The sequence below is a fragment of the Spirosoma aerophilum genome (assembly GCF_054782495.1).
This window is the reverse complement of record NZ_BAAGSJ010000005.1, coordinates 115,344-230,686: the sequence shown is the minus strand read 5'-3', so window position 1 is coordinate 230,686 and position 115,343 is coordinate 115,344. Positions and strand designations below refer to the sequence as shown.

Genomic DNA, 115,343 nt, shown 5'->3' with positions numbered 1-115,343 from the left:
TAAATTGGAAAACGAAGAACAATAGCAGGATGTATGATGTAGGGTATAGGATGTAGGATATAATTGTCAATGACACTACATCATATACCCTACATCATACACAATACATCCCTCTATGTTTACCTCTATAAATCCGTATACGCAAAAACGTCTTCAGACGTACCGTGCCGATAGCGCCAGCGTCATTGAGCGGAAACTTAAAAAAGCCGACCGGGCCTTTGCCGACTGGTCGGCTTTGTCAATTCGGGAGCGTACCGATTACCTGCGTAAGGTTGGTCAGTACTTACTGGATAACAAGCAACGCTTTGGTGAGTTGATGACCGCCGAAATGGGAAAAACGCTGAAGGAAGCCATAGCTGAAGTAACAAAATGCGCGGCTACGTGCATCTTCTATGCCGACAATGCCGAAGCTTTTCTGGCTGACCAGTCGATCGAATCCAAAGCAGGTGATGGTCCGGGCCCCGCGAGTGTCATCACCTTTCAGCCATTGGGGCCGGTGCTGGCCATCATGCCCTGGAATTTTCCCTTCTGGCAGGTAATGCGCTTTGCCATTCCCGGCCTGATCGCGGGCAATGTAGGCTTGCTCAAGCATGCGCCAAATGTGTTTGGTTGCTCGTTAGCCATTGAGGAAGCGTTTCGGGAATGTGGTGTGCCTATGGGCGTTTTTCAATCGCTGCTCGTGGATGTGCCCGTTGTCGAAGACCTGTTGAAAGACAAGCGTGTGAAAGCTGTGACGCTCACCGGCAGTGGGCGGGCAGGAGCGTCGGTAGCCAGTATTGCCGGGCGCGAAATCAAAAAATCGGTGCTGGAATTGGGCGGCTCCGATGCCCTGATCGTACTGGCCGACGCAGATCTGGATAAAGCCGCCGAGGTAGCTGTTAAATCACGCATGCAGAACGCGGGTCAAAGCTGCATTGCGGCCAAACGATTCATTATAGAAAAGTCGGTTAAAAAGCAGTTTACGGAGCGGGTCATGCACCACATCAGCCAGATACAGCAAGGCGACCCAATGGACGACGCGACGACTATGGGACCAATGGCCCGGCTCGATCTGGCCGATTCCATTGAGCGGCAGTATCAGGCAACGCTGGCCAAAGGAGCCAAACGATTGACGGGCGGCCAGCGGGAGGGGTGTAATGTACTGCCTATGCTGCTGGACAACGTGAAACCCGGCATGGCGGCTTTTGACGAAGAAACCTTTGGTCCACTGGCGGTTCTGATCGATGCCAAAGATGAAACGGATGCCATTCGGTTAGCCAACCAGTCTGACTTTGGTCTTGGGTCAGCCCTCTGGACGCAGGACTTGGACAGGGCCAATCGGCTGGCGCGGCAGATTCAGGCGGGTTCGGTGTTTGTAAATGGACTCATGCGCTCCGATGCGCGGGTACCCTTTGGCGGTATCAAAACCTCCGGCTTCGGGCGCGAACTGTCAGAAGCCGGCATTAAGGAGTTTGTCAATATGAAGACAATCTGGGTCGAGAAAAGCTAAGTCAGGGGTTATTTTTTTTCGCTCTGTTTTCTTTCCGGGCATTCAGGTAGCCTTTCACGACCGTGAACGTTGTAATCCCCAGGAAGAAAAGGATGATGTATTGAACATAGTCGACAATACCGGGAAACCGCTCGCCGAAGAAAAACCCTCCGCCTACCAGCGTTAATACCCAGATGGCTCCGCCAACGATATTGTATACCATAAAGGATCGGGCGGGCATGTGAATAAGACCCGCCAGGAGGGGTGCAAACGTGCGGACCACGGGCAGAAAACGGGAAATAATAAGCGCGCTGTTGCCGTATTTGATAAAGGCCTCGCGCGTGTTTTCGATGTATTTCTGTTTGAAGAACAGCGAATCAGGGCGGTTCTTGATCTTTCCGCCAAAATAGTAGCCCGTCAGATAGCCTGTCAGGGAGCCCAGCACGGCTGCCCCGAAGAGACAACTAAGCAGTAGCCAGAGCGGTACATTCAGCAACTTGATCCCCGCAAATACACCCGACAGGAACAGCAGATAGTCGCCCGGCAGGAAGAATCCGAAAAAGATACCATTTTCGACAAAGACAATCAGTGTGATCAGGACCAATCCACCGGTGCGGATGATTTCTTCTGAATTGAGTAACGTCTGAAAAAAACTAATGATCTGATCCATAGACACAATGTGTGAATGATAGAGTGAGTGAATGTAAGAATAACGCTCTGGAAACTATTCTCACATTCACTCACTCTATCATTCATAATTAAATATACTCCGCCAGCTCCAGCCAGCGGTCTGATTTTTTGGCAATGGTTTCGTCAATCAACTCAATCTCGCGGGCCCAGGCAATGAGTTGCTCATGATGCCCACCCGAATTGAGCAGGGCTACTAAGCTGCTTTTGTGTTCTTCCAGCGACTCAAGCTCTTTTTCAATGGTTTCGTATTCACGAATTTCCTTGAACGATAGTTTCCGCCTGGCAGTGGGTGCGCTGACGGCTGCGGGCACCGGTGCCGGGCTCTTGCTTTCGACCGGCGCGGGTTTGCTGCCACGGGCATTGGCCTTCGGCTGCGAATCGCGCCATTCCCGATAGTCGGTATAGTTGCCCGGATAGTCGCGCACTTTGCCTTCGCCTTCCATCACGAAAACGTGCTCCACCAGCCGATCCATAAAGTAACGGTCGTGGGTAACGATCAGCACACAACCCGAAAAGTTGAGCAGGAAATCTTCCAGCACGTTCAGCGTCATGATGTCGAGGTCGTTGGTCGGCTCGTCCAGAATCAGGAAGTTTGGATTTTGCACCAGCACGAGCAGTAGTTGCAGACGCCGTTTTTCGCCCCCGCTCAGCTTGGCCACGAAATCATACTGCTTGGAGCGGTCGAACAGAAACCGGCTCAGCAACTGGGTTGCTGTAATGGTATCGCCATTGGCCAGCTTCATGACTTCGGCCACATCCTGCACCACGTCGATTACCCGCTGATTTTCGGGCAGGTCGAGCTCGGTTTGGGTATAGTATCCGAATTTAACGGTGCCGCCGGTCGAAATTTTTCCTGAATCGGGGCGTAGCTGGCCAGTCAGCATGTTCATGAGCGTGGTTTTACCCATGCCATTCTTGCCGATCAGGCCCACCCGGTCGGGGCGTTTGAAGGTATAATTAAAATGGTCGAGGAGGACTTTATCGCCAAAGCGTTTGCTCAGGTTTTCGACTTCCAGAATTTTACCCCCCAGCCGGGCCATGCGCAGGTTCAGGTCCAGCTCGCCGTCACTCTTCTTGCCGCTGGTTTTTTCTTTCAGCTCTTCATAGGCATCAATCCGGTATTGGGCCTTTGTTCCTCGCGCCTTGGGTTGCCGACGCATCCATTCCAGCTCGCGCCGAAAGGTGTTGCGATCTTTGGCCAGTTCGGAGGCTGCGGCTGCTTCGCGCTCATCTTTTTTCTCAAGAAAATACGCGTAGTTGCCTTTGTAAGTGTAAAGCTGTCCGTTGTCCAACTCAGCAATCTGGTTGCAGACCCGATCCAAAAAGTACCGGTCGTGCGATACCATCAGCAGTGTACCGTTGTTGGTATTCAGGTAATTTTCGAGATACTCAATGGCTTCCAGGTCGAGGTGGTTGGTGGGCTCATCCAGAATGATCAGATCCGGATTTTGAATGAGCACCCGTGCCAGTGCCACACGTTTGCGCTGACCACCGGAAAGTGAACCAACGATTTGCTCGAAATTCTGAATCCCCAATTCACCCAGAATTTGGCGGATCTGGGCTTCATAATCCCAGGCTTCGAGTTTCTCCATGTCGGCCATGGCTTGTTCGAGGCCCTTGTTGTCTTCGTGAGCCAGCGCCTGCTCATAGGCCCGAACGGCATCGAGCTGAGCGCTTTCGCCCGCCAGCACCACTTCCATCACGGTCAGGGCATCGTTGAATTCTGGCTGCTGATCGAGGTACCCAATGCTGATGTCTTTCCGGTGGCTTACCAGACCGGCATCGGGCGGCATGGCTCCTGCCAGAATAGAGAGCAGGGTCGTTTTCCCGGAACCATTGGCGCCAACAATGGCCACCTTATCGCCCCGATTGATACCAAACGTAAGGTTTTTAAACAGAGTACGGTCGCCGTAGGACTTCGTTAAATTTTCGGCTGAGAGATAATTCATTCGTTAATCTTGTAACGGACGGAGGAGAAAAGACAGCTTTGTTCATGTCTGTCTGACCCGCTTAACTGATGTACCAGCCCGACCGCGTTTTCATTTATTTTTACAAAGGTACAACAAAGGAAATCGTTCGTACTTTTACCTGTCGTTCAATACAGATTCCTTTTCCTATATAACCAACAATGCGTCTGAAATATCTCTTAACAACCATTGCTTTTCTCAACGGAGCACTGATTTGTACAAAGGCACAAACCACCACCGACTTTAAATCCTACACCCAAGTCGTGCCGGGCAGTAACCAGTCGTATGACTTAGTCGCTATTCCGGGCGGCACCTATATGATGGGGAGCCCTGCCACCGAAAAAGGCCGTAAAGCCGATGAAGGCCCTCAGCACAAAGTGCAGATCGAACCGTTCTACATGGGCCGGTACGAAGTGACCTGGGATCTTTACGACCTGTTTGCCTTTACAAACATGGAGAAGGAGATGGCGGCTAAATACACAGAAGCTGATGCCAACTTAGCTAAAACGGATGCCACTACCCGGCCCAGTCCACCCTATGTGGATATGTCGTTCGGTATGGGTCGTGCGGGCTATCCGGCCATCAACATGACGCAATACGCGGCTATCAAGTTCTGCGCCTGGCTCTACGCGAAGACGGGCGTATTTTTCCGGCTGCCCACCGAAGCCGAATGGGAATATGCCTGTCGGGCCAACACCGCAACTCCCTATTCATTTGGGGCCGATGTGAAAAAACTGGGTGAATACGCTGTGTTTACGGGCAACAGTGAAGGGGGCTACAAGAAAGTAGGCACCAAAAAGCCCAATCCGTTTGGCCTGTACGACATGCACGGCAACGTGATGGAGTGGACAAAAGATCAATACGTTGCTGACTATTATAAGCAGGTAGCCAGCGGCAAAGTGAAAGAACCGTACGCACCAACGACAACCCTGTACCCCAACTCGGTGCGGGGTGGTTCCTGGGATGACGAGGCCACTATCCTTCGATCGGCCGCCCGGACACCATCCGCCCCGGCCTGGAAAGTGCTGGATCCGCAAAGCCCTAAATCCGATTGGTGGCTAACGTCGGCTTCGTTCGTCGGCTTCCGGCTCGTTCGCCCCGCCAAAACGCCCAGTGAGGAAGAGATTCAGGCGTACTACGGCATTAAGCCGATAAAGGATTATTGATTAATGAATTGTGAATGAGTGAATTAATGAATGAGCGAATAAGATCGTCTCGAACCTGTTCACTCATTCACTCATTCACTCATTCACTCATTGAAAACTATTCTCCTCCTCGGTGCGAACCTCGGCGACCGCGTTCAAACCCTCCGGCAAGCCGTTGACCTGATCTCGGAACGCGTCGGGCCGGTGGTTCGACAATCGGGCCTGTACGAAACGGCCCCCTGGGGTGTTACCGACCAACCCGCTTATCTGAATCAGGTCCTGACGGTTGAAACGGCCCTGATACCCGAAGATGTCCTTGTACAAACGCAGGCCATAGAACAGGAGCTGGGTCGTGTTCGATTGGAGAAATGGGGTGCCCGCGTGATCGACATTGATATACTGTATTACGCCCAGCTCATTCTGCAAACAGAAAGGTTGACGATTCCGCATCCGTTTCTCCACCAGCGACGGTTTACACTCGTGCCACTTGCCGAGATAGCTCCCGACTTCATGCACCCTGTTTTACAGAAAACGACGGTTGAGTTACTGGATCAATGCGAGGACAAGGGGGAGGTCTTACCTTTTTTATAAAATATATTACGCAGAGCTACTTAGAGCAAAAGAGATTCGCAGAGAATAGAAATAGGCTCTGTGCATCTCCGTGTCTTCTCCGTGCATCTCTGTGGTTAAACCCTTTTTTAATTTCACAAAATCCTCAGCCTTACGCTGAAAACCCACTACCTTTGCGGTCAGTTTGTTATCATTTTCCTAAAACATCACCCATTATGTCTGCCACGCTTGACACCGTGAGTTTGTTAGCCGACCGCATCAACGCGCTGGAGGAGTCGTCCACGCTGGCGATGACCAAAAAAGCCCGCGAATTGGCTGCGCTGGGCCACAAAGTAATTAGCCTGAGCGTCGGGGAGCCGGATTTTAAAACACCCGCCCACATCTGCGAAGCCGCCAAAAAAGCCATCGACGATGGTTTCCATGGTTACTCGCCCGTGGCTGGCTATCCCGATCTCCGTAAAGCCATCGCCGATAAGTTCAAGCGCGACAATAACATTGACTGGAAACCCGAAAATATCGTTGTGTCGACCGGTGCCAAGCACTCGCTGGCGAACGTCATTCAGGTGTTGGTAAACCCCGGCGATGAAGTTATTATTTTCTCGCCTTACTGGGTTAGCTACTCCGAAATGGTGAAGCTGGCCGAAGGCAAAGCTGTGGTCGTGGATGGTAGCTTTGAAAACAACTTCAAAGTGACGCCTGAGCAGTTTGAAGCCGCTATTACCGACCGGACCAAGATCGTCATGTACGCATCGCCGAACAACCCAACGGGGTCGATTTATTCAGAAGCCGAACTGCGTGCCATTGCCGATGTGGTGGCCCGTCACGAGAATGTACATGTGCTGGCTGATGAAATCTACGAATACATCAACTTCACGCCCGAAGGCCATTTTAGCATGGGGTCAATTCCTGAAATTGCTGAACGGGTCATAACGGTGAATGGCGTTGCCAAAGGGTATGCCATGACTGGCTGGCGGATTGGCTATATCGGCGCTGCCAAGTGGATCGCCGATGGCGTGGAGAAGCTACAGGGACAGGTAACCTCAGGTACGAACTCAATTGCTCAGAAAGCAACCGTTGCGGCTCTGAACGGCCCCATGGAACCGTCGATGGAAATGGCGAAAGCTTACCACCGTCGTCGTGACCTGGTTGTGAAACTGTTGAAAGAGGTGCCTCACTTCCGGACCAACGTTCCGGAAGGCGCTTTCTATGCGTTCCCCGATGTTAGCTATTATTACGGTAAGTCAGACGGTACAACAACCATCCAGAACTCGGATGATTTTGCGGGCTGGCTGTTGAATACGGCTTACGTAGCCACGGTTGCCGGTTCGGGCTTCGGGGCACCTGATTGCCTGCGCATCTCGACGGCAGCATCCGACGAGTCACTTGTTGAAGCGGTACAGCGCATTAAAGATGCGGTTGCCACGTTGAAATAGAATAAGGGATAAAAAGGAGAAAGGGGACGAAAGGGTATAGGTGGTTTTAGCCATCCTCCCTTTCGTCCCCTTTCTCCTTTTTATCCCTTACTATTATTTGCCGCCGAATGGGATAATAACTTTAAGGCTGATATTGCGGCCCATATTATAGACACCCCGCCGTCCGGTTGCCTCGTTGATGCCAAAGTATTTCAGTCGGTTTTGATGGCTTTGGTAGGCAACATCGAAGATGTTCTGCACGGTTAAATAAAGCGATCCTAACAAACGGCCGTTGCTATTGAGCAGGTCGGTACCGCCACCCAGGTTAATCAGTGTGTAAGCCGGGGTTTCCGTTTCGGTACCATAAGCAAGCAGCGCTTCGTTCTGTCGCCAGTTGTGTTCCACTTCCAGAAGCGCATATAAATTGCGCCAATGCGTACCTGCTTCTGCCTTTGTAAACTTCAACTGCCCGATAACGCGGGGTGGTGGTAAGAAAGGCAGATAGCGGGCCGAATCGCCGGTGGCCGAGAGGTTGCGGGAGCGTACAAGCGAGTAGGACGTGGTGAGGTGAAACCAGCGTGCCGATCGCGGATTAAAGCTGACCTGGGCCTCACCCCCAAACAGCACGGCATTTCCCTGCTTGTAGCGATAGGTGAGGATAGGGCGGCTTGGATCGACGATGGAGTCACGTCCAAAGCGGTCGAATACCTTCTCGGAATACGTATAGTTATTGATCCGGTTCTGGAATAAACTTGCCGTGAACGACACGTCCGGCGATTCGTAGTTAATGCCGAGATCACTTTGCCAGGACGTTTCCGAGAGGAGGTTGGGGCTTCCAATCTCATAGCGGAATGTGCCGGCATGCTCACCATTGGCCGATAACTCGGGGGTAGAGGGTGCCCGGAACCCACGGCCCAGGTTTACTTTCACAATCCACCGGCTCGACAGCGAGTAAGTCGCTCCAAAACTAGCGGTTGGGTTGGCGTATGTTTTGTGAAGGCCATCAAAACGGACCTGGCCATTCGTGATTGGCGTTTCGCTAAAGGTGCCGCTATCGTCGGCATACAGGCGGTTGATGTGCATCTTTCGAATGTCCATACGGAGGCCGCCATTCACCGTTAGCCGATCTGTTTTCTTCTGGGCGAACAGAAAAAGCCCATTATCCCAGGAGCGATAACCCGGATAAAGTACCTGCAGACCTTTGTTCTGATTGTATTGCCAGAGGCCGTTGCCACCAATGGTAAAATCCCACCCGTTGTGCCCCCCGAAATAATACTTTAGATCATAGAATACATTTTGCAGATAAAAATACAGCGCGGGCTGGCCGGGGGTAAGCGTACTGGCGAACTCCTGCCGCCGATTCTGGCTGTAACTGACAATGGCCGAAATATTACCGCTTCCTATTTTGGCAAAGGTATTCCAGGAGGTTTTGAAGTTGTTAAGATTTTGGTAGTTGGCCGGGTCAATGGTTCGGCTATGCAGCGTCGCGTCCGAAACAGGCTGCAGCGCTTCGGAGTCGCTGGACACGCGGACCAACTCCTGAAAACGGCCACTACGGTCACGTTCGCCCGTTACGATGTTGATGTCCTGATGCCAGTTGGACATATACAGTTGCGAGTACCCCCATTTTCGATTGATGCCAATGGTACCGTTCACATCAAATTCGCGGTATGCGGACCCATATACGCGGCCATCATACTGATTGCGGTAGTTACCGGCGCTTTTAGTACTCACGCGCACCCGTCCAAAAAGACCTTTTTGCGTTGTGCCTTCCACCACGCCCGACAGGCCAATCATCCCGTTATTGCTTTGGTAGTTGGTCAGTATCTGACCTTTCCACGTCCCCGCTTCGGGCGGTCTTGCCGAAATCAGGCTCATGACGCCCCCCAGCCCATCGGAACCATACAGTAAGCTGCCCGAGCCTTTAATGATTTCGTAGCGATCAATGCTGTACTCATCGACTTGCAAAGCATGTTCTTCGCCCCACTGGTTGTCCTCCTGGCGAACGCCATCGTGAACGGTAATGACGCGATTGAACCCCAGGCCACGAATTACCGGCTTGGAAAGCCCTACACCCGTTGTTATTTGAGACATGCCCGGCAGTTTGCCCACGGCATCGACCAGATTCGTTGAGCTGCCCTGTAGCCACTGGATCTTGTTATAGGTCATGATCGGTACGGGGCTGTCTTTCACGGTTGAGCCCGTTGTGAGACCGGTCACAACCACTTCCTGAAGCTGGGCTGCATCGGGTTCGAGGGTAAAATCAACCTTTGTTTCGCCGGACAGTAGCCGAACTGATCGTGTTTGGGTTTTATAACTTAAGAAGCGCGCTTCTACTTTATGGGTGCCAGCCGGGAGGGAAGCGACCTTATAACGGCCGAGGGTATCTGTAACTCCGCCTTTTTTTAGAACAGGGAAATAAACAGATACGCCAATCAAAGGCTGGTTGGTTGATTTGTCGGTAATAACACCGGAAACAGTCGATTGTGCCGATGCCAGAACAGGCAACAGCAGAAGAATAAGAAGAAGTCGAAGCATAAACGTGGGATAACACTGGATGAATGGACCAATCAGATTTGAACACGTAACCTCACGGAACTGAAGCCTTTAAAAAAGGTCAGCCGATGGGTTGTGCATCATGAAAAGGAGAAACTACACCAATGGTATCGGGGGCCCGCGATGACGGAACGCCACGTGCGACGAACTGAACAAAAAGCTGGCTACGGGTGAGATCGCTACCGATAGCAGCACAAGAAGAACCAGAGCCGCTACCCAGATAACCCCATCAGGATTAGCGTATAAGGCATTTGCAAAGGCATCAAGCCAGATTAACTCATCGCGCGTGTGTGCATGGGTTGGAAACTGTGTACCGGGCGATGACTTGTAAGGGTGTGCATGGCAAATGATCGTACCATCTGACAAGCGGTGTGCATGGCGAAAAACGACTCCATTGATCAATACCGCTACGTATAGACCAAACAGAAACCGGGCTATCCCAAGTCGATAGGGGGCTATGCCAAACACGCTGATTATGAGAAATTAAAAAGGCTTGTTTTGCAAAAGTACCAAATGAAAATCATATATTGATGCTAGAATTATCAAGTTAGCTTTTTAGCATTTTTCAAATTAAAACTGTTAATAAAAATACTGGCACAGTAATTGAGAGAGTAATAGTCGATATGCGGGTGACAATATATTTACTTGTTCAGGGCCAATGAATGGATATTGAGTTCAAAGTTTTTCAACGCTTGTCTTGTTTTTGTACTAAGTCAAGGTTAATTTTGAATATGAATAGAAATTTATTGTTTCTAAGGCGCTAAATATATACCCATTTACATATCCGTAAACTTAACTTTAAAAATTATCCCTTAAGCTGATGAGAAATTTTCGTTTGTACATGGTTTTTCAGTGGGTGTTTTTTCTGCCTATTATTCTTCCTTTATGTATAATCTTCGGAGCGCTTCGGGGAATTATTCAAATGATTGAGCGCGTTATGGAGCAAATAATTTCAGACATTGTTCCTTCCGAGCAGCAGAGCGCGGCTCAGACATTAACCGAACACTGATTAGATACTTACTTCCAGATATAAAGGGCCGCATTTTCTGAGGATCAGAGAGTGCGGCCCTTACTTTTGAGCGAGTGACTTACTATTGGCTCACTCGAAGGTGAAATCTAGATTCTTGTCATTATATATCTCTGTATCCAACTCCAGAAACTCTTCCCAGAAAGGATCATTTGGTAATCCTGCTTTGCAGATAATAGGTCGATCCGGTGCTCCAACCTGCTTGATCGGGTGAATAAAATACAACCGACGAGCATGCAGGTAAATTTTCTTATCGGCAACCGCCCGGTCGTAGCCGTATTTAATGTCGCCCCGAATCGGGCAGCCCATATGTGCTAGCTGCGACCGGATCTGGTGGGGGCGACCCGTAATGGGATTTACTTCCAACAGGTAATGCTCATTGATCTTACCAAGAACGCGGTAGGAGAGTTCCGCTTTTTGCGACTTGGGGACTTCGTAATCATGAACGGTTACCTGATTTTTCTGCTCATCTTTCGTGATCCACCCAACAAGTTTATCCGCGTCTTTGGGTGGCTTACGCCGAACAACGGCCCAGTAGGTTTTTTGAACCTGCCGCTTCCGGAAAATCTCGTTCATCCGTTCCAGCGCCTTCGATGTTCGGGCAAATACAACTAAGCCACTCACGGGCCGGTCGAGCCGGTGCACCAAACCCAGAAAAACCTCCCCTGGTTTGTTGTACTTCTCTTTAATATAATCCTTTAGTACATCCAGCAGCGTAATATCGCCGGTACGGTCGCCCTGTACCAGAATACCCGGTTCTTTATTGACAATGAGCAGGTGGTTATCTTCATAAACCACCTGGAATGGCTTCTTATTCATAAGATATAATGGATAATGGACAATGTAGTGTGAAAACTGGAAATCTGTTTTTCAGTTTCCATACTGCATTGTCCATTTATCTTTAACTCAATACGCTTCTTTCTCGTTCGGAAAGTCGTTGCTTTTCACGTCGTCCACATAATGAGCAATGGCCTCTGTCATAACCTTATGCAAGTCGGCATACCGGCGCAGAAAACGTGGTTTGAACTCGTTGGTGATGCCTAACAGATCGTGAATAACCAGGATTTGCCCATCCGCATCCGGCCCCGCACCAATACCAATGGTAGGAATAGTCAAGCTTTGAGAAACCGTTTTGGTTAAAGCCGCCGGAATTTTTTCAAGAACTAACCCAAAGCAACCGATGTCCTGAAGCATGTGGGCGTCGTCGATCAGCTTTTGGGCTTCGGCCTCTTCTTTGGCCCGAACAGCGTAGGTGCCAAACTTGTAGATAGACTGGGGTGTCAACCCCAGATGGCCCATTACGGGAACGCCCGCGCTCAAAATACGGACTATAGATTCCTTTATTTCAAGGCCGCCTTCCATTTTCACTGCATGAGCCCCTGACTCTTTCATGATTCGGATGGCCGACCGGAGTGCTTCTGTCGAATTGCCCTGATAAGAGCCAAAGGGTAGATCGACAACGACCAGCGCCCGCTTAACGCCACGTACCACCGAACTGGCGTGGTAGATCATCTGATCCAGGGTAATGGGCAGCGTTGTTTCGTGACCCGCCATGACGTTCGACGCCGAGTCGCCGACCAGAATTAATTCGACCCCGGCCGAATCAACGACCTGGGCCATGGCGTGATCATAGGCCGTTAAGGCTGAGATTTTTTCGCCTTTATTTTTAAGTTCCTGAATAGTATGCGTAGTAACTCGCTTGATGTCAGGATTATGTACAGACATTGGGAGCAATTATAAAGTGATGCGGCCGACCGCTAGTAAGGCTGCAAAGTTAGGTAGTTGTGGGGTAGTAGTTGCTACGCCTGATAGATAACTACCGGCAAAGAGAAAACTTTATACTGGGTAAGGTCATCGGGGCATGAGCCAGGATTCGGGGTTGAGTTTGGTAAACTCTTTCCAAATCTGGAATTGGATTTCCGACACGCCATTTTTGTCGGTGGCGACGGTGCCAATGGACTCGCGGGCTTTGACACGCTGGCCCACCCGGACGGATACATTCCGTAATTTGGCATAAACCGTGAAATAATCGCCGTGCTGAATGGCCACAACGGTATTCATGCCGGGCATGCTTGTTACGTCCTGCACAATACCGTCATACACCGACCGAACGCCCTCACCTGCGTTTGTCTGAATATCGACTCCCTGGTTCTCAACCATAATTCCTCTGAGAACGGGGTGGGGTTTGCGGCCAAAGTGATCGGAGATAAAGCCTTTCGTTACCGGCCAGGGTAGCCGTGCCCGCGCTCCGGTGAACGATGAAGCCAGAGCCGTTTCCTCATCGTTCAGGTTATTATTCCGCCGTTCATCGGGCTTTTTAGCGACTGGTTCGGGTTCCTCGGGGCGTTCTATTTTGGCAACATCGGCCGGGGCAGGTTTTTCACCGGCCTTTTCGGCGGCAGCAATAGCTTCTTCAGCCCGTTTGCGCTCGGCAGCTTTTCGGGCGGCTTCGATGCGGGCTATCCGTTCCCGATCGGCGCGTTCGCGAGCCTCCCGTTCCGCGCGTTCTTTTGCCTCCCGCAAAATCAGTCGTTTGATCAACGACTCTAACTGAGCAACAGCCCGTCGGCTCTCATCCAGTTCGGTCTTCAGCTCCGTTTCCTTTTGGCTTAATTCTTTGACGACCTGATTCTTGACAACTTTAAGCGTTTCGAGGCTTTTCGTTTCGCTTACTTTGGCTCCAATGGTGTTTTTCTGCTCCTGGCGTTTTCGCAGGGTGGCTCGCTGCTTGCCCTGCAACATGGTTTTAACGTTGTTCATCTGCCGCACCTGACTTAGTCGGGCATCGGAATACTGGCGCAGGTAGCGGTAGCGGGCAACCAGTTGGTTGAAGTTGTCGGCAGCAAATAAAAAACCGAGTGGATTGACCTGCTGACGGCGTTTGTCGGCGGCATAGATCATGGAGCCATATTCGGCTCGTAATTTATTGAGGTCTTTTGTGAGGGTGGTGCTGGCTTCGCGCAGTTCCGCGATTTCAGACTCAGTCAGTTTTAGGTCTTTGTTTAAGAGGCCAATTTGCTGCGATTGCGTCTGGATTTGTTGGTCGAGGGCTTTTAGCTGGCCCAGGCCAGCCTGCTTTTCTGAGGCCGTTTGTTGTAAAATGGCCCGAATCTGGTTCATCTTTTCCAGGTTCTGCTTTTTCTCTTTCTCTAGAACCTGCCGGTTACGTACCGTCTGTTGAGCCTGTACCGCTACTGTCGACCATAAGCAGCCGAACATGGTCAGGCCAATCATCAACCAGCGGACAGCGCAGGGAACGTGGAGAAATTTTGTACGCATAGGAACGTTAACCAACGGATAAACTTAGGGTCGACGGGTATAATTTGACGGGATCGTAAAAGGGAAGCCCGGATTTTTATCGACCAATTCAACTTTATTATGCTTGATACGCAGTAAGGTCTGGTAAAACTGGCCATCAGTTTTCGATTTATAGTCTACCGTGACCAAACTGGTGTAAGGAAACAGAAAGTTATTCAGCGACGTGAAATCCTCATAGTCGAGCCGCAGGGTATTTTTGGTTGGCTGCTCGGTAACCATCAGTTTTTTCAGCTTTCTATCCTGTTCGCCAATGTAATTTTCAACCAGCACTTTGCCTTCACTTTGCCGCAGGAGCAGGTAGTCGCGTTCGTTTTTTATTTTTTGCGCGGGCCGTTTGGGCAACGGTAAATTGCCAATGATTAATGCCTGCAGCAGTTGAAAGTTCATGCTGAAATTAAACTGCTTACTCAAGGTCGGGAAATCATAAACCGAATACTCCTTGTGAATTTTGTCGACAATCGTAATCGAATCATGGGTAATAAGTCCCCGTACGGCTTCGATGCCCAGTTTGGAAACCGAGACCCAGATCAGACTGTCTTTACGAACCCGGATGTTCACGTTGGCATTGTCAATATCCTGCTGCTGGCTCTTAAATGAAATTTTTGATTTGGCTATCAGATACCGAAAATCAATTTCGGCCACATTCGTGCGGGCTTCTTCAATACCCGGTCTGACGGGTGCCGGACGGGTACTCAGGGCCGAATCAGACGGTATGTTTTGACTTGGCTGGGTAGTAGACGTGGTGTCGTTGGGAGCGGGTGAAACAGGAGCCGGGCCAGTGCTATGCGACATGTGGTGCCGCCGACAACCTTCGGAACTTAGTAATACGCCTAACAGAAAGGTAAATAACAGGTGTTTATTCATACAGGGTAGTGTTAGTGATTTTTGGTGGCTACCGGTATTTTGCCGCCACTTATGACCACTAATCACTCTTTTATAACTTGCCAGTAGCTATTTTCTTGTCCAGCTCGGGGCTGGCACCGCCTTTTGTTTTTGCCTGTTTCCATTGTTCCATTGCTTTGTCGCGCTCGCCAAGCTGGTAGAGAGTGTCGCCATAATGTTCAATGATGGTTCCGCTTACATTAGCCGGATCGGCCATGGCCTTTTCGAGGTACTGCTTCGCTTTGGCGTAGTCTTTTGAGACATAAAGCACCCAGGCATAGGTATCCAGGTAGGTTGCATTGGTTGGATGACGCTCAACAAGTTTCTGCGCCAGCTGCTGGGCACGAGGCAGGTTTTCCTTTCGTAAAGACAGGAAATAGCTGTAATTGTTCAGGACGTGATCGTTCAGCGGATCTATTTTTAACACAGCCTCGTAAGCCTCATCCGATTTCGCATGGTCGCCCAGGCCGTTATAAGCATCGCCCAACTGGGCAGAAATGCCTTTCTTAACGTCATTGCTCCCGGTGGCTGCCAGTAGTTTCTGGCTTTCCTCCAGCGCATCAACGGCTTGCTGATACTTACGTTTGTACAGATTCGCCGATCCGTTAGAATACCAGAACAATCCTTGTGTTGGGAATACCTCCAGTGCTTTCTCGGAGTGCACCAGCAGGCTATCGACCTGATTGAGTTCGCCGTCCAGCTGGATCAGGGCACCCCAGACTTCGTACACGGAACCATCCAGACGGGCTGCTTTGGCATACGCATCGCGGGCTTCGGCTTTTTTGCCTTGCTGCATGAGCAAATCGGCTAGCATCACCTGCGTTTTTGGGTCGTTGGGCGACGTTTTCGCTAAATTCATTGCCATGCCGAGCGCGTCCTGTTGGGCTGCGGTGTTTGTACCCGTCATGCCCATGTAGCTGGACAGAATCCGGGCTTTCAGACCTGCTTCCAGATTGGGGTTGGCCAGCACCTGATTCAGCTCCTTGCTGACGCGATCCATATCCCCTTTCTTACGGTAAATGTCGGCCAGCAACACATGCGCCTGGGGTAGGTCTGCATTTAGTTTCAGGGCTCGGTCTATCCAGTTGATAGCCTGGTCGGTGCGGTCGTTGGCAATGAGCAGTTCGGCTCCTTCGAGCAGGTAGTCGGGGTCTGAGGGTTCCGAGGCTACGAGTTTCTCGGCTTCTTCAACGGCCTTGTCTATTTTATTCTGCTTTAGGTAAATGCGCTGTTTCTGCCGGTTGATTTCTTCGTTCAACCCCAGTTCCCGTTCTACTTTATTGTAGGTTTCAAGGGCTTTGTCTGGCTTGTCGTTGAACAGGTAGATAGCAGCCAGTTCAACGCCATATTCGGCATTCTCGGGACCTTTTTTCAGCAGGGCCTCATAGAGCTCTTCGGCCTCGCTGTAGCGTTTCTGCTTCACGTATAATTCGGCCAGCAGGAGCGAGTAAAATTTATTGTCGGCAGCCAGTGAATGGGCCTTGGTGGCATAGGGGATAGCTTCAGCCACTTTGCCGCTTTTGAGGTAAGCACTGGCTGTAGAGTACTGTGCCGCAGCATTGTTCGGGTCTTTCTGCAGCACTTTCGTAAACTGGGCAATGGCTTTGGAGGGTTCATCGGTCATCAAATACCGAACGCCTTCTGTAAACATCGTTTCTTCTTCCATGCGTACGCTGGTAGTCGAAACGGAGCCCGGTTTAGCCAGGGCAGTATCTGCCTTATCGCGCTTACGCTGAGCCGTCACAGGCCCGGCGGACAGCCCAAGAAGCAGCGCCAAACTACCCGCCAGTCCAATAAGAACCCGATGGCCTGGATATGATCGATATATTGAAGTCATGTTGGTCTGCGTGTCGTGATGCATACGTACGAAAAACGCGGCTCAACCCGGTCTATTGCGGCTTTGTTTCAAATAAACCGCTAACACAAAGGTAGTTTAAAATGGTGGAATGTTGTAAATGTCCAAACCGACCTCAATAATTAACCTGTTGGGTGAGTAAACGTCTGTTAAATAACAGCAAATAGTTGGCCTGTAGGTCATCCTTAGCTGTCTATTTTTTCAACCCCGCCATTTTTTGAGCCAACGCCCCCGGCTATTCTGATTCAGCGGCTGGTGAATCACACTGGCTTGTGAACAACTCCGGCTTTTTCAAGGTATAAACGAACGTGCGGGCAAGTTCGCACCGAATGTGTATCACTAAAAACTCAACGTATGGAAACCCTGTATACCGCCACCGTCAGCAATGTCGGCGGGCGCGAAGGCGATGTCAAGTCGCTCGATGGTATTTTAGAACTGGAACTGACACGACCCGTCGAAATGCATGGGAAAGGCGGAGCCGCCAATCCCGAAATGCTGTTTGCCGCAGCCTACAGCGCCTGTTATAACGGTGCATTGATGGCCGTTGCCGAACATCGGAAAGTCATTCTGCCGGAGCATGCCGTAGAAGTCAGCATTTCGCTCAATAAAGAAGGAACCAATATGTTCCTGTCGGGTAAAATCACCGTCAAAGCTCCTCATATGGATCACGACCAGCTTCAGCAGCTTGCCGAAAGTGCCCACGCTGTTTGCCCCTACTCCAAAGCCGTCAAGGGAAATATGGAGATGAAAGTTGAGGTGTTGGTTTAGAGGAGTTAGGAGTTAGAAGCGAGGAGTGAGGAGGGCTGACCGGCAAAAGCAAATACGCGTCAGCCCTCCTCACTCCTCGCTTCTACTACTTCCTAACTAACCGCATCATAAATCTGAACCCGCTCCCACAGGTGGGCGCATGTATCGACGAAGGCCAGGTGGCCGGGGTGAACCTGATAGGCATCGTGAGCCGCTTTATCCGCGAAAACCAGCGTTAATGCGAAATCGTAGCTGTGATCGATAACGGGCCGACGGGTCTCGGCAGGTGTACCTACGTAGGCTGTGGTGATGTCGGTGATCGACTTAAGAGTTTCTAAACCAGCGCGTAGAGCCTGGTGATCGTCCTGGCTCTCGGGATGACGAAGCCAGAAAAAAACGGTATGAACGAACATAAGAGTAAGGGGCAGACTATGATGTTGGCTGCCGTGTAAAAGTAAGCATAGTTTTTGGTAAGAATGAGGGCTCTGTCATCAGTATTGACCAATGCGAATACCGTTGGCTGGAAATATGATTCGCAATCAGGAATACTTTTCATTTTTTAACATCTTATAATCTTTATGGCAAACATTTCGCTACATTCAAAACGTTATGGCATATAGGAAGACACCACTGACGAGACGAACGAATGGAGGGAGATATCAACGCTACGAATAAACCGGGAGGAAACGAAACGGACGGACCCAACAACCGGATCAAAAACGACAAAACCACGGTGCGGATACCGATGCTGCTGGGCATTACGCTGGCGGGTGGGATGCTTATCGGTGCCACGTTTTTTGGCGGTGCCAAAAGCCTGAATAATATTGGGCGCGGCTACACCAAATACCGCGAAATTTTACAGCTGATCGAAAACAACTACGTGGATTCGGTCAATACCGATGAGCTGGTTGACTACTCGATCACCAAAATGCTCGAAAAGCTCGACCCGCACACGGCTTATATGAACCCTCAGGATGCCGTTGCGGCCCGGTCACAGCTCGAAGGTGGCTTCGACGGTATTGGTGTCGAGTTTAATATTTACAAGGATACTGTTTATGTGGTTACTCCGCTGGCGGGTGGTCCATCAGAAACGGCCGGTATTCAGAGTGGCGATAAGATCGTTAAGGTTGACGGGAAGCCGCTGGCGACGGGCGGTAAAATCGAAAATAGCTCTGTTTTCAAAGCCCTTCGCGGTAAGCGTGGTACGGATGTTAAGCTAACCATTTTGCGGAAAGGCGATAAGGAAGCCAGAGATTTTACGATTACCCGCGACCGGATTCCGACCTATTCTGTCGATGCTGCCTATATGATCGATGCGAAAACGGGCTATATAAAAATCAACCGTTTCTCCGAAACGACGTACGACGAGTTCAAAACGGCACTGGCCTCCCTCAAAGCGAAAGGTATGACGCAGATGATGCTGGACCTGCGCAATAACCCCGGCGGTTATATGGATCGGGCCACCAACATTGCCGACGAATTTATTTCGGGCAATAAACTGCTGGTGTATACCGATGGAAAAGACAATCGGTACGACCGCAAAACATTGGCTCGCATCGACGGTCAGTTTGAAGAGGGAGCCCTTATTGTTCTGGTCGATGAAGGGAGTGCGTCGGCGTCTGAAATTGTTTCGGGAGCGTTGCAGGATCACGACCGCGCCCTGATTGTTGGACGGCGGTCGTTCGGGAAAGGGCTTGTGCAAATGCCGGTGCAGCTTTCCGACGGGTCCGAACTTCGACTGACGATCTCGCGCTACTACACACCCAGTGGCCGCAGTATTCAGAAGCCTTATGTGCCGGGCCACGAAGGCGACTACGAAAAAGATCTGGAGCTACGCTCGAAACGGGGTGAGTATTACATTGCTGACTCCATCAAAAACGATCCCAAACTTAAGTTCAAGACAGATCATGGCCGTATTGTGTACGGTGGTGGCGGTATTACGCCCGACTACTTCATTCCACGGGATACAAGCTGGCAGACGCCTTATGTGATTCAACTCTACGGGAAGAACATCATCCGGGAGTTTGCTATGGAATACGCCAACGATAACCGCAAGAAGCTGGAGAAAATGCCGTTCGACGAATTTGAGCGTACCGTCATCTTCACGGACGACCAAATGAACCGTCTGGTAAAAGAAGCCACATCGCAGGGGATCAAGTTCAACGAGAAAGAGTACAGCCGCTCGAAGAACTACATCCGGAATCAATTAAAAGCGCTGGTGGCCCGGTCTGTATATCAGAAAAATAACAAAGGCGGTCAGAACAACGAGTTTTTCCGGGTGATTGGTCAATCGGATGACACCTACCAAAAAGCCCTTAAGCTCTTCGACCGTGCCGACAAGCTCGAACACGGCGCCATGACGTATAATCAGAAATAGGAGTTAGAAGCGAGGAGGTAGGAGTGAGGAGTGAGGAGGGCTGACCGCACCGGCGGACCGGCGAAAGCAAAAAGCATGCGTCAGCCCTCCTCACTCCTACCTCCTCGTTTCTACCTCCTACTTTCATGGTTTCTTCGCAAATTGATAGACCAGGCCCAGGAACGACTGAAGGTTACCGGTCTTGAAGTCTTTGCGGGAGTAGGGGGCTATCTCGAACGCTACCCGTAGATTAGGCAGCATGAGCAGGGGTTTGATACGAACCCCCACATGAAGTGAATAGCCTTCCAGAATGTCGCGGTTGTCGATACCATTCAGCGCATTGAACCGAACGCCCAGTCCCGTATAGTAATTGACCTGCGCTTTTCTGGCTACATTCACCATGGGGCAAATGGTGGTACTCAGTGAGCCAAAAACAGTATTGGTCTGTACACGAGCGTCGGCCCAGAATGCCCGGTCGGCGTTGGTACTAACCGAAATTAGGTTATTAAACGGGTAGTAGGCTACGGATGCCTGGCCAAAAGCCGATACCGTTAATCCTAAAAGCAAAGCGGTTAATGCGTGTTTCATGGTCACAAAGCAACAACTTTATTGGTATAAAAAAACCCGGCGTAGCGTAAACCGACTGTCTGGTTAATGAGCAGAGTTCGTAGCTGCTCAGAGCCGGCTCATCTGGGAATGCTGAAATATGACCGTTGATCTGCTTTTCTTTGTACCTTTGTTGTTCCTTTCCTGATAATTACTTACTCAAAATGTCTTGGTTCGTCCGAAAAGATAAGGGTATTCAAACCCCAACCGAAATGAAACGGGAAGCCCCCGATGGGTTGTGGTATCAATGTCCGAACTGTAAAAAAGTAATGAATACGCGGGAGCACAAACTCAATGCGTACACGTGTGTTCATTGTAACTACCACGAAAAAATCGGGTCAGACGCGTATTTTTCTATCCTGTTCGACGACAACGAATTCACCGAACTGGATACCAACATGCGCTCCGCCGATCCGCTCAAATTTGTTGATACAAAAGCCTATCCAGACCGCGTAAAGGCGACGATCGCCAAAACGGGTCTTCAGGATGCGGTTCGGACGGCCTATGGACAAATGAACGGCCTGACCGTAACGGCCGCCGTCATGGACTTTAATTTTATTGGTGGATCAATGGGATCGGTCGTTGGAGAGAAAATCGCCCGAGCTATCGATCACGCTATTGCCAATAAGACGCCCTTTCTGATGGTGTCGAAATCGGGGGGAGCCCGCATGATGGAAGCTGGTTTTTCGCTCATGCAAATGGCGAAAACATCGGCCAAGCTAGCCCTGCTCGATAAAGCCAAACTGCCCTATGTGTCGCTGCTGACCGACCCGACCACGGGTGGCGTAACGGCTTCCTATGCTATGCTGGGCGATTTCAATATTGCCGAACCCGAAGCCCTCATTGGCTTTGCCGGCCCGCGCGTTATTCGTGAAACCATTGGCAAAGATCTGCCGAAAGGCTTTCAAAGTGCTGAATTTGTTCTCGATCACGGCTTCCTGGACTTCATTGTCGACCGGAAAGATTTGAAAGATAAACTGGTGAGCCTGTTTAGAATGCTGTTGTCATAATAGTATTGAGGAGTTGGGAGCGAGGAGATAGGAGCCGGTCCGTCAACAGGCTCGCTTCTATCTCCTCGCTCCCAACTCCTTTTTTATGCGCCTTGTCTCCCATCCTGTCCTCTGCAACTACTACGTTACCTATCGCTGCAATGCGAGCTGTAGTTTTTGCGATATATGGGAGCGCCCTTCCCCATACGTTACCCTCGACAATGCCCGGCAGAACCTGCGCGACCTTAAAAAGTTAGGCGTTCGTGTGGTCGATTTCACCGGTGGCGAGCCGCTTCTGCACCGCCAACTGCCCGAACTGCTTCAGGAAGCTAAACGCCTTGGCCTGATCACGACCGTCACGACCAACGCGCTGCTGTATCCCAAACAGGCCGAACGACTGCGGGGTCTGATCGACATGCTCCACTTCTCGCTCGATTCGCCAATTGCCGACGAACACGATACATCCAGGGGCGTAAAGTGTTTTGATAAGGTAATGGAGTCCATTGCCATTGCCCGCAGCCTGGGCGAACGCCCTGACATTCTGTTCACGGTTTTTGAGCATAATGTGAATCAAATTCGGCAGATGCACGAGGACATTTGCCTGCCCAATGGCCTTGTTTTAATTCTGAACCCTGTATTTGAGTACAACGCGGTGGAAACCGGCGACCGTTTTTCGGAAGAGGCCCTGCAACAAATGTCGTGGTGGGGTAAGCAGAAGAATGTGTATCTGAACGATGCCTTCATCCAGCTTCGGCGCGATGGCGGTAACCACATCGAAGACCCGATCTGCCGGGCGGCTAGCACAACGATCGTCATCTCGCCCGAAAACAAACTCGTGCTGCCCTGTTATCATTTGGGCCTGAAAGACTTTGCCATCGACAATAGTTTGTTCGACCTGTACCGCTCCGTTGAGGTGCAGAAACTCGTCGCGCTGGAAGGTCGCCTGCCTGCCTGCGAGGGCTGCGCCATCAACTGCTACATGCAGCCTTCATTTGCGGTTGAGGTAAATAAATATTTCTGGAGTGCCTTACCCAGCACCCTCAAATACAACTGGGTGAAAGGCACATGGAAGCAGTTGTTCTAACTTAACGCTTCACAATCTTGCGCGTCAGCGTTCGGCCTTCGGTGGTGGCCTGTACCAGATACACACCCGGCATCAGAGTACTTAAACTTATGATCTGCTCATGCTGGCGGGCCAGCTTTGAAAACGTTAGCTCGTGAATTTTCCGCCCGTTTGTGTCAGTCAGTTGCAGGGATGCTGTTGATGGGCTGCTGGTCTGGATAACGACCTGTAGCCGATCTTCGACGGGATTGGGAAACGTAGCAAGACGAAAATTGGCGTCTTCATAGGCTGGCGTGGCCGTTACAATCCCTGTAAAAGCGCCCTCTATAGCTGGCTCGTAAGCCGGAACGGTGCCGGGGGTGCCGGGCCGATCTTCAACAAGCAGCATAACTTCCTCAACGGTCTGGCTGATCAAAATTCCGTTTCGGTACTTATCTATGGTGATGGCTACGCTATAATAGCCCAATTCAGTAGGTGTATCCCAAACCAGTTCGCCCGTTCGGCTATTAATCCTGAAGGTGCCCCGGCGCGTCAGATCGTTCGGGAATTGATAGGTCGCTACCGGTTTGGCATCGCACGAAGACTGAGTTGTGCTGGTCAAAGCTCTGGCCAAGCCATAAATCAAACTGTCGCCGTCGGCATCCGTTGCTTTTAGGGAAAAGGTTGCTTTCTGGTTCGCTCCGGTACGAAAGTCTAAGAAAAAGTCAGGGGTTGGTGTTTGATTCGCAGTCGTGGAAAATGTCGTTCTAAGGGTAAGCAGCTGACTGTCGGCGTTCGTGATATTCTTGACAATCGTTCGATTGGATACTGAAGCAATGACCTGGTAGGTGCTGGGTCCGGTATAGGTATGAATGACACTATAGCTACTGACACTCGTACTTTTATCATTCGTTATGATTCGGTTTGCCCGGTAAGCAATAGCCGTACTGCCATCGCCAAAACAGATCTCGATAGACTCCGCCTGGTCAGCGGCAGCCTTTCCGGTTATTTCATTCATGTAAAGAACCGCCGTAACCTGGTACGTAAGGGCAGTACTCGAAACACGACTTGCCCGAATATAGCCGCCAAGCAAATGCGAAGCCTGAGCAACCTGACTGCACACCAGCATCAGGAGGAGAAAGGTAAACGATTTCATAATGGATCGGGGCTTTGGGCGTAAGGGAAACTTACCGATATAACTTTAAATAGATACATATTCATATACTTGTGTTTAAACATTTCGTAAGCGGTATTTTTGTACTTTTCGCCCATGCTTTACACCCCCGACCAAACTACTCAACTGCCCGCCGATGGCTTCCGTTACCTGCTCACAACGGTCGATGAGCATGTGCTGACCATTACGCTGAACCGGCCAGAAAAAAAGAACGCCCTCCATCCGCCCATGCTGGCTGAGCTGGCCTTTGCACTGGCCTATGCGCACTACACGACCGATGTTTGGCTGGTTGTTCTGGCCGCTTCCGGCGATACATTTTGCGCGGGTATGGACTTGAAAAGCTTGTCGGCGGGTGATACCGAAATAGCGTCGGTTCCAGAACCATCCAGCCCGGTTCGTCTGGGCGAGTTGATGGCCGGTTTGCACAAACCCTGTATTGCCGCTGTGCAGGGCAACGTTTATGCGGGGGGATTTCTGCTGGTGGGGGGCAGCACCCATGTAGTTGCCGCTGAGATGGCCATGTTCAGTTTGCCGGAAGTGAAACGTGGCCTGTTTCCGTTTCAGGTACTGGCCGTTCTGCTCGACAGTATGCCCGCCCGAAAGGCACTCGACCTCTGCCTGCGGGCGAAGACATTATCGGCTACAGAAGCCCTGACGCTTGGCCTGGTAACGGAGGTTGTGCCGGCTGAGGGATTAGACAAGGCGGTCAAAAACCTGACCGACGAATTAAAACAGGTTTCGCCAACAGCCATGCAGTTTGGCTTGCGGGCTTTCCAAACGTTAAAAGACCTGCCATCGAACGAACAGCAGGCCTTTTTGTATGATCAATTCACTGAGCTTCAACAAACGTCCGATGCCCGGGAAGGTATGGCTGCTTTTCTGGAGAAGCGAAAACCGAATTGGGGTTAAGTACCCAACAACTTCCAGCTATTTGCGAGGTGTAGGTTTTGAGAAATCGACCCAAGTCAGGTTTAAGAACCTGACACCACGGCACGAACAGCCTCTGGCTGTTTAGTAATTAGGGCTTCGGTAAGTCCGGGCAGTTGTCTTTCCGGCGGGTGTCGATGATCCCCTGAATTTTCCAGTTTCCGCTTACTTTCACCAGCGTGAAAGCATTTACGCCACAGTGGCTTTTCTGATCTTTAAGATAAAAAACGTAGGGTGTCCAGGCCGTTGCCAACTCGGCGTCGATCTTGATCTCCATGCCCGACAGCCGCTCATCGAGGGTAAAGGCCGGGTATTTCACGACGGAAGCGGCAAATTTGCCAATGTCGTCGGTGCGCACCGCAACCTCACCTTCCTTGTTTTTGGCAATTGTTTGGAGGGAGGCTCCTGGCATAAATGTATTCTTGATCTGGGTCGAATCGCCTTTACGCATGCCGTCGAACATCATTTTGATGGTCGTTCGCACGGCGGCTTCGTCGGTGCTGGTCTGGGCAAACGCCGAAACGGTCAGGAATAAACTGGTCAATAGTAATACATACTTCATGCAATACGCTGTTTACGGCCAATGAAAATATAAAGAAGTGCGCCGATCAGGTTCAGGAAAAGGATAATGATGACCCAGATCACTTTATCGTTTGGCCCACGAAAATTGCTTCGAATCACATCCACCAGCGCGACAATCGGGAAAATGAACACAAACCCTAAAGCGCCCAGGATGAACAAAAGTTCTATCCCTCCAATACCGATAAACGCCTGCATAGTGGTATGTGTTTAATGACTTTGTAGCCGACGAAGCGGTTTTTGACAGACCTTATAGGTTTTTAAAACCTATAAGGTCTGTGTTGACTGGGTCAGTTAAATGTACTGATTAACGATCATTTCATATAATTCCTGCTTGCCGCTCAGTTGCTTGGGTTCTCCATTGGTCATGGCATACTGGCGGAGGTCTTCGAGGGTTAGCTCGCCTTTTTCAAAGCGGGATCCTTCGCCTGAGTCATAACTGGCGTAGCGCTCGGTCCGCAGCTTTTTGTATTGCGATTTGGCCAGGATGGCTTCGGCGGCAATGGCGGCCCGTGCGAAGGTGTCCATACCACCAATGTGGGCAATGAAAATATCTTCGAGATCGGTGGAGTTCCGGCGCGTTTTAGCGTCGAAGTTAACACCTCCCGATTTCAGACCACCCGCTTCCAAAATGACCAGCATGGCTTCGGTCAACTCATACACATCCACCGGAAACTGATCGGTATCCCAGCCGTTCTGGTAATCGCCCCGGTTGGCGTCGATGCTGCCGAGCATGTTGTTGTCGGCGGCTACCTGCAACTCGTGCGCAAACGTATGGTTAGCGAGGGTAGCGTGGTTGGTTTCGATGTTCAACTCAAAGTCATCCTGAAGACCAAACCGGTTCAGGAAACCAACAACCGTTGCCGCGTCGAAATCATACTGGTGTTTGGTTGGCTCCATTGGTTTCGGTTCGATATAGAACGCACCCGTAAAGCCCTGCTTGCGGGCATAGTCGCGGCTGATTTGCAGGAATTTGCCCAGATGCTCCTGTTCGCGCTTCATGTTGGTGTTCAGCAGCGACATGTATCCTTCGCGGCCTCCCCAGAACGTGTAGCCCGCCCCGCCCAGTTCGATGGTGGCGTCGATGGCGTTCTTTACCTGCCAGCCGCCATGTGCCAGTACATGGAAATCGGGATTGGTCGATGCGCCGTTCATGTACCGCTCGTGCGAGAACAGGTTGGCCGTTCCCCACAGCAGTTTCACACCACTGGCGGCCTGTTTCTGTTTGGCATAGTCGACAATGGCCCGGAAGTTCTTCTCAAACTCGGCATTTGACTTGCCTTCGGGGGCTACATCTACATCGTGGAAACAGTAGAACTCCATCCCAATTTTCGTAATGAACTCAAAGGCTGCGTCCATTTTGTCGTGGGCTGCTGCCAGCGGGTCGGCGTTGGCATCCCAGGGAAAATGCTTCACGCCGGGACCAAATGGATCGGCACCGGTACCGCAGAAGGTGTGCCAGTAGGCGGTGGCAAACCGGAAAATATCCTTCATCGGTTTGCCCAGAATAAGCCGGTTGGCGTCGTAAAACTTGAAGGCCATCGGGTTATCGGACTCGCGGCCTTCGTAGGCAACGGGCTTTTCTATAAAGGGGAAATACGTTTTTTCGCCGAGGGTTAACTGAATGTCGGACATGAGAATATAGTTGAGATAAGAAACGTGATCAGGTAAGGTAAAGAAAGCCAACGCAGGTTTCTCCTTATTTGTCAAGCATCTCCCCGGATAATCATCTTCCTGGAACGGGCGTAACAGGCAGCTTTATTTGGGGGTAGTCAACCGGGTCTGACGGGTCATGGATTTAATATACTCGATCCGTCGAAAGCGCAAGGCACTCCAGTTTTCGTCAATAGCGACCATACGTACGGGCTCGAAACCTAACGAGCCCAAAGTACTCCAGCCGCTATCCCGGTTAAAGTCGCAGGTATATTTTTTCGAAGAACCTTTAGGATAGGCAAACCACACGAGGCTGTCGCCCTTGATCTTCTCGGCTAAGAGTGTGCTCACCGCATTAACTTCCTGCTGGGTTTTCACGAACGCAATAGCAAATTCCCCCTGCTCAATTTGTTGAACATCCGTGACGATGGTTGCCAGGGAGCGCATGTCATCCATCACGGGCAGAAACTCATCCGGGGCGTTGATCACAGCGATTTCGGACTGGGCTTTGAAATTGAGTTTGGCGAAGATCGGGTTCATTGTAAAAACAATTTTTGCGTGTGGAGTTTAATTCATTTACTGTTTAGGAATTATAATGTAGAAGCCATCCGGTTGTTTAAATGGGACAACTTCTACGTAATTATATTCGTAACCTTTACTTGTTCGCTGGGTCAATAGGTGATCGCGGGGCAATACTTTTACATCCGACGCCCAAAACTTTGTATCAATCGAGAACTCTGTTTTAAAATCCTTATCCGTTGAAAGTGTGAGGTAGTTTCGAAATGTCAGGGGCGATTGCCCCGAAGCGTACTTGAACACATTAATGTCAATTGGTTTTTTCCTGTCCTCCCCCTTCGCTCTTTCCTGTATAGTTGTAGGCGTACCCCCTAACGTTAACTGTCCGCTGGGCACCACTATAAATTGCTGTTTCTCAAGCTTGGTCTGGGGTGGAACAAAACTAATCTGCTCCGGTTTTGCGAACGTTCCATTCAGTGAAGTGGTCGTCGAATAACGCGAATAATTAGTAGACCTTCCCACCAGATGGACATCGACCACATCATACCAATAGTCAACTTTATTTTGGCCGATAATAAAGGAGGAGCGTTTCCAGTCGATATACAAGGGTTTATCGAGCTTATTGACCAGCGAAAGGTGCATCAGTCCCCGCTCACTGGCAAAATTATAGCGGAGGGTCAGGGTGTCAGTATCCAGTACTAATCCTTCATTATCAGGCTGCACGTTCGAACCTCGTAACGTAACGACCTGAACATTAGGCGCGCAGCCAACCAGCGCTGCCAATAAGAAAATATGGAAAACCAGCGATTTCATAGTCCGTATTATGCTGCGTAAGCTTCAGGATATGCGTACTGTTTTTACTTTACTTCCACCGATTGCCCGGCGCTGGCAACGGCTTTGCCTTTATCAAACGTCAGATCAATCCGGCCGAGGTTGATGCCCGCAAAGCCAACCTGATTGATCCAGACGGGTTGGCCGTTCAGGTTGTTGACGGCTACGGGGGCATCCAGAAATGTGTGGGTATGGCCCCCAATGATGAGGTCGATATTCTGCGTTTTGGCCGCCAGCACATTGTCCGACACGGTGGCATCATTGTATTTGAAGCCGAGATGGGAAAGACAAATGACGTAGTCGCACTTTTTGTCGGTGCGTAGTTTGGCCGCGGTATCGTTGCCCAGTTCAATCGGGTCGAGGTATTTGGTTTCTTTGTAGGCATCTCTCGGGATCAACCCTTCCGGTTTGATGCCCAGGCCAAACACACCAAGCCGAACGCCATCTTTCTCGAACACTTTATACGGCATGGTCCGGCCGTCCATCACGGTATTTTTGAAATCGTAATTGGCGATCAACAGCGGGAAGCTGGCCTTGCCAAACTGCGTAACCATGTTGTCGATACCGCCGTCGAAATCGTGGTTGCCAATGGTACCGGCATCGTAGCCCAGCTTGTTCATGGCCAGAATTTCGGGTTCGCCCTTGTACACATTGAAATAGGGCGTACCCTGAAAAATATCGCCCGCGTCGAACAGCAGCACATTGCGGGAGTGTCCGTCTACCTGTTCCTGCCGAATCTTTTGAATCAGGGTAGCGCGACGGGCAACGCCCCCTTTGCCCGCATTCCGGCTGCCATCCATTGGAAACGGGTCCAAACGGCTATGCACATCGTTGGTGTGCAGAATGGTCAGTGATGTTGATTTACTGCGTCCGTTGGGGCTGGCCAGCACATCGGGCGCTACCGAACCGACCACCGCAGCGGTACCGAGTAATTTTAGAAACTGGCGTCTATTCGATGCTAATACGTCCATCAGAAGTAGGGTTAATGGGTTGACCGGTTTTGCCCTGCGCCCGGAAATAGTCGATCAGGGCATCGCGCATGAGGTAGTTGATGTTCTCGCTCTTGATGGGGTTCTTTAGAAAACCGGCATCATCGCCCCCGTTGGCGACGTAATCGCTCATGACAATGGTATACGTTTCATTGGGTTGCAGCGTTCGGCCGTTCGTGAACGTTACCGACTGCACCTGCTCGTTATGGATTTTCGCCCGCAGCCCGCCAATTACCAGCTTGTTCCCTTTGGCAAAATGATTCAGCATGGTCAGGAGCATATCGCCCTTAACGGTCAATACAATTAACTGATTATCGAACGGCATCACTTCGAAAATGGACCCCGTTGTGATTGCTCCGGCGGGCAGGTTGCTGCGGATACCGCCGTAATTCAGGTGCGAACAGTCGATGGGTTTGCCATATCGTTCGATGGCCTGTTTCAGGAGAGCATCGGTCAGTAAATCATTGAGTGGTGCTTCGGGTTGTCCTTTGTCGATGGACCCCGTTGACCGGGTCAGCACCTCATTCATGGTTTTTTCGAGCCCCTGTCGATAGGGGGTCAGGAAGCTGGCCACACTGGCATCGGCGGAGGCTGACAGCGAATCGACGCCAATCCGATTCGCTGTTCGGTTGGCCAGGTGATAGCCAGGGTTACAGGCCGATAGCGCAGCTAAGGCCAGTAGCAATAAATGCTTTTTCATAGGTAGTGGCAAGTTCGGAAACTCTGAGTAATCATGCGTTAACAAATCGTTAGAAAACACCGTTGATGCCAAATCTACAAGGCCTCAAAGGCCTTACAGGTTTACGCGAGTGGTCATGAACGTCAATTGAGGTTATTTGCCGGTAAGGGAATCAGGGTATGGTCAGGCTTGTAAATCACTTTTCGAATCCGGCTGAATCCGCCCAGGCTAACCTGTAGATTAATGAGGCTACCCGAAAAAGACGCTGTTCCCAACATCGGGCTGTAGGAGAGTTTTGTTCGTATGAACCAGAAACTATCTTCCGATCGATCGGGCTTGTGGGTATTGTTGCCCAGCTTCATATCGAACATAAGTCCGGCGGTTGGCGCGTGGTTATACAGTGCCAGTCCCTTATATCGTTCATCGGTACGATCCCGTGGCGACAATTCGAGCAGGCGATAGCCCAGATAGGGAATGAGCCGACTGCGGGGAGAATCGGTAATAACACGGCCCATAGCTATTTCGAACAGCGTTGAGCTAACGGTCATATCTTTTTCCCACTGTTGGTTCTGATGCCAGAATCCAGACCGTAACGTACCGTTGTAAAGGGTTGGATGAAGCAAAATGATCGTTCGCTTCAGGGCAATGTCGAGGCCAAAGACAACCCCGGCCGCCGGGTTAAGGGTCTGCACAAGCGGTCCCGTTGGCACAATGCCGCCCACGCCCAGAAACATACCGTAGCCAATCTTTGAGGAATGGAAGGCAGTTACCAGATCGGGCGTTTCATAGAGCCGCTGTGCGACCTGAAGCTGCCATTTTTTTAATGCCGGCAGATCGTCGCCACCACCCGTTTCGGCCCGGAACTTGTTTACTTCGGCACCTAGCTCGGCATTGGTGAGGTATTCGATCTGAGTGGCCTGCTGTTTAAAACGCCGGTCGGTTGGCAGGGCGATGAGTTTCGACTTCATGAGCCGGGTATGAATCTCTACCAGATCGAACAAAACCTGGTTATAGGCTAATGTTCGTTCGTTGCGGGCTGTTTCGGACACCCAGGATAAGTTACGAAACATCAGGCAAAACGCGTCGATGGCGGGCGGGCTCCAGACCGATGTCGGGTGAACCTCGTAGCCAATCTGATAATGAAATTCCGAACCACCCAGCCCCGTTTGAATCGGCGCGTGAAAATCAGTGAGTTGCAAACGTCGGGTTGCGCTCCAGTGCAGCGTGTCGATAGTCGCCTGCGCGGAGCCGAGCAGGGGACACAACAAAAGCACGAGGAGCAGACGGTTCATGTCGAGGAATTACTTCTTGGGTCAATACTAACAAATTTAACGCAAAAAAGCGCGACCCCGTTTCCGAAGTCGCGCTTGATGTCTGAACCGCACGGGCGGCCCCGCGGGATTTTTTAGGATTTAGTTGATTAGCTTGATTTTATCTAAACGAAATGAAAAAATCGTGTTCATCAGATGAATCCTAGAAATCCTGCGGGGCCGCCCGTGTGGTTCAGATTAATACCGGTACAATTCTGATTTGAACGGACCCTGAACCGGAACACCGATGTAATCGGCCTGATCCTGCGCCAGTGGCTCCAACTTGGCACCTACGTGAGCCAGGTGCATAGCGGCTACTTTCTCGTCCAGAATCTTAGGCAGTACATATACTTTGTTTTCGTACTTGTCTGAGTTGGCCCACAGTTCGAGTTGCGCCAGCGTCTGGTTGGCAAACGAACACGACATAACGAAGGATGGGTGACCCATGGCACAGCCGAGGTTTACCAGACGACCTTCGGCCAGAATGATAACCTCTTTGCCGTTTACTTCGTACATGTCCACTTGTGGCTTGATCTGGCTTTTCGTCTGACCGTAGTTTTCGTTCAGCCACGCCATGTCGATCTCATTGTCGAAGTGACCGATGTTGCAGACAATCGCTTTGTCGCGCATGGCTTCGAAGTGGCGTCCTTTAATGATGCCCACGTTACCCGTTGCGGTTACGAAAATCTGAGCGCGGTGAACGGCTTCATCCATCGGCAGCACTTCAAAACCATCCATTGCCGCCTGAAGGGCGCAGATCGGATCGATTTCGGTTACCAGCACGCGGCAGCCAGCGCCCCGAAGCGACTCTGCCGACCCTTTACCTACGTCGCCGTAACCGGCTACAACCGCTACTTTACCGGCCAGCATCAGGTCGGTAGCCCGACGGATCGCATCGACCAGCGACTCCCGGCAACCATATTTGTTATCGAACTTCGACTTCGTTACCGAGTCGTTTACGTTGATAGCAGGCAGGTGCAGCGTACCGTTTTTCATGCGCTCATACAAGCGGTGAACACCCGTGGTCGTTTCTTCCGACAGGCCTTTGATGCCCTGAATCAATTCAGGATAAACATCGAAAACCATGTTGGTCAGGTCACCACCATCATCCAGGATCATGTTCAATGGCTGACGATCTTCGCCGAAGAACAGCGTTTGCTCGATGCACCAGTTGAATTCTTCTTCGTTCATCCCTTTCCACGCATACACGGGAATGCCGGCGGCAGCAATGGCGGCAGCGGCATGGTCCTGTGTCGAGAAAATGTTACACGACGACCAGGTCACGTCGGCGCCCAGTTCAACGAGGGTTTCGATCAGTACCGCCGTTTGAATGGTCATGTGCAGACAGCCGGCAATACGCGCTCCCTTCAGGGGCTGCGATGGGCCGTATTCAGCACGCAGGGCCATCAGGCCCGGCATTTCGGCTTCGGCAAGTTTAATTTCCTTGCGGCCCCATTCGGCCAGCGCGATGTCCTTAACCTTGTAGGGGACGTAGGTTGATGTTTGCATAGTTGATTTAAGAGATACCAGAGAGCGTTCAAATTGTGGTAATAACGTCTCTCTTAGCCAGTTGATTTCTTTCTAAAATGCAAAAATAAGGATAGCGCACCAGATTCCCTACTGTACTACAGCCACTTTAGCGAGTGGAAAAGAGTTACTGAAAATAAATGGGCTGGTTAGAAGCGAACACTTGACTTTTTGTCTTCGCCCTATTAACTATGTAAGTTCTTACGTAATTGCTTACATACTATGGATTTTATGGCCGATATGGCTGAGTTGGCCCTTGCCAGCCGACTCAGGCGTCTGAGTGATATTTATTGGCAGGCCGTTACGGCCACCTACCGGCAGTCGGGGGTGGATTTTGACGTGCGCTGGGCGACCATTTTTGTGCTGATAGCTCGTCAGGGACCCGTTGCCGTGATGGAAATTGCCGAACGGCTGGGCATTACGCACCCGGCCGTTATTCAGGTCATCAATGAGTTGGAAAAGAACGACCTCATTGTGTCGGCTAAGTCGGAGACCGATGGTCGAAAACGGCTGCTGACCCTGAGCGAACGCGGACAGGCTATGTTGCCCCAACTTCAACCTATCTGGGACGCCTTTATCGCGGTCAACAGCCGTATGCTGGCGCAGCAGACGCATAACCTTCTGCAATCGCTTCAGGAGATGGAAGCGCAGCTCAGCGAAAAAAACTTTTACGACCGTGTTCAGGACGAATTAAAAAAGACAACCACCCAATCATAAGCCGATGAACGACGTTTCCATCATTCCCTATTCTTCCCTGTACCAGGCTGATTTCAAGCGGCTGAACCTCGAATGGATTTCCCGTTATTTTGCCGTTGAACCGCATGACCTGGAGCAGCTGGATTACCCTGAAGTTCATGTGTTACCCCGCAACGGTCAAATTTTTTTAGCTAAAATCGGCGATGAAATACTAGGCTGTGTTGCGATGGTTAACACCGGGACGCCGGACCACGGAACCCCTGAGCAGGATTTAACGGAGTTTGAGTTGGCTAAAATGGCCGTTTCGCCAACGGCCCAGGGCAAAGGTATCGGCAAAAAACTGTGTCTGGCTGCTATAGACTACGCCCGTCAACTGGGTGTTAAAAAGATCTGGCTGGAGTCGAACCGGATCCTGACGCCCGCGCTCACCATGTATGAAAGCGTTGGCTTCCGGGAAGTACCCAGCATTCCCACACCTTATGCCCGCGCTGATATTCGGATGGAGATGGTGTTGTGAGTAGCAGTTGATAGTAAGAACAGGCCGTTGACCGCTTAGTAGGCTACACAGCTTCTTTACGTGTCAACAGTCCTGTTATGTGTTACTGACGATTATTCCTCCTCTTAATTATCAGCCACGTTAGCGTTGCTCAAACAGGTAGCGCCGATCTGAGTAATGATCCTGTTTTTACAACTGTTTTATCTCGTCGGTTAAAGTTCCCTCGCGAAGCGGAGTGGGCAAGTGTGTATGGGCGGGTTTTTGCCAGTTTTTCCGTCTCAGATAAAGGGCGTGTTGAGGATATCGCTATTCTCAATCACAGTGACAAAGGGATGTATTATGGCTTTGAACCAACCATTCTTGCCGCTCTGAAAAAGTTGCCTTCCTTAAAACTTCACTACAACGGCCGTTATATTCTACCCGTTGCGTTCGTATTTGTCGACTATCGCGACAAGAATAATCCACGCGTACCTTCGGATGTCCTGTACATCGACGATCTAGCGGGGCGGGTGGTATTGAAGGAGATTAAACTTTTCGGCAGCAGCGTCAACAGCAGAGAGCGCATTCTGTCGGGGGAACGCAACGAATTTTATTGATTGATCGACAGCACTTGTTGAGGCTTTGTGATGTCGTATTTCTTTGCTGGCTTGTGTGTTGAGGATGCAAAGTAATAGCCCTGCTATATGACACCGTACAAAATCCCATTAGTATGCGGAGCATCGATGATACTACCTGGTAAGCATAAGTGAGCCAGTACGTACGGAACCATCAGCTGATTTAATCTGATACGTGTATAGGCCTTCCGGCGAGCGCGTACCATTTCGGTTGCCATCCCAGGCTACTGTGTAGCCATTTGAATAAAAAACCAGTTCGCCCCATCGATTGTAAATAAATACGTCAAGATGTTTGGACGCGATGTTAAATAGCTCCCATGTATCATTTATACCATCTCCATTAGGGGTAAACATTGTTGGTATGTAAAAGACATCGGTCTGATTAGAGCCGGGGCACTGTTTAATGTCTATAATGGCTTCGTCCCGGACAGGTGAACTGGCAGTAGAGCATCCTTTTTGATAGTTGACAAGTACGCCGACTTTTATGCTATACACCGTACTTTGTGGAACAAATGTTTGCGCAAAACTGGAGTCAGTCGTTTGGGTGCCCACATTAGTATCGTTTATCTGCCATTGATAAGTAGGAAAGAGGGATTTTTCGGCACCCTTTGCCAGAAAAACCACACTGTTGTCGATGCAGTAAAAATCGGACGCTTGAATTTTTGCTGGCTGGTTGCATTTCAGGTTAGTCCCAGTACAATTTCTGATACTAACCATAGTTTCATCTGTGCTCTGGAAGGTTTCATTACAGCCGAGTTGATAAGCTACTGTAACGGTGACTTTAGCGGTATAATCAGAAGATTTTGATGGGAAACTGTAGTTGAGCGTGGAATCCTTACCAGCTACTGCTATGTCATCCACTTTCCATTGGTAACGAGGAGCGTAAGTTTTTGACACACCGTTAGCCGTGAATGTGATGTTCTGATTGCTGCAGGTAGAAGCAGGAAAAGTCAGTTTGACAAATTGACACTGCTGGCTGTATAACGCATTAACTTCATCTGCATTTAATGGCCGGTTATAAATTCTCAGGTCGTCAATAACTCCCTTAAAATAATGTTGTCCTTCATTGGCATTTCGGGTTCCGATTTTAGCTTTTAAGACGCCTGATCCATAATAGGCATTATCATTGGAGGGAGAAGTATTAACCAATTTGCCATCTATGTATAGCTTCTTTTCTTTATTGTCCCGCGTAAATACAACGTGGTACCATTGATTTAGGACCGGGGCGTACCCCTGCGTGTTCAGGCAAAAAGAACTGGTGTTACTGTTGGTATTATATCCCCAGCCAGCCCAACCAATGCAAGGTCCATTTGTCGCCGAATTATTGCTGTTTGACATGTTTTGATCTCCCCCAGGCGAGCCAATTGAAAATAAAACCAGGACTTCGCCACTCTGCGGATTCCGGGTGCTTTTTGCCCAAAGTGCATAAGAATACTGTGGTGTTGCCAAAGAGGCTGGATTTCGTAATTCAATTTCAGAATTGATGTCAAAAAGGTAGGCTGAATTATCCTTTCCGCACCGATCAGGGACAAGCTTTACATTTTTTAAAACGCCATCGTGTCTGTTTCCAGTTACGTCTATTGCTGCGCCTTCAAACGAAAAACAGGCTAATAAACCTTTTTGAATGTCAACCTGGGCGAATGAATCTATTTGTAAGCAGGATAAAATAAAAATGATAACGTATTTGGCAATACTTGACATGCTACTACATATTTTATTTAAAGTATCGTAAGAAAATTATTGATAATAATTTAAAGGTATTCCGGGCGAAGAATAAACTGAATGATGGAGCTGACTTTACTAAATGAAGTGGTTATTCTATTGTATCAGTATTCGTATAACTAATCTGTGACTATATACTTTAGTGGCAAGAATTAAACACAGCAGCACAGAAAATATAAAGTGGTTTTATTGTCTTTGTCTTCTCTGTGCTGCTGTGTTTAAAACAGTTACTTCTTCGCCGTTTCTTTCGGCCATACGTATTGGAACGTGTTGTTGATCGGGGCACCGAAATAATTGACGTTCAGGTAATCCAGACGCTTTTTGTGTACTTCCAGCCGCTTGCTGAAATCATCGAAATTCCGGGCTTCCTGCGGTGTCCAGCCGGTTTCGGCCACGGCAATGAGACGTGGGTAGGCCATGTACTCCACCGAGTGCGTCGTAGGCATGTATTCCGACCAGACGTTCCCCTGTACGCCCAGTACATGTTTGGCCTGCTCGGCCGTGAGGCTGTCGGTTACTGAAGGGTTGAAGCTGTATACTTTCTCGATGGGCAACAGACCGCCAATGGTAACGGGTTGCGTTTTGGGGTCGGCCTGGTAATAGTCGAGGTAGCAGTAAGTGGTGGGGCTCATGATCACATCGTGGTTTTGGCGGGCAGCGGCAATACCGCCAGCAATACCGCGCCAGCTCATAACGGTCGCATTGGGCGATAGGCCACCCTCCAGAATTTCGTCCCAGCCAATGATCCGGCGGCCTTTTGACGTAACGAACTTGTCGATGCGCTGAATAAAATAGCTTTGCAGTTCGTGCTCATCTTTCAGTCCTTTCTCTTTCATCAGCGCCTGACAAAACCGGCTTTGCTTCCACTGCGTTTTCGGACATTCGTCGCCCCCGATGTGAATGTACTGGCTTGGGAAGAGGGCCATCACTTCGGTCAGCACGTTCTCCAGAAACGTAAAGGTTTCTTCGCGGGGAAACAGCACATCGTCGTGTACACCCCAGGTTGGGGAGACCGTCAGAATTTTATCGCCGTTGCTGCCCAGTTCCGGGTAAGCGGCCAGTACGGCTACCGAATGGCCCGGCATTTCGATTTCAGGGATGACCGTTATGAAGCGTTCCTGTGCGTATTTGACCACGTCACGTACTTCGTCCTGGGTATAAAAGCCGCCATAGGGTTTGTTGTCGTAGACCTTATCGCGGTAGTGGCCCACCATCGTTTTTGGTCGGATGGAGCTAACCTCGGTAAGCTTTGGGTACTTTTTGATCTCGATCCGCCAGCCCTGGTCTTCGGTCAGGTGCCAGTGAAAGGTGTTCATTTTGTGACGGGCCAGCAGGTCTATGTATTTTTTGATAAAGGGCACCGGATAGAAATACCGCCCGGCATCGAGCATCGACCCCCGATACCCATAACGGGGCGTATCCTCAATAGTACAGGCGGGTACTGTCCAGGCAACACCATCTACTTTTGTGGGGCTGAATATGGCGGCTGGCATCAACTGCATCAGCGACTGTACCCCATAGAAAAAGCCCTGCGGCTGCGCAGCCGAAAGGGTGATTCCTTTGGGCGAAACCACCAATGAATAGCCTTCTGACCCTAATGTCTTGCCTTTTGCATCGACAAACGAAATGCCTTTTGCCGCTTTGCCCGTGCTAACAGTCGGTGTTGAGCCCGTGGCTTTGGCTAGCTGGTCGGCCAGCAGTTGAGCAATCCGGCGCACTTCGGGATTGGTTGACTGAACCGCGATTGCTGGCGTGGCCGGTAAGGTGTATGTGCCTTTTTGTGCTTCCAGATGCGAAGGCTTGGGCAGAATGGCATACGTGTTCGTCTGCGCGTAGCCGGACTCAAACGCCAGGCATAAAACGATCAGTAGGAGAATCGATTTTTTCATGAAGGAGAAGGGTTTATGTATAGGGTTTGCGGTTAGGTGGCAGACTGGCGCGAGCATAGGCTCGTGCCTTTTGTTTGGCAAGCCGGTCCGGCGTTCCGGTTCGCTTGCGTCAGTGAATACCGACTTTATAAAAAAGCACGAGCGTATGCTCGCGCCAGCATGTCAAATGGTCACTTCAAATAAGGGCCTAATACACTGGCCCAGCGTTCGTAACCTGCCGGTAGCATATGCAGGCTGTCGGGCTTGAAGAGGGTAGGTATCGGTTGTTTGTTGGCACCCAGCATAACCGGCCGAATATCGACGAATTGGGTATTTCTATGTTCAGATAAATACGCTTTAATGAGCTGGTTGGCAATGGCATTCTCCCGGAAATACTGCCTGCGTGAAGGACTCGGCTTGATCGAAATAAAGGTGAAGGTTACATTCGGCAGTTTCTGACGAACGTGTTCGAACAGGGCCACAAACCGCTCGAAGGTTTGCTGCCCCGTTTGCTTCCCGGTGGCAATGTCATTTTCACCCGCATACAACACCACCTGTTTGGGATGATAGGGCGTAATGATCCGGTCGGCGTAGAGGAGCACCTGGCTCAACTCAGAACCACCGAAACCCCGCTGGATGAGCGGTTTGTTCGGGAAGTAGCCAGACAGGTTTTCCCATAGCCGAATGGACGAACTACCCGTGAAAACAATACCGTTTTGGGGTGGGGGCGAGACTTTGTCGGCTTGCTCGAAGGCACGAATTTCGGCTTCGAACGGACGGTCCGCTGTCGTTGTCTGCGCTTTTCCGCACGACCATATACCAATACTGATTAAGCTGATAAGCCAACAAATTTTCATAGTATAGAACACTAAATAACGAGGGTCCTATAGGAAAGGCACGACCGACTCTAAACTCATGCCCCGCGACCCTTTTATTAATATGTGCGTGTCGGTCATGGGGTTGTCCATGATCCAGTTGTGTAGCGAAAACTTGTCGGGGAAGTAATAGGCTTTGGGGAGGTGGCCAAGGGCATAATGCATGTCTTTTCCAGCCAGGATAACCAGATCGAAGTTACTGTCGGCAATCAGTTTGCCCAGGGCGGCATGTTCCGCTTCACTTTCGTCGCCGAGTTCGTACATGTCGCCCAGAATGACGGCTTTGCGTTTGGCGGGTGTAGCCGCAAATTGCTGAATAGCGGCCGCCATTGAGCTTGGATTGGCATTATACGCATCCAGCAGCACCGTGTTGGTGCCTTTGGTGATGTGCTGCGAGCGGTTGTTGGTCGGGTTATAATCGGCAACGGCGCGGTTGGCGTCCTCGGGCGATACGCCGAAATAATCGCCGATGGCCAGAGCCGCCAGCATATTGTCGAAGTTGTAGCGGCCGGGCAAATGCGTCGTGATTTCGTGGCCCGACGCATCGTTGAAAACCACCACCGGCGATTCGCTGACCAGCGAAATGGGCGACTCATCCGGCTCAGCCGCCGGGTAGAAAATGGCTTCGGCGAAGGTCGTTTCGGAGCGTATGTCTTTCAGCCGTTCGCGGTACATGGCCGTCAGGGTCTTGTCGCGCGAGTTAATAAAGACCGTTCTGGCGTTCTGAGCCAGGTAATCGTACAACTCACCTTTGCCTTTCCGAACCCCTTCAATACCGCCGAATCCTTCGAGGTGGGCTTTGCCGATGTTGGTGATCAGACCGTGTGAGGGTTGGGCAATGGAGCTGAGAAACGCTATTTCTTTCTGATGGTTGGCTCCCATCTCAATGATGGCTATCTCATGCTGTTCGTTCAGCGACAGCAGGGTTAGGGGTACACCAATGTGATTGTTCAGGTTGCCCACCGTGGCGTAAACGCGGTAATTTTTCGACAGAACAGCCGCAATCAGCTCTTTCGTCGTCGTTTTGCCGTTCGAGCCGGTGAGTCCAATAACCGGAAAGGTGAACGTTTGCCGGTGGTGACGGGCCAGATCCTGAAGGGCCGTCAGGCCATCCGGTACCAGCAGGCAGCGGGAGGGGTCCTTCTCCGCTACAGCCGGGTCATCGACAACCGCATAGCGGGCCCCTGAAGCCAGTGCCTGTTCGGCAAATTGGTTGCCATTGAAATTGTCTCCTTTGAGGGCGACGAATAAACAGTCGGGTGTAATTCGCCGGGTATCGGTCGAAACCCCGGTGCATTCCTGAAATTTATGGTAGAGTTGTTCGGTTGACAGCATATTCGGACCGTTTCGTCGTTTTGTATTGGCAAAGCCGTACCAAGCGTCAATAATCCATTTTCCGGCTGTTGGTTGCGAAAAACGGCTGCACTCGTTACGGTTAAGCGACACCCAAAAATAGATGAAAAAGCTATTTACGCTTTGTTTTTTAGTAATTCCCCTGTTTACGTTCGCTCAGTCGGCCGGGAAGATTGCCTTTCGATACGACCAAAGTCCTACGGTGAGCCTGAATGGCCGCGCTCTGCTTAATCCGTGGGTGGGTGGGCTGAATACGACGCAGTACTCCACCCTTCGCCTGAATAGCGACAACCGCGACGATCTGGCCGTATTTGACCGAAGCACTAACAAGGTCAGCACCTTCATCGCCATCGACAACCCAATTGGAAGCGGCATCGCCTGGCAATACGCACCCGAATACGAAGCGGCTTTTCCGGCGGTTATGTATGCTTGGATGCTGCTGGTGGATTATGACGGCGATGGCCGAAAAGACATATTTACCAATAGTGATAAAGGTGTTGCTGTGTATCATAATGAGTCGCAGGGCGGGGCTGTGGCGTTTAACGTAGCGGCCAATCCACTTAGAACGGTCGGGTTCAGCGGGTCGCAAACGCTGTTTATTACGACCCTCGATCTGCCTGCCATTACTGACTACGACGACGATGGCGATATTGACATCATTACGTTCGATGCCGATGGAAACATCATTGCCTATCAGCAGAACATGAGCGTTGAGCGTACCGGCACAAAAGGGCTGGATTTCATGCGCACCGGTAACCAGTGCTGGGGACATTTCCATAAAGAGTTCTGCAACGATTTTACCTTCGGCATTCAATGCGATGATGGGTCCGGCGGTCGGGTGGCCGCACAGACCAGTTCTACCAATCCAGGCCGTGCCAATCCAGGCGGGGCCAATCCAGGCCGGGCCAGACCGATGCATACGGGTAATACGCTGACCGTAGTAGATACCGATGGCGATGGAAATAAAGACCTGTTGTTCGGTTTTGTGAGCTGTGAAAACATTGCCCGGCTGCGTAATACCGGCCCCAATAGCGTCAGCGCGAACTTTACGAGTTACGACAGTCTATTTCCGGCGCGTAATCCGATTCTGTTCCCCGCCTTTCCGGCCACCTATTTTGAAGACGTCGACGGCGACGGCCAGAAAGACCTGCTGGCGTCGCCTAACGTGAGTTTGAACGAAAACCGCGCCTTCGATTTTCGGGCATCGGGCTGGTTTTATAAAAATACCGGCACCACGCAGAAACCGAATTTTCAGCTTGTTCAAAAAGATTTTCTACAGAGCGATATGCTCGATTTTGGCGAGCGTGCCGCCCCCGCACTGGCCGATCTGGACGGCGATGGCGACATGGATATGCTGGTTGGCTACGGCGGTGTAGGGCTGGGCTCGGCCTACCGCGCCAGCATCTGGCAATTTGAGAATAAAGGCACAACCCAGAATCCGGCCTTCGCCCTCGTCACAACCGACTATCTGGGCATGCAGTCGCTGGGCCTGACCAATGTGGTGCCGTCGTTTGCGGATGTAGACAACAATGGGAGTATGGATCTGGTCGTCATGGGGACGGGGGCCAGCGAGGTTCAGGTTCGCGTGCTGGTCAACTCGGCGGCTAAAGGGGCCGCTGCGAAGTACACGCTCGCGAGTGCCTTGCTCTGGCCAGTCCGGTCGTTGCTGGGCCCCACCGATCTGCTGACCGTTACCGACGTGGACCGGGATGGAAAACCCGACCTGTTGATTAGCCGATACAGCACCGGCACCATCCTCTATTACCGCAACGCCGGAACAGCCGTCAGCCCAACCTTTCAACTGCAGAATCAGACATTTGGCGGTATCACCACCGACGATTACATCTATGCCCGCGCCCGCTCGCTCGTCGTGGCGGATCTGAATGGCGATCAGAAAAATGAGCTGATTGCTGCCGCCGACAACGGTACCGTTCGGGTATACCAATTCCCCGATAATGCGGGCCAGTCGTTTACCCTGATCGACTCACTGGCGGCCATTGGCTTGCCGGGGAGAGGCCTGATCGCTGCGGCCGCTGATCTGGATGGCGACCAACTGCCCGATCTGATGATTGGCAGTACGGCAGGGGGCTTGCGGTATCTGAAAAATACCTCGCAAAAGGTCGTTGTAACGGCCATTCCGGAGGAGGAGCCTACCAGCCCCTGGGTGTTTCCGAACCCTACCGACCGGTACCTGACCGTTCGGCCGCATTATACCGGGCGTATCGAACTCGTGTCGTTGTCCGGTCAGGTGATGGTGCCTGTGCAAGCCGTTAAGGTCGATGAAGAAACGATCCTTGATTTGGGCAATCTGGCCGATGGAACGTATCTGTTACGTCTTCAGGTCGATAATCGACCCACGCAGATACAGAAAGTGGTTGTCTGGAAATAACTGAAAACTCTTTTTGCCGGCAGTGGTTAGTGATAAACAGACAACAACGACTAAACCACTATGGAAAATACCAATAACTCCGATCAGCAGCGAGTCGACGAAAATTCGGGTGGCCCACTGGAAGGCATGTCGCCCCAAAACACCAATATGCCCGAAAATGACAACGAGGAAGATGCCGTTGTCTATGCTGGTTTGGGTGTCAATAATGAGCCGGATATCATGAACCCCGGCGACGATGAAGCGTCCGATACGCTTCTTTACACGGATAACGCTACAGCCCGCCATGCTACCGATCAGGTCTCGAACGACGAAGAGTTCGATGAGTTTGTGGACGATCCGGTAACGAATCTGTCAGACGACGATATCGACGAAGAGATCACCGAACTTGAAGAAGAGGAAGAAGAAGGAAACGAACGCTATTAAGTAGTAAAGCAGGTTATTGATCAGCTTTTCCTCAAACAAAGAAAGTCCACTTCATGAAGTGGACTTTCTTTGTTTGAGGGCCTTTCTAAATCGCCTAGGCGTTTATGGCTTCCTGAAGGGAATCGGCGCCGACCAGCTTTTTGTAAAGCGTCAACGCCTGCGCAACCACCTGATCCATGTTGTAGTAGCGGTACGTACCCAGTCGACCTACAAAGTGAACGCCGGTCTGCTCATCGGCCAGTTGCTTGTACTGGCGATAGAGGGCTGCGTTTTCGGGGCGTGGGACCGGGTAGTACGGATCGCCCTCATCCTGCGGGTATTCGAACGTGATGCTCGTTTTGGGGTGTTCCTGACCCGTTAGTTTTTTGTATTCCGTAATCCGGGTATACGCGTGGTCATTGGGGTAGTTAACAACCGAAACGGGCTGGTAGTCGGCTACATCGACCGTCTGGTGGTCGAACCGCAGCGACCGGTAGGGTAGTTTACCAAAGCAGTAATCGAAGTACTCATCGACAGGACCGGTATAGATCAGGGCATCGAACGAAAGCTGATCTTTCACCTCTTTGAAGTCGGTGCCGAGCATCTTCTGAATATTGGGGTGATCGACCATCTTTTCGAACATTTTCGTGTAGCCGTGCAGCGGCATGCACTGAAACTGGTCGGTAAAGTAACGATCGTCCTGATTGGTTCGGGTTGGAATACGGGAGGTCACCATTTTGTCGAGTTCCGACGGATCAACACCCCACTGCTTGCGGGTATAGCCCCGGAAGAATTTCTCGTATAGATCCCGGCCCACCTGACTCACAACCACGTCTTCGGACGTCCGTATATCCTTCACCGGCTCGCCTACCGACGCGAAATAATCAGCTAGTTCTTCTGATGTAAATGAATAACCATACAGTTTGTTAACGGTATCCAGGTTGATGGGGATGGGTAACAGCTGACCATCGACCGAAGCCAGTACCCGGTGTTCGTAAGGACGCCATTCGGTAAACTGCGACAGGTAGGTGACAACTTCGGGGGAGTTTGTGTGGAAGATGTGCGGTCCGTACTGGTGAATAAGAATGCCATCTTCATTCAGACAGTCATATGCGTTACCACCGATATGAGGCCGCTTGTCAATGAGCAGAATTTTTTTGCCAGCCTGCGTTGCTAAACGTTCGGCCAACACACTACCGGCAAAGCCAGCGCCAACAATGACATAATCGAAATGCATACTGTATAAAAAGTAACTTTTAAGTGAAAAATGAATCCGGGTAAACCGGTAAACTTCCAGCAGCTAGCTTCATTTACGTCACCGCGAACTGTCGGTTAGACAAACAGATAGCCGGAAAAGACCATCGATAGAAAGCATCTGCAAAGAAAACCGTCGAAGCTGTACGAACGCAGGCAAATAAAGACAGAAATGGCCTGTACAAAAGTGAGCAACGCTGATAAGATAACCAAACCAGATGGCTCAAAGGCTGAAGTATGCGCTTAATAAATGGCTATTCAGCTTGTTTATGGATTCTGCGAATGAGCCAAATGGATATCTGACCGGATTGACGTGATGTCCACATAAAGCGTAAGCCGTAAAATAACCCCTAACTCAGCACAGGCCCTACTTAATTGCCTGTTTTATTTACCCTTACCAGCTTACATGATAATAACCAGAAATGACTGATTGCGGCTAAGAACCTTTGGGAAAAGTGAGGCAATGGTTCGCCTGATGTTGCTGGCGTCGGTATTTGATCATTTTGCGGTGGGTGTTCGATGGGGTCGGTGCCGGGCGAAGTCTTTATAATGTTCGGGTCTTTCGCGTTGGTAGACAGGGCTTTAAGTTAGTCACCAGCGTAGATGTTAAAACTTGTGAATAGTGAGATTTTTAACTTATTGATAATCAGTGATATGTGACTATTGTTTAGGTTGGATGAATGAATTTTTTGGGTCAGGATGCGCCCTTGTGGGTTTCGGTCAGTCTTGCTGTGACTGGCCGGGTATTATGGATCGATGTGGGGCCGGGAAATAATGGTGAAAAAAAATAATAGTCTATCAAACAAATATAGATTACGAAGACTTTACTCATTAATTAGCCCTCTTTGAACTATGAAAAACAACATTGATCAAGCAAAAATTAAAGCCAATTTCAAGCTCGCTAAAATACTGGTCGTTGACGACAGTGATGACCACTGGCGATTAATCCAGAAGGCTATTCAACAGGTCCTTTCTGAAGTGACGGTAGAACGGGCCGCTTCGTCCGCTCAGGCATTGGCACTGCTGGAGGAATGGCAATATCAGGAGTGGGAGGTGCCTAAACAGATACTTCTGGATTTGTACATGCCCGAAGCCGAAGCTGGCTGGACACTTCTCCAGCAGATCAAAAAGATGCCCGCCCCCATCAACCAGGTGCCCATTGTCATGCTGAGTTCATCGACTTCCAGCATCGATATTATGAAGGCCTATGAACTGGGGGTATCGTCCTATCTGGTCAAGCCCGGTAGTTTTGAGGACTGGCTTACCTACTTCCAGGAGTTACGTACCTATTGGTGGGAAACGGTTAGTTTACCCCCGCTGCAATACACCTTATAGCGCTGCTGTAAATTTCTGGCCAGGCTGGCAGACGATGTTAGTATAACTCCATGTCAGCCCGGATACCTCCCTGCCTACCGAAGTGTAAGAATTCTATTTATCCTATAGAAACTAAAAGCTATTTCACTTTACTATCTTTGAGCAACCACTACTCAGCTGTTGGCCTGGTAGCGATACTATGTTCAGTTGAGTTGCACTACCAAACGCCAGAATAGTAGTATGCTCACGTCTTCAGACTTTTTATCGGCTCCACTAAGTGAGCTGGCCACGTATATATTTGCGCGTCGGGAAGCCATACTGGCTAATTGGCGAATGGCCTGCGAAAGCGACCCTTCGCTGCATACCCCCATGGCCTTGAGCCGGGAGGAGTTTAACGACAAAGTGCCGGTCATGCTCAATCTGCTTGACCAGCGTTTGCGCGCGCCCGCCGACGAGCCCGATGTGAAAGCCAGAGCCGCCGAACATGGACTGCACCGATGGCACAAAGGGTATGACCTGCACGAACTGCTGGGAGAGATGAAGTTTCTTCACCAGATACTGATGGCCGAGCTGCGGCAGTACTGGATGCTGCGGGAGTCGGTCGATAAACACGTGATGGCCGTGGCTTATGAATTGATTGCCTGGTTTAGCGATCAGACCATTGATGGAAGCGTTGAGCAGTATACCTCTTTGCAGCAGATGGCGGCCAATGAACGGGTATATACGCTGGAGCGGGCCCTGGAGCGGCTGAATGACCTGACCCGCCAGCGGAGCGATTTGCTCAGAGCATCGTCCCACGATTTGCGGGGCAGCTTCGGGCTCATTAACTCGGCGGCTTATCTGCTCAAGACAGATGGTATGAGTGAGTCAGAGCGGGAGCAGATGCAGGATATGCTGAACCGCAACCTACTCTCGGTCCGCGAGATGGTGGTTCAGCTTATGGATCTGGCCCGGCTGGAAGCGGGGCAGGAGCAGGTGAACATAAAACAGTTTGATGTCGCCGATTTAATTCGCACCCAGTTAGCGGCATACCAACCCATGGCCCATGAACAGGGACTTATGTTAATTATTGACGGTCCTTCCGGACTGGAGATTGAAAGTGATTCCGTACTGATTCAGCGTATTCTCCAGAACTTGGTGTTAAACGCCCTTAAGCATACTGCTTCGGGACTCGTGTCGGTATCCTGGAGCCGGGAGAACGACTACCGATGGTTCATCAGTGTTCAGGATACCGGACCAGGGTTACCAACCGGGAATGCGTCCGGTATAGCGCAGGCTCTAACGCCAACGATCGACTCAACCTCAGGTTTTGGCGAGGAGGTGCCGCAGGCAGCACCTACGGAAACGACGGCGAACGTAACGTCTACCGGCGAGGGCATCGGCCTGTCTATTGTTAAGCGACTGTGTGAGTTGTTAAGAGCCAGCCTGGATATTGAAACAAAGCCGGAGGTTGGCACGCTGTTTCGGGTTCGTCTGCCCATTAAGTGGGACAGTTGACCAAGGGCCGGTGTGGCACAGTGGTCTGGGGTGAAGTTCCCTTTTAGAGTAATACAGGCCATATCCTCACTAGCTGACCATAGAACGAAACGGACCCGGACGGGTTAGGGTTGAGTGTACCTAACCAAAGTGCAGGTAGGCTCTGTTGAGCAATTGCTGCCAACTCTGATGAGCAGTCGAAAAAGTATCCAATGGACATCAAATAAGCCCCAGCAAACCCGGCCAGCCTTATGGGGTGGGCTCGAATGTACCGTTAACCGGGTTGGTGAGGAATACCAGGATCAGGTAGAGCGCAGCGGACATCATCACCGGCTTTATGATCTGGACCTGATCGCCGATCTGGGCATCCAGACACTGCGGTATCCTGTTCTTTGGGAACGAACGGCCCCCCATCAGCCCGATGCGCTGGACTGGACCTGGCCCGATGAGCGCTTACACCACCTGAAGCAGTTGGGTATTCGCCCCGTTGTCGGGCTGGTGCATCACGGTTGTGGTCCCCGTTACGCTACCTACGACCAACCGGCTTTTGAGCATGAACTCGCCCGCTACGCCCGGCACGTTGCCGAGCGATACCCGTGGGTCGATGCGTATACACCCATCAACGAGCCTCTGACAACCGCCCGCTTCGGGGGGCTGTATGGCCACTGGTATCCGCATGGGCAGTCAGACAGGGCTTTTGTAGACCTCCTGCTCCGCGAATGCCGGGCCACCGTCCGGGCGATGGCTGCGATCAGAACGGTGCGGCCCGATGCACAACTTATTCAAACCGACGATCTGGGCAAGACGCACAGTACCGCTACGCTGCGCTACCAGGCGGAGCTGGAAAATGAACGCCGATGGCTGAGTTGGGATTTGCTTTGCGGCCGGGTTACGCCCGGCCATCCTTTCTGGGACTACCTGCGTCAGTCGGGGGCCACGGAGGCTGATCTATGGTTTCTGGTCGAGCATGCCTGTCCGCCCTCCGTCATCGGTGTCAATCATTACGTAACGAGTGAGCGATACCTGGATCACCGACTTCAGTATTATCCCAACCATTTACACGGGGGCAATGGATACCACCGCTACGCCGACACGGAGGTAGTACGAGCTGCTCCCGACAAACGCACCGGGTTGGGTGGGTTGCTGCTGGAGGCCTGGCAGCGCTACCGCTTGCCCATAGTCGTAACAGAAGCGCACCTCGGCGATTACCCCGAGGAGCAGATGCGGTGGCTGGGCGAGATCTGGCAACAGGCTGAATGGGCAAATACGCAGGGGGCCGACGTACAGGCCGTATCCGTTTGGGCCTTGATGGGTCTCTTCGACTGGCATTGCCTGCTTACCCGTCGGGATAATATTCATGAGCCGGGAGCATTCAATGTCAGCAGCGGCTGTCCTGAGCCAACAGCACTGGCGACGATGATCAGACGACTGGCGGCTGGAGAACCTGTTGAGTCATTGGTGCCGCCCGGTCTGGGCTGGTGGCAGGTAGAGCAACCCGGCAAGACATTGTCGATGCCTCAAAAAAAGACGGTCTCTCTAGCACAATGAACGAGCCATATGCCTGTTGATGCGATCGAATGGGCATGTGTCAAGCGGCTGGAGCACCCCTCGAAATGGGCTTGCCTGTACGGCAGACCGCTACCTAACTCGTCGATTTTTTTGGCTAACCTCCCCTGGATAGTACCGGTTAAGTGATCAGTATATAGGCCAATAAGCTCGTGTAAATTGATTATGCAGTTATGAAAACAATGGACGAATTCATGGAGCATACGATCCAGGATCTGTACTCCGCCGAAAAACAAGCGTTGGAAGTAATGCCTCAATTAGCGCAGCGGGTACAAAATGACCAGCTACGGCAGGCGTTTCAGGTCCACCAGCGTGAAACAGAAGGGCAGGTAGCCCGGCTGGAACAGATTGCGCAGCAGTTAGGTATCGAGCCCGACGGCGAAACATGTATGGCCATGCAGGGGCTGATCGAAGAAGCACAGGATCTGCTGTCTCAGCTCGAAGATGGCCCCCTGGCCGATGCCGCTATCATTGGGGCCGCTCAAAAAATGGAGCATTATGAAATTGCCAGTTACGGCACGGCTCGTACGCTGGCGCAGCAGGCCGGTCAGGATCAGGTGGCCGATTTGCTGGAAACGACTTTACAGGAAGAGAAATCGACCGATGATAAACTGACTGGCATTGCCACCAGCTCGGTGAACCAGAAAGCCGCTCAGGAATAAATTATTCAGGTAGGCGGTCGGGGTAAGCAGAGGCACGTAAGCCGATTTGCTCATCCCTGACATTTTTGAGTGAAAGCGTTCATGGGCGGTACCCTCTGTCTGGATGACACCCAAACTTTTAGTGCTGCCCGTGGTTTAATCAGGTAAATCAATGCCAACACTCAACATATAAAGTTATGGAAGACGAAGAAAAAGAAGCCATCATTCGGGCCAAGCAGGCCGTTTCGCCCGCGGGCCTGGGCGACCGCTCCGATAAAGCTACCACTCTGCCCGGTAACGATTCCCCCGAGGATACACCCCTGAGTGGGTTGGATATCAGCCCATCGGATGAAGATGAGATCGACAACGATTCGGATGCCGTTACGACTCACCCAAACCGGAATGCCGATGGGAAAGTCGACATTGGCAAACCGCCTTATAGTTAAAGGATTATCAAAGGCGTTTCCTTCGGGGAGCGCCTTTTTTTTAGGCTATCCGTTGCCTCATTAAACAATTTACTTATACACAATTCAGAAGGCAAACTCTTTAAGCTATAGAGTATTGTTGTGAATGTTTGTGTTATGGATGTAGGGCATCAGGTAGACTGGATGATGGTTGTTGAAGACCAGGGCGATATATGGAGAATATTGAATGGGGCCTTAAAGCGGGCCTTGCCGGATGTACCAACGCGCCATGCCGCTAATGGACCAACGGCATTGAGTCATCTTCAGGCCTGTTTAGTTGATCAGCGATTACTCCCCCGCATGATACTGATGGATCTATATATGCCTAACGTTGAAGATGGATTAGCGTTACTGAATACGCTTAAGGCCCCCGATTCCAGGCTAAGCCATTTACCCGTTGTTGTGATGAGTTCGTCCACCAATCCGCTCGATCGGCAGCAGGTGACAGGGCGAAATGTCAGCTTTCTGGTCAAACCGCTGTTCTATACTGACTGGGATACTTTTTTGGATACTGTGCATCAGTACTGGGATGACAGCACGACAATTGGCCGGAGTTAAGAAGTGGACTTGCACTGAAACACTGGGCAAATCTTTAAGCAACCTGTTGGTAAGAATCAAAAGAAGAAAGGTAGCCTAGAGCCGAATGCCTACGTTGGCGATTGTACCACACGTCAGTATATTCAAAGATGGTTTGGTTAGCCATGGCCTGGGTCTGAAAATCCTGTTGATAAACCAGCGCAGACTTTAGGCTTTTTAAGAAGCTTTCCCCACGGCATTCTCCCATCGGGCCGCCGAAGCGGCAGCTGCCTTTCCGTTCATGCTTTGCAAAACCAACGACTGTTTTCAACAGCCTGGTAAAGTGATGACCAGCATAGTATGGTTCACCAAGTTAAAAGAGACTTACCTTCATGACCAGTCAAATCTAGCAGTTCCCGTATTGCAACAGAATAAAAAAAGCACTCAACAGTTAAGTTAAGTGCTTGATAATTAAGAGCCTCCTATAGGACTTGAACCTACGACCCCTTCATTACGAATGATGTCCTAATAGGTTTTTCCTAGATACCTTATCTTTATATATATTAAATAAACACGCTGTATACTAGTTAGTTATAGATAATAGTTTTCGTCTGCTTATTGCTCTTATGCGTTGATTTTGTATTTTTGTATTGCAAGTTGTATTGCAACTTACTCATGACTTGCAATACACGATGAGCAAGGCAACAGTTAATCTTTTTTTTGATAAAAGAGCAAGTAAAGATGGTCAAGGCGTAATCAAATGGCTTGTTTGTCTTGACCGAAAGCAACGGCTAATTAGTACCGGGCGCAAGGCTACATTAGCCGAATGGGAGTTTTTACAAAGCAGTAAAAACAAATTAGATAACCGGATAAAGGATGAGGATAAAATAAGGCTTTGGCATGAAACATATGGCGAAACTTTCCGAGATGAGTTGACCGGTAAGACACAAACAAGTTACCTTAAACGGGCGCAGATTGTCATTGGTCAGTTGGATGAACAGTTTACTTTTGATGCCTTTGCCGAATCGCTTGCTAATTACGGTAAGGAGAAAGAGAAACCCGTTGAACAAACTGACCTCATAGCCGCGTTGCTGGCCAAGTCTGAGAGTATGACTAAGGCCGACCGAATTGGACATGCTGACCAATTTGAGTATGCAGCTAAATCACTACAGCGGTTTGTGGATTCGTTTACTGATGCCAAACGTAAAGAGTTTCTAAATATTCCCGTTCCACGTAACAGCAAACAAACCCGGCCCGTCGCCGTGTTGAGGTTCGAGCATCTAACGCCCAATTTTCTAACTACCTACGAACATTGGATGCAACACTACGGTAAAGCCCCGCAGAGTAAATTGAAGGTAGCAACAGGTGCCAGCCTAACCACTATTGGCTTTTATTTGAACCGTGTCCGTATAGTTGTCAATGATGCCATAGAAGCCGGGTTAATGAGCCGGGATGCCTACCCCTTCGGTCGTAATCGATACGTGATACCAGCCGGAGCCAATACCAAGAAAGCACTCCCCAAAGCCGACATTGAACAGATAAAGAATTACCAACCTATACCGAGAACAATGGAGCAAAGAAGCCATGATCTATGGCTATTTTCTTATTTCTGTAACGGGGCTAACTTAACCGACGTTTGCCGGTTGACCTGGGGGCGTGTTGATCTTAAAGAGGGTAAACTAAGTTTTGTTCGCCAGAAGACCGCCCGTAGTAAAAAGCAGAATCAAACTTATATCGTGGCTCACTTACGGCCCGAAACCCTTGCCATTATTGAACGGTGGGGAACCGCAGACAAACGGACCAATGGATACGTTTTCCCGTTCCTATCAGACGACATGACCGACCGCCAAAAGAAGCAGGCTATTCATCAGACAGTCAAAATGACAAACAAATGGATGGGAAAAATTGCTGAACAGTTAGGTATTGAAGGGGATACAAACAGCTACTCAGCTAGGCACTCATTTGCGACTAGCCTGCTAAAGAGTAAAGTCCCGCTTGCTTTTATCTCTAAATCACTTGGTCATACCAACCTCAAAACAACGGAGAGTTATTTAGGCTCATTCGATGATGAGGAAGCAAAAGCATTTCTAAACGCCTTGTAAATAACCTTACCAAATGCCATTCGTCCCTACTGGCTTATTAAGAAAATTGTTTGAAGAAGCCACAAAGCAGGTTTTAAATAGAGTGTGGACCGATTTATATCGGAAGGAGATATTGCCGTGTCCTGATCTATCAACTTTACCACAATTACCATCCTTTGGATATGCTACTGGTATGACAATGCCAAGTTCCACTTTACGGGAACAACGATTAACATGGACAATGTGGTCAATGGAATTTATTAATAGAAATAAGCAGGTTGTTGACCAAAAGAAACGGGATATGGAGCGGCATTTAAACGATGAGTTAGCGGCCTGGAATCGAAATCATCCAGAAAAAAACGAACAGCTATCACCTGAAAAGATGTACAAAGAATGGTTTGCTAGTATCGAAAACTTATCCTTGATTGACTTTACCCGGCTCTACATTTGGGCAGGAACAGCCCGCCAATTTCTCGAACCTAAGTTTGAAGAGTTGAAATATAGATATGGCATGAATCTAACCCCAGCGCCTAAACTAGAGAAGGGGCAAATTGCTGTGTTTATTAATAACGATGCTCGCGCTAAACTTATTGATGCTTTGACACCATACGTAGATGAGGTTGATTGGAAAGACTTATCTGGCCTAATCAATAATAAATCAACTCACGTGCTGATAACAGCGAACTGCCAGCAGAACACGTTAGGTAAGGTATTTTATCAAGCCTACACGAGTGGATGCACCCAATCTACTAAAACTGCATTTGCTAAATGGATATGTCAACATTTCCAAAGAAAAACGGATGATCAAATCTATAAACTAACACAATCAACAATTCTAAACCACTTGAAGGGTAAAGATTTAAACAAAACCTGAGCAGCAATAAAGTTTCTGTATCCCATCTATATCCCGATCCTTGATTGGGATATTTTTTGTTTATTCTCTTTGTGTCGGTTCAGACATTATACCGATGCAAAAAAATCCCCTTACGTTTGATCAACTGCCGACTGCCGTTTATCAACTATCATGCGAGGTTAGCGAGCTTAGAAGGCTCCTCATAGATCAGCCTCAAGAAACTTCTCTTCCATCTAACAATAAGCCGGTAGGCGTTAACGAGGCCGCAGACTTTCTTGGTATTTCTCGTCAAACCGTTTATCAAAATATTGACAAGATCCCTCACAAAAAAAGGTTCGGGCGACTGTATTTTTTCGTCTCCGAGTTGGCCGATTATGTGAAAGCAGGCGAGGGCAGGGGGGCATGAAACCAGACAGCAATCGGCCTATATACGTCACGGATTGTGCCAAGTTAATTAAAGCGATTGGTGCCCAAATCTGGCTTCTCGAAAAACTAGATTACGGATTCTCCTTACGTTGCGAGAAAGGCATAAAGCAGTTTCGGATTATTCTACCTCCGATACATTCAAATGAACATACAACCGTCCCAAGCGAAAGAGGCTGCTTCTACATTGTCCAAGATTTGGCAGGCTTAGAGGCTTGGCTTAAGACTGTGTGTTAAAGAATATTCATAAAAAAAGGGTAGCGGCTCCCATAGCCAACTACCCTTAAAACTTCTTAAAGACAATGCAATTTACGTCGAAAGAGCCGCACAACCAATCTAAGCAGGCCATAATACCTCCTCACCAATTTACGGCAGCCAATGGGTATATCTGGGTCTTGATCAACCCAACCTGGAAAGAACCTTATTGTGAATTTTCAGGTGAATCAGCCGCCAAAAAGCGTATTACGAGATTTGGCAGGATGAAGACCCAGCAGGAGGCAATAGTTGCTTTCATGGGTAAGCAAAACCAAGAAAAACATAGTGACCAGCCCCCGATATTTTCTATGACTGATGAGGAACTTGCCGGAACTGCGAATGTAAATTTTGAAGAGGAAGATCAAGCATCAAATCCTTACAGTGAAACGTCAAATCAGCAACAGCAGCGATATAATGAAGAAAAACAGAACGCCCAACATCTGCCTATTTTGCAACGGCTGCTAAAGAAGGAACGAGCGTTAAGTGATGCTGCAACGAAAAACGTTATTTTTTCTCCTCCTCTGATACGCCGCGATGAGATAGGTATCATCGGGCGAGGAACAGTTAATATAATTCAAGGGGCTTTCGGTTCTCATAAATCCCGACTAGCTGAACTGCTAGCGGCTCTGATGCTGACGACCAATGAAAAACAAGACCCGCAATTCCTGGGCTTCGTACGAGCAGCACTTGAACGCTTCTGTGCTTGCTACATCGACACGGAACGTAATCTAACGGAGGAATTGCCCTATGCTGTCCAGGGTATAAAACTACGGGCTGGATACCGGTTAGACCAAACCCCCGAAAACTTTCGATTTACCTCAATCAAAGGTGAAGAGCGCAAAGATCGCTTCACCGCTATTGAAACGTTTGTTCATCACGTACGTGACCAGACGAGTCTACATCTGTTCTGTTTGATTGATGTAGTAACCGATGCGATAGGCGACTTTAACGACCCTAAAGAATCAATGAAGCTATTTGATTTTTTAGGCAACCTCTGCGACAATTACAACGCTACTTTTTTACTGGTTATTCACCAGAACCCCGGCACTGAAAAGGCCAGAGGACACACAGGAACCGAGGCCGCTAACAAAGCCAGTACCGTACTACAAATTGGTCTTGAGAAGGACACCACCGGGAATGACACCGACCTAATTAGACTGCGTTATCTCAAGCTACGGCGGGGTAAGAAACCAGACCCCTTATATCTACAATTCAGCAAAGAGACAAATGGCTTACTATTAGCGGAAAGTGACGCAGTGGCAAGGCATACAAACCAGCGTAAAAATAAGGCTGATGTGGACGACGTTGCGGATCGTCTGGTAAGTCTTCTATCAGAAGGCCCGTTACCAAAAAATAAAGTATGGAAGACGCTCAGTTCGGAGTTTGAAGCCTCAATTGCAACCATACGGGAGAGGTTGAAAACTATCATGTCTGATCATCCAATTATGTTTGATGAGGAAGGCAAGGCAGTAAAATTGGCTGATTTTACAGCAGGCCGGGACCAATTCTTTAAACTCGTTCCAATTGCCTAGGAGAACCCTGCTAACTGCCAAGCTCCTATATAGCCCTTTGGCAGTTAGCACCTTCATTTCAATCCTGCCAGAATAGTTTAGCACTTTTATTAGCAGTTAGCAGTATGGATAATCAACCCTACCGTCCCACTCTGTTAGACGTACCCATTAGCTATTTTGAGTACGATCATCAACGGGATACATTCGCCAATGTCCCCTCGCAGCAGACCACTCTACGGCGCATGGCAACCACTCGTTTTTATCAGGTTAGTACAGAGGCCATATGCGCCGAGCCAGATAAAAATATACAAAACCTGTTAAAAAAATACCAGCCCGCCTTTACGCCAGCGGCTTTACTTAACCACCGTAAAAAAGATACATCTCCTGCCGAGAAAATTCAACAGCAATGGCCGATGATGATGGGAGATGTTGATCAAAAGGACAACCCTGGTGTGGATATGGCCGAACTCAAAAAGCATTTAGCTCGGTTACCTTTCGTTCTTATTTGCGCATTTTCCGTCCGGCGCGGTCTCTGGTTTGTCGTTCGCCTACCAGATCATCAAACCCCCGAAACGCTGGCGGCTCACTTCCGTTACCTGCAAAAGCTATTTACTCAAAAATTCGGCATAAAGCTAGATACAACGAAGGGGGGTAACCCGACTGATTTACGGTTTGTTAGTTATGATGAATTGCCCTATATCAACGAGAATGCCACTGTGCTTACTGGGACGCATACACCCCAACGAAAAGCTTATGTTCCTTCTTACTCACCAAAAAGTTCTTTCGGTGCCCCTAATCAGAATATGGTCCTGACTTGGTTAGTTCGTCGTACTGAAGCTGCGAGTGAGGGGCAGCGGCATGCTACGCTTCTGAGAGAGTCAAAGTTAGCCGGAGGCTATATATCTGGTGGGTTATTAGATGAGCAGACAGTAATTAACGCTCTCGAAACGGTAGCCTCAGAATGGCCGAACTTTGCCAAATCACGAAAAACAATACGTGATGGTATCCGCTATGGCCTATCCGCTCCCATCTATCCTGATGCAACCGTTAACTACAAAACAACCCTGCTAAGCGCTAACGGCCTTGTAAGGGGTCTAGCACCTAGCAGGGTTGTCAAACTGCAGGTAAAAGTAAAAAGTCAGGATGAAGAATTAGGGCATCCAGAGCAAGTAGTTCAATCTGATACCCAACCCAAAATAAAATCTACCAGTTTTTTTGAGTGGCAGCGCACAAATCCAGCTTTCAGTCAGTTAGGCTTGGCCTCATTACAAGCTCGTAAACCAACCAGCAACGGTTAAGGCCATTAAAATTCCTAGCCTAATGAACTCATGTTTGATATAGAAAATACAACCCAAAAGCAAATAGAGTTGATCTTACAGGTGAAGGCGAACCGTTTGAAAGAATTAGAAAAGCTTGACCTATGCCGAAAAAGTCACTAGCTGCGGTCTGCCATGGAATACTAAACACCACCGTTGCATACTTGACTTGAATATTATTCAGCAACTGGCGTTTGATGCTTGGGTTCCAAATGAGGTAGCCTAGCGAAAAGCCTATTTCCAGCAAACTGATGGATTTTTTAAAAATTACATAATAATTTAAATTTATAATTTTTAACCCTCTATTTATCAAGGCATTACATTTGTAACTTCTGAAGGATTTTGTAGTTACAGTAATTTTTGTTAGTTGTAAAGCATTGATAATCAGTGAGTAGTATTATGAATTTTTAATTAAGAATTTTTTTATTTTAAATAAAATAAATATATTTGTGAGGTGATTAATCTAGAGGAGCTTAATCATGTACAGCTGAAGCTACAAATGCTCAAACCCCTCTAGACTCATTCAACCGCTTAAGTGCTCACTCATTAGAATAACCAATGAGTCCAAGGTAACAGGTGGTGGATGTGTTCAATTAAAAATGATTTCGTTTCCACCGGAAGCATTTTAATGAACGTCAATATTGACAGGATCACTTCGATCCGACCCACTTTCCGCTTTGGTGTGGGTGGGGGAGGTTGTTGAGGTAGATATACGACCACAACAACAAAAAAAACTTTTGTTTGCATTACAGTAATTATTTTGAGTTACGTTGATGGCAATCTGCCAGGAAGACATCAACGGGTATAAAGTTACGAATACTTGTTATTAAAAAAGGCAGCACTTTTACAAGTGCTGCCTTTTTTGGTTAAAAATGTTGCTAAATTCTATATATGTTATATAGAATCTTTGAATAGGTCAAGTTTTTTCAGTTGGTTGTATGTAAGTAAATGGGGTCGAGAAGAGTCATTTCAGTAAATTTTTCCGTACAAACTACATTGATTATGTCCAAATCGGCTCAATTAAGCCTGTCTAAGCGTTCACTCGTTGCGGTCCAGCACCCTCACTACGCTTCACAACGAGCCGGGATTGCTCTGTATCGCTTCCTTCAACTCCTGGTTGCTGAATGATCGATTCGTATCATAAAAAATGGCAATAACCAATCAAACGTAAATTGGCCTTGTTAGAAGAGTATTTCTGAAAGGAAATACGGCACCGCTCAGATAATTCGTCACTCGACGAGAAATCAGCTTAGTAATCACAACCGTTTCGCCAAAATAAGAACTAGACTTCTGAGATGGCAATCAATCCACTATTCAAAGCAAAAAAATAGTACTTTAGGCCGCGTATGAGCCGCCCTTCTACAGTATTTTTGTCAAAGGAGTCGAACCAGTTTGGCTGAAGAAAGCTGGCAAGGCGTCTTTCGGGCAATTAAGAGAGACTTTTGACTTAGTTTGGTTATGGACAAACTTTCAGCTGGTTTAACTGGCATTGCTGGGGAATATTTTGTAGCTGCGGAGCTTTCACGACGTGGCTTCATGGCCTCTATTACGCTACGCAACAACGATAGCATAGACATTCATGCTTCTAAGCTGGCAGACAAAAAAATGTTTGCTATTCAAGTCAAGACCACACAAGTAAAAAGGCGTCAATGGCCACTTAGCGAGAAAGCCGAAAATATATACTCTCAGAATCACTTTTACGTCTTTGTCAGTTTGAAGGGTATTCAGGAACGCCCAGACTACTTCATTGTTCCCAGTGAAATAGTAGCCCAGACAACTCGAGATTCTCATCAACTTTGGTTGAATACGCCTGGTAAACAAGGACAGGTTCATAACGATAACTCAGTGAGAGTTTTTATGGACAAGGAAGGTAAATACTTGGAAAAATGGGATTTGCTGATTTAGTACCATAGCCATAATGCACCGAATAGATGGCTTGTCAAGCGCATCTTACCACTAAATTCTGTTCGTTATGCTATTTAGAGATAGAAGCGTAAAGCCTATTGCGTGATATGGACGGCTCTAAACACTTTTGGACTAAGAAAATAGGTATCCAATTCTTTCCCCTTTGCCAGCAATTCGGCTTCAACTAACTCACCGGTCGCATGGCTTAGATTATCGCGTGAAGTGGATAGTATTCTTCTCATATCCAGTTTAGAGCATCGGCATACTCCCGTTTCTGGATCATGTTTGGCGGCAATGATCAACAACACTCGTATAGCTCTTGCTGATAAATTACAGAGCAAATTAAGGGTGTATCCGTCCGGGCTAAAGATCGTTGTACTGTGGGTCTTTTTTTCGGTTGCAAAGGGATTTGATTTGTGTCTAATGCAATAGGTTGAGGTATTCATTTGGTCTATCCGTTAAGTTTATCCTTTGATTACGAATACAATATAGTTATTGTCACACATTGTTACAATAGATGCTATGTCTACAGGTGCTGAGGATAGTCCACACCATTATCCTACATTCATTTTACACGGATCACCGTGCTATCACCATGCTCTATCAGATACAATCAAAGGGCAATTCTTACCCATACGGCTACTGGTTTGATTCTAAGAGAATGAGATTTGATACGGCAAAAAACAGGTTTGACGTTTAAGTAACCGTGTTGAGAGTGTAGATATGTAGTACAAAATAAATCATGCCGTTGATTACCAATAAGTTAGTTAATGGCATTGGTAACATAGCTATATTTTATAAAGTTAACTTACTATTATTCAGATATTTGCATTATTGAGATTTCAGTCTGATACCTACTCCTATACACTTTGTTATCTGTAAAGAGGTGTCAAAAATTGGTACAAAATTTTTATGGGGTACGTGTTTTCAGGCAAGCACATACCCTTTTTACATACCCCCCCTCCCTCAGTAAATCGTCAGCCTGATTTTGTAAAAAGAATTGTCTGTCTTTCCGGGGCTACCGCCCGGACCCCCGCCAGCGAGACCGGTATTTTTTTTCATCCCCCGCCAATTTCCGTGAAGTTGTTTGACCTGGGGTATTGAAGAGGCTTTCAATCTCCCAATAGGTAATCTTTGGGGCGTCGGTCACCGGTACGCGGGTAAGCTCAAAAAGTACGGTATTACTACGGCTGCCCAGCTACGTGATGCAAATGATGACTGGATCAACAGCGTCATGACCGTGAATGGCCTTCGCTTAGTACATGAACTGCGGGGCTTTCCTTGTCGGATGCTGAAAATAAGCCCACCGCCCCAAAAAGCCATTGTGTCGGCTCCCAGCTTTGGCCGTATGGTACCGTATCAGAAAACGATCATTGAAGCATTGACAACTCATTTAGCTAGGGCGGCAGAGAAATTGAGAAAGCAAGACTCGCTATGTGGTACGCTCACCGTGTTTCTGCACACCAATCGGTTTAGGCGAACACCGGGCAACGGTCAACTCAGTAAGCAGTACTACAACTCCCGAACGATTGAGTTACCTCATCCAACCAGTAGCACCACTGAGCTTATATATTACAGCGAAACGGCCCTCAAGTCTATCTTTCAGTTTGGCTACAATTATCAAAAGGTGGGGTTGATTCTTTCTAACTTTGTTCCATTCGACTACCGGCGAAAAGGTGTATTTGTTGAAGGGCCAGATGAGCGCTTACTAAAACTATCGGGCATTGTTAACAAGCTAAACTACCGACATGGACGGGATTTTGTGCGTCTGGCGTCTCAAACTGGTAAACCTGATTGGGTCCATCGGCGGGAGCATTTATCCCGGTGTTACACCACAAGCTGGAAAGATATTCTGACAGCTCATTAAATGGGATTTCTAACCACCAGTTTAAATGTATTTTGGTTTACAATTATCTAATCAAAGTTGACAGTCTGAGCTTTGACCTAAGGTGAATACAGACTTTTAGGTACATAACTCGAAAAGCTCGACTGTTTTTAATTTGGTATTAATAACGGCTTTACACTGAATTTTTAGTAAGGTGAGCGTCTTTCATTGATTGTATTCTATCGGAATAATCCTTTTCTGTTCTTACTTGAAGTATATACATCATGATAGAAGACAGTAAACTTAAAATAGTTAGTAGAAGGATTTGCCAATTAAAAGAGTGAAATAACGTGTATGTTAAATCTACGAGAAAATTTATAAATAACGCAGCGCTCATGTTCCATCTCATCATGGTTAAAAGAACATATCTTTCAATGAAATGAGAATAAGCCGACTTATCTTGGCTGTATATAGAAGGTAATAAATTAGAATCTACATCGTATTCAAACCCTAGAATTTTGTTTATTTTTTTGTCCAGTTTTGGTAACTCTAATATGAGGCCAAAAAAAGACATACTTATATGTCCTAACACATATGATAAAACTACAATAGGAAGAATAAACCAATTTTGATTAGTTATACTATACAATGAGCAATCGTAATAAAAAAAGTCAATTACATATATATCGAAAATGATTAAAAGTCCGCTTATTAAATAGATTTGAATTTCCCTAGCAATGTGGTTAAATGTTTTAAAGAGTTCTTCAATAGCTTTGTCCATTTCAATAGCGATTTAATTTTGAATTAATTACTTAGAAATTTATAGTTTGATTTTTACAACAGACCATCGATCTTCAGGTATTAAAGTAAAGTCCTCACCATATTTCATGAAGTGTAATTGCATATCTAGTGAACCGATATTAGTGACTCTTATTAATTGCATTCCATTTACTAATGCGTCAAAGCAGGCTTTGCTAGAAACTTTTAATTTCGGCCATGCTATTGTTGAATCTGTTGTTCCCTTAATTTCAAAATATTCAATCTTCCCTGAATAATATACTTCTAAATCTGCTCCCCTCGTTCCAGTTTTGAATGTAGAGTTAGGATCTAAGTATAAGAAATACTTTTCAACTACTCTAACCGCAATGTTACCAACATGACTATTCTTGCCGAGGTTTGGGTAAAGCGCTAAAAGTTCATTTAGCTCGTTTAAGGATAGTTTAAAAAGATAAGTTGTCATAAATAACCCTTATAAAAATAAAATACAAATGCAATAAGTGGTAAAAGGAAACACTTCATAGTTACTAAGAGGTATACTCTTTGATGCCAAAGATTATCTTTCATAATATGAGTTGATTTCCCATTGATACTCATTTTCAAGTGGGAATCCTCGTTCGCATAAATCTATAAGTTTTGTTTTCTCCTCGCTATCGTCTAGCATAAAGTCTATCATGTGATGAAATTTTTCAATCTCAATCGGTAGATTATCTATATTCATTTCATTTAATAGATGATAAATCTCCTGAAAATTTTGCAAGACACTGCCAACTGTCTCATCATAGATAAATTTGCTTGTTTCAATTAGGTAATGACGGTCGAAGTATTGTTCAAAAGATATAGGTGGTAAATTAAAATCAACTTGAAAATACCCGTCGAATGAATAGTTTTCCTTATTCCTTTCGTCAATAAGATCCCATTCATCAGTACTAAATTCATCTAATCTGTAAAAGCCTAAATTTTCTGGCTTCAATGATTTATAAACATCCCATATATCTTTGTGAGTAGATATTCCTTGCTTATGAAAAATTAATTTACCTTCGCCAATTTCTATATTTAATTTTAAATCGATTGTGTAATTTACTCTCCTTTCACCATTATCAAATTTAATAATGTCTTTAGGTTTTATTATTTCAAGTACCTCTCTGTTAAAGTACCTTCTATTCCCTTGAACAGAATACGTTTGAATCCCTGCCAGTGTATTAATTGATCTTGCTAAATATAACTTTGAGTAATAATTTGTTATTTCAATCCAATGTTCTGCACCCCCCTTGTAAAGTCTTTTTGTTGCTAAGTAATTATAAAATGCTTTATACAAATTAAATATTGACTCGTGTAAAAGAGTTGCTCTTAAGTCTAAGCAATTTGTATTTGTTAGATTGATTTCACTCCTTCCTTGTACTGCTTTTTCTTTTATTTCGTTTAATACATCAGGGTGAGATTTGATCGTCTCATTTATAAGTAATGGAATATGCCATTCACTTGGGCGTGCTGGGTTTCTTCGTATAATTTTGTAATCAGTGCCGCTATAAAATTGTAAAAGTTGTTCCCTAGTCATTTCTCGATTGTTTTTTTACGTTGGTCCACTACTTTAGTGCAACATGCATAAGGTGAAAAGACATATTAATTTCCTATTACTGAAATCTCTTCATCTGTCAGGCCGTACAATTCAAAGACAAGCTGATTTATTTCTCGTTCGGTTTGGTCGAGTACAGTTTGAATAGTCCGAGCTTTGGCTTGTTGTTCGGCTAAAAAAGTCATCCATTCGGATTGTTGACTGAGTGAAAGTTTTGCTTTCTGTTTCGTTAGTTCAGCAAGGAAATCTTTAAAAGAAAGTTCTGGCCAATTCTCCAGCTTTCGACTAATAGTCGGCAACTCGACCTGCGTTTGAAGTAATTGCAGGAACTGACCTTTTAGCCGTTGCAAAGCTTCATTCTGGTTAAGCATCATTTCTGCTCTAGTAGACAATGGCTCTTTGTTATTAGTTTGTGCAATGGGTAAGTCTTTTAAATAAATTGAGCGTAATTCTAGCCGCCCTCCTTTGTCTTCATCACCTAACACAGAACACACACGTTTCAGATAAGACCAGATTAATTTAGAGTTAAGAATAGCAAGTAAATAGAAATCATTTATCGGAATGGTAAACGCCTTATCATTACAATAGGCCCCCGAACGATCAAATGAAAAGCGTGGTTCTTTTGCAATTACAGGGTAAATGATTTTTGGCTTTTCAAAATCTTCATAGTAATCTGCGCCCCATCTTTGTAAAGCGTACCATTCATAGCGAATGCCTGTTTCTGCTTTGTTTCGTGCTTCTAATTCAGCTTTATAACTTGACAAATGATTGTATATCGCTGGAAATTGTGCTTTAAATTCTTCTTCAGCAATTACAGAAGCTCCTGATATTGACTGATCTAAGTGATATGGAAAATGCCAAGGTATATAAATTAGATACTTTTTGCCAATACCTTCAATATGGTATTTTCTAATATTGTCCCCAACAAAGAATGGCTTAATTACACTTTCACTTGACGGATGCTCACTGATAAGTCTGTCGCGAGTCAATGTATCTATTATATACGCTTCATTATAGCCGGTTTTTAATCCATAGTGGATTTTTCCTGCCGTATACATTCCTAGAGATACACTTATTTTGTGCATTTTATCGAAAATTGCTCCTTCATCATTACCTGCTAATTGCCAATTTTCTTGTTTTAATTTTTCTGGTGCAACAGTTACTCTTTTAGATTGTATTTCATTTTCCAAACTGTCAAACTTTAAAGTTTGAATTTTGGCAAAGGTTGTGTGTGTTGTTTTATTTGATGCTTTACGAACAATCAGGATAGCCGGAAACGTACCTGCATCCTGAAAAACTGGCAATTCACCAAAGTCAATGATTTGTTGTAGATCAAAACTAGACAGATACCCCCGTAGGCTTTTGCCGTATCCAGCCTTAATAAATTTGTTAGGCGTGATATAGCCTAAGTATCCATCTGGTTTAAGGAGGCCTAAAGCTCTTTCATAAAAGTACACGTACAAATCAGCCGTACCGTTACCTACGTTCCGATACTGGTGAATGTAGTATGCTTTATGATTCTTGTCTAACAATTCTTGCCGTACATAGGGCGGGTTTCCAATTACTACATCAAAGCCGCCGTTTGCAGATACGTCGGCAAACTCAACTTGCCAGTCAAACGCCTTTTCACCTCCAACGGCTGTATCCGCAATGAGCGAGTTACCCGCTTTGATGTTTCGGTTCAGAGAGGATAGTTTACGTCCCCGCCTTGCCGTTCGTAGCCAGAGCGAGAGTTTTGCTATCTCAATTGATTCGTCATTAAGATCAACCCCGTATATGTTGTTTTCTAGGATGCTGTTTTCTACATCAGACAGTACAAGCGGAATACCTAACAAATTTGCATTCATCTCATCTAGCTGCCGATGTTCAGTAATCAGGTAGTCTAACGCTTCATTAAGGAATGCCCCTGAACCGCAGGCGGGGTCGAGTACCGTAACGGTCAGTAACCACGCCCGGTACGCATCCAGCCGGGTTAACAGTTCCCGTTTTTTTGCCTTGCGTTGGTCGGGCGTAAAGTCATCGGGTGTTATTCTGAACTCAGTTTTTTTTTGGTCGCAGAGTGTTCCAAGAGTATGCCGGACAATGTATTGAGTAATGTACTTAGGTGTGTAAAATACCCCTTCCCGTTTCCTTTTGGTGTCTTTATACGCAACAGTTCGGCCATTAATACCAGCCGTAAGTTCTTCTAATTGGTTTAGGCTATGCTCAAAAATATGGCCTAATATGTTAACGTCAACATCAGTTTCAAAGTCGTACCGGGTGAGTTTAGCCGTTTGCTCATATAGTAACTGGTCTTCAATGATAAGCGTATCTAACACCTCATCAGGTGCAAATAAACCGCCGTTGTAAGCAAAAATGTCGTGCTTCTTACCTTTATACCCTGTATTAAGATAGCCAAAATATTTTTTGAAACGTCCGTACAAGGGTACATCTTCATCTAAATCTCGTAAGGTTTGCCACTGATTAAGAATTTCACTAATTGAGTTTGGCGGTAGCAACTCCCTGTCCTCCGCAAATAGAATGAACAGAAAGCGGTCAAGTAGCTTTTGTGTTTTACGAAACAGTAGCAACGGTTCATACTGTTCATTCTGTTTTAATACGTCGGCAAACAGGAGTTGTTTGAAGGTCGAATAATCAGCGTATAACTTCTTTGTAATGTTTTCTTCCTGTACAGTTGATGCCGCTTTGATCGTTGCCGGTAAGCCACCAAAAAGCGTTGGTAGAGACAAGCAGAGGTACAAAAGCCGGAACCTGTCAACATCAAGCGTGAACAGATTAAATTCCTCAAATTCTATAGCATCGTCAACATAGAACCGGAGCTTTTCAAAATTAGACGTAACGACATAAGTACAACCTCGTTGATTATTCTTATAGGCAAAGGCTTGTTGTTCGATTACTGCCAGATCGGTAACCTTTGTTGATTTTAGCTCGATTACCGCTATTACCTGGCCGTTCCGAACGATTGCACCATCTGCCTTTTTGCTGTCTTTAACGTTCTTTAATTCAGTGAGTAGGTTGAAGTCTGGTTCAGGATTAAGCGTATAGCCGAATACTTTACCGAATAATTCCCGTAGAAAGCCCTCCTGAAATTGTTCCTCTTTAGAATCCCTTATATTTTGCTGAATAGCCGGATTACCAAAGTATGTATGAAACGATTGCCATGCTGTCTGAACAGCGGAATTGTCAATTTGCGAAAGGTATGTTTTTAAAACGGAGGGCTGAAATAGTGGCATTCAACAAGTAATGTTAAAGGTTAGGATAGGGCAATGTAGTAAAATGTATTGCAATTTGTATTGCAATAGGCATAAAAAAAGCACTTAACTATTAAGTTAAGTGCTTGATTATCAAGAGCCTCCTATAGGACTTGAACCTACGACCCCTTCATTACGAATGAAGTGCTCTACCAACTGAGCTAAGGAGGCTTTTAAACGCGTTTTAGCGTTTTTGCGAGTGCAAATATAATAGAGTGGAATTTAAGAACGCAAGTATCCGTTCTATTTTTGGTAAATTTGCATTATGATTTCCATTACGAACCTATCGTACTACCTCGGTAGCCGGGCACTTTATGACAATGCCTCGCTACATATAAAGCCAAACCAGAAAATTGGCCTCATCGGCCTCAACGGTACCGGCAAGTCGACACTGCTCCGTATTATCAATGGCGAGTATCAGCCTGACGGAGGGACTATCTCCAAAGCAGGGGATGTTACGATTGGCTTCCTGAATCAGGATCTGCTCTCGTACCAGACCGATGAATCGATCCTTTCGGTGGCCATGCAGGCATTTGCCCGCCAAAATGAACTACAGATCAAGATTGATCAGCTACTTCACCAGATGGAGGTTAATTATACCGATGATCTGGTTGATAAACTGGGCAAGGCGCAGGAGGAGTTCGATGCACTCGATGGCTATACGATTCAGTCGCGAGCTGAAGAAATCCTGGAAGGGCTGGGCTTCTCGACCGACGATCTGCACCGGCCGCTGAAGCTGTTTTCCGGCGGATGGCGCATGCGGGTAATGCTCGCTAAACTGCTGCTGGAAAAGCCATCGCTGCTCATGCTCGATGAGCCGACCAACCACCTTGACTTACCGTCCATTCAGTGGGTTGAAAAATACGTTCAGAACTACGAAGGATCCGTTATTGTGGTCTCTCACGACCGTGAGTTCATCGACAACGTGGTCGATACCATCGTAGAAGTGTCGGGTGCCAAGCTGAATTATTATGCCGGTGACTATTCCTACTACATGGAAGAGAAAGCTCTGCGTAACGAAATTCAGAAAGGGGCATTTGAGAACCAGCAGGCCAAAATCCGGCAGACAGAACGGTTTATCGAACGCTTCAAAGCCAAAGCTTCAAAGGCCAAGCAAGCCCAGAGCCGGGTGAAACAACTGGAACGGATGGAGCTTGTCGACGATGTGATCGACAGCAATGCACGGGTGAACTTCAAGTTTAACTTCTCGCAGCAGCCCGGTCGGCATATTCTGCACCTGGATGATATTTCGAAGGCCTACGGCGAAAAACGTATCCTGACGCACTCCACCGCTCGGCTCGAACGGGGCGACAAAGTAGCGCTGATCGGGGCCAACGGACGCGGTAAGTCGACGCTGCTGCGGATCATTTCGGGCTCTGAGCCTATTGACGGTGAGCGCGTTCTGGGTTATAACGTTTCGTTCAGTTTCTACGCGCAGCACCAGCTTGAGTCGCTTCGGGTAGAAGATTCGATGCTGGAGGAGTTGAAACAGGCGAATCCAACCAAATCGGATGGCGAACTGCGGGGTGTATTAGGCTGCTTCCTGTTCTCGGGCGACGATGTCTTCAAGAAGATTAAAGTATTGTCCGGAGGAGAAAAGTCGCGGGTAGCGCTGGCGAAAGTGCTGCTCTCGCAGGCTAACTTCCTGCTGCTCGACGAACCGACCAACCACCTCGACATGCAGTCGGTGAATATCCTGATCCAGGCCCTGCAGCAGTACGAAGGCACTTATGTGGTGGTTTCCCACGACCGGTATTTCGTTTCGCAGATTGCCAACAAGATCTGGTACATCGAAGATGAGCAGATCAAAGAATACCCGGGTACCTACGACGAATACGAGTGGTGGCAGGAAGAGCGGAAAGCGCAGGGCCTTGGCCCGTCTAAGCAGCCCGCCGATAATTCTAAAATGCAGCCAGTTACGGCTCCGGCACCCGCTGCCAATGGTCATTCGAATGGCCGGGCTACCAATGGCCGCGCATCGGACGAGGAACGGAAAGAGTGGCAGAAGACGCTTAGAAACCTGACCCGTCAGGCCGAAGAGTCCGAAACCAAGATTGCACAACTGGAAGAACGCAAAAAACGCCTTGAAATTGAGTTGGCCGATCCCGCTACCTATGGCGAGGATAAGCTAATGCAAGCGAAAAACGACGAATACCGCCACGTAATGGCCCAGATCAATAAGCTGCAGGACGAGTGGGAAACCACGATGCTCGAAGCGGAAGAGTGGGAAAAGAAGTTAAGTTAAGTCAGTAAGTCAGTAAGTTGGTAAGTCAGTAAGTGGCTGACGCATGAGCAAGGCACTCGCGTCAGCCACTTACTGACTTACCAACTTACTGACTTACCGACTAAGTAACTTACTGACTTTGTCATACAAATAAAATATAAATATGTTTTATTTGTATGATTATGGGCGATTACAAAAAAGGGCGGGGGGCGCAGTTCAATGCGGCCAACTCATTTGCGAAGCATCATTATGAGCCTGACGAGACTGGCGATCCGTTGGATGATGACTTTCCGAAACCAACAATAAAAACGCAGTTCTTCGAGGAAACGCCGAAGCAGATCATTAGCCGGCCCAACAGCCCCGATATTGGTTTTTCGGCTTCCATAAATCCCTATCAGGGATGCGAGCACGGCTGTATCTACTGCTACGCCCGACCTACACACGAGTATTGGGGCTTTTCGGCCGGGCTCGATTTCGAGAGTAAGATCATGGTGAAGAAAAACGCACCCGCCTTGCTCGAAAAGCAATTTCAGGCGCGTTCCTATAAACCTGAAGTCATTCATTTCTCGGGAAATACGGATTGCTACCAGCCCGCCGAACGCACGTACAAGCTTACCCGGCAGCTGCTGGCGCTTTGCCTTCGTTACCGGAATCCGGTGTCGATCATTACCAAGAATGCACTCATTCTGCGGGATCTGGATATTCTGAAACCATTGGCTGAACTCAATTTAGTGAGTGTTGCCATCTCGATGACCACCGCCAACGAATCCCTTCGCTTACTGATGGAGCCACGTACGGTTACGGCTACGCAGCGGTTTAAAACGATGGGCGCGTTGCACCGGGCGGGCGTACCCGTTGGCATTATGACGGCGCCCATTATTCCCAGTCTCAACGATCACGAAATTCCAAAACTAATTGAGCAGGCTGCCGATCAGGGTGCCTGCTGGGCGGCTTATACCGTCGTGCGACTCAACGGTGCCGTCGCGCCTTTGTTCACCGATTGGCTGCGGCAGGCCTTTCCTGAACGGGCCGACCGGGTGCTGCACCAGATTGCCGATTGTCATGGCGGACAGTTGAACGATTCGCGCTTTAAAACCCGAATGTCGGGTGAGGGACACTATGCCCGGCAGATAGCTCAACTGCATCGAATTGCCTGTCAGAAATACCTGGCCGGGCGGAAACCCGCCGAATTGACGACAAACCTGTTCCGCCCTGCCGGGCAGATGGGGCTATTTGACTGACGAACTATTGGGCAAGGGTATAGAGACTATCCAAATGTGCCAAAGCCATCGGCGGCAGATCCGGTTTTCAATGTTAGTTTTTTTACATTCCCCAATAATTTCGCCTTCGGTGTAGCGTACGTTTTTTTAGGTAATGGATGCAGTACTTGTGTTGGTTTTACGTTCATCTGTGCACAACAGGACAATGGTGAAATAAATGACTACCCTCTATTACCGTATTACTGAACCACTACTTTGATGGCCTTTTTGTATTTCTGGCCCTCAAAGGACGCCTGCAATACATAGATACCTTTGGGTAATGCATGAATGGCAGATATTGAAACCAGGTTTGGATCATCTGTCTTATCGACGTTCACCGGTATATCAACGCCTGCCGTATTGTACAATTTAAGGGTGGCGACTTGAGCCTGTGGCATCGACAGCATGAATCGGCCCGTAGAGGTAGCATTCGGAAATATAGTGGCTTCACTGGCCTGATCGGGTGTATACCGAACCGCAATGATTTTTGAATAGGCGCTCGTGCCGTCTACATCGTTTTGCTTCAGGCGGTAGTAATAGGTATTATCCGAAAGAACGTCCTTATCAATAAATTCATAGGTTGACAACTGGTTCGTTGTGAACTGCCCTTTGGCCATCCCGATGCTTTCAAACGCTTTGGCGTCTCTACTTTTTTGTATAGCAAAGCCTTCATTTTGAGATTCCCACTCGGTAGCCCAGTTTAACAGAATACCATTGGGTTTAGAGGTACCGGTAAAGGATAAGAGTTTTACTGGTAAGGGCCCGTTGAACAACGTTTGTGTGGCGCAGGTGCTGGTGCCTTGCCCAGACTGACTACCCGTTAAGGTTAAATTAGTGCTTGCACACGGCAAAACGATTGTCGCAACCGGCAATGTTTGGTTTGCTCCGCCGGGTAGATCCGTGAATGACCCGTTACAGTCTGTAATGGCAACAGGGTTGCCGCTATAACAAACGGTTACAGATGTTGAGCCTGAAATGAATGTATAGCGGACCAGTTTTATGGCTGCGCCAGTCTGGTTTACCGTAACAACGGGTTGAAAAGTAAATGTACAATTACCCGCTCCATCCGTCGATTTATAGTCTAAAAGGTAACCGTTTGAGACGACACATTGAGCAGATGCCAATTTGACACTTAGAAGCAGTATTAGAAGTAATAGTTTTTTCATCTCTTTTGGGTTATGTGTTATGGTAAAATGACTGGAAATGCGAAAAGCTTCTAATAGGAAAGTTTGGTACCATTTATTGGTGAAGCGCTCATCCTTAATCAATCGATAAGCGATAGTCAAACAATTTTTTGTTTCCCATCACAGCCATGATCAATACGATATACTGAAGCAGGTGCTGTGAACGAGCTGGTAGATGCGCTAACGAAGAGTTGACTTTGAGAGAATCCGTCAACTTTTAGTGTACGTGCCTTCTGATGAGGCTAATTGTGAATGAGTTGATGTGGCTGGTAACAGTTTGCTTTTTCACGTAATTAATAAAATACCTCATATCGTGATTTATTTAAATCAAGTAGCAAACTTAATATATAAAGTTATTCATCTCGTATAGTTTTCTATATATTTTGTGATTGTTTTTGAATACTAATTGCTTATTGAAACAATAGAACAGCATCCTCTTTATGGCTGAAAACCTTTTTATAATTTAATTATATGTATGTAGTGTATACTTATTTATAAGTGTACGATGACAAAAAGGTCTTCTTGAAGGAAATAGAGCTATAAAACGCGTTGAGTGAATTAGTCTTCGTACGAAAAGCCCTTTGGGGGCGCGCTAAGCTGGTCGGTCTGGGCCAGCATTTCGGTATGGTCGAACGACTGGGTAACGGTTTTATGAATGCCCTTGCAAATGGTGTCCAGCGGGAGATCATTATCGTCGGTACCAAATGGATTTTCGATCTCTTCGGCAATTACTTCAAGACTGGCCAGCACATAAAAAACGAACACCACAAGGGGAACAACCAAATAGTGTAGATTGGAGACGTACCCCAGGGGGAGGGATATGCAGTAAATGAAAATGAATTTTTTAATAAAGGAACTGTACGAAAACGGAATAGGTGTATTTTTTATCCGCTCACAAGCCCCACAGACATCCATTAAGGATTGAATTTCGGCATTAAGTAGCAGCAGGTGTTCGGGTAGCAGGACACCCTGGCGCTGTAACTCATTCAATTTGCCGAAGATAGCCAGCGCGATTTGCTGCGGAACATGCTCACTCAACCGAAGGCTATGCAGACCAAACAACGTGCTTTCCGTAAACTCATGCGCGACGTCCTGCTGCCGTAAATGGTTCTTGAGGGCAAACGCGAAGTTAGGAATCATAGCCCGGAAAAACTGGCGGGGCTCGGTTTGTTCCCGCTCCAGTAACTGGTCGACTTTAAGCGCCAGGTTGCGGCTGTTATTGACAAGGGAGCCCCACAGTTTACGCCCTTCCCACCAGCGGTCATAAGCGGTATTTGTCCGGAAGACCAGCAGCATCGAAATAACAAAACTCAGCAGCGTGTGCATGAGCGAGAAGTTCTTCAGATGCGGGTTATCACTTAAATCGGCCATCTCGATTAAATGGACGATGATGAAAGAGTAGATACCGATAAAGACCAGCGCGGGCAGTAACTTACGCACTGTATCGGCCCGGTTAAAGGTAATAATGAAGCGAAACCAGTCTTTAGGATTATAGTTGACCATTGGGGTATTTGTGTGAATGATCTATAAGTTGGGGGATTTCAATGTTATTATCAACCCATAAATCAAGCGAATGTTGATAACGTTTCTGGGGAATGCCGATTGCCATGATGTTTAGGGTTGACCTGGATTATCAGCCTGAAATCATAGCTAAGCATAAACATCATGGCAATCCGTGTTCCATCCCAACGTTGTATAATTCTGTTAGCGCTTATCCGCTTCATAACTATTAAAAAACACATTGAATGATTGTTCTCCTACGGCTCGTTTCTTTTGTGCTGCTTTGGGCGTTTACGTGTCCCGGGTTCGCCCAGCAACTCCAGACCATCGACCATATATATGATCCCAAAGTTGAAACGGTGTTGTTGTTTCCGCAAGTCAGCGCCAATCCGCTCGACCCGGCCTTAACGCTGAATCCGCCCGTTATTTCACTCGATGAAGCTGTTGCCCTACAGCTGGAATTCGATGACCTGACGGCTAATTACCGTTCATTCCGGGCCCGGCTGGTTCATTGCAACGCCGACTGGCAACGCTCGATCCTGAATGACATCGAATTTACCTACGAGTACAACGACAATCCGATTACGGATTATCAGATTTCGATCAACACCAAAATTCCTTATTACCATTACCGGTTCACGCTGCCACGGGTGAAGCTGCCAGGCAATTACCTGCTGGTAGTGTACGACGAGCGAAATCGGAATAACATCATTTTTACGCGTCGGTTCAGCACCTACCAAAACAAGGTCAACGTGGCGGCTGATGTGCGTTTTTCGGCTAATCCGGCCCAGCAGTTCAGCGCGCAGCAGATCGACATGGCGCTGAGCTACAAGGGATATCAGGTTATTTCACCCCAGGATGATTTTAAGGTGATCATCCGCCAGAACTACCGCGATGACCGGGAGATTCGGGGCCTGCGGCCTACAAACGTGCAGGCCTTTGAACAGGTGCTGGAGTATCGTCTTGTCGATTTGAGCAACACCATGCCGGGAGGCAATGAGTTTCGATTTTTTGATACCCGTACTGTGCTGTCACGGGCCAACTATATTGATCGTATCGATCGCCCCGCCGATCGTAACATTGCTTACGTACAGGTCGATCAACCCCGCAACCGGGGTGTTTATATCCAGAGCGACGACTTCAACGGGCAGTTTGTTATCGATCACCGTGAAACGGGCAACGGAGCCACGAATGGCGATTATATTGAAACTGTCTTTACGCTCAAAACCCCCGAAGTGTCGGGTTTTGATGTGTACGTCAATGGGGCGTTTAACTTATGGCAATTGAACGACCGCAACCGCATGACCTTCGATCCAACGCTGGGTGTGTATCGGGCCAGTATTCTATTGAAGCAGGGCGTTTATAATTACGACTACACGGTAGCCACAACGGGGCCACAAAAAAAAGTGGATGAGAACTTCCTGGAAGGCAGTTTCTCATCCACTGAAAACGATTACGAAATCTTTGTTTATCACCGCCCTCCAGCCTCCCGCGCCGACCAGTTGGTTGCCTACAGACGGGTAGGGGTGAATAAGCGGAAGTAGTAGTTGGTAGATGAGTGTAGTAAGTGAAATGAGTTGAGTAAGTGCTAACTACACCTATTCAACTCATTTCACTTACTACACTCATCTACCAACGCCACCAGTTACGCGCTGTGCAGGAATTCCATAATGTCGCCGTCCTGTACGACGTATTCTTTCCCTTCCACGGCTAATTTTCCCGCTTCGCGAACGCCCGCTTCGGTTTTAAACTGCGAAAAGTCGGGGAGTTTCATCACCTGCGCCCGAATGAACTTCCGTTCGAAGTCGGAGTGGATAACCCCCGCAGCCTGGGGGGCTTTCCAACCCCGGTGAATGGTCCAGGCACGCACTTCCTTCACTCCGGCGGTGAAGTAAGTGATTAGGCCAAGGAGTTTGTACGAAGCTTTGATCAGCTGGCTCAGTCCGGATTCCGTCAGGCCATACTCGCCCAGGAACATCTCCCGTTCATCGGGGTCTTCCATTTCGGCGATCTGCGCTTCGATACCCGCGCTGATGATAATCACTTCAGCGCCTTCATCTTTCACCGCTTCCCGGAGGGCATCCGAATAGGCATTTCCGTTGGGTAGCGAGCCTTCGTCTACGTTGGCTACGTAAATAACGGGTTTCACGGTCAGCAGGGAAATGTCGCCAATGGCGGCTTCTTTCTCTTCGGGCGAAACCTGTACGGTACGGGCGCTTTTACCGGCTTCGAGCGTTGATTTATATTCTTTGAGAACGGCTAACTCTGCTTTCGCTTTGGCATCACCAACCTGAGCCGCTTTTGCAATTTTCTGAATTTTCTTGTCGACGGCCTCCAGATCTTTCAGTTGCAACTCCGCGTCGATGATTTCTTTGTCCGATATTGGATCGACCTTGCCTTCAACGTGAACAATGTTATCATCCTCAAAGCAACGAATTACGTGAACGATGGCATCGACTTCCCGAATGTTCGCCAGAAATTTATTGCCCAGACCTGCGCCTTGGCTGGCACCTTTAACCAAACCGGCAATGTCGACGAATTCGATGATGGTTGGCACCACACGCTGTGGTTTGACCAGGCTTTCGAGGGTGTCAAGGCGCTCGTCGGGCACGGTTACCACGCCCACGTTAGGTTCTATCGTACAGAACGGATAATTGGCGGCTTCTGCCTTCCCGCTCGAAATTGCATTAAATAGCGTCGATTTACCCACATTGGGCAAACCCACGATTCCACATTGAAGTCCCATGAATTAAGTCAGTAAGTTAATAAGTTGGTAAGTCGGTAAGCGGCTGACGCGTGTGTTTTTCCTGATGCGTCAGCCACTTACCGACTTAGGCGAAGCCGCTTACCGACTTACCAACTTATTTTCACAAAAATACAACTGCAATGTCGGACCGCAAAAAAAGCCTTCGGCCTGATCGACCGAGGGCTAGCTATCGGGTGAAGGAAAACCCGTTCTTAATGCGTTAAGGGACTAATGTAAAGTTTATGTCATCTGCCGACGGAGATCGTTTGTTGTGAAATACTTATTCCCATTTCAGCTCGCTGGCGAAGTCGTCCTGTTCATCCCGTTCGCGCTGAACGAATTGAGAAAAGTCTACTTCGGGCATGAGTTCTGTTTTAACGTGGTCGACCGTTTCTTTCAGTGCTTCAACAAACTTGTCGAAGTCTTCTTTGTAGAGAAACATTTTGTGCTTTTCATACACAAATCCCTCGCCCTGCGGGTGTCGGCGGCTTTCGGTAATGGTTAAATAGTAATCGTTTGTTCGGGTTGACTTGACGTCAAAAAAATAAGTTCGTTTGCCCGCCCGAACCCGCTTTGAGTAGATTTTCTCCCGGTCTCTTTCGTCCACAATTAGTTAGGTTTAGTCAGTTCACAACCGCTAAAGTACATTCAATCAGGGTAGAACAAAAAGAATATACTTAAATATATTTTGGGGTTATTTCACCACAAAAAAGCGGAGGTTTGGGGCGGCCGTTCCACAGTTTTTTGGCTAAAGGCTTGGTACTAAAGGATATCAATGCTATCTTTGCTTTACAGGAATTGCACTTTTTGGGGGCGGATGGTATGTAGAAAGCGATTTAACATACCTGCCGCCTATTTTTTTCACGTAACCAAGAGCTGTATGAGTTTAATCATGTCCCTTATGTTGTTTTTTGGCAACATAAACCCGGCGGAGGCTCTTCCGAGCCTCATACAGAAAGGCAAAGCGTCTTTTTATTCCAAGAAGTTCAATGGTCGCAAGACCGCCTACGGTGAGCGCGTAAGCGCCGAATCCCTTGTAGGTGCCCACCGTCATCTACCATTAAATACGTTGGTTGAAGTGACAAATCTCGACAACCAGCGTTCAGTAATTGTACGAATCAATGACCGGGGTCCTTTCGCAAAAGGACGAGTTATTGATCTCACTCTGGCAGCAGCGCACGCCCTTGGCATGGTTTCAAAGGGAATCGCCAATGTGTCGCTCCGCGTTGTAGGTAAAGGTCAGGCTATAGCCCAGTCACCTTCCGTTTTTACAACACCAGTTGCTTTCCAGCCGATGCTGGAACCCGTTATGTAAGTCGGTTTGGCCGCGTTAATAGAACCGTTCGATATTTCCCTGTGCAATTCCTGCCTGAGATGTCGAACGGTTCACTTTTTGCACTACATTCAAAGAGCAATAGAATGAAAGAGCGAAAGAGTGCAATCGGACCGCAACCAGTCGCCGATGCAGGCCAATTTCGCTCTTTCATTCTTTCGCCTTTCACTCTTTCGCTTTTTTAGAGTTCATGAAACAACCCCTCAATCTGGGTCAGGTACGCTCCTTTGGGAATGTCGAGTTTTTGGCCCGTCAACTGGTCGAAGGATTCATTACCGGGCTCCATAAATCACCTTTTCATGGTTTCTCGGTAGAGTTTGCTGAACACCGGCTCTACAACACCGGCGAAACGACAAGGCATATCGACTGGAAGGTGTTTGGCAAGACCGAGAAGCTATTTGTGAAACGCTATGAGGAAGAAACGAACCTACGCTGCCACCTGCTGATCGATACATCGTCGTCGATGTATTATCCGGAAGCGAACTATGGTAAAATGACCTTTAGCGTGATGGCGTCTGCCTGCCTGGCTTATATGTTACAACGGCAAAAGGACGCCGTGAGCCTGACTACCTTTGCCGATCAGATCGATCTGCAAACGCAGGTAAAATCGACCCCCTCGCATGTGCACAAGCTGTTTACGCAGTTGGATCTGCTTATGCAGCAGCCCAAGCCATTGCGGAAGACGTCGGCCGCCGATGTGATTCACCAGGTGGCTGAAAAGATCAACAAGCGGTCTTTAGTCGTGATCTTCAGCGATATGTTCGACAACAGTGAAAAAGCCGACGCCCTGTTCTCCGCCCTGCAACATTTGCGGCACAACCTGCACGAGGTGCTGCTGTTTCACGTAACCGATAAGAAAACGGAGGAAGACTTTGACTTCGATGAACGCCCTTACGAATTCATCGACCTCGAAACCGGCGAAAAAGTAAAGCTTCAGCCGGGTCAGGTACGTGAAACCTATCAACAGGCCGTAAAGACCTATTTTCAGGAATTGAAAATGCGTTGCGGCCAATATAAAATAGACTTCATCGAAGCCGATATTGCGCAGGGTTTCGACCAGATTCTGCAAGCCTACCTGGTGAAGCGGACGAAAATGAGGTAGAGAAAAAGGGAGAAAAGGAGGAGGGGGACGAAAGGGAGGAAAGGAACACTACTGTATTATCCTTACTCCCTTTCGTCCCCCTCCTCCTTTTCTCCTCCCTCTTATTTCTTCACACTCGCCTTGGCATTGGCAGGGGCAGCACTGGATTTTTTCACTGCCTGAGTAGCCTGCTGGCGTTTGTGAAACAGGATAAAATCCTCGATCTGTTCAACGGGCAATTTGCGCGCAATGATGCGCTTGTCCTTATCGAGTACATATACCGTTGGTGTTGTCCAGACGTCGTACTGGTGCCGGTAGTCTGTCCGGTACGTGTAATCGTAGCCGTTGATCGCGTTGCCAAGTTTAAACTCCTTAATGAACTTCTTCCAGTCTTCGGGGCTCTGATCGATAGCGATAGCAGCCACTTCAACGCCTTTTCCTTTATAGTCGTCGACAAGCTTCTTGAGCTTTGGCGCGCTTTCGCGGCAATGACCGCAGGTGGGCGAATAGAAAAAGACAACCGTGTAATCAGCTTTAATCGTCTGGAAGGCAATAGGTCGTCGGAGGGTGTCGCTCATAACGGGCGGAACCAGAATTTTACCTACCAGATTCGGTTTGAGCGTGGCCACCCGTTCGCCAATACTTTTTAGGGTCGATGAGTCTGATACCGTCATGACGCCTGTTTTGTAGTATTTCTCGAACATATGCACGAACAAGCCATCGGTACCCATCACTTTGGGCTGCTCATACTGGCTGGTGATGTAATAAATCGTGTAGTATTTCACCTCTTTGTTTTTACCCGCCAATGCTTTATTCACGAGGAAGTCGGCCTCTTTGATCAGCGAATCAGGTACCTGAACGGTCAGCTCTTTAATATACCGCTCGATCTTGCGCTGGAGAATGGGGGTTCTGACAAAACGCTCGTCGGCAAAGTCGAAATCATCCCAGAAGTGCCCTTTGAAATAATTGAACACCCAAATGGAATCAGGCCGACCGTTGGCCGCTTTGGGAGCGGGCGGCACGTCGGGCTCGGCTGTAGCTTTGAGGAGCTTGACGGCAAATGAATTGGGGTTCTCTTTTAAAAACTTGCTGCGGTACTCCGTAGCCTGTTTTTGCAGATCGCTCATTTGCTTGTTAACCATAGCCGCCGAAACGGCATCGTTGCGCAGTTTACGCTGCATATTCAGCGCCTGGGCTTCTTCTGAGAGCTTACCGAGTTGCTGCTGGTAATCGTAGAACAGTTCGTTTTCTTTCGACCCAACCACCTTCATATTCTTGATGACATCGGCGGTATCGGTTTCGAATGAGAACTGCTGATCGTCGGTGATCAAAAACTCGATGTAGCGATTTTTGGGCGTCACCACAATAAACAGTCCCTCGGGCAGGGTTTTCTTCCCTTCGAAGACCATGTTGCCCGAGCCGTCGACGCGGGCGGTGTCTTTAGGGATGTACTGTGTGGAGCCGAAATAGTGGGCTATAACACAGGTAGTATCTTTGAGGCCTTTAATGCGACCACTAATTTTAAAGCCTTCATTGGCTGACGGGCTGGCCGACTGCGCCCACACAAGAGAGAAGGATGCCAAACTAAGCAGTGTGGCTAAGAGGAGTTTTTTCATGCAGGGTGGTATGTATCTTCGCAACAAAATAGGGTCAAATTTACGGTAATTTGCTGGTACGTTTACTACCTATCAAAACGCTTGCCACGTCTACTCTAGTCTATGTTTTATTTCTTTTCCAAGACAATTACGTACCTGCTTACGCCAGCCGGGTGGCTTGTATCTGCTTTAGTACTAGCTCTCTTTGTTAAAAAAACGCAGTATCGACGTCAATTGATCGGCCTTGCTTTGGGTATATTCTGGCTCTTTGGCAATTCCTTTTTGATGAATGAGCTGGCCATATGGTGGGAATACCCGATTCAGCCGAATGGAGCGGCATCCGGCGATTCGGTCAATCGGGTGGCGGTTGTGCTGACGGGTGGTATCATCAACGGCCAGAAAGCCGTACCGGCATCGGCCCCTAACGCATATGGTGCCAATCGCTATTTGTTGGGTCGGGAAGCCGATCGGGTAGGGCAGGCGCTTTATTTATACAAAACCGGCGTTGTACAGAAAATCCTGATCAGTGGCGGCATGGGTGACTTACCTTTTCAAACCAGAGATGTGAATGACGAAGGTCAGATGGCTGCTCAGTTTTTGCAGGTGGCGGGTGTACGATCGGAGGATATTATCCTGGAAGCCAGATCAAGGAATACGCACGAGAACGCCTATTATACGGCTCCCCTGCTCCGGAAACGGTTCAATACCAATCACTGCGTACTCGTCACGTCGGCCTGGCACATGCGCCGGGCTATTGCCTGTTTTCAGAAGGAGGGCGTGCAGGTAACGCCATTCCCGAGTAACTTTTTAGGTGGCCGCCGGTCGATGCAACCCGGCGATTGGCTGCTGCCCCATGAACAGGCTTTCTTCGATTCGTATTACCTGGTCCGTGAGTTTGTTGGCTATATCACCTACAAAATCGCGGGTTATGCCTAGACCTATAAGGTTTTTAAAACCTTATAGGTCTGGATCATTGATTAAACAGACAGAATTTTCACCATCCGGAGCAGATCTTCACTGATCGGCTTGGGCAGGCGGATGGTGTCGCGGAAGGGCGTATAGACCAATTCATTATTGATAATACCGGCCATTACATTTTTCTCGCCATTCATCAGGCCTTCCAAAGCACCTAAACCCAGCCGACTGGCCAGAATCCGGTCGTAGGCGGTAGGAATACCGCCCCGCTGGATGTGGCCCAGCGTGGTAACCCGCATGTCGATGTCGGATTGAATTTGCTGGCGGATCTTTTCGGCAATTTCAGTGGCATTACCCGCTTCTTCACCCTCAGCGATAACAACGATCGACGATGACTTTTGCCGACTCCAGCCCGCTTTCAGGGTTTCGATCACTTCAGAAATTGGGGTGAGCACTTCGGGTACCATAACCATTTCGGCCCCACCGGCAATACCCGACTGAATGGCGATGTAACCCGAGTCACGGCCCATTACCTCGATGAAGAAGATCCGGTCATGGGAGTCGGCCGTATCGCGGATTTTGTCAATGGCTTCGAGAGCGGTATTTACCGCTGTATCGAAGCCGATCGTATGGTCAGTTCCGTAAAGGTCATTATCAATGGTACCGGGTGCGCCTACGGTTGGAATACCGTATTCATCGAAGAACAGCGTCGCGCCCGTAAACGTCCCGTTTCCGCCAATGGCGATCAGGCCTTCTATGTCGAACTTCTTGAGTTGTTCATAGGCTTTAGCGCGACCTTCGGGCGTCATGAATTCCTTGCTGCGGGCCGATTTCAGAATGGTACCTCCCCGTTGAACAATGTTGCTCACCGAGTGCGAGGACATCTGAAAAATATCGCCATTTATCATTCCGCTGTACCCCCGGCGGATACCGAATACTTCAAGACCGTGATAGACCGCCCCCCTTACTACCGCTCGGATACAGGCGTTCATACCCGGTGCGTCGCCACCCGAGGTAAAAACAGCTACTCGTTTCATAGGTTAAATCAATTTTTTAAGGGAATTTCACAAAAAGGTTACGAGGGTATCGTTTTAAACCCCGCAAATTTATCCTCATTTACCAATCTTAAGGCATAGAACTCGGAATTATCCCATTGTTTTCACACAAATTTCACAAAAAGCTTAAATCAGACGTTTGATTAATACGGTAACGTTATATCATAAGTCATTAGGTTTACTAACCAAATTTTATTTTTGCAGCCTTAGTAAGATACAAATTATGTATTGTATTTAAATTGTATCGCCCTCCATACTATATTGAAGTGATTGGCTGCCGTTTCGAAAAAGCCGAAGTGTGAGACAAGGACCCTGAACCGATCGGTGAGGGATCGTCGATGCTGCTGGACAGATAGCCCTCCAACAAGATACCGGCACAAAACGAAAGGTAAAAACTCAATTTTGCGGGCCGCTTTCAGGCAGCGTATTTCCCAGTCTAAATCGGAGCTTAAGTTATTGATTAAATAATCGGGTGCTATAGTGCGCTTCGCCACAAACGCCTGGTGGCATACTTTCATGCCCATGGCCATATCACGCCAAGTCAGGTTACGCGGTAGTACATGGGGCGTTACAGCACTGCGCAGCCCCACCGGCGACCCATCATCCCGCACAAATAACGCATCGCTGTAATAAACATCAGCCGGTCCGGCGTCGTCTTGGCTTGATGCCTGAATACGCGCCAAAAGGTTTGGAAGGGTGTCTGGGTCATAGATTTCGTCGCCCGCATTCATAAACCAGACGTATTCCCCGGTGGCCCGATGAAGCCCCTTGTTCATGGCATCATAGAGTCCCTGATCCGCTTCAGAGACCCAGGAGCTTATGTTTTTTCTGTAGCGGTTAATGATCGCCCGGGTTCCATCCTTAGAGGCCCCATCAATCACAATGTATTCGAAATCGGTTGTTTTCTGGGCAATGATGCTTTGAATCGTGCGTTCCAGATACCGCTCGGCATTATAGGTGATGGTGATGATGGAGATGGTTGGCATGGATTGAGGGGTAGTAGTTGGAGTGAGAGGCAGTAGTGGTAGGAGTGGGGAGTTGCTGACGCAAAAACACAACTGGCGTCAGCAACTCCTCACTCCTACTACTGCTGCCTCTCACTCCACTAATTGTCGATACAAATCAATATGTTGTTGGGCGATGACGTCTTCGGCAAAATGGGTTTCGGCGGACTGGCGGGCGTTTTGGCGCAGCTCTATCGGGTTTGCGTGTTGCAGTATAAACGCTAAACCATTGGCCAGTTGTTGTGCTGACTCAATATCGGCCAGATATCCGTTTTGCTGATGATCGATCATTTCGGGAATACCGCCCGTTCGAAAGCCCACCACCGGCGTACTGCAGGCCAGGGCTTCGATAACAGTGTTGGGCAGGTTGTCTTCCAGTGAGGGTACCACCATGGCATCGGCCGCGTTATAAGCCGCTACAATGTCATCTTCCGAGGTTAACAGGCCCAGCAGCCGAACGGTATAGGGTAATTCATTGAACAGATACGAACGGCCTTTCCCGAATATCAGAATTTCGGGATTGAGGTCCGGGTGCTGCTGGTGTAATAACGTTAGCGCTTCCGCAAAGTATTTGAAGCCCTTGCGTAGATCAGTCACGTTGGCACTGCCGAATAACAATCGGGGTTGTGTGCTATCCGGTATGTCTAACTGAGCAGTAGCCTCCGCTCTTGGTACAGGCCGGAAAACGGTCTGGTCGATAGCGTAGGGAATAACCGTGAACGGAGCATCCTGCAATAGCGCGCTTCGTTTAGCCTCATCGGCCAGCCAGTGGCTTGGTGGGGTAAAGTGCACTTTCGCTTCGCTGAACAGGCTCCTTTTTTGATCAAAAATTTTGCTTGACAGATCGTGCTCCCCCGGTTTTTTCAGGTAAGGGCAGCGTTGGCAATGCGTTAAAAAATGGTCGCAGCCGCGCGAATAATGGCACCCGCCCGTAAACGCCCATTGATCGTGCAAGGTCCAGACGATGGGTTTGTCCAGCGAAAACAGCGACTGCAGCCCATCGAGAGAAAGAAAGCCGAAGTTTATCCAATGCAGATGCAGCAGGTCGGCTTGCTGAATAGCCGGATGAAAGCTGAGGTTAGCGCCAAATTTGGCGGGCGAAAACTGAAAGCGTACCGAAGCGTCGCGCTCGTGCGGCAGAAAATACAGTCGCTCGGCTACGAATCGGCCAAAAGCCGTTTGTTCGGCCAGAAAATTATTGGCCAGGTACAACACGCCCGGTTCAGGGCGGTGTTTTTCCTGGCGGTTAGGTACGCCGACCAGCATGGTGCTTTCGACCCCTCTCCAGGCCTGTTTTTGCAAAGCCCGGTGAAGTCGGGTTGCCGCAACAGCCGCCCCGCCAAACAGATGGTAGTTGCTTAGGTGCGTAACTCTCACCGCCCGAACAGTTTATCGAACTTTTTGACAACTTCCGGCCAGAAGCCAAGCCCGGCGATGCGTCCCCAGATCCGCCGACGGGAATAGGCTTCCATTTCAGCGAAGATTGGATCAGGGAACAGGCTCTTGCCTTTCTGGGTCAGGATCAGGGCAAAACCATGCTGCTTGAGCGTTGTGGCGAAAACCCACCCCAGCAGCAGGTTCCGCTGGGTGAGCGTGGCCGCGTCGGCAAAACGGTTCAGGTAGGTCATTTCGCCCCAGACGGCGCTGTTCTTCAGCGAAAACAGGACGAATTTTTTCAGCAGGGGCTGGGTCGTGAAGCTATCGAGCAACGCCGGTGTGATACGCGGTGACCCTTTCGGAATCAACTCGGCGAGCCAGTGGCTGCCCATTTCTTCCATAAACTGCAACACCTGATAAAGTTTGTCTTCGCCATCGTAGATGGAGGCAATGCCCGGCTCAAACTCAGCGGTAATGACCTTCCGGGCGCGTTCGTCGCCCAGGTTGCGGAAGAGCCGGAGATCGGTGCCCTGCGAGTCGGTTTTGAACCAGTCGACCTGCTTGATTTTCAGACTATCGAGGGTAGCTTTCAGGCTGCGCGTTTTTAGCTGAACAATTTTGGTCGGCTCAAACTTGGGCGCAAAAGCATACTCCTGTATCAGGTCGGGCCGGGGCCGAAGCAGGCTCGAACAGTGGGGCGACTCGGTGAGGTAGAAATTGGCCGTTTCAGTATCTTCCTCATCCGAAGCAGGCCCCGTAACAATATTGTTGAAGGTATATAGCTTCCTGAAATGCCCTGACTCACTTTCAACATAGCCAAAATCACGATCGTCGGCATCGAACGCAATGCACACGGCGTATTTGGCAAACGCTTTCCAGCGGCTATGCAATTGCCCCGACGCGCCAATGTCTACCAACACGGGCGGCTCAACTTGAAACTCAGGACGGGAAAGTATTTTATCGATCATTGGTTAAGTCAGTAAGCGGCTGCGCCTAGGTCAGTAAGTTAGTAAGTTGGTAAGTCAGTAAGTCAGTAAGTCAGTAAGTCAGTAAGTGGCTGACGCACGAGTGTTGCTGACGCCGGCCCGCCGTTGCAGACAGAAACTTACAGACTTAGGCGAAGCCGCTTACTGACTTACTGACCGCACGGGCGGCCCCGTTAGGCGAAGCCGCTTATCGACTTACGGACTACTTTCTATACGCAAAGATATTCAATTGTAAATCCATGCTGTCGTTGCCTTTGTAATGGTGGTTGACCAGGGGCGCGTGGCGGTACTGGCTGGTGTTGATGTAATACCGAAAGCCACTTTTTTCCAGGACGTTCATGACCTCGGCCAGCGTTTGTGGATGGTCGAGGTAGGCGTGAAATTCGACGAAGAGATTTTGTACGTGCGACAGGGCGTCGTGGCAATCGGTCAGCACGGCGGTTTCAGCCCCTTCGATGTCCATCTTGAGCATGTCGATGCGGGTTTCGCGCAGGAGCATGTCCCGCAGCCGAACAGAGGGTACCAGCTTGCGGTCGGTTTGCGAGAAGATAGAGGCTGAGTCGGCCTGGTCGCTGCCAAACCAGATGCCTTCGTCGTTGGTCCAGACGGCCTTGGTGATGACTTCTACATTCGTAATCTGGTTCTGCCGCAGATTTTCCTGCAAGGTGGCGCTGATTTGCTCATCGGCTTCAAACGCGACGATACGGGCATTCGGGTACGCTTGTCGAAAATACACGACGCTCGTGCCAATGTTGGTGCCACAATCGAAAATAACTGGCGTTGCGCTTGTTGTGTGGAACCGGTAAAACTCATCGACAAAAATTTCCCGAAACTGCCAGACGAACGACAGCGCATCGGGCACCCGAAACCGGTATTTCCCAAACGTGACATTGATCGCCTGATTGCGCGGCTTACTGCCGTACCATAAAGCTAATCCCAGTAACCGACGGCCTTCTGCTGATCGCAGGAGCCGCGCTGTTTCAGTAAATAAAAATCGAAAAACCCACATGAGGTATAAAGGTTTGCCACAGAGATGCACGGAGATTGCATAGAGATATACCGAGATTTTTTTTGAGTATCTCTCTGTATGCCCCGGTCCGCCGGTGCGGTGTAATCTCCGTGCCTCTCTGTGGCCTAATTTTCATTTGTTTATAAATCGTTTCTTCAGCCCGTCTACCGTCTGGTTGATGTCTGACGATAGTTTCAGCGCTACTACGGCTCCCCCGAACAATATACTGATCAACGTTGACCGCCAGGCGATATCGAGGACGAAGCGCCATTTGGGTGCCTCGGTGTTGGGATAAGGTAGTTGTACGGATACCCACCATACAGCAAGTCCTAAAACGACTACCACCAGATTTCGCCAGGTGAACGGCTGCATCTTAAAGGCAAACCCAACGAACAGCGTCCGGGCGAGGTTAAACAGCAATGTTGCCAGCGCAGCTCCTATAGCGGCCCCGTTAATGCCAAACCTGGGGATCAGATATAGGTTTGCGGTTATGGTAATGAAAACCAGCGCAACAAAAAAGAAGGAGTCATAGGCATAATAGCGCGATGTGTTCAGAATAATGCCATTCACCCCCGTTGCCATATCGATCAGTTTACCCAGACCAAGCCACAAAATTACGTAATAGCCCGCCGAATAGCTGGGCGGCAGAAATTGGAAAACACTGGGCAGGTTAGCCGCAACGCCTATGAAAACCAGACAACCGGCAATCAATTGATTCAGACAGCTTTTGCGATAAATACTGGCAATATTTTTCAGATCATTCGTTTTCCACGACTCCGCGATTAGGGTACCTGAAACTTTATAGAGGGCCATGGCCGGAACAGCGATGACTGAGCCGAAGTTAGCGGCTGTTCCATAAATACCCGTGTCGCCCAGCCCCTGTGTACTGTTGATCATTACCTTGTCAATGGTCCAGACGATCTGGGTCGACAGGGCGGAAGTGAGCGTCAACCCGGCATAGCGCATCATGTTTCGGCGCAGTTCGGCATCGATCGACACAAACTTGCGACTGAAGAACAAGGCTTGAGCACGGGCCACGCTGATGACCATGAACACCAGCGGAATGAAAAACGCCAGCAGCCAAACGCCCAGAAATTGCGGAAATGTGACCCAGCCGAGCCAGTACAAGCCACCGGCAAGGGTAACTAACAGCCGTTGCACAAACTGCTGCAGCATCATTCCCGTAACCGGGTCATACAGTAAGCGGGCGTAATTGTCGAAAACGGTAAAATAGACTGTAAACAGCGTCAGGGGAATGAGCAGGTAGTAATACTGAACAAACAGGGCTGACTGCTGCTGATAGTACTCAACAATCCAGGGCCGCGCCACCCACAGGCCCAGCACACACAGGCCGAAACCGGCAAGGGTAGTCAGGCAGGCAATAAAAAGAAATCCGTTGTGCTGCTGTTCGGCGTTTCGGAAGTAGGGGAAGTAGCGGCCCCCAGCCCCGTTCAGCCCCAGATTTGACGCCTGCGACAAGACCAGCGCCAGCGAAATCAGCAGGGTTAGCAAACCAACCTGTTGCGTGCTGAAGAGATGCGGAAACCAGATTCCCTGCGTTAGAAAGCCAACGGCTACACCTACATAGGCGTAAATCGAGCTCTGGATGGTTTGCCGTTTTATAATACCCACGTAATGAATTGTGAATGAGCGAATGAGTGAATGAGCGAATAAAGAATGACCAGCCGGTATTCACTCATTCGCTCATTCACTCATTCAATATTAATTTATAAGGTTCCACGCCAGTGCGGTACCGGCGGGGATGTTGGTGGTGGCAGTTTTGCCGAGGATGTCGTCGTAATAGCGGGTATGCAGGCCGTTGGCCGGGCGGATGCTGCGAACGTTGTCGGGCGTGAAGGGCTCACCCGCGGCTACGTCGCGCACTACGTATAGGGAGCGTTTGAATTGCAGGCTCTTTTCTTCTTTGGGCGTAAGGGTGTAACTGACCTGTCCCATGGCTAGATGCGCCCGCTCGGTTTCGATAACAAGGTTTTTCAGTTCGTCGGGTTCCAGCGAGAAAGCGGAGTCGACACCGCCATCGGCCCGGCGCAGGGTTACGTGTTTTTCCAGCACAACGGCCCCCAACGCAACAGCGGCCACAGCCGCGCCAATTCCCATCGTATGGTCAGAAAGGCCAACAGGCACGTCGAACAACTGCCGCATGTGCGGAATGGTGTTCAGGTTGGTACTTTCGGGTGTGGCGGGGTAGGTGCTGGTACACTTGAGCAGAATCAGGTCTTTGCAGCCATTCGCCCGGAGCACCTTCACCGATTCGTCGAGGTCGGCCACGGAGGCTACGCCCGTACTCATGATGACTGGCTTGCCCGTTTGTGCTACTTTTTTGAGCAGGATGTGATCGGTGTTCTCGAAGGAAGCAATCTTATATAGCGGCACGTCGAGCGACTCCAGAAAATCGACCGCCGTAGTATCGAAGGGCGAGCTGAACGCAATCATGCCGCGTTTTTTGGCGTGATCGAAAATAGGCTTGTGCCAGTCCCAGGGCGTGTAGGCGTCCTGATATAATTTATATAGATTTTTGTCGGCCCAGAGCGATTTGGCGTCCCGAATGTAAAACTCCTCGGAAGCCCCGTTGAACGTAATGGTATCCGGCGTGTAGGTCTGGAGTTTGAGCGCGTGGGCACCGGCATCGGCAACGGCATCCACAATTTCCAGGGCCCGCTCCAGCGACTGGTTGTGGTTACCCGACATTTCGGCGATCACAAAGGGCCGATGTGCCGGACTGATGGTATAGTGGGCAACCTGTATCGGTTGGTTACTGTTCATTGACTGTTGATATAAAGCAAACTCGGCTTTTCATAACCGGACGCGACCTGTTCTGGTGCGCTCCGACCGGACGTAGCCCGACCGGAAACGCCAAATTTACCGCTTTCGCCCGACAATCTGAAACCGGCCCGTTCGAAGGCGCGTACCGATGCCTGATTCTCGGCTTTAATGTAAGCATGGATCGTTACGGCACCCCACTGTTTGCGGCAGGCGGCACACCCCATTGTGATGAGCTGGCTGGCCAGACCCTTGCCCCGGTGTCGGGCATCGACGGACAGGCCAATGATAATTTCGTCAGGCATATCGGCTACGGGAGTTCGTTCAAACCGTACCTGACCAACGGGCTGCCCCGTTTCGTTGGCGAAGACGAGCAACAACGCATTCGGGTCGGCCAGTTTGCGGGTAAACCAACCGGTGTGCGTCTCCAGCGAAATAGGGGTAGAGTTGAACGACTGCCGCCGGGTGTCGGGGTCGTTGGCCCAGTCGAAATAAAGCCGGGCGTCGGCGGGTTGGGCAGTTCGATAGGTAAGCATGGCCGTTGGAGGAACGTCTTGACGAATCGAATTACGCACTTAATTGGCGAAAAAGCACGCGAAACCGCTCCGGCGAGCGACCATCAAAAAAACGACGCTGGTTCACTAACGATTCCGATACCGTTTCGGGCGAGAACTGGAAACCCTGAATGGCCAGCTTCAGCATCTGGTCCAGGGCCAGCACGGGTGTCAGGCGTGTTAGTAAGGTTGGAAAATTAACGGATAAGGCTAGTTTTTCTTCCGATAGAAATTGCGCCAGCCGGGCCTGGTTATCGGCGGTAACGATGGTGATCAATGGTCGGTTGATGGCGCAGACTTCGTAGGCAATCGTGCTGCAGGCGGTGATAGCCAGGCGACATGCGGCCAGTTCATCAACCATTTGCGACGCATGCTGATTTTGTAAAATCGTCAGATTTGGAAGCTGACTCCGAAAGTTGTGGATAGAGGCTGGATTTGGGTGAAATGGCCCAAGTACGATATGGACCGGCAAGGTGGCGTCGACCTGCCGAATGGCTTCCAGCACCGTTAATGATGTATTGTTGGGATCGGCACCGCCCAGGCTTACAAAAACAGGACCGTCGGCAGGAGGTGCACCAAAACCAGCCGGATTTAAGAACTCAGGTCGCAATAGGGCGTAGGGCGGACCCAGGCAAAACTGCGTATACTCCTCGGCTTCGTAATCGGTTTTCATAACCCCACCGGCATGATTGATCACGACATCGGCAACCTGATGTCCCGTCAGCAAGTCATCAATAAAAACCAGTTTGTTTGCCTTGTCACGCACTGATTGCTGAAACGATTCATCAAACGAATACCCATCCAGCACTACAATTTGATTTGGTTGGATGATGGCTAGAAAAGCGGCTGCCGGGTCGGATTTCGGGAGTACGTTAACCGACAAGCCCGCGGCCTCGATCAACTCACGGACTGTTGTTGTCGGCTCCGTTATGGCAAACTGCATGGCGCACTCGCCCCGCAGCATGTCGGCCAGCGCCAGGCACCGCATCACATGACCCATCCCGATTTGGGCGTCGCCATCCGCACGGAAGAAAAGTTTAGTATTAGGAGCGGGGAGCGAGGAGTGAGGAGTTGCTCCTAATGCTTTCTTATGCTTACTTAACTCAAACTTCAACTCTGCCACTTGCCAGTCCGTTTCGGTGTCAATGTCGTGGGCATCCATTTCGGAAATGACGATACCCCCCGAATTGTCGGTAATCAGGCGCTTGCCCTGATGAAAAGCGGCTGTCTGAAAGAAGTAGAACTGCCCGGCATCGTGGTAAGCCGGTTCCAGATCCTGCGAGCGGGTCAGCGCATGTTCGGGCTGAAACCACTGCACTTTTGATTCCCGAAGCGACACCGCCCGTTGAATTGGGAAGCTAAACGCCTGTATCGGGTATACCGTGTCGAACTGCTTTTCGGTCAGGGTCGAGAAGGCACGTTGCAGCAGGTCGGCTGTCACAAAAGGAGCAGTAGGGTAGAGGCAGCAGGCATAGTTGAACGTCTGCCCCTGCCGGGCGTATTGGGCCAATACCTCCTCCAGTACCTGAGCCGTTGTGGCATGGTCATCGGCGGTTGCCGCCTGGCGCAGAAACGGGACCGACGCGCCGTACTGCCGGGCAATGGCCCCAATCTCGTCATCGTCGGTCGACACCATCACCTCGTCGAACAGGCCCGATTGCAGAGCCGCGTCGATGACATAGGCGATAATGGGTTTGCCCAGAAACGGACGGATGTTCTTGCGCGGAATCCGCTTGCTGCCGCCCCGTGCGGTGATGATGGCTACACTGCTCATAAAGGAAACCCGCACAGGCTCCGGCTGTACGAATTAGTAATGCACAGCCGGAGCCTGTGCGAACCTGATTAACGACAAAACTCAAGTACCGAGTCAATGACATACGTCTGTTCGTCGTCCGTCAGGGTCGGGAACATGGGCAGGCTCAGGCAATGGGCATAATAGGCTTCGGCATTGGGGAAGTCGCCGGGTTTCCAGCCGAATTGCCGGTAGTAGGGCATCAGATGGACCGGTATGTAGTGAACCTGCGCCATGATGTTGCGGGTACGCAAAAAGTCGTACAGCCCCTTTCGATTGGCCACCTGAACGACGTAAAGGTGATAAGCATGGCTAATGCCAGCGGGCGGTACGATAGTGGTCACCGCTGTTCCGGCAAAGGCGTCATCGTATCGTTTGGCAATTTCCTGCCGATGGGCCAGCATGGCATCGGCGCGTCCTAACTGGCTGTTGCCCAAAGCCGCCTGCATGTCGGTCAGGCGGTAGTTATAGCCCAGCTCCTGTAGCTCCATATACCAGCCCCCGCGCTCGGGTTCGCCGGGATAGGGCTCCGTGAAGTCGGCTGGTTTATTGGTAATGCCGTGCGTGCGGAGTCTGAGCAAGTGTTTGTACAGGGCTTCGTCGTTGGTGGTGATCATGCCCCCTTCGCCAGCCGCAATGTGTTTTACGGGGTGAAAGCTGAAGATTGCCAGGTCGGCCAGTGAACCATCGCCACAACGGTGCTCAACCCCTTTAGTATCAACGAACGACCCACCCGGCGAATGGCAACTGTCTTCCAGCAGCCACAAACCGTGTGCATCCGCCAGTTCGCGGAAAGCCGCAAAATCGACGGGGTAGCCTCCGAAATCGACTGGAATAATACCCGAGAAATAGCCTTTGGGGTGCTGTTCGATCAGCGTCCGAACGGCGTTTATATCAAGCAGGGCGGTCTGTGGGTCAACATCGGCAAAGTAAACGTCGCCCCCGCAATACCGAACGCAGTTAGCCGACGCCGAGAACGTAATGGGCGTGGTGATAACGCGGGTGCCTTCAGTTACGCCCAGGGCCATGCAGCACAAGTGCAGCGCGGCTGTTCCGTTCGCCACTGCTACGGCGTATTGACAACCGATATAGCTGGCAAATGCCGTCTCAAACGCGCCAATATGTGGTCCCTGCGTCAGGAAAGGCCCACGCAGCACATCGGCAACAGCCGCAATATCTTCGTCCGTAATATGCTGACGACCGTAGGGGATGGGTTGATTCATAGGTAGTGCGGGTGGAAACCCGCCATTGGTCATTGCAAGAAAGCGGGTTTCCACCCGCACTACGCCGAAAAGGCCGGGTCAACGTGTTCCCGAATCTGGTCGCGGAGTTGTTCGATGGTGAGCCAGTCGGTGTTGGTGCCGGAATTGTATTTGAATCCCATTTCTACCTGCCGCCCGTTGAAGGCTTTCATGTAATCGTCCACATCCCAGGTAGGCGTGGAGGGGGTGATGACATAGTACTTGTCCGTCTCGACTGTATTGAGCGAGTCGGTTTCGGTAATCATCTCCTCGTGCAGTTTCTCGCCCGGACGAATACCGACCAGCTTCTGTTCGCAGTTGGGGCCAATGGCCGTAGCCACGTCGGTGATGCGGTAGGAGGGAATCTTCGGGACAAAAATTTCACCGCCCCAGGCGTGTTCGAGGGCATGGAAAACCATCTCAACGCCCTCTTCGAGGGAGATGTTGAAACGCGTCATGTCGGGGTGGGTGATGGGCAGAACGCCGTCTTTGCGTTTTTCCAGGAAGAACGGAACCACCGACCCCCGGGAGCCAATAACGTTGCCGTACCGCACCACCGAGAACTGCAAATTGCGGCTGCCTTTCATGTTGTTGGCGGCAACAAACAGTTTATCGGAGCACAGTTTGGTGGCGCCGTAGAGGTTGATCGGTGCTGCCGCTTTATCTGTCGACAACGCCACCACCCGCTGAACGCCGTTGTCCAGGGCGGCATTAATCACATTCTCGGCTCCGAAAACGTTTGTTTTAATGCACTCCATCGGGTTGTATTCGGCGGCAGGAACCTGTTTCAGGGCCGCAGCATGCACAATAATATCAACCCCTTCGCAGGCCCGCTTGAGCCGGTCGCCATCGCGCACATCGCCAATAAAGAATCGGATGGATTTATATTTCGATTGCGGATAATACTGCGACATTTCAAACTGCTTCAGCTCATCCCGCGAGTAGATGACCAGGCGTTTGATGTTCGGATAGCGCTGGTAAACCATCTCGACAAATTTTTTGCCGAAGGAGCCGGTACCACCGGTAATTAAAATGGATTTATTCGTTAAATCAAGCATCGTGTTAAAGTAAAAGTTGGTGTAGTTAGTAAGTCGGTAAGTCAATAAGTCGGTAAGTGGCTGGCGCATGAAGACAATACTCGTGCGTCAGCCACTTACTGACTGACCGACTTAGGCGGAGCCGCTTACCGACTTACTAACTACCTGTTGTCGTTCGAAGGCGTCGATGTAGCTCTTGGCACTGGCATTAATGATCCGAACCCTACGATAGTCAGCATAGTCGCGCAAAACTTCGTAACCCCGAAAGACCTTATGTAAAGATAAGAACTGCGAGGCCATCGAAAAGGTGCGCTGCCGTTGGGCATCGGAATACACGGGCTGGTGCGTCACATCTTTCGGTTTGTCGTAGAAATGGATCTGTTTGATCAGCAGTTGGTTCTGGTCGTTCAGTCGTATTTGTTCGTGCCAGGAGGTGTCGGCCCCGTACAGGTAAATGGTGTCGAACGTTCGATTGATCATCAGGGTCAGGGCCGAAATGATAACGGTCTGTGCCTGAGGCATTCCCAGCCCTTTTGCATACAGCCAGAAGGTGAACCCCCTAAAGCCGCGAACAACGGTGTAGTTGAAATAAACCGCCTTGATCTGTGGATTGCTCTGTTCAATTTTTGCCATCAGATACGAGCCTTTGGCAAAGTGCGGGACGTATAACGTCATGGGCCAGTCGACCCGCTCCTGAAAAATGGACAAGGTTTTTCGGATATCATCGCGGTCGGTGGTTTGCTCGGTGAAGACAAAGTAATTCGGGTCGGAAATGACGTAATTCTGAGGACGCAGCCGCAGAAAAACGTCGGCATGCGCGAAGTTATTGACGCACACGATCTCGGTTTGTTGAATAAAATCGAACTGCTCGGCCAGTGACTCGTTGAGCGATGGGCCGTTGCCCAGTACCGAACAGGTGGGAAGCTGCCGGTTGGGAAGGCGGGTCGTATGCCGACCGCGAATCGCCACTTTGAGCAACGATACCAGCGACGCAACTAAATCGCTCAGAAATTGACTAATGGAATTAAAACCAGCTTCGATCATGTACCCGGCATCTGACGGGATGCCTTTTTTCTACAAAACAACGAAAAAAACAGCACATGGTCATGCCCGACTTACAGCGCCTTCCCGAAGGTCAACTTAGATGACTCCCTGGAACCCAGGTTACGCTTAAAACGCATGAGGCTCGGTTTCGGTTGCCCGTTCGCATCGAGCGACACCCCTAAATCCAGAAGCCTGATGTTTTCCTGCTGACAGTAACTAAACAGGCCGTCGACCAGCATGACCATCGGGCTAAAGGAGCGATAGGCCGAAGCCGATGCGGGAAGTAAGTTGTATAAAATGTCGTGCCGCACCCGTACTGTTACCGTTAACGCGGCCAGTTGGGTGCCATCATGAACGGTAAAAACAGAAAAAGAATCCTGAAATCTGGTGAGCAGGTTGATTAACCGCTCAGGCTGGATCGTTAGCGGGTAGCCTAACTGACAGCGGGTGTGCCGAATGAAGTCAACAACTGACTGGCTACTGAGTGTTTGCCCGTGAGTGAATACAAAACCCGCGTCGCGGCACTTACGCAGCCGTCGGCGCTCCGCCGGAATAAGTTGGCTGACAAAGGGTTGTTTGTGGATGGGCAGAAAGAAGTTCGGATGGCTTTCGGTCACGTGAAAGCCATGTTTCGCCAATACCCGCATCAATTGCTCTGTTTGTTGGGGAGCATAGCAGGTAGGGTAATTGACCAACGTAAGGGCCCTGGCTCCTGCACCGCGGACGGCTTCTGTCAATGTGTGTACAAAGGCACTGAGAACCGTATCGGAAACGCTTTCCGAAAATTCGATGGAGCCGAACGGAGCAGCCAGCGGGCTAACGGCCTGACCATCCTGAACAAAGAACGCGTAGCGTACATCCGCTTGTTGGGTTTCCCCGTTAATCGCCGAAAGAACAGAGACCCTGCCGTCGTTCTGCTGATACAGGTGCGGGGGTTCGTTGAAGAGGAAACCGGGCTGGCAAAAGCGAGGAACAGCCGTGTACTGTGGACTGTCTTGCCATAAAAACGTGTGTCGGGTCATTTCGTATACGCATGGGAGTTCTCCAGACGACTTAGCTATGGAGAAAGTAACAGCCTGCGTCTATGAACGCGATGAGTTAAGTCATTACCAGTCGAAAAGGGGAAATACAAAGAGGATGACTGTCTGGCCAGACCGTTTTTATCCGGTTCAGCTCAGGGGCTTCTTTCGTGATCAGGAGAGCAACATGAGAAACACCCGCTGCGATTGCGCCAGATCTATTGTCAGTGCATTCATCGGTAAACCCATATCTGTGTTAAAACGTAGGGGTGCCTACCGAAAAAGCCGTGTGATTATCAAGCTTGCTGGCTTATAATCACACGGCTTTCCCGTAAAACGATGATGAATTTCAGAGAGGGATCGATCTTACTTACGTTTATTCACCTGGGCGTATACCAACTGAATAATACCGTCTTTCAGCCCCAGGTCGGGGACAATAATCTTGTTGGCTCCTGCCCATTTCATTACAGAAATGTAGATGTCAGCGGCCGGAACGATCACGTCGGCCCGGTCTGCGTTCAGGCGGAGTTTATTGATCCGGTCTTCCTGACTGAACCCCGCAATGAAATCGCGAATGCGTTCAATTTCGGAGCGGCTCGTTTCGGTTTCCGAAATTTTTGAGGCCAGGTTAAAGAGCTTGCTGATGTTGCCGCCGGTACCCACCGCCGTAACTTCCTGCGAAGAGTCGATGTTATCTTCTACCCAATCCTCAATCTTGCGCCAGGCCCCTTTGTGCTCTTTCCCTTCCAGCAAACGGACAGAGCCAATTTTAAACGATTTGGAGTTGATCTTCTGCCGATTCACATAAACGTTGAGTTCGGTGCTGCCGCCACCCACATCGATGTGAAGATACTGCCGGTCATCTAAGGCATGAACGACCACGTCATTGATCAATTCAGCTTCTTTCCGGCCGTCAATGATATGAATTTTGATACCCGTCAGGGCTTCTATCCGTTTAGCCACTTCCTGGCCATTGGTTGATTCCCGCATGGCCGACGTAGCACAAGCCATGTATCCTTCTACCTCATGCAGTTCCATTAATAGTTTATAGGCTTGCATAAGCTTGGTTGTCCGGGCTTCGCTTTCGGGGGTTAAGGCACCGAAATTGAACACGTCGTGACCCAGTCGAAGGGGAAACCGAACGTATTCAACCCGCTTAAAGCTAACCAGGTTATCATTATGCAATACCGTCGAAATTTGTAGACGGGCTGCGTTCGAACCGATGTCAATAGCTGCCAGTTTCAATGTCTATAGAGCTTTGTGAAGGGGCCAAAGGTAATTTTTTTGCTGTACAAGATAAACTCTACTGTCTATTTTCGACTGACGGGCAGAACCCGCTCTCCGGTTTTTCATACATGAAGACGGTGTCAGGTTCCAAAGGGCGAGAAAGCATCAATGATGGAATCAACTGACAAAATTTTTGATCGGGTTACAAGGGACCGTTACCTCATAAATTTATTTAAGGCGCGCTAACACGAATAGATTCACGTTACAAGTAGTGTCAAAATAGGGTTACCCGTCTACAGGTTGTTTACGAGCCATCTCCCCACGACAAAACAGGTTTAGTGAATTCGTTTTATGCTGTACAGTAAAGTATGGGTCAAAGGAAGTCTGCTATCATTGGTAACCTTCGTTGTCGGCTGGCTACTTCTCGAATGGGTGTCTGGCATTATACTGCATTGGAAAGATAGCGCCCAAAAGCCAGCTGCTACAGCTACAGAAAAAAAGGGTGGCCATAGTCCTTCACCGGCAACCAACACGCTGACACTGGTCCGAAACGAAAACCTGGGCATTGTCAGGCCCGCGCCCGGCCAGTATGAAACGGCTTATCCCGTAAAAGAAACCGGACTGGAAAAAATTAAACCGGGCCCGATGGATAAAGCCGTTTCGATCATGTACCACATCGACAGCTTATCCCGCCGGGTGACGCCCTTTGACAGCCGTCGGGCAGTAGGGAAATACGCCCTGTTTCTGGGTTGCTCCTTCACGTATGGCGAATCCGTTGCCGACTCCAGCACACTGCCCTATTTTTTTGGGAAACAAACCGGATACCGGCCTTATAACTACGGTGTATCGGGCTTTTCGCCAGCCCATATGCTGGCGCTTCAGCAGTCGGTAAACATGCGAAAAGAGGTCGCCGAGAAAACAGGAATAGCCATTTATACCTACATAGAGGACCACCTGGCGCGGGTAGCTCCCAGTACCAAATGGGTATCGAACTCCCGGGGGTTCTGGCCTTATGTTAACCCGGCTACCTTGACCGTAGAGAGTACCTATGCGCAAAAGCACCCCGTTCTGGTCAAGCTCATCCAGGGGATGTATAAAAGCAATATCATTAATCTTTTTAAGATAAATTTCCCCCGCTTCTACAGTGACGGGCAATACCAGCGATTTGTATCTATTGTCAAGAAATCAGAGGAATTATACCGACAGCAGTTCGGCAATGACAACTTCTACGTCGTTATTTTTCCGGCCTATCCGATGGCACCTGAATTGCGGAAAGCGTTTGAGCAGGCGCAGTTGAAAGTCGTTGATTATTCAACGCTGTTTTCCTGGAAAGCGGCCTACGATGGAATGCACCCCAACGCGGATTCTTATAAACAGGTAGCGGAAAAACTAGCCGAAGATTTACCCGTAAAGCCCGGCCAGAAAGACGCTGCCTTGTGAAGCATACGTGCTTATGCCGCTGGGTTATTAACCAGGAAACACGTTAATTTTTCATGGCAACTCCATTTTTATGGCTGACCGAAAACTAACTGACCTTGGTTCTAATGTTAGATTTGCTAAAAAAACCGTTACTTTGGGTCTCGTTTGACCAGTAACATAGTTCATGACCATATTAGGCATCTCTGCTTTTTACCATGATTCGGCAGCAGCAATAATTGAAGACGGACGTATCATTGCCGCTGCTCAGGAAGAGCGGTTCACCCGCAAAAAGCATGATCCGGGATTTCCCGCCGAAGCCATTAAATACTGCCTGCAGTACAGCGGGGCAGACCTCAACAAGCTGGATGCGATTGTATTTTATGACAAGCCACTGCTCAAATTCGAACGGTTGCTGGAAACATATTATGCCTTTGCCCCTCAGGGACTACGGTCCTTTTTGATGTCGATTCCAGTCTGGCTTAAAGAAAAATTGTTTCTAAAACGCCTTATTCGCCAGGAGCTGGAAAAGTTGGGTTACGACCCATCGCGCAAGGTAAAGCTGCTGTTTCCCGAACACCACCTTTCGCATGGTGCCAGTGCCTTCTACCCATCGCCTTACGAACGGGCCGCTATCCTGACCATCGACGGCGTAGGCGAATGGGCCACCGCGTCTATTGGGTTGGGCGAAGGTAAAAACATCTCTATCCTGAAGGAAATGCGGTTCCCGCACTCGCTTGGGCTGCTGTATTCGGCATTCACGTATTTTCTGGGCTTCCGGGTCAACTCGGGCGAGTACAAGCTGATGGGGCTGGCCCCCTACGGCGATCCCAACTCGCCGGACGTGGCCCGTTACATGGAAATCATAAAAGATAAACTGGCCGACCTTCGCCCCGATGGTTCCGTTTGGCTCAATCAGACCTATTTCGATTATGCTACGGGCCTGAAAATGGTTAACGAGGCCAAGTGGGCCGAATTATTCGGTTTTCCGAAACGTCAGCCGGAAGATGAACTGTTGCCCCAGCACTGTAATCTGGGACTGGCCATTCAGTATTTAACCGAAGAGGTTGTGCTGAACATGGCCAAAGAAGCCAAACGACTCACCAATGCCGATGCGCTGGTGCTGGCCGGTGGCGTCGCCCTCAACTGCGTGTCGAATGGCAAGCTTCAGGCTGCGGGTATTTTCAAAGACATCTTTATTCAGCCAGCCGCTGGTGATGCCGGTGGTGCGCTGGGCGCTGCTCTGGCTGCCTATCACATTTATTTCGGACAGGAGCGGGTTGTAACCACCGAGCGCGACGCTATGCGGGGCTCTTACCTGGGGCCTACCTTCTCCGATCTGGATGTGGAGTTAATGGCCAAAAAATACAAAGCCGTAGCTACGCATTACACCGATTTCTCGGCATTAACCAGCGATGCGGCCAAGCTGCTGTCTGAAGGAAACGTGCTGGGCTGGGTGCAGGGACAGATGGAGTTCGGCCCACGGGCGCTCGGCGGACGCAGCATTCTGGGCGATCCCCGTAATGCCGAAATGCAGAAGAAGCTGAACCTGAAAATCAAATACCGGGAATCGTTTCGGCCGTTTGCGCCTTCCGTTTTAGCTGAAGACTGCGCCGAGTATTTCGACTACGACGGTATTTCACCGTATATGCTCCTCGTTCATCCGGTTGCCCAAAAACGCCGGACGCCCGTACCCGCCGATTATGCCAGTTTCCCACTGCGCGAAAAACTCTATTACCAGCGGTCCGATCTGCCCTCCATTACGCACATCGACTACTCGGCCCGTATTCAGACGGTGCATAAAGATACCAATCCGCGCTATTACGAGCTGATCGAGTCCTTCAAGAAGTTGACCGGCTATGGCGTTATTGTCAACACCAGCTTCAACGTGCGGGGCGAACCCATCGTTTGTACACCCGACGATGCCTACCGCTGCTTCATGCGTACCGAAATGGATTACCTGGCCGTCGGCAACTACCTGTTCGACAAGCGCAAACAGCCCGAATGGCAGGGGAGCGATAACTGGAAAGAAGAATTTGTTTTAGATTAATGAACGACCTTTTTTAATGCAATCAAAACTCTTTTCCAGTGCTGTTCGCCTGCTCCTGCTGGGATTTCTCATCTTTTTCGTTTTCTACGGCGACCATTTTGGGGTAAGCTTCGACTACCCGCGCAAGGGGTTGTTCGATAATATATACGTCCGCCTGATCAAGTGCGCGCTGTTTCTGTTGATTCTCATGGAAATCCTGCGCGTCTATTATTATGGCGTCGTTAAAAATCCGAACCCGCCCAAACTGCTTGGTAACGTAGCGACCCTGTTTGTGCCGCTGATCGTGGTGATGGTGTTCCTGGAAATGGCCTTTATGTTCATTGCCCAAAGCCAGGAGGGTGGCCTTACGCTGGCCTCGCACATCTGGTTCGAGCGGCACTGGCCCCCCATGACGGGCGACTACCGCGATACACCCAAGACGGACACCCTTGGTAAGAAGAAGGTGTTTATTGTTGGCGATTCGTTTTCTGCGGGCCACGGCCTGAATACGGCAGAAGAACGGTATGGCAACATCCTGGGCGAAAAACTGGGCGAAAAACAATACGTGACCTATAATCTGGGCATATCCGGTTCCGACACCCGCGATGAGTATGCCCGTTTGCTGAAGTTTGGTAAAACGCCTGATATTTTAATTCTTCAGTATTTCCCGAATGACATTGAAAAGGTAGCGCACGATCATGGCCTGATACCGGAAGGCTTCAGACCGTATTCCGATCTGCCCCGTTTTGTTCAGTCGCTCTTTATGCGGTCCTATTTGCTGAACTACCTGTACTGGCAGTTTCCGCATGGTAACTTTGCCCCGTTCGATGTGTATGCCCGAACTGCGTACGGTACCCCTGCCATCATCAACGACCACCTCGGCGATCTGACCAAGTTTATTACCTATGCCAAAGAGCATAATGCGCGTTTCTACGTCGTCATGTTCCCTTTCTCGCATAACATCGAAAAGACGGCGCAGTATGTGAAGCCGGTCGTCAATCTTTTTCAAACCAACAATGTGCCGATTCTGGATGTCGGGAAGCTAATTGGCGACATTGCTCCGAATGATCGGGTAGTGGGGCGCAACGACGGCCACGCCAGCGCTATTGTCAACAAGCGGGTGGGCGAGGCATTGTTCAAACTGGTGCAGTCGAATCCCGGCACTGGTCAACTGGTATCTGTTAACAAGTAAGCAAACACAAAAAACTATGGAATTCTTACAGGATATTTTCAAGTTCATGAAACAGCGCAAAAAATGGTGGCTGGCTCCCATGATCATTTTATTGTTACTCATCGGCGTCCTGATTGTCATTGGCGGTGGCTCGGCAGTAGCTCCATTTATCTATACCCTGTTTTAATTAACGCATGGACGTTACGGAGAAAGTAAAAGCCCAGCTGGTCATCGTTACCGGCCTGGTCGTATTGTATTTTATTACGAAGTCGCCCTGGTTTCTGTACGGAGCTGCGGCTGTGGGTGTCTTGAGCCTGGCCATTCCGGCCGTTGGCGACCTCATCGTAAAGGCATGGTTCAAGCTGGCCGAGATATTGGGAAATATCAACGGTAAAGTCATTCTGTCCATCCTGTTCTTCGTGTTTTTGTTCCCGATTGCCCTGCTGTACCGCATGACGGCTAAAAACCCGCTGGCTCTGAAACGGGATGATGCCAAATCATTCTATACCGAGCGCAATCATCTGTATACGAAAGAGGATCTGGAAGACGCCTGGTAATCAGTAAATAGAAACACGTTGATTTTGGGTGTCTCCGTTGCTGGGACACCCTATTTTTGTTTAAATTTGCCATAGCTTATCCAGAAAGACGGAGGGAACGGACCCGATGATGTCTTGGCAACCGACCAGCCCAGGGGAATGGTGCCAATTTCCACCCGCTTTATGGCGGGAGAGATAAGTTAGCGATTCGCTATCTGTCTGTCTTTCTGGAATCCGGCCATTTTGCTTTATTGGATTTTTTTTAGTGCGCCCGTTGTTGGTTCCTGACAATGTCGCCTTGCTATACAGCCTTTGAAAACGATATACGAACTTCTTCACGAACGCATCCTTGTCCTCGATGGGGCAATGGGTACGATGATTCAACGGTATAACCTGACTGATGCCGATTACCGGGGCGAGCGATTCCGGGACTGGCCCCATGATCTGAAGGGAAACAACGATTTACTGTCTCTGACCAAGCCCGACATCATTCAGGCGATTCATAAACAGTACCTCGAAGCGGGTGCCGACATTATTGAGACCAATACCTTCAGCGGTACGTCCATTGCCATGGCCGATTACCGCATGGAGGATCTAGCCTATGAACTTAACTACGAGTCAGCTCGAATCGCCAAGGAAGTTGCCGTTGAAATAACAAACCAAAATCCCGGTAAACCTCGCTTTGTAGCCGGAGCAATGGGGCCAACGAACCGGACGGCTTCGCTCTCGCCCGATGTCAATAACCCGGCCTATCGGGCTGTTACGTTCGATGAACTGGTCAATGCTTATTATGAACAGGTGAGCGGACTGGTTGACGGCGGGTCTGATTTACTACTGGTTGAAACGATTTTCGATACGCTGAACGCCAAGGCAGCTATGTTCGCCATCGACAAATACTTCAACCTGAATCCACAAAAGACGGTTCTGCCCATTATGATCTCCGGCACCATTACGGACGCCAGCGGTCGGACGTTGTCGGGGCAAACGACGGAAGCCTTTCTGTATTCGGTATCGCACCTGCCCCTGTTGAGTGTAGGCCTGAACTGTGCCCTTGGTGCTCAGTTGATGCGTCCCTATATTCAAACTCTGGCCAAAGAAGCGCCCTTCTTTACGTCGGCTTATCCCAATGCGGGCTTGCCTAATGAATTTGGTGAGTACGACGAGACGCCGGACATGATGGCTCTTCAGATTGAAGATTTCGTTAAAAGCAGTTTTGTTAATATCGTAGGTGGCTGCTGCGGCTCCACACCCGATCACATTCGCGCCATTGCGGCTGTTGCCGCTAAATACCCGCCCCGGCAGTTACCCGAGCCAGAGCCTTATCAGAAACTGAGTGGTCTTGAACCATTAAAAATTACCGAGCAAACCAACTTTCTGAACGTCGGTGAACGGACCAACGTAACGGGTTCCAAGAAATTTGCCCGACTCATTAAAGAAGGTAACTTCGACGAGGCCCTTAGCATTGCCCGTGGACAGGTAGAAGGCGGTGCTCAGGTCATCGACGTCAACATGGACGAAGGAATGCTGGATTCGGTGGAGGCCATGAAAACCTTCCTGAACCTGATCGCTGCCGAACCCGACATTGCCCGCGTTCCCATCATGGTCGACTCCTCCAAGTGGGAGGTGATCGAAGCGGGCCTGAAATGTGTGCAGGGGAAAGCCATCGTTAACTCGATCTCGCTCAAAGAAGGGGAGGAGGCATTCATTGAACGGGCACAACTGGTAAAACGCTACGGTGCCGCAGCGGTCGTGATGGCGTTTGACGAAAGCGGTCAGGCCGATTCCTACGAACGACGTATCCAGATCTGCGAACGGGCCTACCGGATTCTTGTCGACAAGGTTCACTTCAATCCTCAGGATATCATCTTCGACCCGAACATCCTGACCGTTGCCACGGGTATTGAAGAACATAACAACTACGCCGTCGACTTTATCAACGCCACCCGCTGGATCAAGGAAAACCTGCCGCTGGCCAAAGTAAGCGGTGGCGTATCGAACATCTCGTTCAGCTTCCGGGGGAATGATGTAGTCCGGGAGGCCATGCACTCGGCCTTTTTGTACCACGCTATTCGGGCCGGTATGGATATGGGAATCGTGAATGCCGGTCAGCTGGAGGTCTACGACAGCATTCCAAAAGAGTTGCTGGAGCGTTGTGAAGACGTATTGCTCAACCGTCGCGACGATGCTACCGAACGCCTGGTCGATTTTGCCGAAACGGTGAAAGCGAAGGGGAAGGCCATTGTGCAGGACGAAAGCTGGCGGCTGGAACCCGTTCGCGAACGGCTCAAGCACGCGCTGATCAAAGGAATTACCGATTATATCGATCAGGATGTAGAGGAAATCCGGCTACAGGTAGAACGACCCCTACACGTCATTGAAGGCCCGCTGATGGATGGCATGAACGTGGTTGGCGATCTATTTGGCGCGGGTAAGATGTTCCTGCCGCAGGTCGTCAAATCAGCCCGCGTGATGAAAAAAGCGGTGGCTTATCTGACGCCCTTTATTGAAGCGGAGAAGTCGGGCACCGGCTCCTCGAATGCCGGTAAAATCCTGCTGGCCACCGTGAAAGGTGATGTGCACGACATTGGCAAGAACATCGTTGGCGTAGTGCTGGGCTGTAACAATTACGAGATCATCGACCTTGGTGTGATGGTGCCTACCCAGAAAATTCTGGACGCGGCCCGCGAGCATAATGTCGACATCATTGGCCTGAGCGGCCTGATCACGCCGTCGCTGGATGAGATGGTTGGTGTAGCGAAAGAAATGGAACGGCAGGGCTTTAAACTGCCATTGCTGATTGGTGGCGCAACAACGTCCCGAATCCACACGGCCGTTAAAATTGACCCCCATTATTCCGGTCCCGTCATTCACGTCCTGGATGCCAGCCGGAGTGTACCCGTGGCCGGGCGACTGGTGAGCGAAACAGATGGTACGAAGGATAAAATCTTCACGGATATTAAAGCGGAATACGTCAAACTCCGGGAAGATCACGCCAAGCGCCAAAAGGAAAAAGCCAGCCTGACGATCTCGAAAGCCCGCGAAAACCGCACGCAAATCGACTGGTCGGCCTTCCAGCCAACCAAACCTGCGTTCCTGGGTAATCGCTATTTCGAAGACTACGATATTGCGGAATTAGCCAGTTACATCGACTGGACGCCTTTCTTCCAGACGTGGCAGCTGCACGGTAAGTACCCCGCTATTTTCGATGATGCTATTGTGGGCAAAGAAGCCAAACAGCTGTTCGACGATGCCAACACGCTTTTGCAGGAAATCATCGACAAAAAATTGCTGAGGGCTAAAGCTGTTGTCGGGTTCTTTCCCGCCAACTCGGCTGACGACGATGTACTGCTGCACGATTTTGAAGAGCACGTTCGCGAAACGCCCTGCGAACGGCATGGCTCGCACCAGCATATTGAATACAGGATTAGCAAAGCGCAGTCGCAGGCGGCTGTAACACCGGCGGGTGAGTTGATTTACGACACCAAAACGGTGCTGCACTTCCTGCGTCAGCAAAACCAGAAAGCTCCCGGTTTGCCAAACCTCTGCCTGGCCGATTACGTTGCCCCGCTGGAAAGTGGCCGGGAAGATTATATCGGTGGTTTCGCCGTTACGGCGGGTATCGGTATTGAAGCCCTGCTGGAAAAATACGAGCGCGACCACGACGATTACAACAGCATTATGGTGAAAGCCATCGCCGACCGTCTGGCCGAAGCGTTTGCCGAGCGGATGCACGAGCGCGTTCGGAAAGAGTTCTGGCCCTATGCCGTCGATGAAAATCTGCCCAATGAGCAGTTGATCAAAGAAGCGTATCAGGGTATCCGTCCCGCACCGGGCTATCCAGCCTGCCCCGATCACACCGAAAAGGGCACCTTGTTCAATCTGCTGGATGCCGGTAAAATTGACATCGAACTCACCGAAAGTTACGCCATGTACCCGGCTTCGTCGGTGAGTGGCTTCTATTTTTCACATCCCGAATCGAGGTATTTTGCTGTTGGTAAGATCAACAAAGACCAGGTGCTGGACTACGCTCAACGGAAAGACATGCCGGTTGAGGAAGTCGAGAAATGGCTGAGCCCCGTGTTGAGTTATGATGCGTAGGGCATCCGCAAATTGACATTTATAACAACAGGAATGCCCGACCGTTTGGCCGGGCATTCCTGTTGTTGAGTAGATCAGAATGGCCTATCAGGGCATCAATACTGTGTCGATTACGTGAATCACGCCGTTCGACTGGTTGACATCGGCAATCGTAACAGTCGATGTACCGCCTTTGGCATCCATCAGTTCAATCTTTTTGCCTTTCAGCATCGCTGTCAGCGTGCCACCCTGTACGGTTGTCAACGTTGCTTTGCCGCCACCATTTTTAATGGCCATCATCAGATCAGCCGCACTCATTTTACCGGATACGACGTGGTAGGTCAGGATCTTGGTCAGCGTTTCTTTGCTTTCTGGCTTCACCAGCGTTTCGACGGTGCCTTTAGGCAGTTTGTCGAACGCTTTGTTGGTTGGGGCGAAGACCGTAAATGGGCCAGCACTCGACAGTGTCTCTACTAAACCAGCTGCTTTAACGGCGGCTACCAGCGTAGTGTGGTCTTTTGAGTTGACCGCATTTTCAACAATATTTTTTGATGGATACATTGGAGCGCCACCGACCATCACGGTTTTTTCCTGAGCGAATGAGAACTGGCTAATAGCCGACAAAGCAACAATGGAGAAGATTAATTTAAGCGTTTTCATGTCTTTATTTTTTTGACTGGTTGAAATGTGTATTGACTATTTATACTCTGTTTGTTGACAACATGAAGACTTACGCCGGTTCGGTATAGTTTGGATTTAAATTTTTTTAAAAAATTTATAACTGCCTGTATAGTAGATATTTATTATAATTTTTTGTTTGTGTGGGCTAATTTTTTTTGTGCCGTATTTACTATAAATGATTAACGGAAATGTTTTATCGAATGAGTAATTTTACATAAGCAGGGATAGCTGTGTATATCAGTATGTTTGTCTTAGTAGCCGCTGAAAAGCAAGTTCACCGGCTTAGCAAAAGCATAAAACTGCGCCTGATGGACCTCGATATTCGGACTGACAAAGAATAGTACCCTCATTTTTCAGGTGGTCGGGGCACAATCAATGGGCCGTTCTGGGGGCACGTCAGCCGAAAAATTCCCTTTGTTGGCTACGTAGTCAAATAGATTTAGCAGGCAGCTGTCTTTCTTATAAATATTCATGCTCATACAATCCCCACGGCATGAGTGATCCGTTTTAAACACCCGTTATGGCAGTCCGATGGGTCGGCAGCCCGATGGGTCGGCAGCCCGATGGGTCGGTTGGGAGCTTTTACTATTATGAAAAAAACGAACGCGGCCTCAAGAAGGCAATTTTTACAGCAAATTGGCGCAACCAGCCTGGTGGCAGCGTCTTCGCCTTTGTCGTCGCTGGCAGCACAGGCGAAAGCCGAAGAGCGCATTCTGCATTACGAAAAACCTGTTTCGTCTAACGATACCATCCGCCTGGGGGTTATTGGCTACGGTGTTCAGGGGCATTTTGACCTGAGTACCGCCCTGAAAGTGCCGGGTGTTGAGCTGGCCGGTATTTGCGATCTGTATACGGGCCGACTGGAAAATGCTAAAGAAACGTATGGTAATCAGCTGTACACCACCCGCAACTACAAAGAACTGCTGGACCGGAAAGACATCGACGCGGTAATTATTGCCACGCACGATGTGTGGCATTCCCGTATTACTCTCGATGCGTTGGCGAAAGGCAAGCACGTGTATTGCGAAAAGCCGATGGTCTATAAAATCAGCCAGGGCTATCCGGTCATAGCAGCCGCCAAAGCTGCCGGGAAGGTGTTGCAGGTAGGTAGCCAGCGGGTTAGCAGTCTCGGGTATGCCAAAGCCAAAGAATTGCTGGCGGCAGGTGAAATTGGTAAGCTCAACATGGTCAACGCCGTATATGATCGGCAAAGCTCGATTGGTGCCTGGGAGTATACCATTCCTAAAGATGCCGATGCCATGACTACCGACTGGGACCGGTTTATTGCCGTTACGGGTACCAAAATGCCCTATGATGGCAAGAAGTTTTTCTGGTGGCGCGCCTTCAAAGAAGTGGGTACGGGCGTAGCGGGTGACCTATTCATTCACCTGCTGAGTGGTACGCACTTTATCACCAACTCCAAAGGTCCTAAAAGTATTTACAGCACCGGGCAGTTCAGCTACTGGAAAGACGGCCGTAACCTGCCCGATGTGATGTCGGGCGTGATGCAATATCCCGACAGCCCGGAACACGCAGCGTTTCAGTTAACCTTACAGGTGAATTTTATTAGTGGTACGGGCGGGCAGGAGGTGATCCGGCTGGTTGGGTCGGAAGGGGTTATTGACGTAATTGGCAACAATATCAACGTCAGGCACAGCCTGATGCCCGAAGCGCCCGGCTTTGGTGGCTATGATTCGGTGTTCACGTTTGCCAAAAATATGCAGGATGAGATGAAAACGGAGTATGATGCTAAATGGTCGGCAGATCAGCGGAAAAGGCCCAAAAAAGACGATATCGTCTTTAAAGCTCCGGATGGCTACAGCGATCATTTAGACCATTTTACTAACTTCTTCGACGCAATCCGTATGGGGAAACCCGTGGTGGAAGATGCTACGTTCGGGTTCCGGGCTGCTGCTCCGGCGTTAGCCTGTAACACGAGTTTCCTAACCAAAAAGATCATTAACTGGGATCCTGTTGCCATGAAGCTGGTGGTATAGGGAGTCAGGATTCCTGCCTGCTTACTAAAACTGGTTGCAGAACGGCGGTGTATGAGACATATCTACAATATGTGTCCCATATACCACCGTTCTGCAACCAGTTTTGTTAAGGGAAACCGTTACGATTTGGTGCTGTCGTTCAATACGCTCAGCCATCGTCCGTAGGCGTCACGATAACCTTCCTGCGCCCGCATATCGGGTTCAATGGTTTTGGTGACCTGCAGCCCGGTGAAGGCTTCCTGGGCATTTTTATAGTGGCCCAGTCCCAGCCCCGCACCACGCGCGGCACCCTGAGCACCGTCGGTATTGTAAAGTTCGATGGTGGCACCGGTAAGGTTGGCAAGGGTATCGCGGAAGAGGGGGCTCAGGAACATGTTGGCCTCGCCCGCCCGAATCGTTTGTAACCCAACGCCTACGCTTTCCATGATCTGAATGCCGTAGTACAGCGCAAAGACAATGCCTTCCTGTGCCGCCCGGATCATATGCGGAAGTCCATGCCGATTTAGCTGAAGCCCATGAAAGGACGCACCTAAATCCGCATTCTCCAGCATCCGCTCGGCACCATTGCCAAAAGGTAAACACATGAGGCCATCGGCACCAACCGGCGCTTCATGCGCCAGCGTGTTCATGTCGGGGTAACTAACCGACCGTTGCAGCATCTGATTCCGCAGCCAGCTGTTCAAAATACCGGTGCCATTGACGCACAACAGAACCCCATAGCGGGGTGCCTGTGCTGTGTGGCTAACGTGCAAAAAGGTGTTCACCCGCGATTGTGGATCGTAGCTGGCCTGATCGCTCACGCCGTATACCACGCCCGATGTTCCTGCGGTAGCGGCAATCTGGCCGGGTTCCAGCACATTAAGGGAGAAGGCGTTGTTTGGTTGGTCGCCAGCGCGGTAGGTGACGGGCGTTCCGGCGGCAAGACCCAGTTCGGCAGCGGCCGATGCCCTTAGTTCACCCTGCGGGGCAAACGTTGGCTTGATGGCAGGAATGAGCGAGGCATCGAAGCCAAAATAATCGAGCAGGAACTGGGCAGGCTGATCGGCCTGGAAATCCCAGAACGCTCCCTCCGACAAACCCGAAGCCGTCGTTACTATCTCGCCGGTCATGCGGGCGGCCAGGTAATCGCCGGGGAGCATGAACTTGTCGACCTGTGCGTATACGTCCGGTTCGTTGGCTTTCACCCACGCCAGTTTGGCCGCCGTGAAATTGCCGGGAGAGTTGAGCAGGTGGTGCAGTGTACGGTCGTGGCCGAGTGCGTCGAACGCTTTGTTGCCGTAAGGAACAGCCCGGCTGTCGCACCAGATAATGGACGGGCGCAGGACGTTAAAGTCCTTATCGACAACGACCAGGCCGTGCATCTGATACGAAATACCAATCGCTTTCACATCGCCGGGTTGCACATTGGCTTTCTGCATGACCGCCTTGCTGGCCAGACAGGCGTTTTTCCACCAGTTCTCCGGTTGTTGTTCGGCAAAACCGGCCTGGGGAGATTCAATGACCATTTCCGTTTCCGGAAAAAAAGCCGATGCAACAGCTTTGCCGCTGTTGGCATCCACTAAACACGCTTTGACCGACGAACTGCCAAGGTCGAATCCAAGAAAATACATGTGGTTACCAGAGTTAGGGTATCTGGTACGAAAGTACAACGGGAAGGCGATAAATAAGTAATGAGCCTTAGTACAACAATTGTTGCCCCGTTCCTAAACACCATCTCATACCTGCCAGTTAGTAGTAAAATATATTTTTAATGTGTTCTCATTATCATTCACTTACTCCGGCGTATGAAGCATAAACCTATACTTTCTCTTGTTGCAGTCCTTATGTCTTTCTGTTTGACAAGGCTGGACGCCTGGGCGCAGACTGATGCCGACCCGATTTTTACCAAAAAACAAGTCTTCCGTTCGCTCTCCGACCGCTGGGAACTTGACTCCACTACGCAGAAAGGTACCTTTCTGGTGACGGCCTACAAGCCACTTTACGTCACGGCCGGACGTTGGTCAAGTGACCCGAATGAGCAGCCGGTCAGCGAGAACCCCGCATATAATTATCCGTTTTATATACCGTTGGGTAAGTACGAAGCCCGTTTTCAGATTAGCCTGAAAGTCAAGATGATTCAGGGTATATTCGGTAAGCATGGCGATTTATGGGTGGGCTATACCCAGAAGTCGCATTGGCAGATTTACAACACAACCTTTTCGAGACCCTTCCGGGAAACCAACTACGAACCTGAGGTAATCCTGAACTTCGCCACGAATTTCTCGTTGCTGGGCTTCAAAACCCGAATGCTGGGAATCTCCTTCAACCACCAGTCCAACGGGCGGGCCGTGCCGCTTTCCCGAAGCTGGAACCGTGTTGTTGCGCAGGCTGGTTTTGAGCGGGGTAAGTGGGTGGTTTTGCTTCGGCCCTGGTATCGGCTTCCGGATGCTGAAGATGAAAACCCGGCCGTGGCCGACTACATTGGCCGGGCCGATGCCACCGTCATTTATCGAACGGGTCGCCATCTCTTATCCGCCGTGGGCAGTCATTCGCTGCGGGGCGGTGCTAAGAGTCGGGGGCAGGTTCAGTTCGACTGGACATTTCCCGTCACGGGCAACCTGCGGGGCGACCTCCAGATTCTACACGGCTACGGCGAAACGCTCATCGACTACAACCACAAACAAACGACCATCGGGTTGGCCGTGTCATTGGTTGACTGGTTGTGAGGAGGGGGGCACACGGATAGTACGGATCATACGGATTTACACAGATTTCTTCGTTTAAATTCGTATGATCCGTACTATCCGTTTTATGTTTCTATAAAAAACTACTATGTGTTTTTTCATAAGGTAGTAAGGGAGACAATTAGCTTTTGGCTTCCAGAAATTTCGCTATTCAGGAAGTAGAAGCCAGTCAGAAAATTTAACTTGCGGTGCTATTCTCAAGCCTTTCTGCTGTATGATCCGCTTTCGATTTCTGCTGCTGTTTTTCGTTATATCAGTAACTTCTTTTGCCCAAACAACATTACCCGACTGGACCAACCAGTACTGGCCCGCCCGCTGGATTCTGCACCCCACCGCACCGGCCCGGCAATACGGCATCTATCACGTTCGAAAAGCCATCGAGCTGGCGCAGAAACCCGCCCGGTTTGTGGTGCATGTCTCGGCCGATAACCGCTACCGGTTGTTTGTGAATGGGAAAGCCGTGGCAATGGGGCCCGCCCGCAGCGATACCCAAAACTGGAATTATGAAACCCTCGATCTGGCTCCGTATTTGCAGGCCGGTCGTAATGTGCTGGCCGCGCAGGTCTGGTACATGGGCGAGGGCGCTCCCTTTGCGCAGATGAGCTACCAGCTTGGCTTCCTGATGCAGGGCGATGGTGAGCTCGAAAAAATAGCCAATACCGATGCCAGTTGGAAGATCTACCAGAACCCGGCCTATTCGCCCATAAAAAACGACATTCCCAAGCTCAGGACGTACATCGTTGCCGGTGATGGCGACCGGGTCGACGCGGCCAAATACCCCTGGGGCTGGGAGCAACCCAACTTTGATGATAAAGCCTGGGTGGCGGCTAAACCACTTAACTTTGGCACCAAACCCCGTGGCTTTGGCACAGATGGTAACTGGCAACTGGTGCCGCGTACCATTCCCATGATGGAAGAGGGCGTGGTCCGACTGACGGCGGTTCGGCGCACGGACAAGGGGAAAATGGACAATGCTTTTCTCCAGGGTAAAGCGCCAACGACCGTTTCGGCCAACACCAAAGCCGTGTTTCTGCTCGATCAGGGCTATTTGACCAATGCTTATCCTGAACTGACCGTGAGTCAGGGCAAAGGAGCCACCATCACGCTGGCCTATGCCGAAGCATTGGTCAATGCCAAAAACCAGAAAGGCAATCGAAACGAGGTGGAAGGCCGGACCTTGCTCGGGTTTGAAGATCAGTTTGTGGCCGATGGCACGAGCAAACGGACCTTTCGTCCGCTCTGGTTCCGTACCTACCGATACCTGCAACTGACGGTCGAAACCAAAGACGAACCGCTGGTACTGGAGGATCTACTGGGGCAGTTTACAGCTTACCCGTTTCAGGAAAAAGCCCAGTTTGCCGCCAGCGATACCACGCTGAAAGCCATCTGGAACGTTGGCTGGCGAACGGCTCGGCTCTGCGCCGGGGAAACCTATTACGATTGTCCCTATTATGAGCAGTTACAATATACCGGCGATACCCGCATCCAGTCCATGATTTCGCTCTACGTGACGGGCGATGACCGCCTGATGCGTAAAGCCATCATGGATTATGAGCATAGCCGCTTCAACGATGGACTCACACAAAGCCGGTATCCCTCCGCCGATTTTCAGGTAATTCCCACATTTTCGCTGTTTTGGGTGTGTATGATTCATGACTACTGGATGCATCGGCAGGACGATGACTTCATTAAATCCATGCTGCCCGGCATGCTGAGTGTGTTGAACTGGCACGAGCAGCGTATTGCTAAAACGGGTCTGAATGGTCCGCTGGAATGGTGGAATTTCGTGGATTGGTCGGCCTGGAAAAATGCGAAAGACGAGACCAGTGGCGGTGTACCGGCCGGAGCGCGGAAAGGCGGGTCGAGCATCCTGTCGCTGCAACAGGCGTATACCTATTTCCGGGCGGGCGATTTGCTGGCGCACTACGGGCAAAATGAACGGGCTGAACATTACCGCGAACTGGGCCGGAAGCTGAATAAAGCGGTCTATGCTCAATGCTGGGATGCCGGCCGCGGGCTCTTTGCCGACCAGCCTGTCCGGCAGGCAGGCACACCCGATAAAACGTCATTCAGTCAGCACGCCAACATCCTGGCTGTTTTGACGGATGCCGTACCGGCTGCCCAACAGGCGGCACTGGTGCAGAAAACCATGTCGGATACATCGCTTACTCAGGCGACTTTCTATTTCAAATATTATCTGTTTGAAGCGCTAAAGAAAACGGGGCTGGGCGATCAGTTCATTACTCAGCTGAAGCCCTGGCGCGACATGCTGGCAATGGGCCTGACCACCTTTGCGGAAAATCCGGAACCGACCCGCTCCGACTGTCATGCCTGGAGTGCCTCACCGCTCTATGAGTTTTTGTCCACCACCTGCGGCATCCGAACCGCCGAACCGGGCTTTAAGTCGGTGCGTATTGAGCCCTTTATGGGCGATCTGACAAGCGTTGACGGGAAAATGCCGCACCCGCTGGGGGAGATTGCCGTACAGTTTCAGAAAACGGCAACCGGCGGATTAACGGGTAACGTAACACTACCCGCGAACCTGACAGGCACATTACGCTGGAAAGGCAAATCGCTGCCGTTGAAGTCCGGGAAGCAAACGGTTAGTTTGTGATTTGTGTACAACGGACGGGGCCGCCCGTTGTACACAATACTTACTTCAAAAATCCCAGAACGGCCTTCGTATAGGCATCCAGCGTTTGTACGTGAGGAATGTGCCCTACGCCCGGCAGTTCGACCAAACGACTGCCCGAAATCTGCTGCTGAGTTCGTTTGCCCAAAGCGGGATATTGTCCGTATTGATTGACGACGCCCTTTGGAACACGCGCTTTCCCGACGATGGTGCGGTCTTCCTGACCAATGATAAGCAGGGTAGGGACTTTGATGTTTTTAAATTCGTAGCAGACGGGCTGTTCATAGATCATCTGGTAGGTCAGCGCATTGACCCAGGCAATTTGAGGGAATCGGGGGTCTTTCAACGCAGCTGCCTGCGCCTGTACCCAGGCTTCGTACTCGGGTTTCCACTGAGGGTAATAGCCCTGCTGGTATTTTTTGTAAGACTCGTAGGTGGCCGATCGCTCCGATTTGTACAAACTGTCGAGAGGAGTGTAAGGAACGAAAGTCCGGTAGTCTTCGAGACCGATGGGGTTTTCCAGCACCAGCTGGCTGACCAGTTCCGGATAAAGCAGCGTGAAGCGAGTGGCCAGCATGCCGCCCATCGAATGCGCAATGACCGTTACGTTACGGATGTTCAGCGAGTCGAGAAGGCGTTTGTTATTAGCCGCCAGGGCATGAAAGCTGTAGTGTAAATCGGGGTAGTCAGACTTACCCCAGCCCACCTGATCGGGAACGATGACCCGATACCCGGCTTTGCTCAGGAAGGCGATAACATCGCGCCAGTAAGCCCCATTGAAGTTTTTGCCGTGGAACAGAATAACACTTTTGCCCTTCGACGGGCCGGTCGGAGCCACGTCCATATACGCCATCTGAACGGTTTTCTGCTCTGGACGAAGAGTGATGTGGTGAACGGGATAGGGATAGCGAACATCCTGGGCAAAGGTTTGAAAAGCGCTGAGCCAGACGAACAGCAGTAAGAGGTAAATTTTCATAACAACGGATTGAATAAGTACGCCGGAGGCTTGTAAAATGGAACTCCAACGCACTACGTAAACCGCAGCATTCTTACAACTGTTTGGCGCCAACGATCTGACCGGTATCGGTTCGCTGAACATAGACCAGCACGGCCGTTTGATCGCTGGCCAGGCCGGTGGGCAGGGGAAGTGTCACGCTGCCCGATGTTTCTGCCTTGTCGATGGTTTTAAATTGCCGCACTACATTGGTGTTCACCAGCGTTCGGCCGCCATTCTCGCCGTTTTTCACCTCGGTGCGGGCCTCTTTCTGGACCAGCGCCACATTGACGCGGTAAGGTCCGGCGGCTGAGAGCGCGTAATGGACCGTTACTTGTTTAGCATCGCGGGCAACGCTGCCATCAACGCCAATGAAAGCGGATGCGGGTTGCTTTTGAATCGTTTGAATGGCCTGTTCAATCTTACCTTTCTGCCCGCCAATCACATCCTGCTGGCCATTAATGACTAGTTGGGGCGTATAGGTCTGGCTGTTTAAAGCCCGGTCGTACTGCCGCTGGCGATCGGTGAAGAGTTTGTTGCTGAACGGGTCCTGCCAACCCAGCCGGTTCCAGTAATCGACGTGAAACGAGAGGCCGTACACCTGCTGGCCTGTTTTAGCCGCCTGTTGGGTGATATCCTGCAACGCCCGGTCGGCGGGTGGGCAGCTAGAGCAGCCCTGCGAGGTGAAGAGTTCCAGCACCACAACGGGTTGCGAGGCTGGTTTTACGGGGCTTTTGAATAGCCCGGTGCCGACTAAAGTCAGGAAAAGAAGTAGGTAGTTCATACCGGTTTTGGTCGATGATTCGTGAATCAAACCTATAAGGTCTTGGAGACCTTGTAGGTTTTTGTTGCTCACAACCCTACATAATAATCATACCCCCGCTCCGTCC

The 115,343-nt window shown here is 49.6% G+C and carries 99 protein-coding genes, 1 tRNA gene, 1 pseudogene and 1 riboswitch (2 of these 102 cut by a window edge); of the genes and pseudogenes, 44 read left to right on the top strand and 57 right to left on the bottom strand.

From position 1 onward, the window contains the following. Both ACYVK4_RS07370 and ACYVK4_RS07365 read left to right on the top strand, forming a co-directional pair. Positions 1 to 25, top strand: partial view of a MarR family winged helix-turn-helix transcriptional regulator gene (locus ACYVK4_RS07370; protein ID WP_461126850.1) — the final stretch only. Its footprint begins 461 nt before the window's first position; only the last 25 of its 486 coding nucleotides appear in the window; its start codon lies off the left edge, out of view; the stop codon is at positions 23 to 25. A 90-nt stretch (positions 26 to 115) separates the two neighbouring features. Beyond that, positions 116 to 1,489 (top strand): NAD-dependent succinate-semialdehyde dehydrogenase, encoded by a 1,374-nt coding sequence (locus tag ACYVK4_RS07365; RefSeq protein ID WP_461126849.1) that lies wholly within the window; start codon positions 116 to 118, stop codon positions 1,487 to 1,489. Position 1,490: 1 nt separating this feature from the next. On the opposite strand, the gene ACYVK4_RS07360 is transcribed toward ACYVK4_RS07365, so the two are convergent. Together ACYVK4_RS07360 and ACYVK4_RS07355 are read right to left on the bottom strand one after the other, a co-directional pair. Further along, complete coding sequence (locus ACYVK4_RS07360; RefSeq protein WP_461126848.1) at positions 1,491 to 2,138, bottom strand: DedA family protein; 648 nt, start codon at positions 2,136 to 2,138, stop codon at positions 1,491 to 1,493. 88 nt (positions 2,139 to 2,226) lie between these two features. Then, on the bottom strand, positions 2,227 to 4,107 hold the full coding sequence (locus tag ACYVK4_RS07355) for an ABC-F family ATP-binding cassette domain-containing protein (RefSeq protein ID WP_461126847.1): 1,881 nt from the start codon (positions 4,105 to 4,107) through the stop codon (positions 2,227 to 2,229). Positions 4,108 to 4,286: 179 nt separating this feature from the next. Here ACYVK4_RS07355 and ACYVK4_RS07350 point away from each other — a divergent pair, with 179 nt between their 5' ends. The 3 genes from ACYVK4_RS07350 (at position 4,287) to ACYVK4_RS07340 (ending at position 7,273) form a co-directional block, all read left to right on the top strand. After that, positions 4,287 to 5,291 carry a formylglycine-generating enzyme family protein gene (locus ACYVK4_RS07350; RefSeq protein WP_461126846.1) on the top strand — a complete coding sequence of 335 codons (1,005 nt, stop codon included), beginning with the start codon at positions 4,287 to 4,289 and terminating at the stop codon, positions 5,289 to 5,291. Between the two features lie 90 nt (positions 5,292 to 5,381). Next, positions 5,382 to 5,861: a 2-amino-4-hydroxy-6-hydroxymethyldihydropteridine diphosphokinase gene (folK, locus tag ACYVK4_RS07345; protein ID WP_461126845.1), complete on the top strand. Its 480-nt coding sequence runs from the start codon at positions 5,382 to 5,384 to the stop codon at positions 5,859 to 5,861. 194 nt (positions 5,862 to 6,055) lie between these two features. Further along, positions 6,056 to 7,273, top strand: a complete 1,218-nt coding sequence (locus ACYVK4_RS07340; RefSeq protein WP_461126844.1) for a pyridoxal phosphate-dependent aminotransferase — start codon at positions 6,056 to 6,058, stop codon at positions 7,271 to 7,273. 93 nt (positions 7,274 to 7,366) lie between these two features. Here the strand turns inward: ACYVK4_RS07340 and ACYVK4_RS07335 are convergent, their stop codons facing one another. Together ACYVK4_RS07335 and ACYVK4_RS07330 are read right to left on the bottom strand one after the other, a co-directional pair. After that, entirely contained in the window at positions 7,367 to 9,790 is a 2,424-nt protein-coding gene (locus ACYVK4_RS07335; RefSeq protein ID WP_461126843.1) for a TonB-dependent receptor, read from the bottom strand. Between the two features lie 114 nt (positions 9,791 to 9,904). Beyond that, positions 9,905 to 10,276 (bottom strand): hypothetical protein, encoded by a 372-nt coding sequence (locus ACYVK4_RS07330; RefSeq protein ID WP_461126842.1) that lies wholly within the window; start codon positions 10,274 to 10,276, stop codon positions 9,905 to 9,907. A 352-nt stretch (positions 10,277 to 10,628) separates the two neighbouring features. On the opposite strand from ACYVK4_RS07330, the gene ACYVK4_RS07325 reads away from it, so the two are divergent. Continuing rightward, positions 10,629 to 10,817, top strand: coding sequence for a hypothetical protein (locus ACYVK4_RS07325; protein ID WP_461126841.1), 189 nt, complete (start codon positions 10,629 to 10,631; stop codon positions 10,815 to 10,817). Between the two features lie 90 nt (positions 10,818 to 10,907). On the opposite strand, the gene ACYVK4_RS07320 is transcribed toward ACYVK4_RS07325, so the two are convergent. The 5 genes from ACYVK4_RS07320 to ACYVK4_RS07300 all read right to left on the bottom strand — a co-directional run bounded on the left by ACYVK4_RS07320 (position 10,908) and on the right by ACYVK4_RS07300 (position 16,872). Beyond that, positions 10,908 to 11,654 (bottom strand): RluA family pseudouridine synthase, encoded by a 747-nt coding sequence (locus tag ACYVK4_RS07320; protein WP_461126840.1) that lies wholly within the window; start codon positions 11,652 to 11,654, stop codon positions 10,908 to 10,910. An 87-nt stretch (positions 11,655 to 11,741) separates the two neighbouring features. Beyond that, complete coding sequence (panB, locus tag ACYVK4_RS07315; protein WP_461126839.1) at positions 11,742 to 12,560, bottom strand: 3-methyl-2-oxobutanoate hydroxymethyltransferase; 819 nt, start codon at positions 12,558 to 12,560, stop codon at positions 11,742 to 11,744. A 126-nt stretch (positions 12,561 to 12,686) separates the two neighbouring features. After that, a complete protein-coding gene (locus tag ACYVK4_RS07310) occupies positions 12,687 to 14,114 on the bottom strand; it encodes a murein hydrolase activator EnvC family protein (protein WP_461126838.1) in 1,428 nt (475 codons plus the stop codon). A 24-nt stretch (positions 14,115 to 14,138) separates the two neighbouring features. Beyond that, complete coding sequence (locus ACYVK4_RS07305) at positions 14,139 to 15,017, bottom strand: DUF4292 domain-containing protein (protein WP_461126837.1); 879 nt, start codon at positions 15,015 to 15,017, stop codon at positions 14,139 to 14,141. 70 nt (positions 15,018 to 15,087) lie between these two features. Next, positions 15,088 to 16,872 carry a tetratricopeptide repeat protein gene (locus ACYVK4_RS07300; RefSeq protein ID WP_461126836.1) on the bottom strand — a complete coding sequence of 595 codons (1,785 nt, stop codon included), beginning with the start codon at positions 16,870 to 16,872 and terminating at the stop codon, positions 15,088 to 15,090. A gap of 372 nt (positions 16,873 to 17,244) precedes the next feature. Between ACYVK4_RS07300 and ACYVK4_RS07295 the strand changes: the two genes are divergently transcribed. Further along, complete coding sequence (locus ACYVK4_RS07295) at positions 17,245 to 17,658, top strand: Ohr family peroxiredoxin (RefSeq protein ID WP_461126835.1); 414 nt, start codon at positions 17,245 to 17,247, stop codon at positions 17,656 to 17,658. A gap of 92 nt (positions 17,659 to 17,750) precedes the next feature. Here ACYVK4_RS07295 and ACYVK4_RS07290 read toward each other — a convergent pair whose 3' ends face one another. Continuing rightward, positions 17,751 to 18,050 carry a Dabb family protein gene (locus ACYVK4_RS07290; protein ID WP_461126834.1) on the bottom strand — a complete coding sequence of 100 codons (300 nt, stop codon included), beginning with the start codon at positions 18,048 to 18,050 and terminating at the stop codon, positions 17,751 to 17,753. Positions 18,051 to 18,283: 233 nt separating this feature from the next. Between ACYVK4_RS07290 and ACYVK4_RS07285 the strand changes: the two genes are divergently transcribed. After that, on the top strand, positions 18,284 to 20,014 hold the full coding sequence (locus tag ACYVK4_RS07285; RefSeq protein ID WP_461126833.1) for a S41 family peptidase: 1,731 nt from the start codon (positions 18,284 to 18,286) through the stop codon (positions 20,012 to 20,014). A gap of 123 nt (positions 20,015 to 20,137) precedes the next feature. Here ACYVK4_RS07285 and ACYVK4_RS07280 read toward each other — a convergent pair whose 3' ends face one another. After that, the gene (locus tag ACYVK4_RS07280; RefSeq protein WP_461126832.1) at positions 20,138 to 20,581 is read right to left on the bottom strand and encodes a hypothetical protein; all 444 of its coding nucleotides are present in this window, start codon (positions 20,579 to 20,581) and stop codon (positions 20,138 to 20,140) included. Between the two features lie 182 nt (positions 20,582 to 20,763). Between ACYVK4_RS07280 and accD the strand changes: the two genes are divergently transcribed. Further along, the gene (accD, locus tag ACYVK4_RS07275) at positions 20,764 to 21,609 is read left to right on the top strand and encodes an acetyl-CoA carboxylase, carboxyltransferase subunit beta (protein ID WP_461126831.1); all 846 of its coding nucleotides are present in this window, start codon (positions 20,764 to 20,766) and stop codon (positions 21,607 to 21,609) included. Positions 21,610 to 21,694: 85 nt separating this feature from the next. Beyond that, positions 21,695 to 22,672, top strand: a complete 978-nt coding sequence (locus tag ACYVK4_RS07270; protein WP_461126830.1) for a radical SAM protein — start codon at positions 21,695 to 21,697, stop codon at positions 22,670 to 22,672. Position 22,673: 1 nt separating this feature from the next. On the opposite strand, the gene ACYVK4_RS07265 is transcribed toward ACYVK4_RS07270, so the two are convergent. Next, a complete protein-coding gene (locus ACYVK4_RS07265; RefSeq protein ID WP_461126829.1) occupies positions 22,674 to 23,786 on the bottom strand; it encodes a T9SS type A sorting domain-containing protein in 1,113 nt (370 codons plus the stop codon). Positions 23,787 to 23,900: 114 nt separating this feature from the next. On the opposite strand from ACYVK4_RS07265, the gene ACYVK4_RS07260 reads away from it, so the two are divergent. After that, on the top strand, positions 23,901 to 24,713 hold the full coding sequence (locus tag ACYVK4_RS07260) for an enoyl-CoA hydratase-related protein (protein ID WP_461126828.1): 813 nt from the start codon (positions 23,901 to 23,903) through the stop codon (positions 24,711 to 24,713). Positions 24,714 to 24,822: 109 nt separating this feature from the next. On the opposite strand, the gene ACYVK4_RS07255 is transcribed toward ACYVK4_RS07260, so the two are convergent. From ACYVK4_RS07255 to ahcY, 9 genes are all read right to left on the bottom strand, one after another. Continuing rightward, entirely contained in the window at positions 24,823 to 25,293 is a 471-nt protein-coding gene (locus ACYVK4_RS07255) for a DUF2059 domain-containing protein (RefSeq protein WP_461126827.1), read from the bottom strand. Beyond that, complete coding sequence (locus ACYVK4_RS07250; protein ID WP_461126826.1) at positions 25,290 to 25,508, bottom strand: PLDc N-terminal domain-containing protein; 219 nt, start codon at positions 25,506 to 25,508, stop codon at positions 25,290 to 25,292. The genes ACYVK4_RS07255 and ACYVK4_RS07250 overlap by 4 nt, the downstream gene beginning before the upstream one ends. A 96-nt stretch (positions 25,509 to 25,604) precedes the next feature. Next, entirely contained in the window at positions 25,605 to 26,945 is a 1,341-nt protein-coding gene (gene xylA, locus ACYVK4_RS07245) for a xylose isomerase (RefSeq protein ID WP_461126825.1), read from the bottom strand. A 123-nt stretch (positions 26,946 to 27,068) separates the two neighbouring features. Then, complete coding sequence (locus ACYVK4_RS07240; RefSeq protein WP_461126824.1) at positions 27,069 to 27,503, bottom strand: hypothetical protein; 435 nt, start codon at positions 27,501 to 27,503, stop codon at positions 27,069 to 27,071. 36 nt (positions 27,504 to 27,539) lie between these two features. Next, positions 27,540 to 28,292 carry a hypothetical protein gene (locus ACYVK4_RS07235; protein ID WP_461126823.1) on the bottom strand — a complete coding sequence of 251 codons (753 nt, stop codon included), beginning with the start codon at positions 28,290 to 28,292 and terminating at the stop codon, positions 27,540 to 27,542. 44 nt (positions 28,293 to 28,336) lie between these two features. Next, the gene (locus tag ACYVK4_RS07230) at positions 28,337 to 29,281 is read right to left on the bottom strand and encodes a bifunctional metallophosphatase/5'-nucleotidase (RefSeq protein ID WP_461126822.1); all 945 of its coding nucleotides are present in this window, start codon (positions 29,279 to 29,281) and stop codon (positions 28,337 to 28,339) included. Further along, on the bottom strand, positions 29,259 to 29,999 hold the full coding sequence (locus ACYVK4_RS07225) for a 5'-nucleotidase C-terminal domain-containing protein (RefSeq protein ID WP_461126821.1): 741 nt from the start codon (positions 29,997 to 29,999) through the stop codon (positions 29,259 to 29,261). Before ACYVK4_RS07225 ends, ACYVK4_RS07230 begins: the two co-directional genes overlap by 23 nt. A 122-nt stretch (positions 30,000 to 30,121) precedes the next feature. Then, positions 30,122 to 31,270: a hypothetical protein gene (locus ACYVK4_RS07220; protein WP_461126820.1), complete on the bottom strand. Its 1,149-nt coding sequence runs from the start codon at positions 31,268 to 31,270 to the stop codon at positions 30,122 to 30,124. 216 nt (positions 31,271 to 31,486) lie between these two features. Continuing rightward, entirely contained in the window at positions 31,487 to 32,797 is a 1,311-nt protein-coding gene (gene ahcY, locus ACYVK4_RS07215; RefSeq protein ID WP_461126819.1) for an adenosylhomocysteinase, read from the bottom strand. Positions 32,798 to 33,037: 240 nt separating this feature from the next. Here ahcY and ACYVK4_RS07210 point away from each other — a divergent pair, with 240 nt between their 5' ends. The 3 genes from ACYVK4_RS07210 to ACYVK4_RS07200 all read left to right on the top strand — a co-directional run bounded on the left by ACYVK4_RS07210 (position 33,038) and on the right by ACYVK4_RS07200 (position 34,603). Then, positions 33,038 to 33,532, top strand: a complete 495-nt coding sequence (locus ACYVK4_RS07210) for a MarR family winged helix-turn-helix transcriptional regulator (protein WP_461126818.1) — start codon at positions 33,038 to 33,040, stop codon at positions 33,530 to 33,532. Positions 33,533 to 33,536: 4 nt separating this feature from the next. Then, positions 33,537 to 34,028 (top strand): GNAT family N-acetyltransferase, encoded by a 492-nt coding sequence (locus tag ACYVK4_RS07205; RefSeq protein WP_461126817.1) that lies wholly within the window; start codon positions 33,537 to 33,539, stop codon positions 34,026 to 34,028. Between the two features lie 311 nt (positions 34,029 to 34,339). Next, positions 34,340 to 34,603 carry a hypothetical protein gene (locus ACYVK4_RS07200; protein WP_461126816.1) on the top strand — a complete coding sequence of 88 codons (264 nt, stop codon included), beginning with the start codon at positions 34,340 to 34,342 and terminating at the stop codon, positions 34,601 to 34,603. Between the two features lie 132 nt (positions 34,604 to 34,735). Here ACYVK4_RS07200 and ACYVK4_RS07195 read toward each other — a convergent pair whose 3' ends face one another. The 4 genes from ACYVK4_RS07195 to ACYVK4_RS07180 all read right to left on the bottom strand — a co-directional run bounded on the left by ACYVK4_RS07195 (position 34,736) and on the right by ACYVK4_RS07180 (position 40,421). Continuing rightward, positions 34,736 to 36,322 (bottom strand): LamG-like jellyroll fold domain-containing protein, encoded by a 1,587-nt coding sequence (locus ACYVK4_RS07195; RefSeq protein ID WP_461126815.1) that lies wholly within the window; start codon positions 36,320 to 36,322, stop codon positions 34,736 to 34,738. 248 nt (positions 36,323 to 36,570) lie between these two features. Then, complete coding sequence (locus tag ACYVK4_RS07190; protein ID WP_461126814.1) at positions 36,571 to 38,232, bottom strand: beta-N-acetylhexosaminidase; 1,662 nt, start codon at positions 38,230 to 38,232, stop codon at positions 36,571 to 36,573. Positions 38,233 to 38,402: 170 nt separating this feature from the next. Beyond that, positions 38,403 to 39,068 carry a GDSL-type esterase/lipase family protein gene (locus ACYVK4_RS07185; protein ID WP_461126813.1) on the bottom strand — a complete coding sequence of 222 codons (666 nt, stop codon included), beginning with the start codon at positions 39,066 to 39,068 and terminating at the stop codon, positions 38,403 to 38,405. A gap of 27 nt (positions 39,069 to 39,095) precedes the next feature. Next, on the bottom strand, positions 39,096 to 40,421 hold the full coding sequence (locus ACYVK4_RS07180) for a UDP-N-acetylmuramoyl-tripeptide--D-alanyl-D-alanine ligase (protein WP_461126812.1): 1,326 nt from the start codon (positions 40,419 to 40,421) through the stop codon (positions 39,096 to 39,098). Between the two features lie 121 nt (positions 40,422 to 40,542). On the opposite strand from ACYVK4_RS07180, the gene ACYVK4_RS07175 reads away from it, so the two are divergent. After that, the gene (locus tag ACYVK4_RS07175; protein ID WP_461126811.1) at positions 40,543 to 42,828 is read left to right on the top strand and encodes a T9SS type A sorting domain-containing protein; all 2,286 of its coding nucleotides are present in this window, start codon (positions 40,543 to 40,545) and stop codon (positions 42,826 to 42,828) included. A 60-nt stretch (positions 42,829 to 42,888) separates the two neighbouring features. Next, positions 42,889 to 43,251, top strand: a complete 363-nt coding sequence (locus tag ACYVK4_RS07170) for a hypothetical protein (protein WP_461126810.1) — start codon at positions 42,889 to 42,891, stop codon at positions 43,249 to 43,251. Positions 43,252 to 43,345: 94 nt separating this feature from the next. Here the strand turns inward: ACYVK4_RS07170 and glf are convergent, their stop codons facing one another. Continuing rightward, positions 43,346 to 44,467 (bottom strand): UDP-galactopyranose mutase, encoded by a 1,122-nt coding sequence (gene glf / locus ACYVK4_RS07165; protein ID WP_461126809.1) that lies wholly within the window; start codon positions 44,465 to 44,467, stop codon positions 43,346 to 43,348. Between the two features lie 869 nt (positions 44,468 to 45,336). Here glf and ACYVK4_RS07160 point away from each other — a divergent pair. The 6 genes from ACYVK4_RS07160 (at position 45,337) to ACYVK4_RS07135 (ending at position 50,503) form a co-directional block, all read left to right on the top strand. Next, positions 45,337 to 45,819, top strand: coding sequence for a response regulator (locus tag ACYVK4_RS07160; protein WP_461126808.1), 483 nt, complete (start codon positions 45,337 to 45,339; stop codon positions 45,817 to 45,819). A 219-nt stretch (positions 45,820 to 46,038) separates the two neighbouring features. Then, positions 46,039 to 47,295: a sensor histidine kinase gene (locus ACYVK4_RS07155; protein ID WP_461126807.1), complete on the top strand. Its 1,257-nt coding sequence runs from the start codon at positions 46,039 to 46,041 to the stop codon at positions 47,293 to 47,295. Positions 47,296 to 47,463: 168 nt separating this feature from the next. After that, positions 47,464 to 48,822 (top strand): family 1 glycosylhydrolase, encoded by a 1,359-nt coding sequence (locus ACYVK4_RS07150; RefSeq protein WP_461126806.1) that lies wholly within the window; start codon positions 47,464 to 47,466, stop codon positions 48,820 to 48,822. A gap of 191 nt (positions 48,823 to 49,013) precedes the next feature. Continuing rightward, entirely contained in the window at positions 49,014 to 49,502 is a 489-nt protein-coding gene (locus ACYVK4_RS07145; RefSeq protein WP_461126805.1) for a YciE/YciF ferroxidase family protein, read from the top strand. A 176-nt stretch (positions 49,503 to 49,678) separates the two neighbouring features. Further along, on the top strand, positions 49,679 to 49,927 hold the full coding sequence (locus ACYVK4_RS07140) for a hypothetical protein (RefSeq protein WP_461126804.1): 249 nt from the start codon (positions 49,679 to 49,681) through the stop codon (positions 49,925 to 49,927). Between the two features lie 120 nt (positions 49,928 to 50,047). Continuing rightward, entirely contained in the window at positions 50,048 to 50,503 is a 456-nt protein-coding gene (locus ACYVK4_RS07135; RefSeq protein ID WP_461126803.1) for a response regulator, read from the top strand. Positions 50,504 to 50,537: 34 nt separating this feature from the next. On the opposite strand, the gene ACYVK4_RS07130 is transcribed toward ACYVK4_RS07135, so the two are convergent. Next, positions 50,538 to 50,792, bottom strand: coding sequence for an IS3 family transposase (locus tag ACYVK4_RS07130; protein WP_461126802.1), 255 nt, complete (start codon positions 50,790 to 50,792; stop codon positions 50,538 to 50,540). A 319-nt stretch (positions 50,793 to 51,111) separates the two neighbouring features. On the opposite strand from ACYVK4_RS07130, the gene ACYVK4_RS07125 reads away from it, so the two are divergent. From ACYVK4_RS07125 to ACYVK4_RS07100, 6 genes are all read left to right on the top strand, one after another. Beyond that, positions 51,112 to 52,563 carry a tyrosine-type recombinase/integrase gene (locus ACYVK4_RS07125; protein WP_461126801.1) on the top strand — a complete coding sequence of 484 codons (1,452 nt, stop codon included), beginning with the start codon at positions 51,112 to 51,114 and terminating at the stop codon, positions 52,561 to 52,563. 13 nt (positions 52,564 to 52,576) lie between these two features. Beyond that, positions 52,577 to 53,416, top strand: a complete 840-nt coding sequence (locus ACYVK4_RS07120; RefSeq protein ID WP_461126800.1) for a hypothetical protein — start codon at positions 52,577 to 52,579, stop codon at positions 53,414 to 53,416. A gap of 94 nt (positions 53,417 to 53,510) precedes the next feature. Then, a complete protein-coding gene (locus ACYVK4_RS07115) occupies positions 53,511 to 53,801 on the top strand; it encodes a helix-turn-helix domain-containing protein (RefSeq protein ID WP_461126799.1) in 291 nt (96 codons plus the stop codon). A gap of 319 nt (positions 53,802 to 54,120) precedes the next feature. Beyond that, complete coding sequence (locus ACYVK4_RS07110; RefSeq protein ID WP_461126798.1) at positions 54,121 to 55,605, top strand: AAA family ATPase; 1,485 nt, start codon at positions 54,121 to 54,123, stop codon at positions 55,603 to 55,605. Positions 55,606 to 55,709: 104 nt separating this feature from the next. Then, the gene (locus ACYVK4_RS07105; protein WP_461126797.1) at positions 55,710 to 56,882 is read left to right on the top strand and encodes a hypothetical protein; all 1,173 of its coding nucleotides are present in this window, start codon (positions 55,710 to 55,712) and stop codon (positions 56,880 to 56,882) included. A gap of 1,476 nt (positions 56,883 to 58,358) precedes the next feature. Continuing rightward, entirely contained in the window at positions 58,359 to 58,805 is a 447-nt protein-coding gene (locus tag ACYVK4_RS07100) for a hypothetical protein (protein WP_461126796.1), read from the top strand. A gap of 95 nt (positions 58,806 to 58,900) precedes the next feature. Here ACYVK4_RS07100 and ACYVK4_RS07095 read toward each other — a convergent pair whose 3' ends face one another. After that, entirely contained in the window at positions 58,901 to 59,251 is a 351-nt protein-coding gene (locus tag ACYVK4_RS07095) for a hypothetical protein (RefSeq protein WP_461126795.1), read from the bottom strand. Positions 59,252 to 59,892: 641 nt separating this feature from the next. On the opposite strand from ACYVK4_RS07095, the gene ACYVK4_RS07090 reads away from it, so the two are divergent. After that, a complete protein-coding gene (locus ACYVK4_RS07090; RefSeq protein WP_461126794.1) occupies positions 59,893 to 60,672 on the top strand; it encodes a DinB/UmuC family translesion DNA polymerase in 780 nt (259 codons plus the stop codon). A gap of 151 nt (positions 60,673 to 60,823) precedes the next feature. Here the strand turns inward: ACYVK4_RS07090 and ACYVK4_RS07085 are convergent, their stop codons facing one another. The 5 genes from ACYVK4_RS07085 to ACYVK4_RS07065 all read right to left on the bottom strand — a co-directional run bounded on the left by ACYVK4_RS07085 (position 60,824) and on the right by ACYVK4_RS07065 (position 66,405). Next, entirely contained in the window at positions 60,824 to 61,411 is a 588-nt protein-coding gene (locus tag ACYVK4_RS07085; RefSeq protein WP_461126793.1) for a hypothetical protein, read from the bottom strand. Positions 61,412 to 61,450: 39 nt separating this feature from the next. Further along, positions 61,451 to 61,870 (bottom strand): hypothetical protein, encoded by a 420-nt coding sequence (locus tag ACYVK4_RS07080; protein ID WP_461126792.1) that lies wholly within the window; start codon positions 61,868 to 61,870, stop codon positions 61,451 to 61,453. A gap of 93 nt (positions 61,871 to 61,963) precedes the next feature. After that, a complete protein-coding gene (locus tag ACYVK4_RS07075; protein WP_461126791.1) occupies positions 61,964 to 62,965 on the bottom strand; it encodes a hypothetical protein in 1,002 nt (333 codons plus the stop codon). Between the two features lie 65 nt (positions 62,966 to 63,030). Then, positions 63,031 to 66,216: an Eco57I restriction-modification methylase domain-containing protein gene (locus ACYVK4_RS07070; protein WP_461126790.1), complete on the bottom strand. Its 3,186-nt coding sequence runs from the start codon at positions 66,214 to 66,216 to the stop codon at positions 63,031 to 63,033. A gap of 116 nt (positions 66,217 to 66,332) precedes the next feature. Then, positions 66,333 to 66,405, bottom strand: a tRNA-Thr gene (locus tag ACYVK4_RS07065). A 94-nt stretch (positions 66,406 to 66,499) separates the two neighbouring features. On the opposite strand from ACYVK4_RS07065, the gene ACYVK4_RS07060 reads away from it, so the two are divergent. Beyond that, positions 66,500 to 68,479 carry an ABC-F family ATP-binding cassette domain-containing protein gene (locus ACYVK4_RS07060; RefSeq protein ID WP_461126789.1) on the top strand — a complete coding sequence of 660 codons (1,980 nt, stop codon included), beginning with the start codon at positions 66,500 to 66,502 and terminating at the stop codon, positions 68,477 to 68,479. Between the two features lie 161 nt (positions 68,480 to 68,640). Continuing rightward, positions 68,641 to 69,699, top strand: coding sequence for a PA0069 family radical SAM protein (locus tag ACYVK4_RS07055; RefSeq protein ID WP_461126788.1), 1,059 nt, complete (start codon positions 68,641 to 68,643; stop codon positions 69,697 to 69,699). Between the two features lie 218 nt (positions 69,700 to 69,917). Here the strand turns inward: ACYVK4_RS07055 and ACYVK4_RS07050 are convergent, their stop codons facing one another. After that, positions 69,918 to 70,883 carry a T9SS type A sorting domain-containing protein gene (locus ACYVK4_RS07050; RefSeq protein WP_461126787.1) on the bottom strand — a complete coding sequence of 322 codons (966 nt, stop codon included), beginning with the start codon at positions 70,881 to 70,883 and terminating at the stop codon, positions 69,918 to 69,920. A 576-nt stretch (positions 70,884 to 71,459) separates the two neighbouring features. After that, positions 71,460 to 72,404 carry a bestrophin family protein gene (locus tag ACYVK4_RS07045; RefSeq protein WP_461126786.1) on the bottom strand — a complete coding sequence of 315 codons (945 nt, stop codon included), beginning with the start codon at positions 72,402 to 72,404 and terminating at the stop codon, positions 71,460 to 71,462. Positions 72,405 to 72,646: 242 nt separating this feature from the next. Between ACYVK4_RS07045 and ACYVK4_RS07040 the strand changes: the two genes are divergently transcribed. Then, a complete protein-coding gene (locus tag ACYVK4_RS07040; RefSeq protein ID WP_461126785.1) occupies positions 72,647 to 73,945 on the top strand; it encodes a type IX secretion system plug protein in 1,299 nt (432 codons plus the stop codon). Positions 73,946 to 74,046: 101 nt separating this feature from the next. On the opposite strand, the gene ychF is transcribed toward ACYVK4_RS07040, so the two are convergent. Next, positions 74,047 to 75,147 carry a redox-regulated ATPase YchF gene (gene ychF, locus ACYVK4_RS07035; protein WP_461126784.1) on the bottom strand — a complete coding sequence of 367 codons (1,101 nt, stop codon included), beginning with the start codon at positions 75,145 to 75,147 and terminating at the stop codon, positions 74,047 to 74,049. A 280-nt stretch (positions 75,148 to 75,427) separates the two neighbouring features. Continuing rightward, the gene (locus ACYVK4_RS07030) at positions 75,428 to 75,754 is read right to left on the bottom strand and encodes a DUF3276 family protein (protein WP_461126783.1); all 327 of its coding nucleotides are present in this window, start codon (positions 75,752 to 75,754) and stop codon (positions 75,428 to 75,430) included. 273 nt (positions 75,755 to 76,027) lie between these two features. On the opposite strand from ACYVK4_RS07030, the gene ACYVK4_RS07025 reads away from it, so the two are divergent. After that, positions 76,028 to 76,462, top strand: a complete 435-nt coding sequence (locus ACYVK4_RS07025) for a septal ring lytic transglycosylase RlpA family protein (protein WP_461126782.1) — start codon at positions 76,028 to 76,030, stop codon at positions 76,460 to 76,462. Between the two features lie 208 nt (positions 76,463 to 76,670). Next, positions 76,671 to 77,582: a DUF58 domain-containing protein gene (locus ACYVK4_RS07020; RefSeq protein ID WP_461126781.1), complete on the top strand. Its 912-nt coding sequence runs from the start codon at positions 76,671 to 76,673 to the stop codon at positions 77,580 to 77,582. A 101-nt stretch (positions 77,583 to 77,683) separates the two neighbouring features. Here ACYVK4_RS07020 and ACYVK4_RS07015 read toward each other — a convergent pair whose 3' ends face one another. Then, positions 77,684 to 79,177, bottom strand: a complete 1,494-nt coding sequence (locus ACYVK4_RS07015) for a thioredoxin-like domain-containing protein (protein WP_461126780.1) — start codon at positions 79,175 to 79,177, stop codon at positions 77,684 to 77,686. 102 nt (positions 79,178 to 79,279) lie between these two features. Here ACYVK4_RS07015 and ACYVK4_RS07010 point away from each other — a divergent pair, with 102 nt between their 5' ends. After that, a complete protein-coding gene (locus ACYVK4_RS07010; protein ID WP_461126779.1) occupies positions 79,280 to 80,092 on the top strand; it encodes a YdcF family protein in 813 nt (270 codons plus the stop codon). Between the two features lie 41 nt (positions 80,093 to 80,133). Here ACYVK4_RS07010 and pfkA read toward each other — a convergent pair whose 3' ends face one another. The 14 genes and pseudogenes from pfkA to ACYVK4_RS06940 all read right to left on the bottom strand — a co-directional run bounded on the left by pfkA (position 80,134) and on the right by ACYVK4_RS06940 (position 96,215). After that, entirely contained in the window at positions 80,134 to 81,108 is a 975-nt protein-coding gene (gene pfkA, locus ACYVK4_RS07005) for a 6-phosphofructokinase (RefSeq protein WP_461126778.1), read from the bottom strand. A gap of 239 nt (positions 81,109 to 81,347) precedes the next feature. After that, positions 81,348 to 82,112: a glycosyltransferase family 2 protein gene (locus ACYVK4_RS07000; RefSeq protein WP_461126777.1), complete on the bottom strand. Its 765-nt coding sequence runs from the start codon at positions 82,110 to 82,112 to the stop codon at positions 81,348 to 81,350. Between the two features lie 111 nt (positions 82,113 to 82,223). After that, entirely contained in the window at positions 82,224 to 83,507 is a 1,284-nt protein-coding gene (locus tag ACYVK4_RS06995) for a glycosyltransferase family 4 protein (protein ID WP_461126776.1), read from the bottom strand. Next, positions 83,504 to 84,475, bottom strand: coding sequence for a class I SAM-dependent methyltransferase (locus ACYVK4_RS06990; RefSeq protein ID WP_461126775.1), 972 nt, complete (start codon positions 84,473 to 84,475; stop codon positions 83,504 to 83,506). The genes ACYVK4_RS06995 and ACYVK4_RS06990 overlap by 4 nt, the downstream gene beginning before the upstream one ends. Before the next feature lie 220 nt (positions 84,476 to 84,695). After that, on the bottom strand, positions 84,696 to 85,502 hold the full coding sequence (locus ACYVK4_RS06985; RefSeq protein ID WP_461126774.1) for an FkbM family methyltransferase: 807 nt from the start codon (positions 85,500 to 85,502) through the stop codon (positions 84,696 to 84,698). Between the two features lie 132 nt (positions 85,503 to 85,634). Further along, positions 85,635 to 87,134 (bottom strand): lipopolysaccharide biosynthesis protein, encoded by a 1,500-nt coding sequence (locus tag ACYVK4_RS06980; protein ID WP_461126773.1) that lies wholly within the window; start codon positions 87,132 to 87,134, stop codon positions 85,635 to 85,637. A 90-nt stretch (positions 87,135 to 87,224) separates the two neighbouring features. Next, positions 87,225 to 88,286: a pseudaminic acid synthase gene (pseI, locus tag ACYVK4_RS06975; RefSeq protein ID WP_461126772.1), complete on the bottom strand. Its 1,062-nt coding sequence runs from the start codon at positions 88,284 to 88,286 to the stop codon at positions 87,225 to 87,227. Further along, complete coding sequence (locus ACYVK4_RS06970) at positions 88,283 to 88,819, bottom strand: GNAT family N-acetyltransferase (RefSeq protein WP_461126771.1); 537 nt, start codon at positions 88,817 to 88,819, stop codon at positions 88,283 to 88,285. The genes pseI and ACYVK4_RS06970 overlap by 4 nt, the downstream gene beginning before the upstream one ends. Before the next feature lie 31 nt (positions 88,820 to 88,850). Beyond that, entirely contained in the window at positions 88,851 to 90,611 is a 1,761-nt protein-coding gene (pseF, locus tag ACYVK4_RS06965; RefSeq protein ID WP_461126770.1) for a pseudaminic acid cytidylyltransferase, read from the bottom strand. A 68-nt stretch (positions 90,612 to 90,679) separates the two neighbouring features. After that, positions 90,680 to 91,852, bottom strand: a complete 1,173-nt coding sequence (gene pseC, locus ACYVK4_RS06960; RefSeq protein ID WP_461126769.1) for a UDP-4-amino-4,6-dideoxy-N-acetyl-beta-L-altrosamine transaminase — start codon at positions 91,850 to 91,852, stop codon at positions 90,680 to 90,682. A gap of 59 nt (positions 91,853 to 91,911) precedes the next feature. Beyond that, positions 91,912 to 92,928 carry a UDP-N-acetylglucosamine 4,6-dehydratase (inverting) gene (pseB, locus tag ACYVK4_RS06955; RefSeq protein ID WP_461126768.1) on the bottom strand — a complete coding sequence of 339 codons (1,017 nt, stop codon included), beginning with the start codon at positions 92,926 to 92,928 and terminating at the stop codon, positions 91,912 to 91,914. A 111-nt stretch (positions 92,929 to 93,039) separates the two neighbouring features. Continuing rightward, positions 93,040 to 93,951 carry a hypothetical protein gene (locus ACYVK4_RS06950; protein WP_461126767.1) on the bottom strand — a complete coding sequence of 304 codons (912 nt, stop codon included), beginning with the start codon at positions 93,949 to 93,951 and terminating at the stop codon, positions 93,040 to 93,042. Positions 93,952 to 94,133: 182 nt separating this feature from the next. Next, positions 94,134 to 94,598: pseudogene (locus tag ACYVK4_RS06945) on the bottom strand (GNAT family N-acetyltransferase); the annotation flags it as partial. A 738-nt stretch (positions 94,599 to 95,336) separates the two neighbouring features. After that, complete coding sequence (locus ACYVK4_RS06940; RefSeq protein ID WP_461126766.1) at positions 95,337 to 96,215, bottom strand: Ppx/GppA phosphatase family protein; 879 nt, start codon at positions 96,213 to 96,215, stop codon at positions 95,337 to 95,339. A 333-nt stretch (positions 96,216 to 96,548) separates the two neighbouring features. Here ACYVK4_RS06940 and ACYVK4_RS06935 point away from each other — a divergent pair, with 333 nt between their 5' ends. The 6 genes from ACYVK4_RS06935 to metH all read left to right on the top strand — a co-directional run bounded on the left by ACYVK4_RS06935 (position 96,549) and on the right by metH (position 105,447). Next, complete coding sequence (locus tag ACYVK4_RS06935) at positions 96,549 to 97,637, top strand: hypothetical protein (RefSeq protein WP_461126765.1); 1,089 nt, start codon at positions 96,549 to 96,551, stop codon at positions 97,635 to 97,637. A gap of 163 nt (positions 97,638 to 97,800) precedes the next feature. Continuing rightward, positions 97,801 to 99,663 carry a carbamoyltransferase family protein gene (locus ACYVK4_RS06930; RefSeq protein ID WP_461126764.1) on the top strand — a complete coding sequence of 621 codons (1,863 nt, stop codon included), beginning with the start codon at positions 97,801 to 97,803 and terminating at the stop codon, positions 99,661 to 99,663. A 16-nt stretch (positions 99,664 to 99,679) separates the two neighbouring features. After that, the gene (locus ACYVK4_RS06925) at positions 99,680 to 100,834 is read left to right on the top strand and encodes an SGNH/GDSL hydrolase family protein (RefSeq protein ID WP_461126763.1); all 1,155 of its coding nucleotides are present in this window, start codon (positions 99,680 to 99,682) and stop codon (positions 100,832 to 100,834) included. A gap of 16 nt (positions 100,835 to 100,850) precedes the next feature. Then, positions 100,851 to 101,000 carry a DUF5989 family protein gene (locus tag ACYVK4_RS06920; protein WP_012928744.1) on the top strand — a complete coding sequence of 50 codons (150 nt, stop codon included), beginning with the start codon at positions 100,851 to 100,853 and terminating at the stop codon, positions 100,998 to 101,000. 7 nt (positions 101,001 to 101,007) lie between these two features. Beyond that, complete coding sequence (locus tag ACYVK4_RS06915) at positions 101,008 to 101,370, top strand: SxtJ family membrane protein (RefSeq protein WP_461126762.1); 363 nt, start codon at positions 101,008 to 101,010, stop codon at positions 101,368 to 101,370. A 73-nt stretch (positions 101,371 to 101,443) separates the two neighbouring features. Further along, a riboswitch (SAM riboswitch) is annotated at positions 101,444 to 101,551 on the top strand. 110 nt (positions 101,552 to 101,661) lie between these two features. Continuing rightward, positions 101,662 to 105,447, top strand: a complete 3,786-nt coding sequence (gene metH / locus ACYVK4_RS06910) for a methionine synthase (protein ID WP_461126761.1) — start codon at positions 101,662 to 101,664, stop codon at positions 105,445 to 105,447. An 87-nt stretch (positions 105,448 to 105,534) separates the two neighbouring features. On the opposite strand, the gene ACYVK4_RS06905 is transcribed toward metH, so the two are convergent. After that, positions 105,535 to 106,086, bottom strand: a complete 552-nt coding sequence (locus ACYVK4_RS06905; protein WP_461126760.1) for a fasciclin domain-containing protein — start codon at positions 106,084 to 106,086, stop codon at positions 105,535 to 105,537. Between the two features lie 611 nt (positions 106,087 to 106,697). On the opposite strand from ACYVK4_RS06905, the gene ACYVK4_RS06900 reads away from it, so the two are divergent. Then, the gene (locus ACYVK4_RS06900; protein WP_461126759.1) at positions 106,698 to 108,104 is read left to right on the top strand and encodes a Gfo/Idh/MocA family protein; all 1,407 of its coding nucleotides are present in this window, start codon (positions 106,698 to 106,700) and stop codon (positions 108,102 to 108,104) included. Between the two features lie 119 nt (positions 108,105 to 108,223). On the opposite strand, the gene ACYVK4_RS06895 is transcribed toward ACYVK4_RS06900, so the two are convergent. After that, entirely contained in the window at positions 108,224 to 109,714 is a 1,491-nt protein-coding gene (locus tag ACYVK4_RS06895; RefSeq protein ID WP_461126758.1) for a xylulokinase, read from the bottom strand. Positions 109,715 to 109,927: 213 nt separating this feature from the next. Here ACYVK4_RS06895 and ACYVK4_RS06890 point away from each other — a divergent pair, with 213 nt between their 5' ends. Together ACYVK4_RS06890 and ACYVK4_RS06885 are read left to right on the top strand one after the other, a co-directional pair. Then, positions 109,928 to 110,809, top strand: coding sequence for a phospholipase A (locus tag ACYVK4_RS06890; protein WP_461126757.1), 882 nt, complete (start codon positions 109,928 to 109,930; stop codon positions 110,807 to 110,809). A 232-nt stretch (positions 110,810 to 111,041) separates the two neighbouring features. Beyond that, a complete protein-coding gene (locus ACYVK4_RS06885; RefSeq protein ID WP_461126756.1) occupies positions 111,042 to 113,441 on the top strand; it encodes a family 78 glycoside hydrolase catalytic domain in 2,400 nt (799 codons plus the stop codon). A 40-nt stretch (positions 113,442 to 113,481) separates the two neighbouring features. Here ACYVK4_RS06885 and ACYVK4_RS06880 read toward each other — a convergent pair whose 3' ends face one another. The 3 genes from ACYVK4_RS06880 to ACYVK4_RS06870 all read right to left on the bottom strand — a co-directional run. Then, positions 113,482 to 114,435 (bottom strand): alpha/beta fold hydrolase, encoded by a 954-nt coding sequence (locus tag ACYVK4_RS06880; protein ID WP_461126755.1) that lies wholly within the window; start codon positions 114,433 to 114,435, stop codon positions 113,482 to 113,484. Positions 114,436 to 114,508: 73 nt separating this feature from the next. Then, on the bottom strand, positions 114,509 to 115,237 hold the full coding sequence (locus ACYVK4_RS06875; protein ID WP_461126754.1) for a DUF1223 domain-containing protein: 729 nt from the start codon (positions 115,235 to 115,237) through the stop codon (positions 114,509 to 114,511). Between the two features lie 68 nt (positions 115,238 to 115,305). Next, a protein-coding gene (locus tag ACYVK4_RS06870) for a molybdopterin-dependent oxidoreductase (RefSeq protein WP_461126753.1) crosses the window boundary here: on the bottom strand, positions 115,306 to 115,343 show its 3' portion. It continues 763 nt past the right edge of the window; the window shows 38 of its 801 coding nt (coding positions 764-801); its start codon lies off the right edge, out of view; the stop codon is at positions 115,306 to 115,308.

Bases quoted from the DNA above. Each gene is read 5' to 3' on its own strand.
- ACYVK4_RS06905 (WP_461126760.1), bottom strand. From the start codon at position 106,086: ATGAAAACGCTTAAATTAATCTTCTCCATTGTTGCTTTGTCGGCTATT.
- ACYVK4_RS07220 (WP_461126820.1), bottom strand. From the start codon at position 31,270: ATGAACCGTCTGCTCCTCGTGCTTTTGTTGTGTCCCCTGCTCGGCTCC.
- ACYVK4_RS07360 (WP_461126848.1), bottom strand. From the start codon at position 2,138: ATGGATCAGATCATTAGTTTTTTTCAGACGTTACTCAATTCAGAAGAA.
- ACYVK4_RS07280 (WP_461126832.1), bottom strand. From the start codon at position 20,581: ATGAAACACGCATTAACCGCTTTGCTTTTAGGATTAACGGTATCGGCT.
- accD (WP_461126831.1), top strand. From the start codon at position 20,764: ATGTCTTGGTTCGTCCGAAAAGATAAGGGTATTCAAACCCCAACCGAA.
- ACYVK4_RS07320 (WP_461126840.1), bottom strand. From the start codon at position 11,654: ATGAATAAGAAGCCATTCCAGGTGGTTTATGAAGATAACCACCTGCTC.
- ACYVK4_RS07260 (WP_461126828.1), top strand. From the start codon at position 23,901: ATGCTTTACACCCCCGACCAAACTACTCAACTGCCCGCCGATGGCTTC.
- ACYVK4_RS07295 (WP_461126835.1), top strand. From the start codon at position 17,245: ATGGAAACCCTGTATACCGCCACCGTCAGCAATGTCGGCGGGCGCGAA.
- ahcY (WP_461126819.1), bottom strand. From the start codon at position 32,797: ATGCAAACATCAACCTACGTCCCCTACAAGGTTAAGGACATCGCGCTG.
- ACYVK4_RS07170 (WP_461126810.1), top strand. From the start codon at position 42,889: ATGGAAAATACCAATAACTCCGATCAGCAGCGAGTCGACGAAAATTCG.
- ACYVK4_RS06920 (WP_012928744.1), top strand. From the start codon at position 100,851: ATGGAATTCTTACAGGATATTTTCAAGTTCATGAAACAGCGCAAAAAA.
- ACYVK4_RS06985 (WP_461126774.1), bottom strand. From the start codon at position 85,502: ATGTGGGTTTTTCGATTTTTATTTACTGAAACAGCGCGGCTCCTGCGA.
- ACYVK4_RS06900 (WP_461126759.1), top strand. From the start codon at position 106,698: ATGAAAAAAACGAACGCGGCCTCAAGAAGGCAATTTTTACAGCAAATT.
- ACYVK4_RS07070 (WP_461126790.1), bottom strand. From the start codon at position 66,216: ATGCCACTATTTCAGCCCTCCGTTTTAAAAACATACCTTTCGCAAATT.
- ACYVK4_RS07020 (WP_461126781.1), top strand. From the start codon at position 76,671: ATGAAACAACCCCTCAATCTGGGTCAGGTACGCTCCTTTGGGAATGTC.
- ACYVK4_RS07185 (WP_461126813.1), bottom strand. From the start codon at position 39,068: ATGAAAATTTGTTGGCTTATCAGCTTAATCAGTATTGGTATATGGTCG.
- pseB (WP_461126768.1), bottom strand. From the start codon at position 92,928: ATGCTTGATTTAACGAATAAATCCATTTTAATTACCGGTGGTACCGGC.
- ACYVK4_RS07265 (WP_461126829.1), bottom strand. From the start codon at position 23,786: ATGAAATCGTTTACCTTTCTCCTCCTGATGCTGGTGTGCAGTCAGGTT.
- ACYVK4_RS07225 (WP_461126821.1), bottom strand. From the start codon at position 29,999: ATGAAAAAGCATTTATTGCTACTGGCCTTAGCTGCGCTATCGGCCTGT.
- xylA (WP_461126825.1), bottom strand. From the start codon at position 26,945: ATGTCCGACATTCAGTTAACCCTCGGCGAAAAAACGTATTTCCCCTTT.
- ACYVK4_RS06970 (WP_461126771.1), bottom strand. From the start codon at position 88,819: ATGCTTACCTATCGAACTGCCCAACCCGCCGACGCCCGGCTTTATTTC.
- ACYVK4_RS07015 (WP_461126780.1), bottom strand. From the start codon at position 79,177: ATGAAAAAACTCCTCTTAGCCACACTGCTTAGTTTGGCATCCTTCTCT.
- ACYVK4_RS06880 (WP_461126755.1), bottom strand. From the start codon at position 114,435: ATGAAAATTTACCTCTTACTGCTGTTCGTCTGGCTCAGCGCTTTTCAA.
- ACYVK4_RS07335 (WP_461126843.1), bottom strand. From the start codon at position 9,790: ATGCTTCGACTTCTTCTTATTCTTCTGCTGTTGCCTGTTCTGGCATCG.
- ACYVK4_RS07285 (WP_461126833.1), top strand. From the start codon at position 18,284: ATGGAGGGAGATATCAACGCTACGAATAAACCGGGAGGAAACGAAACG.
- ACYVK4_RS07160 (WP_461126808.1), top strand. From the start codon at position 45,337: ATGAAAAACAACATTGATCAAGCAAAAATTAAAGCCAATTTCAAGCTC.
- ACYVK4_RS07000 (WP_461126777.1), bottom strand. From the start codon at position 82,112: ATGCCAACCATCTCCATCATCACCATCACCTATAATGCCGAGCGGTAT.
- ACYVK4_RS06930 (WP_461126764.1), top strand. From the start codon at position 97,801: ATGACCATATTAGGCATCTCTGCTTTTTACCATGATTCGGCAGCAGCA.
- ACYVK4_RS07180 (WP_461126812.1), bottom strand. From the start codon at position 40,421: ATGCTGTCAACCGAACAACTCTACCATAAATTTCAGGAATGCACCGGG.
- ACYVK4_RS07250 (WP_461126826.1), bottom strand. From the start codon at position 25,508: ATGCAGGCGTTTATCGGTATTGGAGGGATAGAACTTTTGTTCATCCTG.
- ACYVK4_RS06950 (WP_461126767.1), bottom strand. From the start codon at position 93,951: ATGATCGAAGCTGGTTTTAATTCCATTAGTCAATTTCTGAGCGATTTA.
- ACYVK4_RS07145 (WP_461126805.1), top strand. From the start codon at position 49,014: ATGAAAACAATGGACGAATTCATGGAGCATACGATCCAGGATCTGTAC.
- ACYVK4_RS07200 (WP_461126816.1), top strand. From the start codon at position 34,340: ATGTATTATGGCTTTGAACCAACCATTCTTGCCGCTCTGAAAAAGTTG.
- ACYVK4_RS07305 (WP_461126837.1), bottom strand. From the start codon at position 15,017: ATGAATAAACACCTGTTATTTACCTTTCTGTTAGGCGTATTACTAAGT.
- ACYVK4_RS07055 (WP_461126788.1), top strand. From the start codon at position 68,641: ATGGGCGATTACAAAAAAGGGCGGGGGGCGCAGTTCAATGCGGCCAAC.
- ACYVK4_RS07230 (WP_461126822.1), bottom strand. From the start codon at position 29,281: ATGGACGTATTAGCATCGAATAGACGCCAGTTTCTAAAATTACTCGGT.
- pseF (WP_461126770.1), bottom strand. From the start codon at position 90,611: ATGAGCAGTGTAGCCATCATCACCGCACGGGGCGGCAGCAAGCGGATT.
- pseI (WP_461126772.1), bottom strand. From the start codon at position 88,286: ATGAACAGTAACCAACCGATACAGGTTGCCCACTATACCATCAGTCCG.
- ACYVK4_RS07355 (WP_461126847.1), bottom strand. From the start codon at position 4,107: ATGAATTATCTCTCAGCCGAAAATTTAACGAAGTCCTACGGCGACCGT.
- ACYVK4_RS07270 (WP_461126830.1), top strand. From the start codon at position 21,695: ATGCGCCTTGTCTCCCATCCTGTCCTCTGCAACTACTACGTTACCTAT.
- ACYVK4_RS06990 (WP_461126775.1), bottom strand. From the start codon at position 84,475: ATGATCGATAAAATACTTTCCCGTCCTGAGTTTCAAGTTGAGCCGCCC.
- glf (WP_461126809.1), bottom strand. From the start codon at position 44,467: ATGCATTTCGATTATGTCATTGTTGGCGCTGGCTTTGCCGGTAGTGTG.
- ACYVK4_RS07110 (WP_461126798.1), top strand. From the start codon at position 54,121: ATGCAATTTACGTCGAAAGAGCCGCACAACCAATCTAAGCAGGCCATA.
- ACYVK4_RS07050 (WP_461126787.1), bottom strand. From the start codon at position 70,883: ATGAAAAAACTATTACTTCTAATACTGCTTCTAAGTGTCAAATTGGCA.
- ACYVK4_RS07100 (WP_461126796.1), top strand. From the start codon at position 58,359: ATGGACAAACTTTCAGCTGGTTTAACTGGCATTGCTGGGGAATATTTT.
- ACYVK4_RS06890 (WP_461126757.1), top strand. From the start codon at position 109,928: ATGTCTTTCTGTTTGACAAGGCTGGACGCCTGGGCGCAGACTGATGCC.
- ACYVK4_RS07235 (WP_461126823.1), bottom strand. From the start codon at position 28,292: ATGAAATCGCTGGTTTTCCATATTTTCTTATTGGCAGCGCTGGTTGGC.
- ACYVK4_RS07155 (WP_461126807.1), top strand. From the start codon at position 46,039: ATGCTCACGTCTTCAGACTTTTTATCGGCTCCACTAAGTGAGCTGGCC.
- ACYVK4_RS07190 (WP_461126814.1), bottom strand. From the start codon at position 38,232: ATGAAAAAATCGATTCTCCTACTGATCGTTTTATGCCTGGCGTTTGAG.
- ACYVK4_RS07150 (WP_461126806.1), top strand. From the start codon at position 47,464: ATGAGCAGTCGAAAAAGTATCCAATGGACATCAAATAAGCCCCAGCAA.
- ACYVK4_RS07365 (WP_461126849.1), top strand. From the start codon at position 116: ATGTTTACCTCTATAAATCCGTATACGCAAAAACGTCTTCAGACGTAC.
- ACYVK4_RS07175 (WP_461126811.1), top strand. From the start codon at position 40,543: ATGAAAAAGCTATTTACGCTTTGTTTTTTAGTAATTCCCCTGTTTACG.
- ACYVK4_RS07310 (WP_461126838.1), bottom strand. From the start codon at position 14,114: ATGCGTACAAAATTTCTCCACGTTCCCTGCGCTGTCCGCTGGTTGATG.
- ACYVK4_RS07085 (WP_461126793.1), bottom strand. From the start codon at position 61,411: ATGGACAAAGCTATTGAAGAACTCTTTAAAACATTTAACCACATTGCT.
- ACYVK4_RS07105 (WP_461126797.1), top strand. From the start codon at position 55,710: ATGGATAATCAACCCTACCGTCCCACTCTGTTAGACGTACCCATTAGC.
- ACYVK4_RS07120 (WP_461126800.1), top strand. From the start codon at position 52,577: ATGCCATTCGTCCCTACTGGCTTATTAAGAAAATTGTTTGAAGAAGCC.
- ACYVK4_RS07140 (WP_461126804.1), top strand. From the start codon at position 49,679: ATGGAAGACGAAGAAAAAGAAGCCATCATTCGGGCCAAGCAGGCCGTT.
- ACYVK4_RS07115 (WP_461126799.1), top strand. From the start codon at position 53,511: ATGCAAAAAAATCCCCTTACGTTTGATCAACTGCCGACTGCCGTTTAT.
- ACYVK4_RS06935 (WP_461126765.1), top strand. From the start codon at position 96,549: ATGCTGTACAGTAAAGTATGGGTCAAAGGAAGTCTGCTATCATTGGTA.
- ACYVK4_RS06925 (WP_461126763.1), top strand. From the start codon at position 99,680: ATGCAATCAAAACTCTTTTCCAGTGCTGTTCGCCTGCTCCTGCTGGGA.
- ACYVK4_RS06885 (WP_461126756.1), top strand. From the start codon at position 111,042: ATGATCCGCTTTCGATTTCTGCTGCTGTTTTTCGTTATATCAGTAACT.
- ACYVK4_RS07350 (WP_461126846.1), top strand. From the start codon at position 4,287: ATGCGTCTGAAATATCTCTTAACAACCATTGCTTTTCTCAACGGAGCA.
- ACYVK4_RS07255 (WP_461126827.1), bottom strand. From the start codon at position 25,293: ATGAAGTATGTATTACTATTGACCAGTTTATTCCTGACCGTTTCGGCG.
- ACYVK4_RS07040 (WP_461126785.1), top strand. From the start codon at position 72,647: ATGATTGTTCTCCTACGGCTCGTTTCTTTTGTGCTGCTTTGGGCGTTT.
- ACYVK4_RS07205 (WP_461126817.1), top strand. From the start codon at position 33,537: ATGAACGACGTTTCCATCATTCCCTATTCTTCCCTGTACCAGGCTGAT.
- ACYVK4_RS07080 (WP_461126792.1), bottom strand. From the start codon at position 61,870: ATGACAACTTATCTTTTTAAACTATCCTTAAACGAGCTAAATGAACTT.
- ACYVK4_RS06915 (WP_461126762.1), top strand. From the start codon at position 101,008: ATGGACGTTACGGAGAAAGTAAAAGCCCAGCTGGTCATCGTTACCGGC.
- ACYVK4_RS07045 (WP_461126786.1), bottom strand. From the start codon at position 72,404: ATGGTCAACTATAATCCTAAAGACTGGTTTCGCTTCATTATTACCTTT.
- ACYVK4_RS07300 (WP_461126836.1), bottom strand. From the start codon at position 16,872: ATGACTTCAATATATCGATCATATCCAGGCCATCGGGTTCTTATTGGA.
- ACYVK4_RS07025 (WP_461126782.1), top strand. From the start codon at position 76,028: ATGAGTTTAATCATGTCCCTTATGTTGTTTTTTGGCAACATAAACCCG.
- ACYVK4_RS07195 (WP_461126815.1), bottom strand. From the start codon at position 36,322: ATGTCAAGTATTGCCAAATACGTTATCATTTTTATTTTATCCTGCTTA.
- ACYVK4_RS06875 (WP_461126754.1), bottom strand. From the start codon at position 115,237: ATGAACTACCTACTTCTTTTCCTGACTTTAGTCGGCACCGGGCTATTC.
- ychF (WP_461126784.1), bottom strand. From the start codon at position 75,147: ATGGGACTTCAATGTGGAATCGTGGGTTTGCCCAATGTGGGTAAATCG.
- ACYVK4_RS07290 (WP_461126834.1), bottom strand. From the start codon at position 18,050: ATGTTCGTTCATACCGTTTTTTTCTGGCTTCGTCATCCCGAGAGCCAG.
- ACYVK4_RS07010 (WP_461126779.1), top strand. From the start codon at position 79,280: ATGTTTTATTTCTTTTCCAAGACAATTACGTACCTGCTTACGCCAGCC.
- pfkA (WP_461126778.1), bottom strand. From the start codon at position 81,108: ATGAAACGAGTAGCTGTTTTTACCTCGGGTGGCGACGCACCGGGTATG.
- ACYVK4_RS06895 (WP_461126758.1), bottom strand. From the start codon at position 109,714: ATGTATTTTCTTGGATTCGACCTTGGCAGTTCGTCGGTCAAAGCGTGT.
- ACYVK4_RS07210 (WP_461126818.1), top strand. From the start codon at position 33,038: ATGGATTTTATGGCCGATATGGCTGAGTTGGCCCTTGCCAGCCGACTC.
- panB (WP_461126839.1), bottom strand. From the start codon at position 12,560: ATGTCTGTACATAATCCTGACATCAAGCGAGTTACTACGCATACTATT.
- ACYVK4_RS07240 (WP_461126824.1), bottom strand. From the start codon at position 27,503: ATGAACCCGATCTTCGCCAAACTCAATTTCAAAGCCCAGTCCGAAATC.
- ACYVK4_RS07075 (WP_461126791.1), bottom strand. From the start codon at position 62,965: ATGACTAGGGAACAACTTTTACAATTTTATAGCGGCACTGATTACAAA.
- ACYVK4_RS07060 (WP_461126789.1), top strand. From the start codon at position 66,500: ATGATTTCCATTACGAACCTATCGTACTACCTCGGTAGCCGGGCACTT.
- ACYVK4_RS07340 (WP_461126844.1), top strand. From the start codon at position 6,056: ATGTCTGCCACGCTTGACACCGTGAGTTTGTTAGCCGACCGCATCAAC.
- pseC (WP_461126769.1), bottom strand. From the start codon at position 91,852: ATGAATCAACCCATCCCCTACGGTCGTCAGCATATTACGGACGAAGAT.
- ACYVK4_RS07325 (WP_461126841.1), top strand. From the start codon at position 10,629: ATGAGAAATTTTCGTTTGTACATGGTTTTTCAGTGGGTGTTTTTTCTG.
- ACYVK4_RS07095 (WP_461126795.1), bottom strand. From the start codon at position 59,251: ATGAATACCTCAACCTATTGCATTAGACACAAATCAAATCCCTTTGCA.